Annotated in this window: 110 protein-coding genes and 1 pseudogene (2 of these 111 running past the window's edge); 62 read left to right on the top strand and 49 right to left on the bottom strand. The window is 55.0% G+C overall.

Annotation, left to right across the window (positions count from 1 at the left end; all coding sequences use genetic code 11):
* From gcvT to K1718_RS22650, 7 genes are all read left to right on the top strand, one after another.
* Positions 1–381, top strand: the 3' end of a protein-coding gene (gcvT, locus tag K1718_RS22680; protein WP_265680746.1) for a glycine cleavage system aminomethyltransferase GcvT. The gene continues 771 nt to the left of window position 1, outside the view; only the last 381 of its 1,152 coding nucleotides appear in the window; the start codon falls outside the window, past its left edge; its stop codon occupies positions 379–381.
* 27 nt (positions 382–408) lie between these two features.
* Positions 409–780: a glycine cleavage system protein GcvH gene (gcvH, locus tag K1718_RS22675; protein WP_152503104.1), complete on the top strand. Its 372-nt coding sequence runs from the start codon at positions 409–411 to the stop codon at positions 778–780.
* A 3-nt stretch (positions 781–783) separates the two neighbouring features.
* Entirely contained in the window at positions 784–1,269 is a 486-nt protein-coding gene (locus tag K1718_RS22670; protein WP_265680747.1) for an OsmC family protein, read from the top strand.
* Positions 1,270–1,516: 247 nt separating this feature from the next.
* Positions 1,517–2,863, top strand: coding sequence for an aminomethyl-transferring glycine dehydrogenase subunit GcvPA (gcvPA, locus tag K1718_RS22665; protein WP_265680748.1), 1,347 nt, complete (start codon positions 1,517–1,519; stop codon positions 2,861–2,863).
* The gene (gene gcvPB, locus K1718_RS22660) at positions 2,860–4,452 is read left to right on the top strand and encodes an aminomethyl-transferring glycine dehydrogenase subunit GcvPB (protein ID WP_265680749.1); all 1,593 of its coding nucleotides are present in this window, start codon (positions 2,860–2,862) and stop codon (positions 4,450–4,452) included. The genes gcvPA and gcvPB overlap by 4 nt, the downstream gene beginning before the upstream one ends.
* Positions 4,453–4,574: 122 nt before the next feature.
* Entirely contained in the window at positions 4,575–5,042 is a 468-nt protein-coding gene (locus K1718_RS22655) for a MarR family winged helix-turn-helix transcriptional regulator (protein ID WP_265680750.1), read from the top strand.
* 22 nt (positions 5,043–5,064) lie between these two features.
* Positions 5,065–5,718 (top strand): cysteine hydrolase family protein, encoded by a 654-nt coding sequence (locus K1718_RS22650; protein WP_265680751.1) that lies wholly within the window; start codon positions 5,065–5,067, stop codon positions 5,716–5,718.
* Between the two features lie 21 nt (positions 5,719–5,739).
* On the opposite strand, the gene K1718_RS22645 is transcribed toward K1718_RS22650, so the two are convergent.
* A complete protein-coding gene (locus K1718_RS22645; RefSeq protein ID WP_265680752.1) occupies positions 5,740–6,438 on the bottom strand; it encodes a glutathione S-transferase family protein in 699 nt (232 codons plus the stop codon).
* Between the two features lie 95 nt (positions 6,439–6,533).
* On the opposite strand from K1718_RS22645, the gene K1718_RS22640 reads away from it, so the two are divergent.
* A complete protein-coding gene (locus tag K1718_RS22640; protein ID WP_152503097.1) occupies positions 6,534–6,986 on the top strand; it encodes a MarR family winged helix-turn-helix transcriptional regulator in 453 nt (150 codons plus the stop codon).
* Positions 6,987–7,208: 222 nt separating this feature from the next.
* Positions 7,209–8,486, top strand: a complete 1,278-nt coding sequence (tyrS, locus tag K1718_RS22635) for a tyrosine--tRNA ligase (protein WP_265680753.1) — start codon at positions 7,209–7,211, stop codon at positions 8,484–8,486.
* Positions 8,487–8,491: 5 nt separating this feature from the next.
* Here tyrS and K1718_RS22630 read toward each other — a convergent pair whose 3' ends face one another.
* The 4 genes from K1718_RS22630 to K1718_RS22615 all read right to left on the bottom strand — a co-directional run bounded on the left by K1718_RS22630 (position 8,492) and on the right by K1718_RS22615 (position 10,411).
* The gene (locus K1718_RS22630; protein WP_265680754.1) at positions 8,492–9,052 is read right to left on the bottom strand and encodes a DUF4166 domain-containing protein; all 561 of its coding nucleotides are present in this window, start codon (positions 9,050–9,052) and stop codon (positions 8,492–8,494) included.
* A gap of 154 nt (positions 9,053–9,206) precedes the next feature.
* On the bottom strand, positions 9,207–9,410 hold the full coding sequence (locus K1718_RS22625) for a tautomerase family protein (protein ID WP_265680755.1): 204 nt from the start codon (positions 9,408–9,410) through the stop codon (positions 9,207–9,209).
* A 3-nt stretch (positions 9,411–9,413) separates the two neighbouring features.
* Entirely contained in the window at positions 9,414–9,800 is a 387-nt protein-coding gene (locus K1718_RS22620; RefSeq protein ID WP_265680756.1) for a nuclear transport factor 2 family protein, read from the bottom strand.
* Positions 9,797–10,411 (bottom strand): glutathione binding-like protein, encoded by a 615-nt coding sequence (locus K1718_RS22615; RefSeq protein ID WP_265680757.1) that lies wholly within the window; start codon positions 10,409–10,411, stop codon positions 9,797–9,799. The genes K1718_RS22620 and K1718_RS22615 overlap by 4 nt, the downstream gene beginning before the upstream one ends.
* Positions 10,412–10,622: 211 nt before the next feature.
* Between K1718_RS22615 and K1718_RS22610 the strand changes: the two genes are divergently transcribed.
* Both K1718_RS22610 and K1718_RS22605 read left to right on the top strand, forming a co-directional pair.
* Complete coding sequence (locus K1718_RS22610; protein ID WP_265680758.1) at positions 10,623–10,946, top strand: winged helix-turn-helix transcriptional regulator; 324 nt, start codon at positions 10,623–10,625, stop codon at positions 10,944–10,946.
* Positions 10,947–10,961: 15 nt separating this feature from the next.
* Positions 10,962–11,678, top strand: a complete 717-nt coding sequence (locus tag K1718_RS22605; protein WP_265680759.1) for an alpha/beta fold hydrolase — start codon at positions 10,962–10,964, stop codon at positions 11,676–11,678.
* Here the strand turns inward: K1718_RS22605 and K1718_RS22600 are convergent.
* A complete protein-coding gene (locus K1718_RS22600) occupies positions 11,675–12,286 on the bottom strand; it encodes a TetR/AcrR family transcriptional regulator (protein WP_265680760.1) in 612 nt (203 codons plus the stop codon). The two genes, K1718_RS22605 and K1718_RS22600, sit on opposite strands and share 4 nt — an antisense overlap.
* Positions 12,287–12,344: 58 nt before the next feature.
* Here K1718_RS22600 and K1718_RS22595 point away from each other — a divergent pair, with 58 nt between their 5' ends.
* Together K1718_RS22595 and K1718_RS22590 are read left to right on the top strand one after the other, a co-directional pair.
* The gene (locus tag K1718_RS22595; RefSeq protein ID WP_152503088.1) at positions 12,345–12,812 is read left to right on the top strand and encodes a nuclear transport factor 2 family protein; all 468 of its coding nucleotides are present in this window, start codon (positions 12,345–12,347) and stop codon (positions 12,810–12,812) included.
* Complete coding sequence (locus tag K1718_RS22590; protein WP_265680761.1) at positions 12,802–13,635, top strand: ergot alkaloid biosynthesis protein; 834 nt, start codon at positions 12,802–12,804, stop codon at positions 13,633–13,635. Before K1718_RS22595 ends, K1718_RS22590 begins: the two co-directional genes overlap by 11 nt.
* Before the next feature lie 151 nt (positions 13,636–13,786).
* Here the strand turns inward: K1718_RS22590 and K1718_RS22585 are convergent, their stop codons facing one another.
* The 4 genes from K1718_RS22585 to K1718_RS22570 all read right to left on the bottom strand — a co-directional run bounded on the left by K1718_RS22585 (position 13,787) and on the right by K1718_RS22570 (position 17,693).
* The gene (locus K1718_RS22585; RefSeq protein ID WP_209006683.1) at positions 13,787–14,926 is read right to left on the bottom strand and encodes a site-specific DNA-methyltransferase; all 1,140 of its coding nucleotides are present in this window, start codon (positions 14,924–14,926) and stop codon (positions 13,787–13,789) included.
* A 140-nt stretch (positions 14,927–15,066) separates the two neighbouring features.
* Positions 15,067–15,744, bottom strand: a complete 678-nt coding sequence (locus tag K1718_RS22580) for a DNA-3-methyladenine glycosylase I (RefSeq protein ID WP_265680762.1) — start codon at positions 15,742–15,744, stop codon at positions 15,067–15,069.
* 193 nt (positions 15,745–15,937) lie between these two features.
* Entirely contained in the window at positions 15,938–16,744 is an 807-nt protein-coding gene (locus K1718_RS22575; protein WP_265680763.1) for an amino acid ABC transporter permease, read from the bottom strand.
* A gap of 148 nt (positions 16,745–16,892) precedes the next feature.
* A complete protein-coding gene (locus K1718_RS22570) occupies positions 16,893–17,693 on the bottom strand; it encodes a transporter substrate-binding domain-containing protein (protein ID WP_265680764.1) in 801 nt (266 codons plus the stop codon).
* A 197-nt stretch (positions 17,694–17,890) separates the two neighbouring features.
* Here K1718_RS22570 and K1718_RS22565 point away from each other — a divergent pair, with 197 nt between their 5' ends.
* Entirely contained in the window at positions 17,891–19,402 is a 1,512-nt protein-coding gene (locus tag K1718_RS22565) for an AMP nucleosidase (RefSeq protein ID WP_173006126.1), read from the top strand.
* Positions 19,403–19,514: 112 nt separating this feature from the next.
* Here the strand turns inward: K1718_RS22565 and bfr are convergent, their stop codons facing one another.
* The 3 genes from bfr to mutY all read right to left on the bottom strand — a co-directional run bounded on the left by bfr (position 19,515) and on the right by mutY (position 22,079).
* Positions 19,515–20,000 (bottom strand): bacterioferritin, encoded by a 486-nt coding sequence (gene bfr / locus K1718_RS22560; protein WP_152503083.1) that lies wholly within the window; start codon positions 19,998–20,000, stop codon positions 19,515–19,517.
* Positions 20,001–20,222: 222 nt separating this feature from the next.
* Positions 20,223–20,705 (bottom strand): fasciclin domain-containing protein, encoded by a 483-nt coding sequence (locus K1718_RS22555; RefSeq protein WP_152503082.1) that lies wholly within the window; start codon positions 20,703–20,705, stop codon positions 20,223–20,225.
* Between the two features lie 306 nt (positions 20,706–21,011).
* Positions 21,012–22,079, bottom strand: coding sequence for an A/G-specific adenine glycosylase (gene mutY, locus K1718_RS22550; protein ID WP_265680766.1), 1,068 nt, complete (start codon positions 22,077–22,079; stop codon positions 21,012–21,014).
* 205 nt (positions 22,080–22,284) lie between these two features.
* Between mutY and K1718_RS22545 the strand changes: the two genes are divergently transcribed.
* The 8 genes from K1718_RS22545 (at position 22,285) to K1718_RS22510 (ending at position 30,174) form a co-directional block, all read left to right on the top strand.
* Positions 22,285–22,812 carry a DUF721 domain-containing protein gene (locus tag K1718_RS22545; protein ID WP_209006682.1) on the top strand — a complete coding sequence of 176 codons (528 nt, stop codon included), beginning with the start codon at positions 22,285–22,287 and terminating at the stop codon, positions 22,810–22,812.
* 198 nt (positions 22,813–23,010) lie between these two features.
* Positions 23,011–23,646 (top strand): thioredoxin domain-containing protein, encoded by a 636-nt coding sequence (locus tag K1718_RS22540; protein WP_152503080.1) that lies wholly within the window; start codon positions 23,011–23,013, stop codon positions 23,644–23,646.
* Between the two features lie 87 nt (positions 23,647–23,733).
* Positions 23,734–27,192, top strand: a complete 3,459-nt coding sequence (gene smc, locus K1718_RS22535; protein ID WP_265680767.1) for a chromosome segregation protein SMC — start codon at positions 23,734–23,736, stop codon at positions 27,190–27,192.
* 369 nt (positions 27,193–27,561) lie between these two features.
* Entirely contained in the window at positions 27,562–27,948 is a 387-nt protein-coding gene (locus K1718_RS22530; protein WP_152503078.1) for an AtpZ/AtpI family protein, read from the top strand.
* Between the two features lie 55 nt (positions 27,949–28,003).
* Positions 28,004–28,753 (top strand): F0F1 ATP synthase subunit A, encoded by a 750-nt coding sequence (locus K1718_RS22525; protein ID WP_152503077.1) that lies wholly within the window; start codon positions 28,004–28,006, stop codon positions 28,751–28,753.
* A 72-nt stretch (positions 28,754–28,825) separates the two neighbouring features.
* Positions 28,826–29,050, top strand: coding sequence for a F0F1 ATP synthase subunit C (locus K1718_RS22520; RefSeq protein WP_055111220.1), 225 nt, complete (start codon positions 28,826–28,828; stop codon positions 29,048–29,050).
* Positions 29,051–29,132: 82 nt separating this feature from the next.
* The gene (locus K1718_RS22515; protein WP_265680768.1) at positions 29,133–29,684 is read left to right on the top strand and encodes a F0F1 ATP synthase subunit B; all 552 of its coding nucleotides are present in this window, start codon (positions 29,133–29,135) and stop codon (positions 29,682–29,684) included.
* A gap of 10 nt (positions 29,685–29,694) precedes the next feature.
* Positions 29,695–30,174, top strand: a complete 480-nt coding sequence (locus K1718_RS22510; RefSeq protein ID WP_265680769.1) for a F0F1 ATP synthase subunit B — start codon at positions 29,695–29,697, stop codon at positions 30,172–30,174.
* Positions 30,175–30,256: 82 nt separating this feature from the next.
* Here K1718_RS22510 and K1718_RS22505 read toward each other — a convergent pair whose 3' ends face one another.
* Positions 30,257–30,916, bottom strand: coding sequence for a ribonuclease HII (locus K1718_RS22505; RefSeq protein ID WP_265680770.1), 660 nt, complete (start codon positions 30,914–30,916; stop codon positions 30,257–30,259).
* 45 nt (positions 30,917–30,961) lie between these two features.
* Positions 30,962–32,095, bottom strand: coding sequence for a PA0069 family radical SAM protein (locus K1718_RS22500; protein ID WP_265680771.1), 1,134 nt, complete (start codon positions 32,093–32,095; stop codon positions 30,962–30,964).
* Between the two features lie 111 nt (positions 32,096–32,206).
* Between K1718_RS22500 and K1718_RS22495 the strand changes: the two genes are divergently transcribed.
* The gene (locus tag K1718_RS22495; RefSeq protein WP_265680772.1) at positions 32,207–32,899 is read left to right on the top strand and encodes a glycosyltransferase; all 693 of its coding nucleotides are present in this window, start codon (positions 32,207–32,209) and stop codon (positions 32,897–32,899) included.
* A 456-nt stretch (positions 32,900–33,355) separates the two neighbouring features.
* The gene (locus K1718_RS22490) at positions 33,356–34,168 is read left to right on the top strand and encodes a 2-keto-4-pentenoate hydratase (RefSeq protein WP_265680773.1); all 813 of its coding nucleotides are present in this window, start codon (positions 33,356–33,358) and stop codon (positions 34,166–34,168) included.
* A 64-nt stretch (positions 34,169–34,232) separates the two neighbouring features.
* Here the strand turns inward: K1718_RS22490 and K1718_RS22485 are convergent, their stop codons facing one another.
* Positions 34,233–35,150, bottom strand: coding sequence for a DMT family transporter (locus tag K1718_RS22485; RefSeq protein WP_265680774.1), 918 nt, complete (start codon positions 35,148–35,150; stop codon positions 34,233–34,235).
* A gap of 234 nt (positions 35,151–35,384) precedes the next feature.
* The gene (locus K1718_RS22480; protein ID WP_265680775.1) at positions 35,385–36,674 is read right to left on the bottom strand and encodes a D-alanyl-D-alanine carboxypeptidase/D-alanyl-D-alanine-endopeptidase; all 1,290 of its coding nucleotides are present in this window, start codon (positions 36,672–36,674) and stop codon (positions 35,385–35,387) included.
* 341 nt (positions 36,675–37,015) lie between these two features.
* Between K1718_RS22480 and K1718_RS22475 the strand changes: the two genes are divergently transcribed.
* Positions 37,016–38,212, top strand: a complete 1,197-nt coding sequence (locus K1718_RS22475; RefSeq protein WP_265680777.1) for a hydantoinase/carbamoylase family amidase — start codon at positions 37,016–37,018, stop codon at positions 38,210–38,212.
* Between the two features lie 336 nt (positions 38,213–38,548).
* On the opposite strand, the pseudogene K1718_RS27575 reads toward K1718_RS22475, so the two are convergent.
* A pseudogene (locus K1718_RS27575) lies at positions 38,549–38,980 on the bottom strand (GrpB family protein).
* A gap of 122 nt (positions 38,981–39,102) precedes the next feature.
* On the opposite strand from K1718_RS27575, the gene K1718_RS22470 reads away from it, so the two are divergent.
* The 4 genes from K1718_RS22470 (at position 39,103) to K1718_RS22455 (ending at position 41,571) form a co-directional block, all read left to right on the top strand.
* Positions 39,103–39,549 carry a VOC family protein gene (locus K1718_RS22470; protein WP_152503068.1) on the top strand — a complete coding sequence of 149 codons (447 nt, stop codon included), beginning with the start codon at positions 39,103–39,105 and terminating at the stop codon, positions 39,547–39,549.
* 323 nt (positions 39,550–39,872) lie between these two features.
* Complete coding sequence (locus tag K1718_RS22465) at positions 39,873–40,145, top strand: metal/formaldehyde-sensitive transcriptional repressor (RefSeq protein WP_265680779.1); 273 nt, start codon at positions 39,873–39,875, stop codon at positions 40,143–40,145.
* Between the two features lie 29 nt (positions 40,146–40,174).
* The gene (gene dmeF, locus K1718_RS22460) at positions 40,175–41,137 is read left to right on the top strand and encodes a CDF family Co(II)/Ni(II) efflux transporter DmeF (RefSeq protein ID WP_285806039.1); all 963 of its coding nucleotides are present in this window, start codon (positions 40,175–40,177) and stop codon (positions 41,135–41,137) included.
* Positions 41,134–41,571 (top strand): EamA family transporter, encoded by a 438-nt coding sequence (locus K1718_RS22455; protein WP_265680781.1) that lies wholly within the window; start codon positions 41,134–41,136, stop codon positions 41,569–41,571. The genes dmeF and K1718_RS22455 overlap by 4 nt, the downstream gene beginning before the upstream one ends.
* A gap of 286 nt (positions 41,572–41,857) precedes the next feature.
* On the opposite strand, the gene K1718_RS22450 is transcribed toward K1718_RS22455, so the two are convergent.
* The gene (locus tag K1718_RS22450) at positions 41,858–42,742 is read right to left on the bottom strand and encodes a hypothetical protein (RefSeq protein ID WP_265680782.1); all 885 of its coding nucleotides are present in this window, start codon (positions 42,740–42,742) and stop codon (positions 41,858–41,860) included.
* A 408-nt stretch (positions 42,743–43,150) separates the two neighbouring features.
* Between K1718_RS22450 and K1718_RS22445 the strand changes: the two genes are divergently transcribed.
* Entirely contained in the window at positions 43,151–44,473 is a 1,323-nt protein-coding gene (locus tag K1718_RS22445) for an adenylate/guanylate cyclase domain-containing protein (protein WP_265680783.1), read from the top strand.
* A gap of 268 nt (positions 44,474–44,741) precedes the next feature.
* On the opposite strand, the gene K1718_RS22440 is transcribed toward K1718_RS22445, so the two are convergent.
* Positions 44,742–45,938 carry an MFS transporter gene (locus K1718_RS22440; RefSeq protein ID WP_265680784.1) on the bottom strand — a complete coding sequence of 399 codons (1,197 nt, stop codon included), beginning with the start codon at positions 45,936–45,938 and terminating at the stop codon, positions 44,742–44,744.
* A 113-nt stretch (positions 45,939–46,051) separates the two neighbouring features.
* On the opposite strand from K1718_RS22440, the gene K1718_RS22435 reads away from it, so the two are divergent.
* Positions 46,052–46,963, top strand: coding sequence for a LysR family transcriptional regulator (locus tag K1718_RS22435; protein ID WP_265680785.1), 912 nt, complete (start codon positions 46,052–46,054; stop codon positions 46,961–46,963).
* A 264-nt stretch (positions 46,964–47,227) separates the two neighbouring features.
* On the opposite strand, the gene K1718_RS22430 is transcribed toward K1718_RS22435, so the two are convergent.
* The 3 genes from K1718_RS22430 to moaB are packed head-to-tail and all read right to left on the bottom strand — an operon-like array spanning position 47,228 to position 49,300.
* The gene (locus K1718_RS22430; protein WP_265680786.1) at positions 47,228–48,196 is read right to left on the bottom strand and encodes a glutathione S-transferase family protein; all 969 of its coding nucleotides are present in this window, start codon (positions 48,194–48,196) and stop codon (positions 47,228–47,230) included.
* Between the two features lie 42 nt (positions 48,197–48,238).
* Positions 48,239–48,739, bottom strand: coding sequence for a GNAT family N-acetyltransferase (locus K1718_RS22425; protein WP_265680787.1), 501 nt, complete (start codon positions 48,737–48,739; stop codon positions 48,239–48,241).
* A 3-nt stretch (positions 48,740–48,742) separates the two neighbouring features.
* On the bottom strand, positions 48,743–49,300 hold the full coding sequence (gene moaB / locus K1718_RS22420; protein ID WP_265680788.1) for a molybdenum cofactor biosynthesis protein B: 558 nt from the start codon (positions 49,298–49,300) through the stop codon (positions 48,743–48,745).
* 187 nt (positions 49,301–49,487) lie between these two features.
* Here moaB and K1718_RS22415 point away from each other — a divergent pair, with 187 nt between their 5' ends.
* The 6 genes from K1718_RS22415 to K1718_RS22390 all read left to right on the top strand — a co-directional run bounded on the left by K1718_RS22415 (position 49,488) and on the right by K1718_RS22390 (position 57,060).
* The gene (locus tag K1718_RS22415) at positions 49,488–50,714 is read left to right on the top strand and encodes an aminotransferase-like domain-containing protein (protein WP_265680789.1); all 1,227 of its coding nucleotides are present in this window, start codon (positions 49,488–49,490) and stop codon (positions 50,712–50,714) included.
* 38 nt (positions 50,715–50,752) lie between these two features.
* Complete coding sequence (locus K1718_RS22410) at positions 50,753–51,397, top strand: ceramidase domain-containing protein (RefSeq protein ID WP_265680790.1); 645 nt, start codon at positions 50,753–50,755, stop codon at positions 51,395–51,397.
* Positions 51,398–51,508: 111 nt separating this feature from the next.
* Entirely contained in the window at positions 51,509–53,800 is a 2,292-nt protein-coding gene (locus K1718_RS22405; protein WP_265680791.1) for an NADP-dependent malic enzyme, read from the top strand.
* An 87-nt stretch (positions 53,801–53,887) separates the two neighbouring features.
* Positions 53,888–54,205, top strand: coding sequence for a chorismate mutase (locus K1718_RS22400; RefSeq protein ID WP_152503054.1), 318 nt, complete (start codon positions 53,888–53,890; stop codon positions 54,203–54,205).
* Positions 54,206–54,304: 99 nt separating this feature from the next.
* Complete coding sequence (locus K1718_RS22395; protein WP_265680792.1) at positions 54,305–55,426, top strand: PQQ-dependent sugar dehydrogenase; 1,122 nt, start codon at positions 54,305–54,307, stop codon at positions 55,424–55,426.
* A 338-nt stretch (positions 55,427–55,764) separates the two neighbouring features.
* Positions 55,765–57,060, top strand: coding sequence for a DEAD/DEAH box helicase (locus K1718_RS22390; RefSeq protein WP_265680794.1), 1,296 nt, complete (start codon positions 55,765–55,767; stop codon positions 57,058–57,060).
* A 1,224-nt stretch (positions 57,061–58,284) separates the two neighbouring features.
* On the opposite strand, the gene K1718_RS22385 is transcribed toward K1718_RS22390, so the two are convergent.
* Positions 58,285–59,961: an electron transfer flavoprotein-ubiquinone oxidoreductase gene (locus K1718_RS22385; protein WP_265680795.1), complete on the bottom strand. Its 1,677-nt coding sequence runs from the start codon at positions 59,959–59,961 to the stop codon at positions 58,285–58,287.
* A gap of 310 nt (positions 59,962–60,271) precedes the next feature.
* On the opposite strand from K1718_RS22385, the gene K1718_RS22380 reads away from it, so the two are divergent.
* From K1718_RS22380 to K1718_RS22360, 5 genes are all read left to right on the top strand, one after another.
* Complete coding sequence (locus K1718_RS22380) at positions 60,272–61,165, top strand: uracil-DNA glycosylase (RefSeq protein WP_265680796.1); 894 nt, start codon at positions 60,272–60,274, stop codon at positions 61,163–61,165.
* A 255-nt stretch (positions 61,166–61,420) separates the two neighbouring features.
* The gene (locus K1718_RS22375; protein ID WP_265680797.1) at positions 61,421–62,059 is read left to right on the top strand and encodes a PilZ domain-containing protein; all 639 of its coding nucleotides are present in this window, start codon (positions 61,421–61,423) and stop codon (positions 62,057–62,059) included.
* A 188-nt stretch (positions 62,060–62,247) separates the two neighbouring features.
* Entirely contained in the window at positions 62,248–62,871 is a 624-nt protein-coding gene (locus tag K1718_RS22370; RefSeq protein WP_265680798.1) for a PilZ domain-containing protein, read from the top strand.
* Between the two features lie 121 nt (positions 62,872–62,992).
* Positions 62,993–63,850, top strand: a complete 858-nt coding sequence (locus tag K1718_RS22365; RefSeq protein WP_265680799.1) for a S49 family peptidase — start codon at positions 62,993–62,995, stop codon at positions 63,848–63,850.
* A 48-nt stretch (positions 63,851–63,898) separates the two neighbouring features.
* Entirely contained in the window at positions 63,899–64,084 is a 186-nt protein-coding gene (locus K1718_RS22360; protein WP_152503047.1) for a hypothetical protein, read from the top strand.
* 46 nt (positions 64,085–64,130) lie between these two features.
* Here K1718_RS22360 and K1718_RS22355 read toward each other — a convergent pair whose 3' ends face one another.
* Positions 64,131–65,522 (bottom strand): MATE family efflux transporter, encoded by a 1,392-nt coding sequence (locus K1718_RS22355; RefSeq protein WP_265680800.1) that lies wholly within the window; start codon positions 65,520–65,522, stop codon positions 64,131–64,133.
* A gap of 343 nt (positions 65,523–65,865) precedes the next feature.
* Between K1718_RS22355 and K1718_RS22350 the strand changes: the two genes are divergently transcribed.
* The 4 genes from K1718_RS22350 (at position 65,866) to gltS (ending at position 70,827) form a co-directional block, all read left to right on the top strand.
* Complete coding sequence (locus tag K1718_RS22350) at positions 65,866–66,807, top strand: glycine--tRNA ligase subunit alpha (protein WP_265682499.1); 942 nt, start codon at positions 65,866–65,868, stop codon at positions 66,805–66,807.
* A gap of 215 nt (positions 66,808–67,022) precedes the next feature.
* The gene (locus K1718_RS22345) at positions 67,023–67,577 is read left to right on the top strand and encodes a LemA family protein (RefSeq protein ID WP_152503045.1); all 555 of its coding nucleotides are present in this window, start codon (positions 67,023–67,025) and stop codon (positions 67,575–67,577) included.
* Positions 67,578–67,589: 12 nt separating this feature from the next.
* Positions 67,590–69,524, top strand: coding sequence for a DUF2207 domain-containing protein (locus K1718_RS22340; protein WP_335343007.1), 1,935 nt, complete (start codon positions 67,590–67,592; stop codon positions 69,522–69,524).
* 82 nt (positions 69,525–69,606) lie between these two features.
* Complete coding sequence (gene gltS / locus K1718_RS22335; RefSeq protein ID WP_152503044.1) at positions 69,607–70,827, top strand: sodium/glutamate symporter; 1,221 nt, start codon at positions 69,607–69,609, stop codon at positions 70,825–70,827.
* 46 nt (positions 70,828–70,873) lie between these two features.
* Here gltS and K1718_RS22330 read toward each other — a convergent pair whose 3' ends face one another.
* Positions 70,874–72,409 carry a putative bifunctional diguanylate cyclase/phosphodiesterase gene (locus tag K1718_RS22330; RefSeq protein ID WP_152503043.1) on the bottom strand — a complete coding sequence of 512 codons (1,536 nt, stop codon included), beginning with the start codon at positions 72,407–72,409 and terminating at the stop codon, positions 70,874–70,876.
* A gap of 262 nt (positions 72,410–72,671) precedes the next feature.
* Between K1718_RS22330 and glyS the strand changes: the two genes are divergently transcribed.
* Positions 72,672–74,759: a glycine--tRNA ligase subunit beta gene (gene glyS / locus K1718_RS22325; protein ID WP_265682502.1), complete on the top strand. Its 2,088-nt coding sequence runs from the start codon at positions 72,672–72,674 to the stop codon at positions 74,757–74,759.
* A 48-nt stretch (positions 74,760–74,807) separates the two neighbouring features.
* Here the strand turns inward: glyS and K1718_RS22320 are convergent, their stop codons facing one another.
* A complete protein-coding gene (locus K1718_RS22320; RefSeq protein WP_265680801.1) occupies positions 74,808–76,043 on the bottom strand; it encodes an MFS transporter in 1,236 nt (411 codons plus the stop codon).
* A 378-nt stretch (positions 76,044–76,421) separates the two neighbouring features.
* On the opposite strand from K1718_RS22320, the gene nadA reads away from it, so the two are divergent.
* The 4 genes from nadA (at position 76,422) to K1718_RS22300 (ending at position 80,683) form a co-directional block, all read left to right on the top strand.
* Positions 76,422–77,504 (top strand): quinolinate synthase NadA, encoded by a 1,083-nt coding sequence (gene nadA, locus K1718_RS22315; RefSeq protein ID WP_152503041.1) that lies wholly within the window; start codon positions 76,422–76,424, stop codon positions 77,502–77,504.
* Positions 77,505–77,617: 113 nt separating this feature from the next.
* The gene (locus tag K1718_RS22310; protein ID WP_265680802.1) at positions 77,618–79,219 is read left to right on the top strand and encodes an L-aspartate oxidase; all 1,602 of its coding nucleotides are present in this window, start codon (positions 77,618–77,620) and stop codon (positions 79,217–79,219) included.
* Positions 79,220–79,231: 12 nt separating this feature from the next.
* Entirely contained in the window at positions 79,232–80,095 is an 864-nt protein-coding gene (gene nadC / locus K1718_RS22305; RefSeq protein WP_265680803.1) for a carboxylating nicotinate-nucleotide diphosphorylase, read from the top strand.
* A gap of 81 nt (positions 80,096–80,176) precedes the next feature.
* Positions 80,177–80,683, top strand: a complete 507-nt coding sequence (locus K1718_RS22300) for a YqhA family protein (RefSeq protein WP_209006679.1) — start codon at positions 80,177–80,179, stop codon at positions 80,681–80,683.
* Between the two features lie 18 nt (positions 80,684–80,701).
* Here K1718_RS22300 and K1718_RS22295 read toward each other — a convergent pair whose 3' ends face one another.
* From K1718_RS22295 to ygfZ, 5 genes are all read right to left on the bottom strand, one after another.
* The gene (locus K1718_RS22295; protein WP_265680804.1) at positions 80,702–81,949 is read right to left on the bottom strand and encodes a cell wall hydrolase; all 1,248 of its coding nucleotides are present in this window, start codon (positions 81,947–81,949) and stop codon (positions 80,702–80,704) included.
* A 274-nt stretch (positions 81,950–82,223) separates the two neighbouring features.
* Positions 82,224–83,210, bottom strand: a complete 987-nt coding sequence (locus K1718_RS22290; RefSeq protein WP_265680805.1) for an NUDIX hydrolase — start codon at positions 83,208–83,210, stop codon at positions 82,224–82,226.
* Between the two features lie 2 nt (positions 83,211–83,212).
* Positions 83,213–83,728: a tyrosine phosphatase family protein gene (locus K1718_RS22285; protein ID WP_152503036.1), complete on the bottom strand. Its 516-nt coding sequence runs from the start codon at positions 83,726–83,728 to the stop codon at positions 83,213–83,215.
* 52 nt (positions 83,729–83,780) lie between these two features.
* Positions 83,781–84,443, bottom strand: coding sequence for an HD family hydrolase (locus K1718_RS22280; protein WP_265680806.1), 663 nt, complete (start codon positions 84,441–84,443; stop codon positions 83,781–83,783).
* Between the two features lie 24 nt (positions 84,444–84,467).
* On the bottom strand, positions 84,468–85,358 hold the full coding sequence (gene ygfZ, locus K1718_RS22275) for a CAF17-like 4Fe-4S cluster assembly/insertion protein YgfZ (protein WP_265680807.1): 891 nt from the start codon (positions 85,356–85,358) through the stop codon (positions 84,468–84,470).
* Positions 85,359–85,529: 171 nt separating this feature from the next.
* Between ygfZ and K1718_RS22270 the strand changes: the two genes are divergently transcribed.
* The 4 genes from K1718_RS22270 (at position 85,530) to K1718_RS22255 (ending at position 90,419) form a co-directional block, all read left to right on the top strand.
* Positions 85,530–86,861 (top strand): dihydroorotase, encoded by a 1,332-nt coding sequence (locus K1718_RS22270; RefSeq protein WP_265680808.1) that lies wholly within the window; start codon positions 85,530–85,532, stop codon positions 86,859–86,861.
* Between the two features lie 229 nt (positions 86,862–87,090).
* Positions 87,091–88,317 carry a L,D-transpeptidase family protein gene (locus tag K1718_RS22265; protein ID WP_265680809.1) on the top strand — a complete coding sequence of 409 codons (1,227 nt, stop codon included), beginning with the start codon at positions 87,091–87,093 and terminating at the stop codon, positions 88,315–88,317.
* A 158-nt stretch (positions 88,318–88,475) separates the two neighbouring features.
* Complete coding sequence (locus K1718_RS22260; RefSeq protein WP_265680810.1) at positions 88,476–89,738, top strand: BtaA family protein; 1,263 nt, start codon at positions 88,476–88,478, stop codon at positions 89,736–89,738.
* A gap of 21 nt (positions 89,739–89,759) precedes the next feature.
* Complete coding sequence (locus K1718_RS22255; protein ID WP_265680811.1) at positions 89,760–90,419, top strand: class I SAM-dependent methyltransferase; 660 nt, start codon at positions 89,760–89,762, stop codon at positions 90,417–90,419.
* A gap of 39 nt (positions 90,420–90,458) precedes the next feature.
* Here the strand turns inward: K1718_RS22255 and K1718_RS22250 are convergent, their stop codons facing one another.
* The 5 genes from K1718_RS22250 to K1718_RS22230 form a co-directional block, all read right to left on the bottom strand.
* Entirely contained in the window at positions 90,459–91,985 is a 1,527-nt protein-coding gene (locus K1718_RS22250) for a caspase family protein (protein ID WP_265680812.1), read from the bottom strand.
* On the bottom strand, positions 91,975–93,051 hold the full coding sequence (locus tag K1718_RS22245; protein WP_265680813.1) for an OmpA family protein: 1,077 nt from the start codon (positions 93,049–93,051) through the stop codon (positions 91,975–91,977). The genes K1718_RS22250 and K1718_RS22245 overlap by 11 nt, the downstream gene beginning before the upstream one ends.
* Before the next feature lie 174 nt (positions 93,052–93,225).
* On the bottom strand, positions 93,226–94,299 hold the full coding sequence (locus K1718_RS22240) for an agmatine deiminase family protein (RefSeq protein ID WP_265680814.1): 1,074 nt from the start codon (positions 94,297–94,299) through the stop codon (positions 93,226–93,228).
* Positions 94,300–94,388: 89 nt separating this feature from the next.
* Complete coding sequence (locus K1718_RS22235) at positions 94,389–94,982, bottom strand: GNAT family N-acetyltransferase (RefSeq protein ID WP_173006121.1); 594 nt, start codon at positions 94,980–94,982, stop codon at positions 94,389–94,391.
* Positions 94,983–95,049: 67 nt separating this feature from the next.
* Complete coding sequence (locus K1718_RS22230; protein WP_265680815.1) at positions 95,050–95,994, bottom strand: homocysteine S-methyltransferase family protein; 945 nt, start codon at positions 95,992–95,994, stop codon at positions 95,050–95,052.
* Positions 95,995–96,179: 185 nt separating this feature from the next.
* Between K1718_RS22230 and K1718_RS22225 the strand changes: the two genes are divergently transcribed.
* Positions 96,180–96,797, top strand: coding sequence for a TetR/AcrR family transcriptional regulator (locus tag K1718_RS22225; protein ID WP_152503025.1), 618 nt, complete (start codon positions 96,180–96,182; stop codon positions 96,795–96,797).
* 89 nt (positions 96,798–96,886) lie between these two features.
* Here K1718_RS22225 and K1718_RS22220 read toward each other — a convergent pair whose 3' ends face one another.
* Together K1718_RS22220 and K1718_RS22215 are read right to left on the bottom strand one after the other, a co-directional pair.
* Positions 96,887–98,221, bottom strand: a complete 1,335-nt coding sequence (locus tag K1718_RS22220) for an MFS transporter (protein WP_265680816.1) — start codon at positions 98,219–98,221, stop codon at positions 96,887–96,889.
* Positions 98,222–98,321: 100 nt separating this feature from the next.
* The gene (locus K1718_RS22215) at positions 98,322–98,972 is read right to left on the bottom strand and encodes a hypothetical protein (protein ID WP_209006677.1); all 651 of its coding nucleotides are present in this window, start codon (positions 98,970–98,972) and stop codon (positions 98,322–98,324) included.
* A gap of 182 nt (positions 98,973–99,154) precedes the next feature.
* On the opposite strand from K1718_RS22215, the gene K1718_RS22210 reads away from it, so the two are divergent.
* Complete coding sequence (locus K1718_RS22210) at positions 99,155–99,793, top strand: LysE family translocator (RefSeq protein ID WP_152503023.1); 639 nt, start codon at positions 99,155–99,157, stop codon at positions 99,791–99,793.
* A gap of 74 nt (positions 99,794–99,867) precedes the next feature.
* Here the strand turns inward: K1718_RS22210 and K1718_RS22205 are convergent, their stop codons facing one another.
* From K1718_RS22205 to K1718_RS22185, 5 genes are all read right to left on the bottom strand, one after another.
* Positions 99,868–100,140, bottom strand: coding sequence for a hypothetical protein (locus tag K1718_RS22205; RefSeq protein ID WP_006933467.1), 273 nt, complete (start codon positions 100,138–100,140; stop codon positions 99,868–99,870).
* A gap of 189 nt (positions 100,141–100,329) precedes the next feature.
* Complete coding sequence (locus tag K1718_RS22200) at positions 100,330–100,740, bottom strand: TIGR02301 family protein (RefSeq protein WP_152503022.1); 411 nt, start codon at positions 100,738–100,740, stop codon at positions 100,330–100,332.
* A gap of 38 nt (positions 100,741–100,778) precedes the next feature.
* Positions 100,779–101,882, bottom strand: coding sequence for a DUF3179 domain-containing protein (locus K1718_RS22195; protein ID WP_265680817.1), 1,104 nt, complete (start codon positions 101,880–101,882; stop codon positions 100,779–100,781).
* Positions 101,883–101,914: 32 nt separating this feature from the next.
* Positions 101,915–102,337 (bottom strand): NUDIX hydrolase, encoded by a 423-nt coding sequence (locus K1718_RS22190; RefSeq protein WP_152503021.1) that lies wholly within the window; start codon positions 102,335–102,337, stop codon positions 101,915–101,917.
* A gap of 26 nt (positions 102,338–102,363) precedes the next feature.
* Complete coding sequence (locus tag K1718_RS22185) at positions 102,364–102,855, bottom strand: hypothetical protein (protein WP_152503020.1); 492 nt, start codon at positions 102,853–102,855, stop codon at positions 102,364–102,366.
* Between the two features lie 146 nt (positions 102,856–103,001).
* On the opposite strand from K1718_RS22185, the gene K1718_RS22180 reads away from it, so the two are divergent.
* Both K1718_RS22180 and K1718_RS22175 read left to right on the top strand, forming a co-directional pair.
* Positions 103,002–103,754 (top strand): SOS response-associated peptidase, encoded by a 753-nt coding sequence (locus tag K1718_RS22180; protein WP_265680819.1) that lies wholly within the window; start codon positions 103,002–103,004, stop codon positions 103,752–103,754.
* A gap of 60 nt (positions 103,755–103,814) precedes the next feature.
* Positions 103,815–104,672: a methyltransferase gene (locus K1718_RS22175; protein WP_265680820.1), complete on the top strand. Its 858-nt coding sequence runs from the start codon at positions 103,815–103,817 to the stop codon at positions 104,670–104,672.
* Positions 104,673–104,683: 11 nt separating this feature from the next.
* Here K1718_RS22175 and K1718_RS22170 read toward each other — a convergent pair whose 3' ends face one another.
* The 4 genes from K1718_RS22170 to K1718_RS22155 all read right to left on the bottom strand — a co-directional run bounded on the left by K1718_RS22170 (position 104,684) and on the right by K1718_RS22155 (position 111,310).
* The gene (locus K1718_RS22170) at positions 104,684–106,450 is read right to left on the bottom strand and encodes a caspase family protein (protein WP_265680821.1); all 1,767 of its coding nucleotides are present in this window, start codon (positions 106,448–106,450) and stop codon (positions 104,684–104,686) included.
* 200 nt (positions 106,451–106,650) lie between these two features.
* Positions 106,651–107,082, bottom strand: a complete 432-nt coding sequence (locus tag K1718_RS22165) for a glyoxalase superfamily protein (RefSeq protein ID WP_265680822.1) — start codon at positions 107,080–107,082, stop codon at positions 106,651–106,653.
* A gap of 332 nt (positions 107,083–107,414) precedes the next feature.
* Positions 107,415–108,875: a chromosomal replication initiator protein DnaA gene (gene dnaA, locus K1718_RS22160; protein ID WP_209006676.1), complete on the bottom strand. Its 1,461-nt coding sequence runs from the start codon at positions 108,873–108,875 to the stop codon at positions 107,415–107,417.
* A gap of 1,022 nt (positions 108,876–109,897) precedes the next feature.
* Entirely contained in the window at positions 109,898–111,310 is a 1,413-nt protein-coding gene (locus tag K1718_RS22155; protein WP_265680823.1) for an FAD-binding oxidoreductase, read from the bottom strand.
* A 170-nt stretch (positions 111,311–111,480) separates the two neighbouring features.
* Here K1718_RS22155 and fabI point away from each other — a divergent pair, with 170 nt between their 5' ends.
* The 3 genes from fabI to K1718_RS22140 all read left to right on the top strand — a co-directional run bounded on the left by fabI (position 111,481) and on the right by K1718_RS22140 (position 114,397).
* Positions 111,481–112,299, top strand: a complete 819-nt coding sequence (fabI, locus tag K1718_RS22150) for an enoyl-ACP reductase FabI (protein WP_152503013.1) — start codon at positions 111,481–111,483, stop codon at positions 112,297–112,299.
* 85 nt (positions 112,300–112,384) lie between these two features.
* Entirely contained in the window at positions 112,385–113,029 is a 645-nt protein-coding gene (locus tag K1718_RS22145; RefSeq protein WP_152503012.1) for a histidine phosphatase family protein, read from the top strand.
* Positions 113,030–113,227: 198 nt separating this feature from the next.
* Positions 113,228–114,397 carry a DUF3095 family protein gene (locus K1718_RS22140; protein WP_265680824.1) on the top strand — a complete coding sequence of 390 codons (1,170 nt, stop codon included), beginning with the start codon at positions 113,228–113,230 and terminating at the stop codon, positions 114,395–114,397.
* A 6-nt stretch (positions 114,398–114,403) separates the two neighbouring features.
* Here the strand turns inward: K1718_RS22140 and K1718_RS22135 are convergent, their stop codons facing one another.
* A protein-coding gene (locus K1718_RS22135; RefSeq protein ID WP_285806038.1) for a putative bifunctional diguanylate cyclase/phosphodiesterase crosses the window boundary here: on the bottom strand, positions 114,404–114,484 show its 3' portion. Its footprint extends 2,166 nt past the window's final position; 81 of the gene's 2,247 nt are visible here — the last part of the coding sequence; its start codon lies beyond the right edge, outside the window; the stop codon is at positions 114,404–114,406.

Here is a 114,484-nt window from a genome sequence, read left to right as displayed (position 1 = left end):
ACCTCTCCGGTGGAAGGCAATATCACGTTCTGCATGCAGAAACGCCGCCGCGAGGAAGGTGGATTTCCAGGAGCGGCGCGCATCCAGGCCGAACTTCGTGACGGGTCAGACCGGGTTCGTGTCGGATTGCGGCTCGATGGAAAAGCTCCGGCCCGAGAAGGTGCTGAAATAGCATTGCCCGGAGCAGATGTGATCGGAACCGTGACTTCGGGTGGTTTCGCGCCGACCGTCGGCGCTCCGATTGCCATGGGCTTTGTACCGCGCGCGCAGGCTGAAACGGGAACGCAGCTTGAACTCATCGTGCGGGGGCGTCGCTTGCCTGCCACTGTTGCTGACATGCCATTTGTGCCCAACCGCTATTACCGCAAACCAAAATCCTAAAAAAGCTCCAGAGAACGGACGAGAATTATGACCACTTACTACTCCAAAGATCACGAATGGATTGCCGTGGATGGCGATGTCGCCACCGTTGGCATCACGTCCTATGCCCAGGAACAGCTTGGCGACGTTGTCTTTGTCGAACTGCCGGAAGCAGGCAAGACGTTGTCTCAAGGCGACGAGGCCGCCGTGGTTGAATCTGTAAAGGCCGCAAGTGAGGTATACGCACCGATCGATGGTGAAATTGTTGAAGCGAACGACGCGCTTGCAGACGAACCTGCCAAGGTCAACGAGGATCCCGAAGGCGCTGCATGGTTTTTGAAGATGAAGGTCGGCAATGCGGACCAGCTGAGCGAACTTATGGACGAGGCAGCCTACAAGGCATTCGTGGAGACACTGTAATTCATGGCGGGGCACCACTATTCAGCTAAGATTGAATGGGCATGTGACGGTGACTACGCCGCCAATGCCTATTCTCGTGGGCATATCTGGCGTTTTGACGGGGGACTGGAAGTCCCGGCAAGTGCATCGCCCACGATAGTGCCCCTGCCGCATTCCATAGAAGGGGCCGTTGACCCGGAAGAAGCCCTGGTGGCTGCCATTTCGTCTTGTCACATGATGTCGTTTCTGGACCTTGCCCGCAGGGCAGGTTTCAACGTTGCGAGCTACCGAGACGACGCGCGCGGTGAAATGAACCGTGTGGCCAGAGGCAAGATGGCGATTACCAAAGTGGTTCTGAAGCCGGAAATCAACTTGGTTGCCGCGGAAGCCCCGGATCCGACCTGGCTTACGGATCTCCACGAAAAGGCGCATGACATCTGTTTCATCGCTAATTCCGTGAAATGCGAAATCGTGGTGGAGCCCGGGCCCCTTCGCCTGACGGCGCCATGACAACGCGGCGAATGGCCAATGAAGCTCAACGTGCTGGCACAAGCTGTACGAGTGAGGCAAGGGTCGATCGCCTTTAGACCGGTAAAATGCGGCGATGACGGAACTGACCTGAAACGCTGCATGAACCGTAGAAATTGAACCGCTCTGCCGACGAGTGGAAGCGGCTAGCTGAACAGCTGGCCGGACAGGTTCGGAGCAGGATCCGGACATCGTTTGCAGGGTCTGACAACTCTTTGGGAGCTGCCTGATGCGCTATTTGCCATTAAGCAATACCGACCGTGGTGACATGCTTGCACGGATCGGTGTCAATTCGATTGACGACCTGTTTGCCGATATACCGGAAAACGTTCGTCTGGAAGGCCTCCTGGACCTTCCGAAACGCGCAAGCGAAATGCAGGTTGAGCGCAAGCTCTCTGCAATGGCTGAAAAAAACACCTCGGCTGGATCGGTGCCGTTTTTCGTTGGGGCAGGGGCTTACAAACACCATGTTCCTGCGACAGTTGATCATCTGATTCAGCGGTCTGAATTTCTGACGTCCTATACGCCCTACCAGCCGGAAATCACCCAGGGCACTTTGCAGTATCTGTTTGAGTTTCAGACACAGGTTGCCCGGCTGACTGCGATGGATGTTGCAAACGCGTCCATGTATGACGGTTCAACCGGCACCGGTGAAGCTGTCCTGATGGCCCACAGGGTCACGAAGCGCAACAAGGCGGTGCTTTCAGGTGGCCTCCATCCGCAATATCGCGAAGTCGTCGAAGGCTTGTCGAACATGTCGGGTGACAGGGTTGTCAGTCTACCAGCCGATCCTATGGGAACTGAAGATATCCTCTCCCAGATTGATGACGAGACATCCTGTGTTGTTGTTCAGTCACCCTCATTCTACGGCCAGCTGATCGACCTGAAGCCGATTGCTGAAAAGGCCCATCAGCACAAGGCCTTGCTGATTGCAGTCTTCACTGAAGTGGTTTCGCTTGGGTTGATCGAACCCCCTGGAACGCAAGGTGCGGACATTGTCGTGGGCGAAGGTCAATCGATTGGCAACGGTCTCAATTTCGGCGGGCCTTATGTTGGCCTCTTTGCCACACGCCAGAAGTATGTTCGCCAGATGCCGGGCCGTCTATGCGGTGAAACTGTCGACGCTGAGGGCAAGCGTGGTTTTGTGCTGACGCTTTCAACGCGTGAGCAGCACATTCGTCGTGACAAGGCAACATCCAACATCTGCACCAACTCCGGACTTTGCTGTCTGGCCTTCACCATTCACATGGCGTTGCTTGGGCAGGCGGGACTGACGAAGCTGGCGAGGATTAACCACGGCAATGCTGTAAGGCTCAGAAAATTGCTCAGCGCCGTACCCGGTGTTGAAGTGCTGAATGCGGCCTATTTCAACGAATTCACTCTGTCTTTGCCCAAAGTTGCCGAAGACGTTGTTGAGCAACTCGCCGAACGCGGTGTCCTTGCAGGTCTGCCGGTGTCGCGCCTCGAACCTGAGAACAAGGACTTGGCCAATCTACTGGTCGTTGCTTCGACTGAAGTCAACACGGATGAAGACCGGGCTGCCTTCGCAGCCGCGCTGAAGGAGGTGCTGGCATGAGCATGAATACGCAAGGACGCCCCACCGCACCAGGCGAGGCAGGAGAAAGTTTCCGGCCGAAGACTTTCACAGGAAACCGCGCGCTCGATATGGAAGAGCCGCTGCTCTTCGAATTCGGGTCACTTGAAACGACCGGCGTCGATCTTGACGAGGAAGACGGGATCGAGTTTGAACTCGGCGCGTTTGAACGCAAGGCGGACATTGGTCTGGCCGGCCTCGCCGAGCCGGAAGCCATGCGCCATTATGTTCGCCTGTCGCGCAACAACTACGCAATCGACAGCGGTCTTTATCCGCTCGGCTCTTGCACGATGAAGCACAATCCACGGCTTAACGAGAAGATGGCCAGGCTGCCGGGCTTCTCCGACATCCATCCGCTACAGCCCGTTTCATCTGTTCCGGGTGCGCTGGAACTGATCGACGAGCTCGCCCACTGGCTGATGGTCTCGACGGGGACACATGCAGTGGCCATGAGCCCCAAGGCGGGTGCACATGGTGAACTCTGCGGCATGATGGCGATCAAGGCTGCACATACGGCTGCTGGGCGGGATCCCAAGATCGTGCTCGTGCCGGAAAGCGCCCACGGCACCAATCCGGCGACCGCTGCCCTTCTTGGGTTCAAGGTCGTTTCCATCGACGCCAAGGAGGATGGCACCGTTGACCTGGCAACCTTGAAAAACACCATTGCCGAGCACGCAGACAACATTGCCGGGATCATGCTGACCAATCCGAATACCTGCGGATTGTTCGAACGGGACGTGAAGGAAATTGCCGACCTGATCCACGACGCAGGTGGCTTCTTCTACTGTGATGGCGCCAACTTCAACGCCATTGTCGGCAAGGCACGCCCGGGGGACCTCGGTGTTGATGCCATGCATATCAACCTGCACAAGACCTTTTCAACGCCCCATGGCGGTGGTGGTCCAGGGTCCGGTCCGGTTGTGCTGTCGGATCGCCTGGCGCCCTACGCACCGCTTCCCTTCATCCGAAAGTCCGATGCCGGTCTTGAATTGGTTGAGACGAATGCGGCAACGTCAGACGACGAGCAACCTTTTGGTCGCATGACAGCGTTTCATGGGCAGATGGGCATGTATGTCCGGGCGCTGTCCTACATGATGAGTCATGGTTCTGATGGCCTGAAACAGGCTTCGGAGGATGCGGTCCTGAATGCCAACTATATCCGTGTCGGCCTTCAGGATCTGATGAGCCTTCCGTTTGGTGTCCGCCCCTGCATGCATGAAGTGCTCTTCGATGACAGTTTCCTGAAGGACAGCGGAGTGACCACGCTCGATTTTGCCAAGGCAATGATTGACGAGGGTTATCATCCGATGACCATGTATTTCCCGCTGGTCGTCCATGGTGCAATGCTGATCGAACCGACGGAATCTGAAAGCCGGGCGTCGCTCGATCTGTTTGTCGCGACTATGCGTGACCTGGTCATGAGTGCGCAGCGCGGCGAGACGGAGCGGTTCTCAGGAGCCCCGTATCTTGCTCCACGTCGCCGTCTTGATGAAACCGGTGCTGCCCGCAAGCCGGTCCTGAAATGGACCGAACCGGAACCTGCCCAAGTGACGCCAGAAGCTGCTGAATAAGCTGCACTTTCAGGTTTCCAAAACTGAGAACCCCGGCTTTTCGCCGGGGTTTTTGCTTGTTTGAACTTCCCTATTGACAAATAGTCTGTCAAAATGACAATATTGTTGTCAAAGAGAGTTTCATGGATAAATCAACCGAACTTTATGAGATCATCCGTTTGATCCGTCCGGTGCACAGACGCCTGGCGCGCGCCGTGGAGGCAAAGCTTCAAGGCACGGATGTAACAGTCGGCATGCGTGCCGTATTGGAAGTGCTTCAGGAGGCAGGTCCGCTTTCGGTCCCCGAAGTTGCCAGAACGCTCTTCCTTGCCCGCCAGCAGATCCAGTTGCTGATGTACGCGCTGGAAGATCAGCATCTGGTAGAGCGAAAACCCAATCCGGCGCACAAGCGCTCACCGCTTTTTGCCCTGACCGAGGCAGGTGAAACGGTTTTTGGTGATATCCGCACAAGGGAGAACAATGAGATCAACGCGGTCTGCGAGCTGTTCTCCGCAGAGGATCTTCAATCCTCCCAACGGGTTCTTTGCGCCATGCTCGATCATTTTGCCGAGTTCGAGGACGATCCGGATCGGCCCAAAGCGCTTGAATGAAACGACATCAAGGAGGTCCATCATGTCCCTAGTATTGAGTATCGTCGGATTTGTGATCGTCGGTCTTCTGGGGCTCTTTTTCTATTTCGCCTATTTTGTCCGCAAGCTGGGAACACCGACCAAGGGGGCCAGGATCGATAAACGTGTCCGGCCGAACGAAGCTTTGGTTGTTATCGACGTGCAGGAAGATTTCACCCGCAACACTGGCAAGACTGCATTCGATCCAGAAGTGCGCGACGCCGCACTTGATGAAATCAACAGGATGATTTCTGTCGCGCGTTCGTCCGGTCACGAAGTGGTGTTTGTCAGGAACGTGTTTCGGGACTGGCCCGTCATCCAACTGATGAAACTGGTCGCAAACGGCATTGGAACGCCTGGCCGGGAAGGGCTGAAATTCGATCGCAATCTTGAAATTCGCGATGCGCCTGTTTTTGAAAAATCTATCGGTGACACGTTTTCGAACCCGGATTTCGAGAGCTTTCTTGCAAGGCGTGAAATCGGCCGATTGACACTTGTCGGTCTCGACGCTTGTCATTGCGTCCAGCTAACGGCCAAGGGAGCACTGTCTCGAGGCTATGACGTTGAAATCCGCGAACCGGCAACTTTGACCGCAACGCCGGCCAAATGGACATCCCTGAAGCAGGACCTCACCAAGGCTGGAGCTGCGATCGCCTGAAAGGCGGGTTGAAAGTTAGAGTTATGCTGTTGCCGGTGCCGTGCTTTCGAACCGGTTCAGGAGGCGGGACAGCCAACTGTCCCGCCTGCGCAGAAATACTTTGAGATCGTCCTGATATGTTCCGGCAACGGCGGCCATCACTGAGGGGCGTTCGGCCAAGTGTCGTCGCCACTTCCCTGTCTTTTTCAGACTGTCCAGGACTTTGAGATCCACAAAGTCATCAAGGACGTCAAAATATCTGAAAACCGGCGCGAAGGCCGCGTCGACCAGAGAAAACGACCCGCCCGCAAAAAAGGGTCCCCTGAGGTCGATTTGATCTTCCAGATGACAGAATTTCGCCCGTAGAGCCTCTTTAGCGGATTCGAAATCCTGTTCATGTTTCGCGTTGTAGAGCGAACCGATGCCGTTCAGGATCTGTGAGGCAAACTCAACATAGGCCCGATGCCTGGCGCGTTCGACCGGCCCTTCAGGGTGAAGTTTGCCCGGTTGGGTTTCGTCCAGATATTCAACGATTGGAGCGGACTCAAAGAGATAGTGTCCCTCTTCGGTCTTAAGCAGAGGCACCTTTCCAAGCGGTGAGGCCTTTTGAAACCAGTCAGGTTTGTTTGCCAGGTCAATGTAAATCCGATCGAACGGAATGGATTTTTCCGAAAGAACAATGGCCGCCCGCTGAACGTAGGGGCAGAGGGTATGGCTGATGAGAGTTTGAACTTCGATCATGTGATGCTCCAATTTCATGCAGTTGCATATAAGTAAATGCAAGTGCATGAAAATTCAAGATTGATGCATCTGCATTTAAATTGCATTGTCGGACCATGACCAAGAGATCAGAAGAGTTGCCGAACGAAGTGGCGATAAACGCATGGGCACGGCTACATCGTACAAGCAGTACGGCCCTCGAACGCGTCGAAGACAGATTGAAAAAATCGGGTCACCCGCCGCTTTCCTGGTACGATGTGCTGCTTGAACTGCGGCGGGCCAAGGGACAGGGATTGCGTCTGATCGAGATTGAAAAACGCACCTTGCTTGCCCAGTACAACGCCTCACGGCTTGTCGACAGGATCGTTGCAGCCGGTTACGCGGAGAAGCGGAAAGCGCAGGAAGATGGGCGGGGCGTTCTGGTCTATCTGACGTCAGCAGGTGGAAACCTGCTTGATGAAATGTGGCCGACCTACCAAACCGCGATCCAAGAGGATTTCGCCGACAGGTTGACCGAAAGGGACATCGAAACGCTCTTCAAGATCCTCGCAAAACTTTTACCCGACTGAGACGGTTAGCGGATAAGCCACTTGACTCATCCTTCGTCATCTTGCATCAAGCTCTCATGATCAAGACCAGCGCATCCTTTGTGTATTTTTATTACGTCACCGACATACCGGCGGCTGCGTAGGATCTTGCTCACAACATAGACACCTCAAAAGCCGCCGCGTCAGGCGGCTTTTTGGTTTCTAGGACCCAAGCTTCCTGGCGGGGGAACCAGGAAGCGAACTATGACCAAACATATGATCGAAGCCGGGAAACCTGCTTCAAAACTCAAATCGGAAGCGCTCGCAGTGCTTCTTGAGCGTGGGCTCGTGCATCAGTGCACGGACATCGAAGCCCTCGACAACACCCTGTCGCAGGGGCCGATTACTGCGTACGCTGGTTTCGATGCGACCGCGGCCAGCCTCCATGTCGGGCATTTGATGCCGCTCATGACAATGCGTTGGCTGCAGAAACTCGGACATCGCCCGATCATCGTTCTTGGCGGAGGCACAAGCCAGGTTGGAGATCCGAGCTTCCGCAAGGACGCAAGGCCGATGCTCGAAGAACGCCAGATCGCGGCGAACATCGCCTCCATCCGTCGTTCGGTCGAAAGGCTGGTCGACATGGAAGGTGCAGATGGGGCTCTGTTGGTCGACAATGCGAAGTGGCTGAACGAATTTCGCTTCCTGGAATTCCTCCGCGACTATGGCTCTCAGTTCACGGTCAATCGGATGATGACGTTCGACAGCGTCAAATCCCGGCTTGAAGCACAAATGCCGCTGACGGTTCTGGAGTTCTGCTACATGATGCTGCAGGCCGTTGATTTTCTTGAGTTATCCAAACGTCACGAATGCCGTCTACAGGTTGGAGGGTCCGATCAGTGGGGCAACATTGTCAATGGCGTCGAGCTGGGGCGTCGCGATGGCCGCAAGCTTCATGGACTGACCGTACCGCTTCTGACAACGGCAAGCGGGTCCAAGATGGGCAAGACTGCAGCCGGTGCGGTTTGGCTTCATCCAGAGCACCTGTCGCCCTTCGGGTTCTGGCAATTCTGGCGCAACACGGCTGACGCAGATGTCGGCAAGTTCCTGCGTCTTTTCACCGAATTGCCGATCAAAGAAGTCGAGCGTTTGTCAGAGTTGCAGGGCGCTGAGCTGAACGAAGCAAAGAAGATACTTGCCACTCAGGTAACGACAATTGTGCACGGCCCGGAAGAAGCGCTGGGTGCTCTGCGGCAGGGGGATGCGCTTTTCGCGGGCGAGGGCGATATTTTGGAGCCGACCCACAAGTTGCCGCTCTCCCGATTGGCTGAGGGACTCGGCCTTTTGGAACTGGTCGTTGCCCTGGGGTTTGCCGGATCGAACGGTGAGGCCAGGCGGTTGGTCGAAGGAGGGGCGGTGCGTCTCAACAATCACATTGTCGATGATGCGCGCCGCCGTATCGGAACGGGCGACCTGGGTGCAAATGAGCGTTTGTCCCTTTCGGTCGGCAAACGGCGCAAGGCTCTGGTGGAGTTTGACTGAACCTTTCAGGCTTTCCCGGTTTCGTCCAGAAGCACGGAGGGCTCAAGCCAGCCCGTATACCCAAAGACCTTCCCGACAATTGGGAAGGTCACCTCGACGAAAAACGAGTACTTACCGTTTTTGACCCGCTCACGGCCAATCGCCTTGGGGGAAAGCCACAGGGGAATGGATAGCGGTCCGAGATAGACTTTTTCCGGTGTCAGGTCGATACCGTCCGGTGTTGCGATGACGCGCATCTTGAACAAGAACGGGCCAAGGCGTTCTTCCATGCAGGGAAAGTTGTCCCGCTTGCCGACCATCATATCTGTTTGAAACGGTTGTTTGCCAAAGACGCGCGTCCATCTTTCACCTCCTTCAATGGGGGCAAAGTGTGTTTCAACGGCGACGCCCTTCCGCGCCTCCGGGAGCCTGGCGAGATAGCAGATCAGTCCGGCAACCGCTGAGCGGCCGCGTGTCACATCGGCAGAACCGGTCGCCACACGGGCAAAGCTGTGCATCCTTCGGATTTCGGGTGGTACCTGATCGAAGTCGGCACCAAGAATTGTCTGGTACAGCGTGCGAGTCATGGGAAGGTCTTGACGGCAAATTGGCACATTGGTTGAGATGCTGAAGTGCTACAGCCTTGGGATGAACTATGCCAGACCTGTTTTGATGAATGTGTCTCAGACAGTTCGCAAATGGCAATGAAGCCGGAACAGGCCCGGCTTCATTGATCTATCGTTATGTCCGCCTCGCGCGGTACTCTTTCACTGGCAACCCACCAATGCCCCAGTTTTCCATTTCGACTTCCTCAATCACCACGAAGGTTGTCGAGGGACTTTTGCCCAGGACGTCGACCAGCAGATCCGTTGTACCCTTGATGAGTTTTGCCTTCTGATCAGGTGAAACCCCTTCGCGGGTGACTTGAATATTGACATAGGGCATCGATCACCTGGCTCCTTCTTCACGGGCTTTGATCTGGAAAATTTTTGCCATGATCTTCCAAGTGCCTTGATCCCGGACAAGGGTCAGTAGATCCACGAAATCCTTGTCGCCAATAGAACAGCGAACACGCGCGAACGCTGTGTTGTCTCCTGCCAGCTGGATCTCGTCCACGACATCATTGCGCCTTTCGCCACGCGATGCAGGCGACTGTCGCCGGGCGACCACAGGGACGTAGTCGTTCATGGTCCTATAGAGCAGGGGTGTTTCATCCGCCGTTGCGTAGATGGCCCTTGGATGAAATACTTTTTGCAGCAACGCGGTGTCGCAAAAGTAAAGCGCATCGAAATACTCGGAAAGAACCGATTTGATGGTGCTGGTTGGGTCGCTCATGCTGCAAGGCCCTCTTCCTCGAGCGTCCTTTGTGCAGCTGGCCGCGCTTTAATCCGAGCAATATAGTCAACGATTGCCGGCCATTCGCTCAGAGAGACACCGATGAAGTTGCTCCAATTCAGGATGACAAAGGCATAGGCGTCGACAACCGAGAAGGCGTCGCCCAACAGATAGCGACCACCACCGTCGAGCAGATTGTCAAAATCTGATAGTTTGGCGTTCAACTTGTCGAGATTTTCCCGGGTCTGCGCTTCTGAAAAGTCCTTGCCGGAAAAGTAGGGACCGAAGGCCTTGTGCAGTTCCGAGGACAGGAAGCTCAAGAGTTCCAGCTGCCGAAAACGGTCCAGAGGATTTCCGGCACTGTCTGATGAGAGTTCCGGAAAATTTTCTCCAATCCAATGTAGAACGGAAACATTCTCGGTCAGCACATAGCCGTTTTCAAATTCCAGGGCAGGCACATAGCCCCGAGGGTTGGTCTCGGAAAAGGAAGCGCCGCTTTCCGTAAGACCGGCTTCTGTGTCGACCTTTTCAAGACTGTAGTTTGCATTGGCTTCATTCAAGAGCAGGTGTGCGGCCATGGAACAAGCGCCGGGTTTATAAAAGAGTTTCATGTTTCAGGTTCCCATATTGCGGTTTGGAGGCCCAGAAAGTGTGAGATCTGATATCTATTGACAAGTAGGTTTCTATTGGTAACTTGAATTTTCGAGTTACCGCCGGGAAACCTGATTTCGCCGACGTGACTTGGAAACCAGGGCAAGTGAAAGAGATGTCATGCCGTTGAAAATGCGCAAGAATCAGAGCCCGAAGCCGCCAGAACCCTGCATGTTGACTGAGTGTATGCAAGTGATTGCCGGGGCATGGGCGCCGAACGTGATCTGGAGCCTGCGTGCGGGACCGAGACGCTTCAACGAGTTGAAAAGTGATATTCCCCCAGTCTCTTCCAAGGTCTTATCTGCACGCTTGTCTGAACTGGAAAGCCGGGGTGTTTTGCTCCGCCACGTGCGCCCGACGTCACCGCCGTCCGTCGAATATGAGCTGACCGACCTCGGTCTGGAGCTCATTCCAGCTCTTGAAGCGATTGTGCAGGTGGGGCACAAACTCAAACAGTTGCAGGGGTATCAGTTTGAGCAAGACGCGGCTGAATAGACCCGGGATAGCCTTATGACTTCCAGAACATATGTTTTTGTGCACGGCGTCTGGCATGGCGGTTGGTGCTGGTTTCGCGTTGCAGACATTCTGCGTGAGCGTGGCCACAGCGTCAGCGCACCGACCCAAACAGGTCTGGGTGAAAGAGCACATCTTTTGTCCAAGGACATAACCATCCGGACTTTCGTTGAGGACATTGTCGCGCATCTTCAGTTCGAGGATTTGAGAGACGTTGTTCTGGTCGGTCACAGTTTCGGAGGAATTCCAATTACCGGCGTTGCCGATCTTCTTCCGGACAGGATCGCAAAACTTGTCTATCTTGACGCGATCATGCTGAATTCAGGTGAAACCTGGATGGACCTGTTGCCTGAGGATATGGCGCGTGACCGCACGGATTTGGCCAATCAAACCAGTGGAGGTTTGAGCCTGCCTCCAGCTCCTCCCGAGAGTTTTGGCGTGATACGCCCGCAAGATGTGGCCTTTCTCCAGTCAAGGCTGACCCCGCATCCGTTTCGAACTTTCACAACCGCGCTGAACCTGAACAATCCGATCGGCAACGGCATTCCGGCCGCATATATCGAATGCACTGATCCACCGTATCGACCGGCGAAAGTGGCCCTGGAACGGGCGCAAGGCTTTGGATGGCCTGTGACCCGGATTGCATCCGGCCACGATGCGATGGTGACAGAGCCATTGGCTTTGGCGGATATTCTGGAGAATGATCTACCCTAAGCCTCCCGCAAGGCGGCAGCCAGCATATTCGCCTGGGTGTGCAGCACTGTTCTGCTTGCGTTTTGTCCCCTGACGATCATTCTCCAATAAAGAGGCGCTGGTAGGGTATCCAAGATCAGGTCCCGATCGACGGTTTGACCAAGCTCGCCCCGCGAAACGGCCCGGTCGATCAGATCTTGAAATCGTGCGCGCCGTTCTGCTGCAAGATGATCAAGTATGGACGTTATCTCGCCTCCACGAGCGCGCTCTGCTTCAAGGTCAGGAAGGATTCTCCTTACAAGCGGATGTCTCAAGACGCGTCTGAGATTAAGCAGAAAAGCCAGGACATCTTCCTGCAGTGATCCGCAATCCGGGGTTTCCACCAAGGGAATTGCGGTCTCCTTGATTGCATCGCTACAAAACAAGAGCTTTGAAGGCCAACGTCGATAGATAGCCGCTTTGCCGGCCTGCGCACGCGACGCGACCCTTTCCAGGCTGATGGCCGCATATCCTCGTTCCGCCCATTCTTCGAACAATGCTCTGTAGAGAGCCTGAGTCAGCTCGGGCCTTTTCAACGCTGCACCGGCAGGTTTTCGTGATTTTTTTTCGTTGATACGGTTGCGTTCCATTGAAACTCTCCTAAATAGGATGAGACGGTAGCGTTCCGGCGTTGAAAGGTAAAGTCAGATGACGACGCAACAACCTCAATTGACAGATTTCGCAGCCTTGTTGCGCAAGGCTCTCGGTGATGCGCTCAAACCGGGTTCAGAAACGCTTCTCGATATGGTCTGTGACGAGATCGTTTTTGAATTCCCCTATGCGCCAGAGGGTGCAATTCGAAGACTGGATGGCAAGGCGGCACTTGCGCGTTATCTGCCACGGGTTGGCAAGCTGGTTTCTTTGCACACTTTGGCTTTGCATCAGGTGACCGCCAATGCGGATCATTCTCGATTTGTTGTTGAGTTCAGTTGCACTGGAGAAAGCAAGGTGACCGCCTCAAGATACGATCAGGACTATATTTCGGTGATCGAACTGAGAGACGGATTGATCAGCACATACAAGGACTATTGGAACCCACTTGTGGTTTTGGCTGCGGCCGGAAGCACGGAGTCGCTTCGTCAGATCTTGCAGAACGAGATGCAAGATGAGCGCTGAGTATCTTGTGACGGGCGGCACGGGGAAAACCGGCCGACGGATCGTCAATCGCCTGCAAGAAAGCGGCTTCACGGTTCGTGTGGGAACGCGAAACCCCGCAGTAGCCAACCACGTGTTGCATGACTGGGAAAACCATGACGGCTTTGCTGCCGCCTTGGATGGGGTCACCGGCGTATATCTACTCGCACCGACCGATCGCGCTGATCATCTTGAGCTCATGAAGCCGTTCATTGATCAGGCGCTTGCGCTCGGTGTGAGCAGATTTGTTCTGTTAAGTGCATCGTCGCTTCCGTCAGGTGGGCCAATGATGGGGCAGGTGCACGACTATCTGCAGAAAGCAGCGCCGGAATGGTGTGTGCTTAGACCCACGTGGTTCATGCAGAACTTTTCAGAACAGCAGCACTTGAAAACGATCCGCGGGACCAATGAGATTTATTCTGCGACGGCTGACGGACGCGTACCTTTCATTGATGTGGACGATATCGCAGAAGCAGCACTTGCTGCACTGACTGGGAAATCCGCGGTGAACAATGACGTGGTGCTAACGGGCCCTGAAGCACTTTCATACGAAGACGTGGCCAGGATACTCTCAGCTGAGACCGGACGTGAGGTTCGCTATGTCGAACAAAGTGAAATGCAGATGATCAATCGCTTCACCAGTCTGGGAATGCCGCGCAATTACGCCGAGATACTGGCGGGAATGGACGTCAGTATCTCACAAGGCTGCGAGAACAGAGTGACTGACGACGTGAAAAAACTGACCGGCACTCAACCGCGCACATTTGCACAGTTTGCGCACCTAAATCGACAGTCGTGGATCTGATTGTCCCAAATCGAAAGTGCCTGACACAGGCGATAGTCTGCAACACGTTCAAAAGTAGGGAACCAAAAGAAAAAACCCGCCCTCGTTTCTGGAGGGCGGGGAAAGTGGGATCCCGCGGGGAACGCGAAGTCTCTTCTGCTTTTTATATTCGTCAGGCCTGCAGTCTTGATCTGATTTCCTTGCGGAGGTCGTCAATCGGAGCTTTTCTGCTGCCTTCTATTGTGTGCCAGAACGTCCAGCCATTGCAGGCTTCCTGGCCTTGAACCAGAGCACCCACTTTGTGGATGGAACCGGTGTGATCTCCGGACTTGAGCGAACCATCTGCCCGAACGACTGCCAGATGTTTGCCTTTGGAACAGGTCAGTTCAGTGCCCGGTTGCAGGAGACCGTTTTCGAGCAATGTGCCGAAAGGAATGCGCTTCTGGGCACGTTTGCCCTTTTGCATTTCCAAAGCGCTCGCATCACCCGTTTCAATGGCGTCAATGCGCTCCATCGCGGCATCGATATAGTCCTGCTCGCGTTCAACACCAACAAAGTTGCGGCCAAGTTTCTTGGCGACAGCGCCGGTGGTGCCGGTTCCGAAAAACGGATCGAGCACGACATCGTCCGGTTTTGAAGAAGCGGTCAGAACCCGGTAGAGCAGGGCCTCCGGCTTTTGGGTCGGATGCACTTTCTGGCCGTCGGCACCTTTCAAGCGCTCTGCGCCTGTGCAAAGCGGCAAATGCCAATCCGAACGCATCTGAAGGTCTTCGTTGAAGACTTTCAACGCATCATAGTTGAATGTCGGCTTCGCATCCTTGGATTTGACAGCCCAGATCATCGTCTCGTGGGCATTGGTGAACCGCTTGCCGCGAAAGTTCGGCATCGGGTTGGACTTCAGCCAGACAATGTCATTCATGATCCAGAAGCCGAGATCCTGAAGGATCGCGCCGACACGGAAGATGTTGTGATAAGACCCGATCACATAAAGTGAACCGTCAGGTTTCATCACCCGGCGAACCGCCAGAAGCCATGCTCTGGTGAAGGCATCATAAGCCTCAAAGCTCTCGAACTGATCCCAATGATCGTCACACGCGTCCACCTTGGACTGATCCGGCCGGTGCAGATCGCCACCCAGCTGGAGATTGTAGGGTGGGTCGGCAAAGACCAGGTCGACAGACCGGGACGGCAGCTTCTCAAGGGCGGCTACGCAGTCGCCCTTCAAGATCGTGTTCAGCCAGGAAGCAGATGCTTCCGTCGAATTTGTTGGATGGGGTGCCGCGGAGGACACCCCGGTACTCAGTACACTCATTGCGACGCAATACCTCACGCAATTTCGAGTGTCATGGTTACCGGGTTTGGTAAATCAGCGGTTAAACGACCAAAACAAAAATTCTTATTGAATCAATGCTTTGTTTACAATCGTAAAAGTTAAATGAGAAGTTAATGACATCATCCGACCGAAAAGGCCAGAATTCTGCTGATTTCATTCATGCTGCGACCGGAAGTTGCTTTCCATTCGTTAAAAGCAACCTGCGCGGCATTTAGATTTTTTTTCGACATGCGGTCATTCTCAATGACACTTTCACGGATAAGGGCATTAACCACATCGCCTGTGAGGATGAAACTTTCCTTGCCCATGAAGCGCAGGGCGATTTGTCCTGTACTCCCTCCCAGGCGACTGCCGCGCTTCTTGATCGTCTCCATCAATCCGACCTGATCGCTTGGCGGATACTGCGCAAAAAATCGGGACGCGCTCCCGTGTTCTGAAGCAAGATCCTTCAGGAAGATAGCGTTGTGCTGGACCGACTTGATTTTAGCGCCATTTCGCACAATGCGCGTATCTTTCATGAGGGCTTCATAGGCTTCGTCAGGCAAGAAGGCGAGGCGGGCGACATCGAAGCCTTCGAACGCCTCTTCGAAACCCGGCCATTTCTGGTCGATGACCTTCCAGCTGAAACCTGCCTGAAAGACACATTTCGTGAACATGGAGAGCCAGCGGTCATCGCCGATCTGTTCAAGTTCATCTTCGGATTTTGGTTGATTGTGCTCACTCAAGAGCTTCTTCAAATTGTCCGGACCGCCCTTTTTTTCCTCTGCCAGCGTTTCAATTTCTTCAAAAGAACGCATTCCTTTTATCCCCCAGGTGCAGCGCATTGCTCAAGTCGACGTAAGATTCCACAGAACTACACGTTGGCAAAGCGTGGTGTGCCGTTTCAAGCGCGACCAGCTGAAAGTCGAAATATGCCTGTATGACAGAGTGAAAGGTTGTTGGGCCTCGACACCAAATCAAGAACCACATGTCGAATTCGCCAAACGGGATTTATCGTTCTCCGACAATGCGGGTGCGCTCAAATCTGCGCAGTGCCAGCGAAAGCGTTATGGTCATCATCAGGTAGATGAGGGCAACGATGTTGTAGGTCTCGAAATACCGAAAGGAACCGGCAGCATAGACCTTGCCGAGTTGGGTGATGTCGGCAACGCCAAGAACAGACACCAGCGAACTGTCCTTGATCATGGCGACAAAATCGTTCCCGAGTGGCGGGAGAATTGTCTTTAACGCCTGGGGGAACACGATCAATCGAAACCTGAGCCACCGGTTCATACCAAGCGCTTCAGCTGCCTCGATCTGTCCCTTGTCGACTGCCTGAATGCCGGCTCGGAATACCTCGGCAATAAAAGCTGAATAACCGATAGTCAGTGCCAGGATAGCGCGCCACAAAAGCGGGAAGTCGCGCGTGCGCAGAGGTTCCTGGCCGAGGGGTTCCAGGACCGCATTAATCAGCGCAATCAGCAGCGGGGTCCCGACAAAGGCGATGTAAAGCAGCAAGACGATGATCGGCAATCCGCGCACGATTTCGACATAAAACCTTGCCACTTGCCTGAGAATCAGGGAACCGGACAATGAGGCCAGAGCCAGAAGAAGACCAAGCACAGACGCCAGGAAGAAACCGACAAGCGTGACGAAGATCGTCAGACCGATCCCGCGAGAGACCGTTGCCATGACCTGGCTGTAGATATCGTCTGTTGCGATTTGTATCAGCATGAATACCGCTATGCCGCAGGCGGCGACCAGCCAGTAAGGGAAGTCTTGCTGTGAAGCGCCGGTTTGCTTGGATTTGCGGAACATGGCTCGGTCTTTGGTTGGATATGAGATAAGTGCCACCGGCCTGGAAAAACTGACAAGCCAGTAGATAAAAAACAGCCGGCACCGGAATACTTTCCCCGATACCGGCCTAACGGCGGCGTCTCTATTTGGTTAGAGAACGCAGGGGGTGCTATTGCCCCACTTTATAGTCGAAGAACCACTTCGTATTGAGCGCATCAATGGTTCCATCGCTGCGCATGCTGGCAATTGCCGCGTTGAACGGGCCGACGAGTTCGGAACCTTTCGGGAAGATGAAGCCGAAATCTTCCGTGCCCATCGGATCGCCGATCAGCTTGAACGTGTCCGGGTTGGCAGCGACATAGCCTTGTCCCCCGGTGCTGTCTGTCAGAACGAGATCGACATCACCGGTCTTGAGTGCCTGAACAGACGCGCCGAATGTTTCAAAGAGCTTGATACGCGGGTTGGCCTCGTCTCCATCCAGGACATCATAAACAGTCACGTAAAACGGTGTTGTGCCCGGTTGCGCACCGGCCAGAAGGTCATTGTTGGCAGCAAAACTCTTGGGATCGGTGAAGCGGTCTTCATCTTCTCTGACCAGCATGAACATTTCGGAGCGCATGTAAGGGTCTGAAAAATCCACTTGCTGTGCACGGTCTTCACGAATGGTGATGCCGTTCATGGCGAGGTCATATTCACCTGCACTGATTGCGGGGATCATGGCATCCCAGCTGGTGTTTTGGAACGTGACTTTCACGTTCAGTCGTTTGGCGATCTCGGCAATTGCGTCATATTCCCAACCGATTGCATCGCCAGACTTGGGATCAACGAACTGAAGAGGCGGGTAGGTGTTTTCCGAAGCAATGACGACTTCCTTGCCGTCAAGGTCGGGAAGGCTGTCGGCAAGGGCAGTGTAGCTGGCACCAAACACCGCGGCAGCTGCAAGTGCAAAAGAAACTATGGACCGTTGCATGGGAAACTCCTCGTAAAAATTCATGATGACAATACCGGCTTCACATCGTCGGGAAAAGTGCATCTGATTTGCCTGGAACTATAAGCGCAGATTTTTTCTCTCTGCGAAAAAAAATTCAAAAACAGATGCCGGATCTATTGACCCGGACATGAGTTGGCGGGACTGTGTCGCCCATAACAACAATAAGGAGACGGTTTATGTCCAACAGTATCAGCACGAATTTTCAACTCGAAGTCCGGCGCGTGCGGCTGGCGCCTTCACATCCGCTCGAGGTTTTTACCGACGCCGACAAGGCGGTCGACAGGCTGATTGAAATATTTGAAGACAACACTGCATTTTTGCGTTCCCAGTTTCAGAACCTTCTGGAAGGCAAGGAAATCACCGAACGCGTAAGAGCGTTTTATCCGCAAGTGCGGATCGTGACCGACAGCCATATACGTCTGGACAGTCGCTTGTCTTACGGTTTTGTCTCCGGGCCGGGGACACACGCCTCAACCATCACACGGCCTGATCTTTTTCGAAATTATTTGCGCACGCAGCTTTCGCTCCTGATGAAGAACCACGATGTGCCAATTCAGGTCGGTGACAGTGAAATGCCGATCCCACTGCATTTTGCCTTCTACGATGGAACGCATGTGGAGGGTGGCGCCGCAGCGGCCAATCTGGAACGCCCGCTGGCGGATATATTCGACTTGCCTGATTTGACTGTGATGGACGATTCCATCGCCAATGGCACTTATGAGCCAAGCGACGGGATCATGCCGCTTGCGTCTTTCACGGCACCGCGCGTTGACTATTCGCTGCACCGTCTTCAGCACTATACGGCAACGGCTGCCGAACACTTTCAGAACTATGTTCTTTTCACGAACTATCAGTTTTACATCGACGAATTTTGTCGCATGTCCCAGGAACTTCTGGCAAATCCGGATAGTGGATACGAGGCTTTTGTTTCACCTGGTAACCTGGTGACCAAGGCAGGAGATTGCGAGCCCTGCAGCGGCACCGAGCCTGCGAAGCTGCCTCAGATGCCGGCCTACCATCTGAAGCGGGCCGATGGCAGCGGCATCACTATGGTCAATATTGGCGTCGGTCCGTCGAATGCCAAAACCATTACGGATCATGTGGCAGTACTGCGGCCGCATGTCTGGCTGATGCTTGGCCACTGTGCCGGTCTCAGAAACAGCCAGACACTTGGCGATTATGTGCTTGCCCACGGTTATGTGCGTGACGACAACGTTCTCAATCAGGATCTGCCGGTTTGGGTGCCGATCCCGCCTCTGGCGGAAGTGCAGGTTGCGCTTGAAGATGCGGTTGCCGAGATCACTGGCATTGATGGCTATGACCTAAAACGTGTCATGCGAACCGGCACTGTTGTGTCACTGGACAACAGGAATTGGGAACTTTGGGATCAGCCTGAACTTGTCAAAAGGTTCTCGCAGTCCAGGGCGATCGCGCTTGATATGGAATCGGCGACAATTGCGGCCAATGGATTTCGTTTCAGGGTTCCTTATGGAACGCTTCTGTGTATCTCTGACAAACCGTTGCATGGAGAATTGAAATTACCGGGCATGGCGACCGATTTTTACAAGCGGCAGGTTGCCCAGCATCTGGAAATCGGCATCAGGGCAATGGAAAAGATGCGCGACATGACGGCCGAACGGCTGCATTCCCGCAAACTCAGAAGTTTTGCCGAAACAGCTTTCCAGTAGGATATTGGAGGTTCGAAGGACCAGCTCGGTATGTAATCTGACTGGTTGGTCGAAAACGCCTAACTAAAGGACAAAAAGGCCACGCGTCATCAACGCGTGGCCAGAATTTTGTTTATTCGGCCTCGTCCGCAGGAACGGCATTCAACATGCCATAGCGCTCGATACCGATTTTTTCCAAAAGGTCCAACTGTGTTTCCAGGAAGTCGATGTGTCCTTCTTCGTCTGCAAGAAGTTCTTCAAACAGCTGCATGGAGACATAGTCGCCTTCGTCGCGGCAAATGTCGCGGGACTTGGAATAGGAAGTGCGAGCGTCGTATTCACCCGCCAGATCGGATTCCAGGACTTCCTTGATATTCTGTCCGATCCGCAGAGGTGCGACCTTCTGCATGTTCGGATGGCCCTCGAGGAAAATAATGCGATCCGTGATTTTGTCGGCGTGCTGCATTTCCTCAATGCTTTCTTCACGCTCTTTTTTGGCCAGTCTCGCAAATCCCCAATCGGCGAGGAGGCGGTAATGCAGCCAATATTGATTGATCGCGCCGAGCTCCAGAAAGAGAGCCTCATTCAAACGCTCGATGACCTTCTCATTTCCCTTCATGGGATGCCTCCTGTAGTTGAATCTGATCGCACTTTAGAATTATTCTAGGGTGCGTGTCCAGACAATCAAAGCCTGAAATCGGAATAAATTGACGCACTCCGGTTTATGAGTGGAATTGCGCCTCCGGTAAAGTGAGACAAACACCTCGCACCGCTGCAGATCAAAAAAAGCGCGGTCTTCAGACAAGACCGCGCCTGTTTTCACTTGGATCTTTCGAGTGGATTACGACTTCGGGATGATAACCGTGTCGATGACATGGATGACGCCATTGGACGTTTCGATGTCGGCAGTCACGACGCTGGCATTGTCGACTTTCACGCCGTCGGTTGCGTCAACGGAGATCTTGCTGCCTTCCACGGAAGCAACTTCTGCCTTCTTGCCGGCGATATCCGATGACATCACTTTGCCCGGGACAACGTGGTAGGTGAGGATTGCAACGAGCTGATCTTTGTTTTCCGGCTTGAGCAGGTTCTCAACTGTGCCTTCAGGCAGTTTGGCAAAAGCTTCATCGGTCGGAGCGAAGACAGTAAATGGACCTTCGCCCTTCAATGTGTCGACGAGACCGGCAGCTTGAACGGCGGCAACCAGTGTACCGAAGGATCCGGCTCCGACTGCGGTGTCAACAATATCTTTCTGGCCGGCTTTGGCAGCTGACAACGGCAGGACGAGAAGTAGGGCAAAGACCAGTTTCTGAACGAATTTCATGACGCACTCCCTTGGTTTCACAAAGACACAGCTAGCCTGTTCCCGGAAAGGACGTTTCCCGAGGATTTTCAGGTGCTTGGTTGAATTCTGTGTCGCTCCTGTTACGACGGCCCGTTCGATTTGGATGAGGAAAAAATCGGGCTGAATTTATCCGGATTTTTGGTTGATCCAGAAGCGGTCGTAAAACGTGGTCGTTCTCGGTTCGGTTGTAGATCTGTTGGAATTGCCAGGCGATGGAGCCTGAAAGCGTCTGCCATGGCGAGGTCATTGTGTGCGGCTGTCCACAAACGCGTTGGCGTCTCAGAACTAGGAAAGGGCTGATACCAGCACCTTACGCATAACCGTTGGGAGCGCTTCGCTTTCAAGCGCATCAGGTTCAGACCACCAACTGTCCTCAAGTTTTGGCAATGTGTCACCGGAAAGGTCGGCCCTGAAAATCGTGAGTCGCAAATGAAAATGAGTGAAAGTGTGTTTGACTTCGGATGGCCGCTTTTTCCAGTTCGCAGGGAAGGGGGCATCTTCCAGGGATGTTTCAACATCAAACTGCTCAGCCCAATGGGTTCCGGGCACTTCTGTCATACCGCCAAGCAGGCCGCTTGGAGGCCGCCGACGCAATAACACAGCGCCGTTGCCGGCATTTACGGCAACAAATGCCGCGCCAATCCGGGTTGGTTTCTGCTTCTTGGGAGCCTTTCGCGGCAGTGTTTCAGCAATTTCGGTTCCCTGGACCTTGCAGTTGGAAGTCCAGGGGCAAAGCGCGCAAGCTGGCCGCCTCGGCGTACAGATGGTGGCACCGAGATCCATAACCGCCTGCGCAAAGTCACCTGGGCGCACATTCGGGGTCAACTCGCCCATACGGGCTTTTACAAGAGGTTTGGCATCGGGCAACGGCGTTTCGATCTGGTCCAGCCTTGTTATGACGCGCTCAACGTTGCCGTCGACAACAGCCGCATGACTGTCAAAGGCAATGGTTGCTATGGCCGCTGCAGTGTAGGGCCCGATCCCTGGCAATTTTAGAAGTTCCGCTTCGGTCTCGGGAAATCGCCCATCCAACTGGTCGGCGACAGTGTTTGCGCATTTTTTGAGGTTGCGGGCACGGGAATAGTAGCCGAGCCCTGCCCAGGCTTTCATTACATCTTCCTCGCTTGCAGCAGCGAGGTGCTTGATGGTCGGCCAGGTTTTGACGAACTTCTCGAAATAGTCCTTCACGGCCGCAACTGTTGTTTGCTGCAGCATGATTTCCGACAACCAGACGCGATAGGGATCCGGAACTTCACCAACGGCTCGGTCCTGCGGTGAAACTCTCCAGGGAAGGCGCCGCGCATGGCGATCGTACCAGTCAAGCAAGGTTGAAGCGGCAGAAGCAGATGTCATGATATCACTTGGGTTCTCAAGGCAGTTTCACGGATTGAACCTATGGAAAGCCTGGGGACAACTTTGCTGGTAATCATCAGTGAATTGGATTGCACCAAGTATTCGTCGTCATTTTGTCGTATTCTATTGGAACACTTCATCCCAGGCCCCAAGCTGAGTATTGAAATCTGATTTCATCAGTTTGGTGAGGAGGTATGTCATTCGCGTGGTAAAGGCAAACGCTCACCACACGCCCAAAGGGGCGAAACCGCTTGCCGATCTTGTCGGCAAGGCGATGACGCCTGCCTGCAGGAAGCGAGGGTTTGCCTCTGTCGACATCGTGGCAGCCTGGGCAGACATCGTCGGAGAACGCTACGGCGGTAGGGTTCAGCCTGATCGCCTGATCTGGCCGAGAAGGCCGGACCTCAGTGACCCCGACCGACCGCCGGAACCGGCAACACTTGTCGTTCACACGGATGGGGCGACTGCGCTGATGCTTTCCCATGACAGCGCGCAAGTGATCGAGCGCATCAACACCTTCTATGGCTGGGCAGCCGTCGGTCGCCTCAAGATCTTGCAAAGACCGGTTCAAACGAGACTGCAAAAACAGCCCAAGCGACTGCGCGAACTGACGCAATCGGAGGAAAAGCGCCTGGAAGAGAGTCTTGAAGGTGTTGAAAACGACCGTTTGCGACAGGCTCTCAAGAAACTCGGTGCTCAGGTTATCGCCCGCAATCCGGACAAGGCCGCTTAAAACGTCTCTCCCTAGAATAGGCAAAAACCTGCATTTCGCGGCGATCTGCGATAACAACACCGTGATGCAAGCGCTTGTTACGTCCTCTCTCTTGCCACATTTGATAAGCCTTGTTGACGCGGCGTGTCCGAAGGGGCACATGAGACGTTGGAACGGGCACTTGCGAGTGCCGCTTTGACTTTTGACAGGACAATGTTCGTGACCCAGAACCGTAGACAGTTTCTAAAAACCACTGCCTTGGCGACAGCCGCATTCGGCCTGGCCGGCAGTCTTCCTGCCCTTGCCCAGTCCGTCAACGTGGACGAGCTCATGAAACCCGGTCCATTGGGTGAAAAAGCGCTGGGTGACGAAAACGCACCGGTGACCATCATCGAATATGCGTCCATGACTTGTGGTCACTGTGCAAGTTTCCACAAGCGCACCTGGCCGGATCTGAAAAAGGAATACATCGAGACTGGAAAAGTCCGGTTTGTGTTCCGTGAATTCCCGCTGGATCCGGTCGCTGCCGCCGCCTTCATGCTGGCGCGTTGCGCGCCTCAGGACAAATACTTCGAGATTGTGGATACCCTGTTTGAAAACCAGAGATCATGGGCATTCACCGACAATCCGTACCAATCCATGCTCGATTTTTCGAAACAGATCGGATTTACACAAGAGTCCTTTGAGGAATGCTTGACAAACCAGGGCTTGCTTGACGCAGTTAACGCTGTGAAAGACCGTGGTGCCAACGAGTTCGGTGTAAACTCCACGCCAACGTTCTTCATCAATGGCGAAAGAGTGTCCGGGGCACTGTCGATTGAAGAGATGGGCAAACTTATCGAGGAAAATCTCTAATCCGGCTTTTAAACAGCCGGAGGTGCAAGCCTGCCTTGATCCAATCCTGTTCTCATCGGCGCTCACTCCTTGGGAGTGTTGGCGCCGATGAAGTTTTCGAAACTCCGTATCGTAGGCTTCAAGTCCTTCGTTGAACCGATGGAATTCATCATCGGGAATGGCCTGACCGGTGTGGTTGGGCCCAATGGCTGCGGCAAGTCCAATCTGGTGGAGGCTCTCCGCTGGGTGATGGGCGAGAACTCCTACAAGAACATGCGGGCGTCCGGAATGGACGACGTTATCTTCTCGGGAAGTTTGAACAGGCCTGCACGTAACACCGCCGAAGTCACTCTGTTTCTGGACAATCCGGACCGCACGGCACCGACGGCTTTCAACGACGCAGACCTGCTTGAAGTCAGCCGGCGGATCGAACGCGAGCAAGGTTCCAACTACAAGATCAACGCAAAGGATGTCCGTGCTCGTGACGTGCAGCTGCTGTTTGCCGATGCCTCCACGGGGGCACGGTCCCCGGCAATGGTTCGTCAGGGACAGATTGGCGAACTGATTGCCGCCAAGCCGACATCTCGTCGTCAGATCCTGGAGGAAGCAGCGGGCATATCGGGGCTTCATTCGCGCAGACATGAAGCCGAGATCCGTTTAAGAGCGGCGGAACAGAACCTTGAACGGCTTGAGGACGTCCTGGTGCAGATCGATGGGCAGCTTGACAACCTGCGCCGACAATCACGCCAGGCGACCAGGTACCGCAACCTTTCTTCTGAAATCAGGTCTGCTGAAGCCTCGATTCTCTATATTCGATGGACCCAATCCCGCGATGCTCTTGCAACGGCCGAAAGTCATTTCGCCGAAGCGCAGAAACAGGTCAACGAGGCTACAGGTCTCCAGGCTGAGAGCGCCCGCGTTCAGGCAATAGCTGCACATAAACTTCCGGAACTCAGAGACGATGCCGCCAAGGCCGGAGCTGCCCTTCAGCGTCTTGTGCTTGCACGGAACGAACTGGATGCAGAAGAGCGGCGGGTTAAAGAGCGTCTGCAGGATCTCGAACGCAGGTTGGTCCAGCTGGCAGAGGACATCCGCCGTGAACAGACCATGGTCTCCGAGAACGACGAAGTGCTTGAGCGTCTGGGTGAAGAAAGAGCGGAGCTTCTTGAAGAAAACGAGCTGGTGCAGGAGCGCACGGAAACCGCGCGCGAGAAGGTTGCCGAGGCTGAAAGTTCCGTTCATGAGCTCGAGGCGACACTGTCAGACCTGACGGCCACAGAGGCGCGCGCGCGCGCAGAGCGGCAACAGCTGGAAAGAGCTGTCGCGGACAGCCGCCAGCGCGCCGATCGCTTGCTTGCCCAAGCGCAGGACGCGCAACAAACACTGCAAGAACTCGATGCTCAAATGGCCGAGCAGGACGGAGTTGCAGAAAATCGCGAGGCGCTAGAACTCGCAGAAGAAGCACTGGCCGAAGCCGAAGCGGCGGTTGAAGAGGCTGAAGCGTCCACCCGGGAAGCCCGTGAGAGCGAACAGGCCGCACGTGGCCCCTTGAGCGAGGCGCAACAATTGCTGCAGGGGCTCGAAACGGAAGCACGCACTCTTGAGCAGGTTCTGAATGTTCATTCCGAACAGGATCACACACCCGTTGTTGAACAGATCCAGGTTGAACAGGGGTTTGAAACTGCGCTCGGCGCTGCACTTGGTGAGGACCTCGACGCGACGCTCGAAGATGCGGCTGCGGTCAAATGGGGCCAGGCGCTACCTGGCGAAGACGACCCGTCACTGCCTGAAGGCGTACGGCCATTGTCGGCAGTTGTTGTTGCTCCGGTTGAGTTAAGCCGCCGCCTGGCGCAGATAGGCATTGTCTCTCAGGAAGAGGGGTTGCGGCTGCGAGCTGCGCTTAAGCCCGGGCAACGGCTGGTTTCCGCAGAAGGGGATCTCTGGCGCTGGGATGGGTTTGTCATTGCAGCCAATGCCCCGACACCGGCCGCACAACGACTTGCGCAGAAAAACCGCCTCGCGGAACTGGCGGACGAGATCGACGCTGCAAGGCGTCTGGTCGGGAAGCATCAAGAAGCACTGGAAGAAGCTGTAAATGCGATTCGCAAGACCGTAGAGCTTGAACAGGCTGCGAAAGGCAAAGTTCGGGATGGACAGCGCGTTGCAGCCTCAGCGAGAGAAGCCTTGGGCGCGGCAGAACGGGCCACGTCGCAGCTTTTGGCCAGGCGGGAAGCTGCCCAAGAGCGAACCGAACGCCTTGGCGAGGAAGCCGAGATCGCGCGCGAGCAGGCTCTGGAGGCCGAAGAACGGTATGAGGCCGCACCTGAAAGCTCGAGCTATCGAGATCGCATAGAAGAGCTGCAAGCAAAGGTCGGTGCTGCTCGAGGTGTATTGGCGGAGGCGCGTGCCGTTTCTGAAGGGCTGACACGCGAACAGCAAATGCGCGACAGGCGTCTGGAGTCGATCGCCCGGGAATATGATGGTTGGAAAACCCGGGCCGCCAATGCCGCGCAGCAAATTTCCACTCTGACCGAACGGCGTGCAGAGGCGGAAGAAGAGCGGGCAGAGCTAATCGAAGCGCCCGAGGATATCGAACTCAAGCGTCGCGAATTGTTTTCCGCAATTGCCAATGCGGAAGAAATCAAGAAGGAAAAGGATGATCGCCTTTCCCAGGCTGAGCTTGATCTATCGGATGTCGATCGTGCAGCAAAGGCTGCGATGGAGGCGATGGCCGGAGCGCGGGAAGAAAAAATCCGCGCCGAGGAACGATTGGATGCAGCGCGCGAACGCAAAGGCAATCTTGAACGCAGGATCGACGAAGATCTTGAAGTGACGGTTGCGGCGCTGCCGGAAATCGCAGGCTTGAAAGACGGAGCTCCCTTGCCGGATCCCGAAGCGATGGAACGCAAACTGGAGCGGTTGAAAACCGAGCGAGAGCGTTTGGGAGGGGTCAATCTCCGGGCGGAAGAAGAACTCAAGGAAATCGACGAACAGAAAACCACTCTGACATCGGAACGGGACGACCTGATAGAAGCGATTCGCCGTTTGCGCACCGGCATATCCAACCTCAATCGGGAGGCGCGCGAACGTCTGCTTGCTTCTTTTGAAGTTGTCAACGGCCATTTCCAGCGACTATTCACGCATCTTTTTGGTGGGGGTACCGCAGAACTTCAGCTCGTGGACAGCGATGATCCGCTCGAAGCCGGATTGGAAATCGTTGCCCGTCCGCCGGGCAAGAAGCCTCAGACGATGACCTTGTTGTCTGGTGGTGAGCAGGCGTTGACTGCTATGTCGCTGATTTTCGCTGTTTTCCTGACCAATCCGGCTCCGATTTGTGTTCTAGACGAGGTTGATGCACCCCTCGATGACGCCAATGTCGAGCGTTACTGCGATCTTCTGGACGAAATGTGCGCAAGCACGGAAACCCGATTTGTTGTGATCACCCATAACCCGATCACCATGGCCCGCATGAACAGGCTGTTCGGCGTAACCATGGCCGAAAGAGGGGTGTCGCAACTGGTATCCGTCGATCTGGAGACAGCCGAAAGGTTTCGCGAAACCGGCTAAGGCCTTGGCGACAAAAGGTCTGTTCGTCCGCGCGGTTTCTCAATCGCCTGCCCGTCTTCAGACCCCTCGATACCGCATCGCATCAATTCGTGGCGGTTCCGCGATCTAGTGCATGTCTGAGCCACACCAAATGATTCATTCGGCGTTGAAATCGCCCCTGAAACGCATTTGGTGCGCACTGCCGCAGGATCAGCATGCAACTTAGGTCTGGGTAATTTGATGTGACCACAAAAAGATAATATTTTTCAATTAGATAAGGAATATTGATGGCTTCTTGACACGGCATGAGGTGCCGACTATGGTGCGCGCGGCTTACGGGGCTCTCCCGTTGTTGTATCTGACATGTCGGCGTGGTGAGGACTTAACAGCATGTCTTCGCAAAACGGCGGTGACGAAGATCAGAACGGCGACGCACCGGAAGCGGGTCTGTCGGAACGGCGGGCTCAATTGAACCGGATGCTTGATGACCGGCGTGTCGAGGAAGAAAAAGCCGCGCGCAAGTCACAGAGCAACTCATCCGGATACGCACAGGCGATGAAACTGTCTTCGGAGTTCATTGCAGGTGTGTTGGTGGGGGCCGGGATCGGTTGGGTGGCCGACCAATGGCTAGGAACAGCGCCTCTGGGGCTGATTGTGTTCCTTCTGTTGGGCTTTGCAGCCGGTGTTTTGAATGTTCTGCGCTCGGCCGGTGTTGTCGAGCAGCCAGGGTCTAAGGGCACCAGCAAAGAAGACGTTCACAAGAACAGACCGGACTAGATTTTGTCGCGCCTTTCCGGCGCTGTGATAATGAACGAGCGAAGAAGGCTGGCCGGTGGCGAACGATCCGATCCATCAGTTCCAAATCCAGAAAATCTTTCCGATTGAAGTCGGAGGCATGGATTTCTCTTTCACCAATTCTTCGTTGTTCATGGTTTTGACCGTGGCAGCGACATCTGCATTTCTGATCTTCTCGACCAGTGGTCGCGGCCTGGTGCCGACCCGGGTGCAGTCGGTCTCGGAAATGATGTATGAATTCATAGCGGGAACGCTTCGAGACGCGACAGGGACCGACGGGATGCGATTCTTCCCGCTTGTGTTCTCGCTCTTTATGTTCGTTCTCGTCGCCAACCTCTTCGGGATGTTCCCGTACTTCTTCACCATCACAAGCCACATCATTGTCACCTTCGCCTTGGCGATGCTGGTGATTTTGACCGTGATTTTTTACGGCTTTATGCGGCACGGGATGAAATTCCTGAAACTTTTCGTCCCGAGTGGTGTTCCTGGCGCACTGATCCCGCTGGTGACAATGATCGAGGTTATCTCGTTCCTGTCCCGCCCGATCAGTCTTTCCGTTCGTTTGTTTGCGAACATGCTCGCTGGGCACATCACATTGAAGGTTTTCTCCGGCTTCGTCGTCAGTCTTGGTGCCATGGGTGCTGTAGGCATCTTCGGCGCGGTTCTGCCGCTCGCCATGACTGTCGCTTTGACGGCGCTGGAATTCCTTGTCGCCTTCCTGCAGGCCTACGTCTTTGCCGTTCTGACCTGCATGTATCTGAACGACGCAATTCATCCTTCACACTAAGGGTAATCCAAATCACACGGTGATAGAACGCCGTGCGTGAGAAATCTGCAAACACATCTAGGAGCACGTGTCATGGAAGCAGAAGCAGCAAAATACATCGGTGCGGGTATCGCATGCCTGGGCATGGGCGGCGCTGGTATTGGCCTCGGCACCATCTTCGGTAACTACCTCGCAGGCGCCCTGCGCAACCCGTCCGCTGCCGATGGCCAGTTCGGCCGTCTTATCTTCGGCTTCGCCGTGACGGAAGCTTTGGGCATCTTCTCCCTTCTGATCGCCTTCCTCATCCTGTTCGCTTAATCGCTCTCAAGCAGCGACATTTGATGCGACTCCGGTGGCGGCGCTCCAATAGCGCCGCCTAGCCGGATTTAGGAGACAGGAAATGGCAGGCGAAACGACCACTGAAGGCCATGCGGCCATCGCGGAAGCAGCCGGCGAACACGGCGTGGGCTTCCCGCCGTTCGATGCGACGACTTTTGCGTCCCAGTTGTTCTGGCTCGCAATCACTTTCGGTATTTTCTATTGGATCATGAAGAACGTGGCGATGCCGCGGATCGCTGGGATCCTGGAAGACCGCAAAGACCGTATCGCCGGTGATCTTTCCGAGGCCAACCGCCTGAAGGAAGAAACCGACGCAGCGATCGCCGCATACGAACAGGCGCTTACGGAAGCTCGCAACAAGGCTCATGGCATTGCCCATGACACGCGGGCCAAGCTGAAAGCCGAGCAGGATGCGCGCCGGGAAAAAGCTGAAACCGAACTAAGCGAAAAGCTGAAAGCGGCGGAAGCGCATATCACCGGCATCAAGACTGAAGCTCTGTCCCAGATCGAAGAGATTGCCGGAGACACCACATCAGCTCTCGTTGAGCAGCTGATTGGTAAGGCTCCGACAAAAACAGATCTGAACAAAGCGCTGAAGTCGGCGATGAACTGAGGAGACGATCATGGACGCAACATTTTGGGCCCTGGTCGGTCTCGTTCTCTTCTTCGCTCTGATCGCCTATCTCAAGGTTCCCGGCAAGATCGGCGGATCGCTTGACGATCGCGCTGACACTATCCGCAAGGAACTGGAAGAAGCACGCAAGATGCGCGAAGAAGCTCAGGCTCTCTTGTCGGAATATCAGCGCAAGCGCCACGAAGCTGAAGGAGAGGCTGAAGCCATCATTGCTGAAGCCAATTCAGAAGCAGAGCGCCTGACGGTTGAAACCAACCAGGCTCTTGAAGAGATGATCGCGCGCCGCACAAAGGCAGCTGAAGACAAGATCGCTCAGGCAGAAAGCCAGGCAATCTCTGAAGTCCGCGCCAAGGCAGCCGACATCGCCGTTGCAGCAGCCGAGGAAATCCTCACTGCAAAAGTTCAGGACAAAGTCGCCGACGACATCCTGACCAAAAGCATCGCGCAGGTAAAAGAGCGCCTGAACTAAAGCTTGGGTTCTTCTGAGTTAAGATAAAAAGCGGCCGCTCGAGGCCGCTTTTTTTATGCGGCCGCCGTGCCCGCTCTTCACATCAACCGCGCGACCTCTCTTTGGCCAGCCGGACGGGCTTGAAACTCATCCTGTGGTGGACCGTCGGGCCGAGTGTCTCAAGAGCTTCCTGATGTCTGGGCACGCCATATCCCTTGTGCTGGGCAAAGCCATATCCCGGAAACTGATCCTCGAGCTGGACCATCATTCGGTCCCGCGTAACCTTGGCAACAATGGACGCAGCAGCGACACAAAGGCAGCGGCCATCTCCCTTGATCAACGCCTGACCCGGTTGCGACAGGCCGGGTGGAATATCCCTGCCGTCAATCAAGACATAGTTGGAGACTTTCGGCAGTCCGTTGATGGCTCTAACCATTGCGGAAAGCGTCGCCGTGCGGATGTTGAGACGGTCAATCGTCGCTGGAGACGCGCTGGCGACACAAATCCAGGCGCTCGAAACAATGTCCAGATACAATGCTTCGCGTCTGGCCTCGGAGAGCTTCTTGGAATCGTCCAGCCCATCCGGTACGCGCTCGTAATCCAGAACGACTGCAGCGGTGACGACCGGTCCCGCCCATGGCCCGCGTCCAGCTTCGTCAACACCGCACAATAGCCCGTTGAATTCTGCAGCGTATTTGCGCTCAAGAGACAGATCCGGGCGATCGGGAAAAGCAAGATCGAACAAGGACGGGGTGCCAGTCATGTCGATCAACCTGCCGTTTGCAAGAAATCACTTCAAGCCGCGATCTCAAAAGAGATCCAGTTGCACACCACCTTTTTGAGGTTGTCTGAAGTCGTCCAGGTTCAGTTTCTTCCTGCGCAGGCTGAGGCCCAGACGTTTCGCGGCAAGAGAATAGCGTTTGGAAATCTGAACTGCATAGGGACCTCGTCCTCTCATGCGGTCTCCCCATCTGGCATCGTAGTCCTTGCCGCCACGCATTGACCTGATGAGGTTCATGACGTGCCTGTACCGATCAGGGCAATGTCTAAGCAGCCAGTCACGGAAGAGTTCAGAGACTTCAAGGGGGAGCCGCAAAAGAACATAAGCGGCTTCCTGCGCACCATGTTCGGTAGCAGCTTCCAGTATGCTTTCAATCTCGCTGTCGGTGAGAGCTGGGATGATGGGAGCCATCATAACCAGGGCAGGGACACCAGCTTCGTTCAGGGCTTTGATTGCGCCAAGACGTTTGTGTGGTGCGGACGCTCGGGGTTCCATGGCACGGCACAGTTTCTTGTCCAGCGTGGTTACGGACAGCGCGACCTTGACCAGATTGCGCTCGGCCATACGCGCGAGGATGTCAATGTCCCTGGTCACGAGGGCTGACTTTGTGACAATCGCGACCGGGTGAGAGCAATTGTCGAGAACCTCCAGGATTTCTCGCATCAACTTGTATCCGCGTTCCAGCGGTTGATAAGGGTCGGTGTTCGTGCCGATGGCAATCACGCGGGGAATGTAGCCCGGTTTTGACAATTCCCTTTCTAGAAGCTGTGCGGCATTGGGCTTTGCAAAGAGACGGGTTTCAAAATCCAGCCCTGGAGACAGTCCCATATAGGCGTGGCTTGGTCGTGCAAAACAGTAGACACAGCCATGCTCGCAACCGCGATAAGGGTTGATCGAACGGTCAAAGGAGAGATCGGGCGAAGAATTGCGCGTTATGATCGTTCGTGCTCGCTCTTCCTGTACCTCGGTCTTCAATGGGGGCAAATCCTCAAGACTATCCCAACCATCATCAAAGCCTTCGTAGGATAGCGGTTCGAACCGACCGGATTTATTAAGGGCTGAGCCCCGGCCCCTTCGTCTGTCTTCAGTCAACCGAGGAGCGCTGTCTTCGGTATTGTCTGCCTCATGCTGCGCTGCAGCGAATTGCAAGGGCGCGCTCATGAGCGTATCTGGCGAGTAAACGAGAACATAATAGGAACATTAGCCAATTTCCGGGCGTTCTCAAGCCCATTCACTCGCACTTTGAAAAAAAATCCTGTAGAACTTCGGAACATGATTAGCGTCATTATTCCGACATACAATTCCGAAACCGAGTTGGTTCATGCCCTCTCGGCGCTGGTGCCCGCAGCCGCGGAAGGCGTCGTGCGCGAAGTCGTGGTCGTGGACGGAGGCTCATCGGACAATACTGGCCAGGTTGCGGACGCAGCCGGTTGTCATTGGGCGGTCTTGAAGAAATCAAAGGCTGAACGCCTCGCACTGGGTGCTGAGATCGCCAAAAGAGGCGACTGGTTGCTGTTCCTGCAACCGGAAACGCTGCTTGAAAGCGGTTGGCACCATGAAGCACAGGCGTTTGTCGAGCGAGCAGCCCACGCACCTAACGGACCCCGCACTGCAGCCAGTTTCCGACTGCGATACGAAGCATTCGGGCCAGGTGCTCGTCTTGGCGAATCCGTCGCAGCGTTCCGCTCCCAGCTTCTCGGTATGCCTTACGGAAATCAGGGGCTGCTGATTTCACGCCAGTTCTACCAAAAACTCGGTGGACACAGGCCTTTGCCGCAGCTGGAAGATCTCGACATTGCAAAACGTATCGGTCGTGGCCGAATGGTGTTTTTAAGGGCTGCCGCGGTCACATCCGGCGAACCGCAGCAGGAAGGTCTCATTGCGGGCCTGCGCCAGTCGCTCGCCCGCTTCTGCGTCGGAATCCTGCGCATTCCGGCAAGGGTCGCGATAAAACTCCACGGTTAGTGGCAGGCAGCGGCGATTTAGGCGGCGAACTGAAATAACAAAACATTCCCTGAATTGGTCAGATACTCCAGAGCGGGTTTGTCATCTAATTTTCAGCTGCCAGGAACCATCCGGGTTTCTCTGGCCGTCGCACCTTGAACGCAATCCAGGTCCTAGGGACCTGAGCGCATTGTTCCTTGGGACTGTGTCCTGGGCCGAATACTCAAAAATGAAACGTAGCTGATGTCCGCCTTCGGGCCGGGAGGAGGAGACAGTCTGCTAGTGAGCCGGAAAACGGCAATAACGGACGGTAGGTTGAACTACGTGATCGTCCAACTCGCGGCTTTTTGCGGTTATTGGAATGGAGTGCCGTCAAGGCCCGGGAGCCTCAAGCGACAAATGCATGGTCGCCTCGCAGTTGTAATGGGCGGCCAGAGCGGCGACTGTCTTGCAGGGACACTGCGAGGAGTTATTTAGATGTCGGATACGATGGAAGATGCCGCGATTGAGGCCTATGCCGCCGAACTGCTTGAGGCCTATGACACGGGCAACCAAATTGCGCCAATCACCGATCGCGACCCGGCTTTCGACGCCGAATCGGCGTATTCCATCGCCCACAGGGTCACCGCACTGCGCGAGGCCCGGGGCGAGCGGAGGGTGGGCCGCAAGATCGGTTTCACGAACCGGACGATCTGGCCGCTCTACGACGTCACGGGACCGATGTGGGGGCCGGTGTGGGATACGACCCTGCATGATATCGGTGAAGGCTCGCACAGATTGCCGAAATTGCCCGAGCCGCGGCTTGAGCCCGAGATTGTATTCGGCCTGAAGTCCGCGCCACGGGCAGGGATGAGCGAGACCGAGCTTGCCGGGTGCATCGACTGGGTGTCACACGGGTTTGAGGTCGTATTTTCGTCTTTCCCCGGCTGGCGCTTTTCCGACGCGGACTGTGCCGCCGCTTTCGGCTTGCATGGCGCGCTCTATCTCGGCCCAAGACTGCCCCTGACGCGATCCGTTGTCGAACAATTGCCGCGCTTTCGCGTGGTGCTTGAGGGGTCGCGCGGCAAGCGGCTTACGGGCTGCGGCGCAGATGTTCTGGACAGTCCACTCACAGCGCTCGGTCATCTCCTGAACACACTGGCAGCTGACAGCGATGCACCGCGGCTGAGCGCGGGAGAGATCGTCACCACCGGTACCCTGACCGATGCCGCACCGATCATGCCCGGTGACCACTGGACCACCCGGCTCGATGGCATTGATCTGCCTGGAATAAAGATCAACTTTATCTAAAGCGCATCTTCCAAATAAGGGATCATTTGATGACGGAATGTGGTTCATTCGGCGATCCGTCCAGCTATTTGCCGGCCCTGGCCGCAGCCCGTTCCCGCTGTGCGACATAAAGGCCAGAGCCGAATATCACCGCAGCTCCGATAAATGTCATCTCGTCGGGAGTTTCTCCCAGGAACCAGAACGCCAGCAGAGCCGCCCAGATCAGCTTCAGGAAATCGAAGGGCATGACGGCGGTTGGCTCCGTTTCCTTCAAGGCCTGGCTCAGGCTGACTTGGGCGACCGATCCGGCAAAACCGATGAACAGCAGCCAGCCCCAAGCCCAAAGGGTCGGGTCCTTCCAGACCCAAAGGGCCGGACCGACCGAAAACACCGACAGGAAAATCCCCATCCAGGCGACGATGGCGACGCTGCTCTCCGTGCGCGACAAGGTCTTAACGATGATCAGAGCAAGCGACCACAGCAGCGCCGCGGCGATGACCAGCAGGGAACCGGTCTCCACGACGGCCAGGCCCGGCCGCAGGATGATCAGCATGCCGACGAAGCCGAGGCCGATCGCGGTCCATCTTCTCAGCCTGATCTTCTCCTTGAAGATCAGGACGCTCAGGACCGAGGTAAAGATCGGGGCCGTGAAACCAAGCGCGGTGACCTTTGCGAGCGGCGTTATGGCCAATGCCGTGAAGAACAGGAACATCGCCGCTATGTTCACGACCCCGCGCAGCGCATGAAGGCCGAACCGGCGTGTCCGCATTTGCACAAAACCTGGCCCGATCAGCAAGGGCACAAGAAAGGCGAGGCCGAACAGGTTGCGAAAGAAGGCGATCTGAAAGGGGTGGAGCTCGCTGGACGCGACCCGGACAGAAAAGTGCATGACCGCAAAGGCGACGGTCGAGGCACACATCATCACCACACCCCGAATGACCGGCGACTGGCTCTTCCAGGCGGCACCGAGCCCCGCAAGGCCTTCAGGATGGAAGGGGCTCACAGTTGCGTACTCTCGTCCTGAGCCTGTCGGAACTCTACCGGCTTGAACATGACGCCGGTTTCCGGGAATGCGGCGGTCGGCCTTGAGGGGACCGCGTTGCCAAGATTTGCCTGGCGGTGCCTTTTCAACAGACCCGGGCCGAGGACACAAAACCGGATACCATCAACGCGCCGTGTACGACGCGATTTGGTTTTCAGGTGGGCATGCATTGGCAAAGCGCTGTTCCGAAAGACCCTAGAGACCGAGCTCAAGGGCCCTGAGCAGGCGGAACCGGGCCTTTCCCGTCTTGCCGCCGAGCGAGATCACGAAGGGCACCATGCCGTGTTTGGTGGTGTTCACGTATCCTGCCAAGGCTTTGACACCGGGGATCGTGCCTGTCTTGTAGCGCGAGCCGGCCTTGGTCCTGGGGAGCAGCTCGGCGTGCGGCGCAAACTCGGCCAGCACCCTGGCGAGGCCCTGGGTAGAGAAGCGGTTCTGTGTACTGATGCCCGAGCCCTCCTTGAGGACGATGCCTTCGGTGATGCCATGCTCGGCAAGGATCTCCTCCGCGACTTGTTGCGACTTTGCAAGGCTGACCGGTCCGCCGAGACGGTGTGCGCCAACCTCAAGAAAGATCTGGTTGGCGACATAGTTGTTCGACCCCAGCAGCATCTGGGTCAAGATCTCCGGCAGGGAGCGGGACTGGCGATGCACATGCACGGGCTCAAGTCCTTCGGGGATCGATCCGAACGATATCTCGCCTTCAACGTTGCCGCCGGCCTTTCCGATAAAGACGGCGAGAAGCTCGCCGGCGTAACGCACGCCGACGGAAGGGTCTTCCTGGGCAAGGCTGATACGGCCGCGTCCCTTTGGGCCGCGTTTACGAAACTGGCTCACCGCCAGGGGCGTGATCGGGGTTTGCTTTTCTGCGGAGCGGACGGATTTTCCCGTTTTAACGGCATGGATCGTGTTGAAGTTAACCGCAAGTGCCGAGTTGAGGGCGTCATACGCCCTGCCGGTGTCCTCGATGCCGGGGATGCGCAGCTCTTGAGGGAAATAACTTGCGTCAAGAACCATGCCTGCGAACGGCTCCTTGCCGGTTGCGGCGACAAGTTCGGGCGCGAGCAACGCAAGCTCCTCGGAGACAAGGAAGGGATCACCGCCGCCGCGCACATAAAGCACCCTGTCGCTATCCAGGTAAAACCGGGTCTGGAACCGGTGGCCACTCCCCAGAACCTCCATTGCCAGCCATGCGGTGACGACTTTGGCGACGGACGCAGGGACGAAGGACTTCCCCGCGTTTTGTGCCACCAGTTCATTGCCCTCGCCATCCAGCACCAGCACGACACCCGACGGTGCAACGCCGGCGACCTTTTCCTTGATGCTGGCCAACGCTGGCACACAAAGAAGAACAACGGCAAGGGCGAAGGCAAGCAGGCGCATGAAGGCTCCAGTCAGCCGCTGTTCCGGCGGCCGGTAATCGAGAATACGGCTTCGCAATTCAATCGGAACTTCGACCGCTTGTGAATAGTCCATGTAAAACATGTCGAATTTGATCCGTTTTTGACGAATGCGGCGATTGCCCTATTCCCGTCTATTCAGCGAATTTGCTGCGTCTGGAACAAATGTCAGCATTCAGAACACGAATCCAAATTGTTGAATGACCGACTAGGGGCGCGCGTTTCAGAAGCTAAATGTCAGCGCAACCGGAATGTTCTGGGAAGAGCGCATGAGGGACTGCAAAGCTGTGGGTGCCATGGCCGTTTGGCTCGCTTTTGGATCACTTAGCTTGAAAGCTGAGCAAATCGGCTGCAGCCTCAAGAGAGCACTTTCCAATTGCGGAATGTCGGGCAAATTCAGAGAGTTTTCAGTTTGGGAAGGTCAAGATGAACGTTCTGCCAGACAGGTTTATGAGAGATCTTCACACGCTCCGCTCCTTCGGTGCGAGTGGGGTGGGCAAGGGAGTGGTGCGTCCGGCGTTTTCTGAACCAGACGTGGCTGCCCGAAAGTGGCTGATTAACCAGTTGGAGGCGGCTGGCCTGGCGCCGCATGTGGATCCTGCAGGCAACGTCTTCGGCCTGACCGATGCTCCCTCCATGCTTTTGGGGTCTCACACCGATACCCAACCCGAAGGGGGCTGGCTGGATGGGGCATTGGGTGTCATTGTCGCATTGGAGATCGCACGTGCTGCGAAGGAGGCAGGTGGTCCGCCAGTGTCAGTCGTGAACTTCCAGGATGAAGAAGGGCGGTTTGGCGCGCTGACCGGATCCAGCATTTATTCAGGTAAGACCCAACTTGCAGAGGCCGACGAATTCACAGACATGAACGGCGTCTCTTTCCGCGATGCGCGGTCTTCAATGGCAGATGTTGCAGAGGCGTTCGTTCCACATAATCAGTTCACGGGTTTCATCGAACTCCATATCGAACAGGGCAGCACACTGCACGACGCAGGCGAGGCGATTGGCGTTGTCACCGGCATTGTCGGATCCCGGCAACTGCAGGTCACCCTGACAGGTCAGCAAAACCACGCCGGCACCACGCTGATGCACCAGCGAAGAGATGCGTTTCAAGCGCTGTCGGCATTCAACGCCGCACTAAACGACCGCCTTCGAAACACTGTAACACCGCGCACAGTCTGGACGATTGGTAGGATACAGCTGCGGCCCAATGCACCCTCCATTGTGCCCGGTGAAGTGGTGTTCGACGTGCAGTGGCGCGATGTCGATGACGATCGGCTGGCCCGGATCGAAGCTCTTGTTCGCGATCTTGTTGCCGAGATTGCCGTGGACCACGGAATGCAGGTTGAAATTGTGCCGATCAAGGCGCTGCAGCCGGTGCCAATGGACGCCAACTTGCGCGCGGCCTTGAGCGCCGCAGCTGAGGCGCAGGCCCCAGGAAAATGGCGCGAGATGCCGTCCGGCGCCTTGCACGACGCTTCAAACATGGCGCGGTTGATGCCGTCAGCGATGCTATTTGTTCCGTCGATCGAGGGTATCAGCCACGATTTTGCCGAGGACACACACGAGGCCGACTTGATAACCGGCCTGCGTGTGATGGCGGACGCTGTCAGCCGGTTGAACTGAAACAGTTGTCAAACCAGAGCCCCGTTACTCAAACGCTTATGCTCTCCGATAAACTTAACGCCGGACAATAGCCTTCCCGAGGTCGGCCTAGTCCTGTGGGGGAAAAGACTTGTCGCGGGGCCAACGGGAAAAGCTTCTCTGGTCGGCGGAGGCGTCAAGCAAAATTACCATTCGATCTGACTGATCGAATGGCCGCCTCCTACCCAACTCGTAAACATGGTGCGTCTCGAACGAACATCTGCTTTCAGGCACAGGCTTCAACGCGGCGTATGTCCGATTTGGGGCGCATTTCTGCCGTCGGCGCTATTCTCAGCGAGAGTCAGTTTTTTGTCCAGATTAACTCTTCAACCGGTCACTTTCCTGCATGGAAAGGACTTCCTGAATGAAGCTCGCTTTGGTGGCAGTGTAACTGCCGCGGTCATTTGAATGCGCTGCTGCAAGGCGGTTCTTTAAACGACTATACTGCTCTCAGAGTTGAGTATTCGCCCTCATAGCGTCACGGAAACTCAGATACGCATTCCATTGCGGGTCGCCGTCAATCATTGCGTAGTGATGGATGCAACGCACGTCGGGTGATGTTTCGAAGACAAACAGATGGCCGCCCTCATCAGCCTTGTTTCCCCTGTATAAATAGCCAATCGAACACAAAGCGTTTTCTAGAAAAGATAGCAGTTCTGGCCGCACTATGAGCAGCGCTATGTCAAGGACTGGCTTTGCGGGCAAGCCATCAACCGATGTGCTGCCAACATGTTCAATTTCATTCGGCATTCCTCAAAATGCACTTTCTTCAGTTTGTTTTGTCAACGGAAGTTTCTCCGCAGTTTCGCTCTCCAAGCGCAGGTAATCTTTGGTTTTCACCTGCGGCTGTTGGGCAAGGCCGGAGTGAGCCAATGTTGACCGCCAAAGCGCTTGTGCCTAGCTTTGGTTTTGGGGCCGACCTTTTGGAGCACCGTATGTTTGATCATGTCGAGTATTCTGTAGGCGATTTCTCAGCGGCTCATCGGTTTTATGTTCCAATTTTCGAAGCAATTGGTGCGCACGTAGCCTTCTTGGACGAGGAACTCGGTGAACTTGGTGTAGAAAATGAAGGTATCGTTCAGTTTTTGATTACCAAGGGCGCGCCGACTCAACCCAAAATTCATATTTGTTTCAGAGCGCCAGACAAAGAGGCTGTTCAGAAAGCCTATGATGGCGCAATTGCCGGGGGTGGCGTCTGTAACGGTAAGCCAGGGTATCGGGACCACTACGCACCTGGCTACTACGCCGCGTTTGTGTTTGATCCGGATGGGCACAATGTTGAAGTTCTCTTTCGAGAGACTGCACCCGGGGCATCCTAACGCACAAGCGTTGCGTCGAGGACGTCGTGGAAGACCTGTACCACGAAGATGTCCTGGAAGCTTTGGTGTGTTGTCTCGACCGGATGAAAAACCGCTGATCGAGGATCCTATCACGATGAAGGCCGAGATAGATGGCATCACCGTTGAAGCGGACGTTTGAGTCATTTGCAGCAAACAGCCAGTTTGATCCCAACTTACCGCATGCTGCACTATCAACGAAAGGCGGCTTCTCGACATTGGCAGTTCTCAACCCTCAACCGACTCGCTTGCTTTTCTGCAAATAATTAGTATACCCCCCTATACTATATCTGTGGAGCGAGGCTATGAGTCATCTCAGCCGCGACAATTCAAAGCTCATCGCACGTCTTCGGCGCATCAAAGGCCAAGTCGAAGGGGTTGAGCGCGCGCTAGAGGCGGATGCCGATTGCGCCGAAGTGCTCCGCCAGATTGCTTCCATTCGTGGAGCCATGACCGGTCTGACCAACGAAGTCTTCGAAGAACATCTCCGCAGTCATGTTGTTGGGGCCGCTGACGATGCCTCCCGCGAACAAGGCGCGGAAGAGATGATCCAGATTTTGAAGTCGTACCTCAAATGAGGAGTGAAACTGCGCGGGAAGGCGGAGAAATGGGCCAACAAGCGACCGCAATGTTTGAACATGACCACGTCTTTCTTGGTGCCAATCAAAAGCGCAACGAGCGTCGGGTTTGGTTCGTCATCGCTCTAACCACCACGATGATGGTCGTGGAGATCACGGCGGGCCATTGGTTCGGTTCGATGGCTTTGATTGCCGACGGCTGGCACATGTCCACACATGCTGCTGCCATGCTCATCGCTGTGCTAGCCTACCGCTACGCACGGAAGAACGCCAACAATCGTGCTTTCACCTTCGGCACTGGCAAAGTCGGAGACCTTGCTGGGTTCGCCAGTGCAGTGATCTTGGCGCTTATCGCGCTGCTGATCGGTTGGGAGAGCTTCCAAAGGCTCGTCGAGCCTGTCCCGATCAGTTTCAATCAAGCGATTATGGTGGCTGTGATCGGTCTAATCGTGAACCTTCTAAGCGCGTGGCTTCTGAGGGATGATCATCATCACCACCATCATCATGGTCACGGCCATCACCACCACGAACATCATCACGAGCACCACCATGGGCATGGGCAAGACAATAATCTGAGAGCCGCCTATCTGCACGTCTTGGCAGATGCTCTCACGTCGGTGCTTGCGATTGTCGCTCTTCTGCTAGGTCGCGCCTATGGCTGGTTCTGGGCGGACCCTGTTATGGGCATTGTTGGAGCGATCGTGATTTCGCGCTGGTCTTGGGGGTTGATCAAAGATTCCGGCGGCGTGCTACTGGATCGAGTACCAGAAGGCGGGCACATCGAGACTAAAGTTCGCAAGGCCGTGGAGAACGGCAGCGACAGGATCACCGACCTACACATCTGGCAAATCGGTCCGGGTCACTACTCGGTTATTGCTTCAATTGCATCTGAAACACCGAAGACGGTCGCTGAATACAAGGCGATGCTGGATCACATCGACCACGTGTCCCACACGACGGTTGAAGTGCACCAAGTCGGTCAAGCGGCGTGATCAAAGTGTGGCTGGGCTGGGCGGTTCTTTCAGCTATTTTGGGCGCGGCTTTGATTGTCGTCAGTTCAATTGTCCTTAGGAATACACCAACACCAATCGCCACTCTCTTTCGTGGGTTGGGGATCATAGGCATCAGCGCGGTAATCCTTGCCTCAGTTTATGGGCCAAGGAATGTGATCGAAAGCATTGGCGCAAACCTATGGGGGCTGATCGCGCTTGGTGTGTTAAGCGCAGGCTCGATCTTATCCTTCTATACCGCTCTGAAATTGGCCCACGATAAAGCCTCAGACGAAATCGTCACAGCGATCAACTATTCTAGCCTCGTTTTGGTCGCAGCCTTGAACATCATGGTTGGCAGAGAGACCTTTTCTCTACAAACACTGATCGGAATCTCGTTGATCTTTGTCGGTCTCGCCATTCTGGCGCTGAGATAAGCGCTGAAATGACAACGGGAGAGCACATCCTTGCCGGGTGCGTTCACCTGAGCAGCCATCAGCGTAGCCGCAGCGAAAGCTCACTTTGTCCGCAGCTTGGTCATTCGTTCTAACGGGAAGTCATAGCCACATTTTTGGTTGAAACATTGATCGGCTTAAGCCTGGATTGGCGGTGCATTTTTGCCGTTCAGTACACACGCAGCGAAGGTCGGTTTTGAGTTGGTGTGGACGTAGTCGGCAATTGCGTGCCTTCTCGCAGCGAAAAATGTCCCGAGACAACTCAAAATCAATTCAATCCGTTCAAGTAACCTGACGCAGAACCGCTTCCGGACATGGAGAAAAAGACGCCATTGTCACGCACTGCGCTGTTAGGCTTCTGCCGGACCTTGTTCCTCAGAGCCTCTGCCGTAATGGAAACCCCAACCTCGAGATTTGAATGGTGTTCACCAAGGCTCGGATCAATCAGGCCATGCTGGTAACGGTCGACAAGCGCTTCAGGGAGGTCAACCAGCCAGAAGTTTTCATCAGAATGGCCGGACAGAAGGATCGTATAGGGTTCAATCCCGTGTTCCTTGATCATCGCCTCAATCAGGACCATGCCGTCATCAGGTGAAAGGCCGACTTCCTCTCGAACGGCCTTGGGTGCTGCCGTGAATCTGTAGGCGGGTGGCGCCCTGCGCGGCAGTCGAAAGAACAAGGGTGGCTTTTCAAGCAGGCTGGGGCAGAGAGCCCCAATTTTTTCGACGAAGACTTTTCCGACGCCGTAATCATCGCCCTGAAAGGCAATCATGTGTTCAACTGATTTGTAGGCAATGTGTTCATGCCCTGCGAATTCGGCGGAATTCACATCACCGATCCAAACGTCGTTCTGGTAATCGACATCCAAAAGCGTGAATTCACATCCGGTGATCCCGATGCTGAAATTCCATTGATGCTCAAAAAGACGATTTACCTCTCCCGGATTGCGCATCAGGATCTTGATCCCAATGACGCCAAATGGCGCTTCGCGTGAGATCATCTTTTGAACGCCGCCATCCTGAATATCAAACACCGTGGAGGTGTTCCACAAGTCGATAAGATGAGACTGGAACTCTGCGCCTATCGCATCAATCAGTCTTTCAACGCGGCCCTTGCTTGGTGACACTTCAGTCTCCGGTCTCTGTTTGGTCACTCATTCTTCCAGACCAATATATGTCATCTACGTATTGTCAGGAACGCCCTGCCTTTGAAAAATGCACTCCTGAAGAGGTTTAGTGGATCCGATCCACAATGAACGGCTAGTCCACGCCAAACTTGTGAATTCAATCCGACTGCGATGAATGACGGCTTTCAGAAGCAAAGGGAATACCGACACCCGCCCGATACGACAGTTCAAAGCAGCTGTATTGTTTTTGGTACGGTGAACTTCTGGTTAGGGCCTAGGGAGGGTCTTGGGTTCGGTGCGCTGAATTTGAAATTCGAGCAGGAAGCGGACGTATCACACAATAGCAATCAGAGTGCTTTTTGTGGGCGAAGCCAACACGCAATAGGTGAAACACGTTGAAATTGCTCAGTCACTTTGTAGTTTGAAATTTGGTTTATGACGGTCATGCTCCGGGTCATGAACAGCGACACCAAAGAGACAGAATCCGACCAGATGTTCTACGCTGCCGAGCAGGCGGGATTGAAGCTGGCCATCAAGGGCAGGATCATTACGGTCGTGTTCGTTGCGACCTTTATGGCGCTCACCCGCGGTGCCGAACGGGCGCCGGACTTTATCCTTGGCGGTTTGGTATTCGTAGCGCTCGGGCTGCTTCATTTCCGCATTATCGGATCGTCCATTGACCGGCCCTGGGTGAAATACGTCTTTGTCACCATCGATATTTTCTTGCTGAGTGCAGCAGTGGCCTTCCTGCCCGCCGAACCTGTAAGTCAGGTTCCGCAGGTAATGATCTTCCGGTTTCAAGTGTTCCACTTCTATTTTCTCATACTGGCCGTTGCCGCGTTCAGTTTTTCACCGGGCCTTGTTTTCTGGTCGGGGGTGGCGGGCGCGGTCGGATGGATGGCGGCATTTCTGTACATTCGCTCGGGAATGGAGCGGATTTTGGAATGGGGTGATATCCCGATGGATCCAACGCCGGAAGAATTTCTCGCCGTCTTTCTGGACGTAGATTTCGCGGCCTCGGGCACGCGGTTGCAAGAGGCTACGATCTTTTTCGTCGTGGCAACGCTCATTGCCATCGTCATGCGACGGGCACGTGGTGTTGTTCTTCGCCAATTGGAGGCGGAACGGGGCGTTGCGTCGATTTCGCAATTGTTCGGCCGTTTTGTCCCCAAAGCGGTTGCCGATTCCATGATCCAGCATGAAGGATCACTGGCCCCGGTGGAAAGGGAAGCAACGGTTCTCATTGCGGACGTGGCGGGGTTCACGGCGCTGACCGAGACCAAAGGAGCGCAGGCTATTGTTGATACTTTCAACGCCTACTTCGAAGCCGCCTCTGAAGTGATCGGCACGCACAACGGGGTCGTGACCCAGTTTATCGGCGATGCTGTGCTTGCTACCTTCAACGTGCCCGCAGAAGATCCGGAGCACAGACAACATGGGATCGATGCCGCTGTCGATCTATTGAAGCTGGTACAATCTACCACGTTTGCAGGCGAGAGGTTGGAGATTCGGGTGGGTGTAAGCACTGGCCCCGTGATTGCTGGAAATGTCGGTGGTGGGGGTCGGGCTGCCTATACCGTCTATGGTGAGGCGGTCAATCTCGCCTCGCGCCTAGAAGCATTGAACAAGGAGCAGGGAACGTTGATCCTGGTGTCTGGGACGACAGTTGAAGGGGCCAATGAGAGCGGTCTCTTGAAAGTCGGCCAGGTCGATGTGCGGGGTATCAGCGAGCCTGTGGACATCTACAGCTTGGCATAGAAGAGGTCACGCGCAGGGTTAGACCATGTGCCCGTCTGGGGGAAAAGTCGTTTTCCGCAGTAAGGCTGAAGGTCCGTTTCGCACTGCGCTTGCCATTCGTTGTTGTTGGGGTGTCAGATTGTACTGCAGCCAGCACAGGACCCTAACTGCTTCACTCTTACCTGCCGAGGTCAGGCGCTCGTCGCGATTGTGTCAAACGGCCGAACTGCGGACAATGGCAACCTTGGTCGTCGCTTGGTCATCGACCACTTTAGACCGCTAGCGTCACTTATCGTGCCCAGATGTAGGTGGGAAACCGGCGCTCTCCTGCCAGGATCAGAACGGCAACCCCGAACACCAAGGACGGGATCAGAGAGATTTCCAGCCAGCCAAGGTGTTCAGCGAACCAGCCACCTATCATAGGCAGTGGAAATGCAATGCCGTAGCCGATCAAAGTCATTCCCGCAGTCAGCTGCGTGACAGCTCTTCCTTTTGCAATGACGGCTGGCAGCGATACCAATAGGATGAGTTCCACCGATGCTGCGAACCCAGTGAGCAGAGCACCCAACCAAGAAGCCCATCCGGAGAGGAAGGTAAATAGAGCAAGTCCAATCACGGCCAATCCGGCAGATGCCGCTATCGGCCTCCGCCTGCCAATCCAACCTGGACTTGCCAACACTACGAAAGAAGCCATCAAGGGTGTTGCATTATAGAGCAACAGTAACCAGGCAAGTGCTTCGCGCTCACCTCGTGCATCCAGTATCACGCCAAAATAAGAGTTGATGACAAAGAACAGGACAACCGATCCGGCAAGAAGCAAACCAAATTGCCATACGCGGGTGTCGTTCCAGTTTGGCAACGATGCAGTCGATGCCAGATCCTTCACACCGGCTTTGGGCGCAGTATTGGTATCTTTGGGTGTTCGTACGAATGTCACGGCCAACGAAATAAGCAAGATGGGAACAGACCACAAAAACAATGCCATGCGCCAATCTTCTCCGGCCAGTGGCAGTACCAAAGGCAAGGTCAATCCAGCCCCAGACACTTCCCCAACCATCATACCGTTCAGGTATACGGCATTGCCGAGTGCAATGTGACCGGGCGTCCACACTCTGGTCGCCGCAGGTAAAGCAGTTTGGAATAAGGCAACGCCAAATCCCATAAGAACAGAAACCGCAAAAAGCATCAGACTCGAAGGCGCATATCCGCGTGCGGTGGACGCCACCGCCATCAGCAAGACGCCAAAAATAATTGCAGCTTTCAAACCGAAGCGTCCGATCAGAAGTGTCGCGGGAATCGCGCCAAAGGCAATGGCGACCACAGGCAGCATGGTCAAAGCTCCGATACCCATAGCTTCCAATCCATAGGATTCCGCAATACGGGTTGCCAAAGGAGGCGTGGCCAAAACCGGCACACGCAGTGTCCAGCCGACCAGCCACAAGATAGCCAGTGTGAAAATCGGAAATGATTGAGAGCGCCGTCGCACAGTTTGCTCCTCTAGTGGAAATTCGAGAGCGTGGATCGGCTGACAATACAATTCCTAATAATTTGCGGTAGATGTGTTAATTTGAGATCTGATATCTAATTTTTGGAAAGCAAATGAATCGATTTGCCGAGATTGAAGCGTTTGTGGCCGTCGTCGAGACAGGTTCGTTTTCAGCTGCAGCTGAACGCCAGGGCGTGGCGATTTCAGCAGTCAGCCGCAGGGTCGACGAAATGGAAGCACGTCTTGGTGTCAGACTTACGCTCCGCTCGACGCGTGGCGTAAAGGCCACGGAAAGAGGAAGGGAATACTACGCTCACTGTCTGCGGCTGATATCTGATCTGAACGAAGCAGACAGCGCGATTTCCGGTCAAGACAGACCAATCAAAGGCCTCATTCGTGTCGCTTGCCCACCCGCCTTCGGTGTGCGCTATCTGGCACCGCTTGCCAATCAGTTCGCAGCGTCAAACCCCGAGATCCATTTCGACATTGAATTGAGTGATCGGCCCGTCGACTTGATCGAAGGGGGATTTGATTTCGCAATACGTCTCGGGCATTTGGATGATCCGGCGCTGACTTCGGAACCACTTTTTTCCGTCCGCTACGTCGTCGCAGCCAGCCCGGCCTTTTGGGATCAGTATGGTCGCCCAACCACACCAGAAGATCTGACTGGGTTTCCAGCGCTCGCGTATCGTGTTGGACCTGATCCCGCGCGCTGGCAGTTTTCACGCCCGAACGGGCAAAAACTGGATGTGCGGCTATCACCGCGCATTGTCACCAACAATGGAACCGTCCTGGTTGATGCGGCCAAAGCAGGTCTGGGTGTTTGCCTGGAACCCAGTTTCGTTTGTAACGATGCAATCCTGGAGGGGACGTTGGAGACAGTACTGGACGATCACCGCACCTATGGACGAGACGCAAAACTGGTTCGCCCGGCAGCCAGACCGCTGTCTCGGCGAGCTGAAGATTTCCTAGATACTCTTCGAGGTGAATTCGCGATAACGGCCCCTTGGGAGATCGGGGAATAGAAATACTCCTGCTGCCTTATCAATCGGCCTGACGCGTATTGCAGACAATTGCCCGGAAAGCAGTATGGGTCTCTTTGGCCTTTCAGACGCCGGTCGACCAAACGGCCAAGTCGCAATGTCCGGGGTGACGCTGATATTGAAGCTCCGCAAACGAGCGCTGAAAATAGGACGGACTTTCTCCAACGCCAAATGGCGGTTAAACGCGCCAATTCTGCCTCGCCTTCGTCAAGCCTGCTGCCATCCGGCGATTGATGAGCCTAAGGCCTAGGCTGCTTCAAGCGGCTCATAAAAGTCGACGATCGGTCCAAGCGGAACAATACCGTTCGGGTTTCGCAGCTCGCTTTTGGAGTGGTAGCCTCTCCGGTAAATGTCGAGCTTGACCGTGTCGGCGACACCTTTTAGGGCAAAGAAACGGCGGGCATAGGCCCACAGATGCGGGTAGTCGATCAATCTGCGTTTATTGCATTTGAAGGCGCTCCAATAAGCGGCATCAAACCGTGCCAGCGTCGGAAAGAGACGTATGTCGGCCTCTGTGATCCTTTCTCCCGTTAACCAGGAGCGAGTCTCAAGCACATTTTCGATCCGATCCAGCGCTTCGAAGACCTCGGTTACCGCTTCATCGTAAGCTGTTTGCGAGCGTGCAAAGCCTGCGCGATAAACACCATTGTTGAGTTTCGGATAAATGAACGCATTCCAGTCGTCGATGTCGCTCTGCAGCTCACGCGGGTAATAGTCGACCGGATTTTCTGCAAAGTCCTGAAAGGCACTGTTGAGCATGCGAATGATTTCAGCCGACTCGTTGCTCACCAGCGTATCGGTTCTGGTGTCCCATAGAACGGGCACCGTGACCCGTCCTGTATAGTCAGTGGTGCCCTTCGCATAGATCTGGTGCAGGGCTGCGGCGCCGGAGAGGGCATCAAAATAGCCGCTTTGCGGGTCAAACACCCAGCCGTCCTCTGTGCGTTTAGGAGCGAGGATGGAAATTCCGATGTGATCCTGAAGCCCTTTCACCGCACGCATCAACAAGGTGCGATGTGCCCAGGGGCAATTCCAGGCAACGTAGAGATGGTAGCGGCCGCTTTCTGCACCAAACCCGGCTTTCCCCGTTTGCCCCGCGGAGCCGTCCGGTGTGACCCAGTTCCGGATCTGCGCTTTCGATCTTTCGAAGCGAACGCCATCAACGCTGTCTCCTGTTGCATCGGGATCCCAGATGCCATCGACGAGCATGCCCATTCAATTCTCCTTTCCGGCTGATTTAGGCCGCTGCTGCTGAAGTTACAGGGGGCAGGTCATGCGAATGGAAGGAAATTCGACATCTCCAGGCAAAAAAACGAGAACTCGCTCGATACTTTCAAAACCGCAAGCGCGGTAAAAACGCTCGCCATTCAGTGTCGAATAGCAATTCAGTTCAGAAAGACCGTGGGACTTCGCGTCGCTAAAGCAACGTTGCATCAACAGGCGGCCAATTCCCTGACCAGTGAATTCAGGATCCGTGCCGAAATGGCGGATGTTGCCGTTGTTTTCCGTCTCTCCACGCCCTGTCGGGGATGCCTTTGTCCAGCCGCCGGCACCGACCAGCTGACCGTCTTCAGTTTCCGCCAGATAATAACTTCCGGAGCTCAGTAGCTCAGGTCTTGCACGCGTGATCAACGGCAGAGCCTTGGCAAGAGTTGCTGCATCGTAAGCACTCTTGAGCAGAGCTGTGTAACTTTTGAGAAGCAATGCTGAAACAGCCGGCTCATCGTTCAGAACTGCGACCCGAATGAGAAACGGCAATTCTCAAGCCTCCTGGAGTTTGCCGCGTTTCAAATGTTCATCGAGCCGCGGCATGATCTCAACGAAGTTGCACGGCATGTGTCGATAGTCGAGCTGCCACTTCAAAATTCCGTCCCATGCGTCCTTGCAGGCTCCTGTTGATCCGGGGAGCACGAATATGTAGGTCGCTCCGGCCACACCGCCTGTTGCCCGGGACTGGATGGTCGACGTTCCAATCTTGTCATAGGAAATGCGATGGAACACTTCGGAAAAACCGTCCATGCGCTTTTCAAACAGCGGCTCCATGGCCTCAGGTGTCACGTCCCGACCGGTAAAGCCCGTCCCACCGGTAGAGACAATGACGTCAACACCCTTGTCCGCGATCCAGGCTCTTGCGATCTCTTGAATGGCCGGAACGTCATCCTTGACGATCTTGCGGTCTGCCAGGGCATGGCCGGCGCTTTTGATCCGGTCTGCAAGCGTTTTGCCCGACTTGTCTTCATCCAGTGAACGTGTGTCGGACACCGTCAGTACGGCAATATTGAGCGGAATGAACGGACGGCTTTCATCGAGACGTGACATGAATAACTCCTTTGCCCCAACACTTAGGCACTCAGGACCTCAGGGTCCAGTTCGGTTGTGATTGTGTGACCTGTATTGATGTCCGCGTAATAAAATTACAAAAAATAACAAGATTGAGACACTTGCAAAACATATAGGTCAGTATTATTGACTTAATTTGTCTCTTTTGAAAGCCAGTGAGCCCGCCATGACCACCTGGGAAAGCCTTTACGCCAAGCGCGCCAGTCGAATGCGCGCGTCGGAAATTCGTGAACTGTTGAAGTTGCTGGACCGTCCGGATGTGATTTCGTTTGCGGGCGGTATTCCTGACCCTGAGCTGTTTCCCGCCGAGAGTTTCCAGAAAGCCTATGAGGAGATCCTGGGTGGTCCGGAGGCGGCAAAGGCACTTCAATACGGAGTGAGCGAAGGCAGTTTGCGCCTGAGAACGTGGATTGTCGCTCATATGCGCGAACTTGGTGTTGATTGCGCGCCAGAAAACATTCTCATCACCTCCGGGTCGCAACAGGCATTGGACTATCTCGGCAAGCTGTTTTTGTCCCCGGGGGACACCGCGCTTGTCCAATGGCCGACCTATCTCGGCGCGGTTCAGGCCTTCAACGCATATGAGTTGCAATTTGACCGGCTGGACCCGGGAACCAACCGTGCCGCAGCGGACTATGCGAAAAAAGCGGAAGAAACCGGTGGGCGGGTCAAGTTCGCGTATCTGTCTCCTGACTTCGCCAATCCGACTGGCTTGACTGTCGGTCTTGAAGACCGGCACCGCATTTTGGCTCTGGCTGAGAATTTGTCCTGCGCGGTTGTCGAAGACGCTCCTTATGAAAGTCTGCGATATGACGGTGACGCCGTGCCGCCGATGCTTGCTCTGGACTGTCAAAAAACCGGCGGTATCGAGAATAGCCGAACGCTCTATTGCGGCAGCTTTTCCAAATCCCTGTCTCCGGGCCTGAGGTTAGGCTGGATCTGTGCAGCCTCGGAAGTGATTTCCAGGCTGGTTCTGATCAAGCAGGCAAGCGACCTCAACACACCCGTTCTCAATCAGGATGCCATGGCGAGGGTTGCTGAACGCGAGTTTGCCGCCCACACGGCCAGAACAAACCGGATCTATCGGGCACGGCGCGACGCCATGCTTGAAGCGCTTGAAAAGCACATGCCGGAGGGGTGCCGTTGGACCAGACCCGAAGGGGGTATGTTTATCTGGGTGGAGTTGCCGGCTGGATGCGATGCTGCCGAATTGCTGCAGAGCTCGGTTGAAAGAGCCAAAGTCGCCTTCGTTCCAGGGCGAGCGTTCCATCCCGATGGCAGCGGTGCAAATACGATGCGGCTGAGTTTTTCCTGCGCTGATGAAAGGAAAATTGAAGAAGGTGTTTCGCGGTTGGCCCGCTTGATTGCTGAAACTGTCACGTCCAAGCTGTAGGCAGATCTGAATAGAAGCAGCAGATTGGTGCGTCACTGATGGCATTGCATGAACATGTCGACAACTATTGTGAGCGGGTTGGGCCCGATTTCTGGTCCGAACCGGTCAACGCCATCACAAACGCTGCTTTTCTGGTTGCCGCAATTGCCGCATTTTTCCTGTGGCGGCGAAAGACACCGCAGGACTGGCCGGCATTAGTCCTGATTGGCGTTGTTTTTGTTATCGGTGTCGGCTCATTCCTGTTTCACACCTTCGCCACCCGTTGGGCGGCCCTCGCAGACGTTTTGCCAATTGCCATCTTCATTCACGTTTATTTGTTTTTTGCACTGAAACGGTTCCTTACCGTCACGTGGTGGCTCGCATTGCTGATTGTCGTCGGGTTTTTCCTGGCAACACCGTTTGTCGCTCAAGCAATCGCACCTCTGGTAGGCTCGTCGGCGGGATATGTGCCGGCTCTCGTTGCGATTTTCGTCGTAGGGGCATTGTTTAGAGCGCAAAATGCTCGGCTTGGTGCACAGGTTCTGATCACGGGCATCGTCTTCGCGCTTTCATTGGCTTTCCGCATGTTGGATGAGCCAATCTGCAACCATTTTGCCGTTGGAACGCATTTCCTGTGGCATATCCTGAACAGCATTGTGCTCTTTGCACTGTTGCGGGTTCTCATTTTGCATCGCGCCGGATAAAGCTCAGAGACAATTCATCAAATCGCTGCAATAGTTGGCTGGGGGCCATGCCGCCGCGAGTTGCAGAAAAAAGACTACCGAATGAAATATGCCAGGGAGACAGGGACAGTCATGAGCGACAGCAAATCCAACGAAAGCGATCTGACAGAAGCCGCCCTGTATTTTCATGAGCATCCAAGGCCTGGAAAACTTGAAATCCACGCCACCAAGCCATTGGGCAACCAGCGCGACCTGGCGCTCGCCTATTCACCGGGTGTTGCAGCCCCCTGCCTCGAAATTGCCGAGGATCCCGCAAAGGCTGCCAACTACACGTCCAGGGGCAACCTTGTCGCTGTGATCTCGAACGGAACCGCAGTTCTTGGTCTTGGAAACATCGGGCCGCTTGCCTCCAAGCCTGTGATGGAAGGCAAGGCTGTCCTCTTCAAGAAATTCGCGGGCATTGATGTGTTCGACATCGAAGTCGCGGAGAACAATGTCGACAAGTTCGTTGATGCCGTTTCGGTTCTGGAGCCGACTTTTGGCGGCATAAATCTGGAAGACATCAAAGCGCCCGAATGCTTCATGATCGAAGCCAAGTTGCGCGAGAAAATGAACATCCCGGTCTTTCACGACGATCAGCATGGCACGGCGATCATCGCCGGCGCAGCCGTTCGAAATGGTCTGCACCTGGCCGGCAAGAAAATCGAAGATGCCAAGATCGTCGCCTCCGGGGCCGGCGCTGCCGCACTCGCCTGCCTGAACATGCTCATTTCCCTTGGCGCAAAGCGTGAAAACATCTGGGTCACTGATATTGAGGGCGTCGTCTATGAAGGACGCGAAGCGCTCATGGATGAGTGGAAGTCTGCTTTTGCTCAAAATACCGATTTGCGCTCTCTGGACCAGGTCATTGAGAATGCGGATGTCTTTCTGGGATTGTCCGCAGGCGGCGTGCTGAAACCGCATATGGTTGAGAAAATGGGCAAGGGGCCCTTGATCCTTGCTCTCGCCAACCCGAATCCGGAGATCATGCCTGAAGAGGCGCAGAAAGTGCGTAGTGATGTCGTGATGTGCACTGGGCGCTCCGACTATCCAAACCAGGTCAACAACGTTCTGTGTTTTCCATATATCTTCCGTGGCGCGCTCGATGTTGGAGCAACCACGATCAACGAAGAAATGAAACGCGCTGCGGTTGAGGCAATTGCGGGCCTTGCACAGGAAGAGCCCTCAGACGTGGCTGCGCGTGCTTATGGAGGCAAGACCGAAACCTTCGGCCCGAACTACCTTATACCTTCACCGTTCGACCAGCGTCTGATCCTGCGCATTGCACCAGCTGTTGCCAAGGCTGCCATGGACACCGGTGTTGCAACGCGTCCGATCGAGGATTTTGATGCTTACTACGACCGGCTGAACCGCTTCGTGTTCCGGTCAGGTCTCATCATGAAACCGATCATCCACAACGCCACCAAGGATCCGCAACGGATCATATACGCGGAAGGGGAAGACGAGCGGGTGTTAAGAGCCGCGCAGGTTCTGATCGAGGACAAGATCGCAAAGCCCATTTTGGTTGGCCGGCCCGATGTTCTTCAGCAACGTTGTGAACGGTTCGGTTTGAAAATCCGCCCTGAGGTCGATTTTGAATACGTCAACCCGCAGGATGATCCCCGCTATCGCGAATATGTCGACGAGTATTTCGAGTGTGTCGGCCGCCTCGGCCTGCCGCCTGACGCAGCAAGAACCGTCGTGCGCACGAACGCCACCGTCATTTCCGCATTGGCGGTCCGGCGGGGCGAAGCGGACGCCGTCATCTGTGGACTGGAAGGGCGTTACACACGCCACCTGAGGGATATCAAGCAGGTCATTGGTGTTTGTGAAACGGCACGCGATCTCTCGGCCATGTCTTTGTTGATCAACAGCCAGGGCGCTCTGTTTCTGTCAGATACCTTCGTAACCGAAGATCCGACGGCGCAGGAAATCTCGGAAATGGCTATCCTGGCGGCCCAGGAAATCCGCCGGTTCGGTATCGAGCCCAAAATCGCTCTTCTGTCGATGTCCAACTTTGGGTCTCGCGAGACAGCGTCCTCGCGCAAGATGCGCGAAGCACTTGAACTCATCTGGGAACGTCATCCAGAGCTGGAAGCAGACGGTGAGATGCATGGCGATTCTGCTCTGAGTACCGCCTTGCGTGAACGCGTCATGCCCAACAGCAAACTGACGGGTGAGGCGAACCTCCTGCTGTTTCCGAACCTCGATTCCGCCAACATTGCCCACAATCTGTTGAAGGTGGCCACACAAGCTCTGCACGTCGGGCCGATCCTTCTGGGAACTGCGCAACCAGCTCATATTCTGACGCCGTCCGTAACCTCTCGGGGCGTCGTGAACATGTCAGCGCTGGCCAGCGTGGAAGCACAGACCCGGACAAGCTGATCGCTGCTTCAATTTGCGCATTCCCTTTGCTGACGCGAGCCGGTACATCCGGTTCGCTTCTGTTCTGTCCACCAAAGCGTCAACCAAGTGAAACACCCAGCAGATTGCGTCGACAAATCCGACATCCGCACAGCCATCGACAAGCTCGATGACGATCTCCTGCAGATTTTTGCCCGCAGGCAAGAATATGTGCGCCGTATGGCGGAACTGAAGAAAAGGCCTGAAGAGGCATTCGACCATGAACGTATTGAAACCATGGTTGCTGCAATCAAAGAGCGGGCAGCGGCGCTGGGTCTGGAAAGCGACCAGGCCGAGCTGATCTGGCGCACCCTGATTGATTGGAATGTCGCTTACGAAAAGCGGACAATCTCCGCGCGTTTGGCCGGCGACGCAGTAACCTCGTGAGGTGACTTTTCCGTTATTTGCATGGCTGACGCTGTCAACTGGCGGCAAAGTGCCTACCTATGTGGTCACTTGTTGGTCAGCTCAAGGACGGAACACCTCATGAAATTCAGGACGTTTTGCCTGCCTGTACTTGCCGCGATGTCCCTTTCCCTGACGGGGGCCACAACGCTTCCAGTGGCAGCTCAATCTTCATTCAATCTGGAGACGGTTGCAGAGGGACTGTCCTATCCCTGGAGCGTTGCCATGCTGCCGGACGGTGGCTTTCTGGTAACCGAGCGCGACGGTGCCCTCAAGCACGTCGATGCCACCGGCAATCAGCAGATCGTCGAAGGTGTGCCGCAGGTGTTCGCTCAAGGCCAGGGTGGTCTTCTGGATGTTGTGCTCAGTCCCGATTTTGAAAATGATGCCACTGTGTACCTGACCTTCTCGCAAGGGTCTCCGGAAGGGGCTGGAACATCTTTGTTCAAAGCCGTGCTGGAGCAAACTCAAAGCGGCGGCTACGCGCTGAAAGGCGAGACGGTCTTTGCCGGCAACAACAAGGCTTACGGGGGGCGGCACTTCGGCTCCAGGATTGCCTTTGCTCCGGATGGCACGTTGTTCATGACGATCGGCGACAGGGGGGACGGCGACAGGGCCCAGGTGACTTCGGACCACACTGGCTCCGTGTTGCGCCTGACAACCGATGGCTCGCCGGCACCTGACAATCCCTTTGTCGGCGACGACAGCTACAAGCCGGAAATCTGGTCAATTGGTCATCGTAACCCGCAAAGTGCTGCAATCAATCCGGCTACGGGTGTTCTTTGGACCGTAGAGCACGGAGCCCGTGGAGGGGATGAAATCAACATTCCGGAAGCTGGCAAAAACTATGGCTGGCCGATCATTTCCTATGGACGTCATTACTCGGGCGGCAAGATCGGCGAAGGCACTTCCAAACCCGGTTTGGAGCAACCCATTCATTACTGGGATCCGTCAATTGCACCTTCAGGCATGGCTTTTGTTACAAGCGATACCTACCCTGACTGGAAGGGTGACCTGCTGGTAGGGGCATTGCGCGGCCAGCATCTTTCCAAACTGGATCTGAGCGGCAACGAAGTTGTTGGCGAAGAGCAGTTGCTCACGGATCTTGGTGAGCGAATCCGAGATGTGCGTCAGGGTCCGGATGGTTACATCTATGTTTTGACAGACAGCGATGATGGTCGTCTGATCCGGCTCGTTCCCTGATCCGTTAACGACAGGTTTGAACATTAAAGGGATTTCAGGCTGTCTGGCTTGACTTTTGCAGCTGCTAAGACGATATAGCAGCCAGCAATCGCTGCCGCGTGAGCAGACAGCGCGCCGAAGATTTCTGGAAGCCAACCGGTTTCCTGGCTGCCGCTTCCCGATTGCCCAAACATGAGCCTAATGAGGGGCTCAAACAGTTCCCAATTCACGCGAGGGTCTGGCGGCATGGAGCCTTTATTGTATTGAATCCGGCTGCCGCGCTTCATAACAAACCGCAAGGCAGGTGCCGTGCGGTACCGCAAGCGTGTTTCGTTGCGCTTGCAGTCAAGGAATTCAATTTGACCGATTTTCACAGCCTGGGACTTTCCGGCGACCTTCTTGCTGCCGTTTCTGAAAATGGCTATGAGACACCAACGCCGATCCAGCAAAAGGCAATCCCGCTCATTCTTGAGGGCAAGGACCTCATGGGCCTTGCTCAGACGGGTACCGGCAAGACCGCCGCTTTCGGACTTCCGCTGATCGACCAGCTCGTCGCCGATGGAACTCATCCGCGCGCACGCGGCACGCGTGCGCTGGTGCTTGCGCCAACACGTGAACTTGTCAATCAGATCGCAAAGAACCTGATTTCTTTCCTGAAAAAGACACCACTTCGGGTCACTTCTGTTGTTGGTGGTGTGTCCATCAATGGACAGATCAAACGCCTTTCCAAGGGTACGGACATTCTTGTGGCGACACCGGGACGTCTGCTCGATCTCGTTGATCGTGGGGCGGTTGATCTTGGTACGGCGTCCTATCTCGTTCTTGACGAAGCAGATCAGATGCTGGATCTCGGCTTCATTCATGCACTTCGCCGGATTGCCGGCCTGGTTGCCGATGAACGCCAGACACTGCTGTTTTCCGCCACGATGCCGAAACAGATCAATGAACTTGCCCAGTCCTACCTCAAGGATCCGGAGCGGGTTGAAGTCGCGCCTGCCGGCAAGACTGCCGACAAGATCACACAGTCAGTCCACTTCATGGATCGAAAGGCCAAGGGCGATTTCCTGGTCGATCAGTTGAAGGCCAAGCCGGATGGCATGTCTTTGGTCTTTTGCCGCACCAAACACGGGGCAGAGCGACTGATGCGAAAACTGGCGCAGTCCGGCATCGCTGCCGGGTCCATCCATGGCAACAAAAGTCAGAACCAGCGCGAACGGGCCATTCGGGATCTCAAGTCAGGTGCCATCAATGTTCTCGTTGCAACGGATGTCGCTGCAAGAGGGATCGATATCCCTGGCGTCAGCCACGTCTATAACTTCGAGTTGCCTGAGGTTGCTGAAGCCTATGTGCATCGGATTGGCCGGACAGCCCGCGCAGGCGCGGAAGGTGAAGCCGTTGCGTTGTGCGCACCGGAAGAAATCGGCCTTTTCAGGCAGATCGAGAAATTGATCGGCATCGATATCGCGGTTGCCGGCGGAGACGTTCCACCCATGTCTGCAGCAAGCAAGGTGAAGCGCGGTGGAGGCAATCGAGGCAACAAGCCTTCGACCAAGAAGCCGTACCGCAAACAATCCGCGTCGGGCGACAACGACAACAGGGCACAATCCCGGCGCTCGCGCCGTAGGCGGACGTCAAATCGGCAAAACGCCGCCTAAGACTTCTGTTCTGGGAATTTGTGTTTTCACACAGACGTCTCGATTTCATGAAAAAGCACCGGGAAGTGGCCTTCCCGGTGCTGTCCTTGTGGTCGATGGGTTTCAGAAGAGCACAGGCTACTCTGAATGAATTTTTCGGAGTTCTTTAATTCTTGAGCCAGAACCGCCGCGTCCTCACTCGAGACTTAATGTCCCTCCTGTCCACAAGGTATCCAACCGCATAGCACGGTCCGACCTCTTGATCGTTTTTGGGGATTGCCGCAGGAAAACCGCGAAGAGATTGCTGGTAACGCTCTGAACGTTATTACAAATCAAATTAGCCCCGTTAAAAGTAAAACTAAATTAACCATCCCAACTGCGCAATTATAACTGTTCCGTGACGTTTTCGGGTGTGGATAAGTTTAAAGGTAAATAAAAACAAATAGTTATGGTGTAGATGGGTCCCGTGATGGAGCAGCTCGTCACGTGAGCAGGCGAGTCACGAGTGTTTCCGTGTTGAATAAGTGCTTTAAATTCAAAGAATTGCACTTAGTATTTCTGTAATTTATTGTGATATAAAAAAAATTTATGGACTATATTTGCAGCGTTGGTGCCTTTATCTAATTGTAAATAAAAGAGAAAATGAGTTGCGCCTACTGTAAATAGTGCCAAGTAACCTTTACGGCAGCTTTTAGCCGTGGGAAGCAGGTGTGGGGAAACACTAGGTCGTCTCTCGTTTGGTTAGGAGAAAAAATTTGACCAATTGGTATAAAGAGACCTTCTGGAGTTATAATTAGTTTTTATCCTGTGAAATTTCCAGTTGACGTTTCCGTAACGTGAAGCTACATCAGCGGCCAATGAGGTTTGGTTAATCGAATTTAATTATTCGGCCGAACCCAAATAATCCAGACAACATCTGGGATATTGTGCACGTTGGCTCCATCTGGACCTTCGACTTCACTACATAATCGCCTGTCGTCATGAACGCAGGCGAAGACCTTGTGGCGCGGGCGTTTGCGTGACATGCGAAGGAGTGGACTTTCCGCTCCTCAGCGTTGCGCAATGGACAACCGCAACAAGCCGGCCCCCCACTGATACCGGCTTGATACGACCCATCGGCCGCAAGACTGCAGCACCGGAAAGGCGTCTTTCCGGTGCTGTTTTGTTTCTGGGGAAAGGGGCTGCGAGCAAAAAAGAAAAGCCACGGACCTGCCGTGGCTCAACTTTGATTGTTGGAAGTTTCAGCTACATGTTGGGGTAGTTGGGCCCGCCGGCTCCTTCCGGTACGGTCCAGGTGATGTTGCCGTTCGGGTCCTTGATGTCACATGTCTTGCAGTGGACGCAATTCTGCGAATTGATTTGGAACCTCGGGGCGTCTTCACCTTCTTCCACCCATTCATAAACGCCAGCCGGGCAGTAACGGTTTGAGGGGCCGGCAAAAATGTCGTGCTCGGAAGACTTCTGAAGAACGTCATCCTTCACCTTCAGGTGGATCGGCTGGTCTTCCTCGTGATTGGTATTGGATAGGAACACAGACGAAAGTTTGTCGAAGGAAATCACGCCGTCTGGCTTCGGATAGTCAATCTTCTTGCAGTCCTTGGCCGGTTTCAGCGTCTCGGAGTCTTTTTTGCCGTGTTTCATTGTTCCAAAGAAGGAAAAACCGAACAACTCGTTGGTCCACATGTCCAGGCCACCAAGGCTTATTCCAAGCCAGGTTCCGAATTTCGACCAGAGCGGTTTTGCGTTGCGCACCTTTTTCAGATCGTCGCCGATAGGGCTGTTGCGCCAAGCCGTATCGTAATTTGTCAATTCCGAATGGGATTCTCCACGCCCGATGGCAGACATCACTTCTTCGGCGGCCAGCATTCCGGACAGCATCGCGTTGTGCGAACCCTTGATCCTGGGCACATTGACGAGACCAGCTGAACATCCCATCAAAAGGCCACCTGGAAATGACATCTTCGGCACTGACTGATAGCCGCCTTCCGTAATCGCACGCGCACCATAGGAAATACGTTTGCCGCCCTCAAAGGTTTCACAAATGGCAGGGTGCGTTTTGAAGCGCTGGAATTCATCAAACGGTGAAAGCCACGGATTTTCGTAGTTGAGATGAACCACAAAACCGACCGCCACCTGGTTGTCTTCCAGATGATAGAGGAACGAGCCTCCTCCGGTCTTGCCGTCCAACGGCCATCCAAATGAGTGCTGCACCAGGCCTGGTCGATGTTTCGACGGATCAACCTGCCATAGTTCCTTGATGCCGATACCGAATTTGGCTACGTCGCTATCTTTGTCGAGATCGAATTTCTCGATCAGCTGCTTGGCGAGCGATCCGCGCGCGCCTTCTCCGATCAGCGTATATTTGCCTCTGAGTTCCATACCGCGGGTGAACATGGCATTCGGTTTTCCATCGCGGCCAATACCCATGTCGCCAGTGGCAACACCGACGACGTTTCCTTTGTCGTCGTAAAGCAATTCTGCAGCGGCGAAACCGGGATAAATTTCCACGCCAAGAGCTTCAGCTTTTTCAGCAAGCCAACGGCAAACATTGCCAAGCGAAACAATGTAGTTGCCATGGTTGCCCATGAGTTTGGGCATGAACATATTTGGCAGACGCATGGAACCGGCCGGGCCGAGCACCAGGAAGTGGTCTGCTGTTACGGGCGTCTTGATGGGCGTGTCCTCGTCGCGCCATTCCGGAAGAAGCTGATCCAGTGCGATTGGGTCGATTACAGCGCCCGACAAAATATGAGCGCCAACTTCCGATCCTTTTTCCAGGACCACGACACTCAATTCCTCGCCCTTTTCGTTGGCGAGCTGTTTCAGCCTGATCGCAGCTGCAAGACCTGCCGGGCCTGCGCCCACAATCACGACATCGACATCCATGCTCTCGCGTTCGCCAAGCACGTCTTGTTCGCTCATCTTTTTCTCCCTCCGCCCAAAAGGGGCACGGCTACGCCCATAACGCCCTTTTGCCTCATTTTGCAGCGCAAAACACGACAATTTTTGTCTTTAAGAGGCAATTTGAGTTCAGTTCACTCCATTTGAGGCCCAGATAGACCAAAGCAGGGTCTGGGCGTCAAGAGGAGAAAGTAACGTTTACGTAAACGTAATATAGAAGTCTTTCGTCGAGACTGTGCATACTCGTTGGATAACGATGGCCGGGCAGCGAAGTGGGGCCAGGCGCTCTTGCTCTGTTGCGCTCGCTGACTAAACTCGGCCGCCAGAGGTAATGGTAGTGCAGCAAAACCCAATCGATACGTCTCACTTGGAAGCCCTATTGGATTTTTACTCCAGTGCGGGCGTGGACTGTTTTATGGGTGATACGCCACTTGATTGGTACGAGTTGACCAGCAAGCAGGCAGAGCAGTTTCGGCAAACGAAGGCAGAGACAGCTCCGTCAAGCGTTTCACCCTCAGCGGTTGTTGCAGAGCGACAGAGGGACACGCGCCACGCCCAAGCGCCAATAACTCCGGCTGCACCTGCGGCAAAGCAGAGTGAACAGCTTGCTGCGGTGCTGCCTGATGCTCAAATTGTCGCGGCGGCCAGGGATATCGCTGCATCCGCAACATCTCTTGAAGAGTTGCGTACATGTCTGGAAGCCTTTGACGGGTGCAATTTGAAACTAACAGCCAAGACCCTTGTGTTTGCCGATGGTCACCCTGATGCGAGGTTGATGTTCGTCGGTGAGGCACCTGGACGGGATGAGGATTTGCAGGGCAAGCCCTTTGTGGGCCGGTCTGGACAGCTTCTTGATCGCATGCTTGACGCGATCGGTATGGAGCGATCGTCAACATATATCGCCAATGTCGTGCCTTGGCGCCCGCCTGGCAACCGGACGCCCACGCCGCAGGAAACCGAGATCTGCAAACCGTTTATTAAACGGCAAATCGAACTTGTGAACCCGGATGTCCTCGTGTTTCTCGGCGCAGCCTCAGCCAAGACCTTGCTTGGCGTTCAAGATGGTATTCGCAAGATGCGTGGTCGGTGGATGGCATATCCTGGTAGCGGCAAGGAAATTGCCGCGATCGCCACATATCATCCAGCATATCTTCTTCGCAGCCCACTGGAGAAACGTCTTTCGTGGCGGGATTTTCTGGCGATCAGACAGAGCCTGAAAAAATAAAGTGCTCGTTCAGGTTCGGTTTGCGACCTTCCCTAGGTAATTCTTCTAGTCGTAAGTCGGTCAGGTGTATCAATTTGAAATCAACTTGAGGGATACACAGTAGGATTCTCCTTTTCGTCGTAATTTGCAAAGTTTAACTGTCGGGTTCGTGGAAATATTTAGACCCTGTTAAATCGGATATGACCTAATATTTGACGCTTGAAACTCTTCCGCCCGCGCGCGGCATGCTCGTGCGCCAGGACCAGGGAGGGCACGTTGTCCGAGACAGTCAAAGACGGTCGTGAAATCACGGGTCAGCCGGTTCTTGTTCTCGATTTCGACACGCTCGCGTGTGAGGAAACCACCGCGTCGAAATTCAACAAGTCCGGTTGTGAGATCCGCTCCGGCAAGTTGACCGAAGTCGGTCAATTGGTAGGAATTCGCCTTGCTGACATGGAGCAGATGATCAAAGGCCGTGTCGAGAAGGTCGAAGACGGCAGCGTTTATGTGTCCTTCAAGGTCGAAGACAAGAGCAAGGTCGAAAAGCGCAGAGAGCCGCGCAAGTCGGTATCTATTCCGGCTTGGGTCAGTGGCCACAAGTCTGATGATGGCGTCAGATGCGACATCGTCGACGCCAGCAAGTCCGGGTGTCGATTGTCGAGCACAGGCCTTGAAGCACTCCCTGAAAACATCAAACTGCAGATTGCCGGCCTCGATATGCCGGTCAAAGGTGAAATTGTCTGGCGAAACTCCAGCTTTGCAGGTGTGAAGCTGACCTGGCAATTTGCCAATGGCGGGGACATAACCGAAACCCGCATCAAGCCTCCTGACCTCGCTGGAAAGGCAGGCGTGAAAGACAAACCCAAGAGCAATTCAAGTGGATTTGGCGTCAAGCGCCGTAAGGAGGCGGACTGAGACTTTTTCGTCCCTCAATCGATTTCGGGAAACAGGGCTTAAGGCCTACCTGCTGAACCTGAAACGCAGAGTTTGAAATCGGAAAAAGAGAGCCTGTGCTAGGCTGGCAAGAGTGTGTTAACCCCCTGCGTTAACTCAGAATTCAGTTACGAACCTGTAAGATCCCTGTCATTATTTCGGGGGATAAATTGAACAACTTGGCCATTGCGACGAACGCTGCGGAAGGGATGTCCGCACTGATCGTCGATCTTGCAGATATGTCTTGTTTCGAAGTCGCTGCTCGCGAGTTGACGGATGACGGCTGCTGGATCGTTTCCGACAAGGTTGATCTTCTGAAAGAAGAAGTCGGGCTCCGCATTGACGGATTCGACAAGCTATTGCATGGCTCAGTCATTGCCTATGGCGACAATGAAGCGCAGATCTCCTTTGCGGTCAACAAACCCGTCTTAGAAGACAAGCGCCGCGAGATCCGTCGCCCGGTCTGGATCACCGCCATTGTTTGCGGCAAAACCAACCCGGTTTCAATGAAATGCCGGATTGTGGATGCCAGCCGGTCTGGCTGCCGCCTCGAAGGGGAACATCTCACACGTCTGCCTGACAACATCGACATATCCATACCTGGTCTGGATTTGCCGGTCGCGGGACGGATAGTGTGGCACAAGAATGGTCAGGCAGGCGTTCAACTCAGTTGGCCATTTGCCACTGAAACAGTTCCGCAACCGAATGAGCTGATCCAAAAACTTCGGGAAGAAAAAGCCACGCCAAAACCGAAACCGGTTCGAAAAAAGAAGATCAGTGCCTTCGGGGCATGAGCATACATTGATCATTGGTTGATACCGGTCGGCCGATTTTCCCGGTATCGCAGCCTTTGAAAGTCCGGCCCCGATACATATATCGGAAAGAGTTTGTGAACTCTGTCAGGACTTATTACGCGTGCTTTCTTCTCTTCGCCGCTATCTCCCCAAACGTTTCCGAAACGAAAAACTGGTTGTTCCGGTCGTCCGACTTCAAGGGGCCATCGGTATGAACAGCCCGATGCGCACTGGCCTTTCTCTCGCAACAGCCGCGTTGCCGTTGGAAAAAGCCTTTTCGATCAAGAAAGCTCCCGCCGTCGCGATAATTGTGAATTCGCCTGGTGGGTCTCCTGTCCAGTCCCGGCTCATATTCAAGCGCATTCGCGATCTTGCAAAGGAAAATGAAAAGGAAGTCCTGGTTTTTGTTGAGGATGTCGCCGCTAGCGGTGGCTACATGATTTCGCTTGCTGGTGATGAGATCTTTGTTGACCCCTCTTCGATCGTCGGCTCCATCGGCGTTGTCGCGGCCGGCTTCGGTTTCACGGAACTGATCAAGAAGGTGGGCGTTGATCGCCGGGTTTATACCGCTGGGGAAAAGAAAGTCACGCTTGATCCCTTCCAGCCCGAGGTGCCGGAGGACATTGAATATCTGAAGACACTGCAACAGGAAATCCATGACACCTTCATCGACATCGTCAAGTCGCGCCGGGGTGACATTCTGACGGACGATCCGGACCTGTTCACCGGCAAGTTCTGGACAGGGCGGAAAGCGGTCGAACTCGGCCTGGTCGATGGAATCGGCGATTTGCGCGGGGTAATCAGGGATCGATATGGCGACAAAGCCGAGCCGAAGCTCGTGGCAGCACCAAGAGGACTGTTCGGCAGGAAAGCCGGATTGGGTGTCGCTCTGTCAGGCAAGTCTTTGACGGAAGGTCTTGGACAGGACCTTATTGCCGCCGTTGAGGACCGGGCGCTCTGGATGCGCTATGGCCTTTAAAAAGGCACAATACGGATGTGATCTTCCGGTCGAGAAGGGGAACAGAAGATGACGGAATTGATTGGTGTGGCGGCATTGGCCGTTGGTGGCTATTGGATTGTGCAACGGGTCAAGCGCAAGATGGCCGAAGTTGAAAATCAGATCTCCAAAGCAGCTGCCAACGCAGATCCCAACGGACGTGGAACCAAGCTGGTGCTTGATCCGGTAAGTGGCAAATACCGGCCTGGCAATTGAAGAAAGCAGGCGGAGCGAAGTGCCCCGCCCACAATTTGTTTTGACGTTATTTGGCTGCTGAAGCGACAAACAGCCCCCAGCGCGCGGAGTTTGTTCGGGCAGTTGACCTGAGAACGGCCACCGTCAGCAAAAGCAGCAGACATTCGGCTGCTGGACCGGCAAGCCATATGCCGACTTCCCCGAAATACTGCGGCAATATGAACAACAGCGGCAGAAAGAAAAGATAGGGCTTGATCAGACTGATCAATGCAGCACGTCCGGCATCGCCAAGAGCCTGAAAATAGGCCGCAATAACGAAGAATGGTCCAGTTACCAGCATCATCGCAATGTTGATAGGCATGATCCTGTCCAACTCCCCAACGATCCTTGCATCCTCGACAAACAAGAAACCTATTTGCCGGGCAAAAAACGTCAGCAAAACCTGGGCACCAAGGCAATAGAAGAACGCAGTTAGGAGCCCAAGGCGTAGTGTGTTGTCCGACCGTTGCCACTTTTCGGCACCATAGTTGTTGCCGATCATGGCTTGGAGCGCCTGGGTCAAACCCAGGAGAGGCAAGAACACGAACGTCATGATACGGGTCATGAGACCGAATGCGGCGACAGTTGCTTCATAGCCTTCAGTTCCGAAATGCTGAAGGGAGGCGAAGGTTGCGGCCGATCCAAGGGCAATTCCTGCAAAGTTCAGGCTTTGCGGAGCACCGAGTTTGAGGATTGAAACCCAGTGCGCGGTGAGTGGATGATTGCGAAGGACCTCAGGTTTCAAGACGCTATTGGAGCGTAATCGAAACCCAATCACGAAAACAAACGCCAACACTTGCGCAAGCGCAGTTCCATAGGCAGTTCCTGCAACGCCAAAGTCCAACACGGCGACCAGCAGAAAGTTGAACGCAATGTTGGATAGCGAGACAAAGAGACTGACACCCGCCATCTGAATGACATATCCCTCGCACCTCAAGGCATCTGATTGCACAGACAGTACAAACAGGAGGGGCGAGGTCCATATTGTGATCGCAAGATAAATATGGGCCATCCGGGCAATCGGCTCAGACCCCTCTGCAGCCACAAGGATGAGCGGGTAACCGATCATCGTGAAAAGGAAAAGCGCCGTCGCACCTGCGAGCAGGGACAGGCCGTGAGCGCCAACAAAAACGCCTTGAGCGAGGGGTATCCGCTCACCACCGAGTGCACGGGCAAGGACACTGGACATTCCGCCCGAAATGAGCGTCGCTGCTGCGACGAGCAGCATGTAGGCCGGAAACATCAGGGTGACGGCGCTAAGCGCTTCCGGCCCGACAAAGTGGCCAAGAAACATAGCATCGGCAACGGTCAAAAGTCCGTTTGTGCTCATGACCAGAATGATTGGTAAGGCAGTCTTCAAAAGAGTGGGGACAAGTGGTCCTTGCGTAAACGCATTGGTCTGGGACATGTCGGCTGACATTCCGTTCTCCAAAATCTAGCGCTTCACTTGAGAGGGGGAGCTCGCATTGCCGCCTGCACGAAACGCGTGGAGGAACGAAAGTCTTCTGTTCCAGATCTTCACCTGGACATCAAGTCCGCGAGCAGCTGGCGCCTGGAGCCGGACCCGTTGGTAATTTGTCCGTCGGGAACCGTCAACCCTCAGGAGGAGTGGGCTGACTGTTTCTCCATAAATGCGGTGCTGCGCTCACCTTGACCTTGCGGTCACATCGTGGCACCTCTCGCACCGCATCGGCAGGACGTCCTGCCGCCAAAAGCCTCTTGCGGAATGAATACCCATGTCGACAGAAACCGTGCCGGCGCACATGCGCCCGGAAAATTCCTTTCAGGGCCTGATCCTGACATTGCAGCGCTTCTGGGCGGACCAGGGCTGCGTTGTTCTGCAGCCCTATGACATGGAAGTCGGCGCAGGAACGTTTCATCCGGCAACCACATTGCGCTCGCTTGGACCAAGGCCCTGGAAAGCTGCCTATGTACAGCCTTCGCGCCGGCCGACCGATGGTCGTTACGGTGAAAACCCGAACAGGCTGCAACACTATTACCAGTTTCAGGTTATCCTCAAACCGTCTCCTGACAATCTGCAGCAACTGTACCTGGACTCGCTTTATGCTATCGGGCTCGATCCCAAGGTGCATGACATCCGCTTTGTCGAGGACGACTGGGAAAGTCCGACGCTGGGCGCATGGGGGCTTGGGTGGGAGTGCTGGTGCGACGGCATGGAAGTCTCTCAGTTCACCTATTTCCAACAGGTTGCCGGTTTCGAATGTTCGCCAGTCTCCGGGGAGCTGACCTATGGTCTGGAGCGCCTCGCGATGTATATTCAGGGCGTCGATAACGTCTACGAGCTGAATTACAACGGCATGGATGGCGACGAAAAAGTCACCTATGGCGATGTCTTTCTTCAGGCGGAACAGGAATACTCCCGGCACAATTTCGAACATGCTGATACGGAAATGCTGTTCCGGCACTTCAAGGACGCGGAAACGGAATGCCGTTCGCTACTCGATGCAGGCGCCAAGGCCCGTGAGGAGGCCGGAGCCAATGTTCACCAGGTCGTGCTGCCGGCCTATGATCAGTGCATCAAGGCAAGTCATGCCTTCAATCTTCTTGACGCACGCGGCGTTATTTCCGTGACGGAGCGCCAAAGCTACATTTTGCGTGTTCGTGAATTGGCCAAGGCATGCGGTGCTGCCTTTCTGGAAACAGAAGCCGGCGGCGTCGGGTATCACAACCAGGCTGCCGAATAGCGTCGTTCTACGGTTGCAAGGCAGGGCGTTGAGTCCGGGCAGAAATGCCTCTACGCGTTCTGGCCAGCTCGTTGGCAACTTCATATGAAGGTGCCGAATAGGGGCCGCATGCCGTCAACAGAATGCAGCGGCGTCCTTCCTGTCTATTCACTCCGCGTGATGACAATCCGCGTCGCAGCGGATAGCCTCCGCGAGACTTTTTAGGAGGTTTTCATATGGCCTGGTTTTTTCTGGCGCTTTTGATCGCGCTGTCTGTACTTGTCATTTTTCTCTACAACGCGCTCGTGAAAAAGCGCCAGATGGTAGAGGAAGGCTGGAGTGGTATCGAAGTCCAGCTCAAGCGCCGCAGCAATCTTGTTCCAAACCTTGTCGAGACGGTAAAGGGCTATGCCTCCCATGAACAGGAAACGCTTGACGCGGTAACCCAATTGCGCACGAGCATAAGCTCAATTCCAGCAGATAACATCGCAGGCCGGGCAAAGGCGGAAGGCGAACTTACAAAAGCGCTGGGGCGTTTGTTTGCTGTCGCGGAAGCCTATCCTGACCTGAAGGCGAGCCAGAACTTCACTGATTTGCATCAGTCGCTGGATGAGATCGAGAACGCCATCCAAATGGCGCGCCGGTATTACAACGGTGCGGTCAGGGGCTTGAATGTCGCTGTTGAAAGTTTCCCGTCAAACCTGATCGCCAGCCAGTTCAAGTTCGACAAGGCTGAATATTTTGAAATCGAAGACGATGCCGAACGTTCGGTTCCCAAGGTTACGTTCTGAACCGTGGGAAGCATGATGAAGAGCCTTATTGCATCTGGTCTTGCATGGGTCGGGTTTCTTGTTGCAATGGCGAGTGCCGGTGCGGACGAGAGAATTCTGAACTATGTCTCAGACATAGAAGTTGCAGCCAGCGGCGCGTTGACCGTCACTGAAACCATTACGGTGCAGGCCGAAGGTGACCAGATCAAGCGCGGTATTTTCCGGGATATCCCACTGACTGCCAAGAGCGCAGGAGGGCGCAGCTACAGGGTCGGTTTCAAGTTGCTTTCCGTATTGCAGGACGGACGCGCAGCAGCGCATTTTACCAAGGAGAATGGAGCCGGGGTCCGGATCTATATCGGTGAAGAGAGCATCCTGCTAAGGCCTGGAACCTATACCTATACGATCCAGTACGAAACTGACCGGCAGATACGCTTTTTCTCATCTCATGATGAGCTCTATTGGAACGTTACCGGCAACGAATGGGCATTTCCAATTGACAAGGCATCGGCACGCGTCGTTTTGCCTGAAGGGATAAGGGCTACCGACTGGACAGGTTACACCGGTTTCTTCGGAGCAACTGGACAAGACTTTTCGGCGCAGCCTGAAGATAATGGCCGCGCAGTTGTTTTCAGCACGACACGCCCGCTTTCGCCAGAAGAAGGTTTGACGGTGGTGGTGACGATGCCAGTCGGGTCGATCACGCAGCCAACCGGTACCCGGAAGCTGTTGCAGCTTGCCAGCGATTTCAGGATCGAGCTGATCGGCGGTGCGGGCGTGTTGCTGGTTTGGCTGTATTACCTTTGGGCCTGGCTCAGGGCAGGGCGTGATCCGGCAAAGGGCGTTATCTTTCCCAGATTCAAACCACCGGCAGGAATGTCTCCTGCGCTTGCGAGATATGTCTTTAAGCGCGGCTTCAGCGGCGGTTGGGTCGCGTTGTCTGCGGCCTGCCTCAATTTGGCAGTGAAGAGGCGTTTGAAGCTTGATGACAGCGACGGAGACATGACGATTTCGCTGATTTCAGAGGGCTCGGAAGGCCGAAAGCCAGGTGAAGGTCTGCCAAGGGGGGAGGCGGCTCTAGAAAAGTGGCTGCATCGCAGAGGCGACCCACTTACGCTGAATGAGCGGAATGGCAAATCGATCCAGTTGCTCGGCAGCACATTTACAAGTGCCATAACTTCCGAGAACCACAACGTCTACTTCAGGAACAATGGCGGCTACCTTATTCCCGGCATTCTCCTCAGCCTTCTCACCATTGCAGGCCTATTTGTGTTTGTTCCGGTCGCAGAGAACGAGCGGGAATTCCTGATCCTGCTGCTTTTCTTCTCTGTATTTGCCACCGCATTTGCCGCGGTCATCGGATTGCTCATCCTGCAAGGTGCCCGGTTGGTCTGGAGATTGATGCTCACCTTCGCGCTTTTGAGCGTGGCTCTTTTTGGCGCATCGCTTTTGGCGGGGCTTGTGACAGGCGCATTGAGCACCATGCAGGCCGTTCCCGTTGTTGTTGGGATCTTGATCTCAGGGAACATTTTATTCTTCTCCATTATAGGTGCTCCAACACGTCACGGCCGAGCCATACTCGACGAAATCGAAGGGTTGCGGCTCTATCTCACGGTCGCTGAAAAAGACCGTCTCAACATGACTGGCGTTCCGGATATGAGCACCGTTCATTTTGAAACTCTCTTGCCCTACGCGGTTGCGCTGGACGTTGAAAAACCCTGGGCCGAAGCGTTTGAAAGCTGGCTTGCGAGTGCAGCTGGTTCGGCCGCCTCCGCGTCCTATAACCCTCATTGGTATTCCGGCAGTTCCTTTGATGCCCGCGACATTTCAAGAAGTGTGGGAGCAACTGCAAGCGCAATGGCAGGATCCTTCCAGTCCTCATTGCCTGCCCCTTCTTCGTCGAGTTCGGGTTCATCCGGCGGGTCGTCGGGCGGAGGTGGCGGCGGCGGGGGTGGCGGAGGCTGGTAGCCGAACTTGACTCCACCTCTACAGAGGTTTGAATGAATTTCGATCTCGGGCCGTCAGGTCTAATAGCTGTACAGGGATTGCAATGACTGGGGATGCGCTGTCATTCGACGAATTCGTAAGTTTCAATCTGGCAATTCTGGTCTATTTCCTGGGCGTCAGACTGAACAAGAAAATCCCGTTTTTGCGCCACTATAATATTCCGGAACCGGTCTCCGGCGGACTGTTGGTCGCAATGCTGGCGCTGATTGTCTATCTCGCCTTCGGCAAGGAAATCGGGTTTTCGCTGCAGTCCAGAGATTATCTGTTGTTTGTCTTCTTCACCGCAATTGGATTGAATGCGCGGTTTACCGATTTGGCCAAGGGTGGCAAACCGTTGCTGATTTTGCTGTTCCTGACAGTCGGCTACATGTTGCTGCAAAATGCAGTTGGGACGGGGATCGCAGCTGCGCTCGGGCTTCCCACAGGGTTCGGATTGCTGGGTGGCACAATCTCGCTTGTCGGCGGACACGGCACGGCAATTGCCTGGGGTCCGAAACTGGTTGAGGACTACGGTGTCATGGGAGCCGTTGAAATCGGCGCGGCGACAGCCACACTGGGTCTCATTGCGGCAAGCTTGCTTGGCGGTCCGGTCGGCAACTATCTGATTGAACGAAAAGGCGCAAAGCCTGATCCGAACCGGCCTGAAGAAGCGCCGATGATCGGTATCGAAACCGAACGGGAAGCGGTAGCACAGGTTACGCACACGGGACTGATGCGCTCCTTGCTTGTCTTGAACATTGCCATCGCTTTGGGCGTTGGTCTGCAGGAAGCACTGGTGACCGGGATCGGTCTTGATTTGCCGATTTTTGTTTGCTGCCTTTTTTGCGGCATCGTTCTATCCAATACGGTGCCTTTGGTATTCAAGAACATGACCTGGCCGGCCAGAAGCCAGTCACTGGCAGTACTCTCAGACCTGGCGCTGGGCATATTCCTGACCATGTCGCTCATGAGCTTGCAACTCTGGACAATTGCAGGTCTTGCCGGACCGATGATGCTTATTCTCGCAACGCAAATTGTGGTGGCCGCGCTCTTCATCATTCTGGTGGTCTATCCGATGATGGGGCGGAACTACAATGCAGCCGTATTGGGAGCAGGCTTTGCCGGTTTCGCTCTTGGTGCGACACCAACGGCGATTGCCAACATGACAGCTGTAACAAAACGCTATGGCCCAGCCACCCAAGCGTTTTTGATTCTGCCACTGGTGTCAGCATTCTTCGTCGACCTTGCAAATGCAGCGATCATTATCCTGTTCTTGGGTGGATGACTTCCAAGGCCGCTATGCGCAAGGCCACGCAAAAAAGAGGCCAGGCTCAGGCTGCGCTCGTTTTGCTGGTGAACGGCAATCGTCCGTCGATTTGCGAGTCCAGCAGCGACGCAGCATCTTCAGCGGTGACTGCAGCTGCGTAGAGGAACCCCTGGCCGTAGTGACAGCCATTGGAGTTGAGGGCCTCGTGGACATCCGTTTCCTCCACGCCCTCGGCAACCGCATCGATATCGAGCCCCTTTGAGAGCACGAGAATTGCTTCAACGATCGCAGCGCATTGCTTGTCCGTGAGCATCCTCTCGGTGAAGGACTTGTCGATCTTCACTTTTTGGATGGGGAAATCACGCAAATAACTCAGACTGGAGTGCCCGGCTCCGAAATCATCCAGGGCAATGGAGACGCCGGTCTCGGTCAGTTCCCCGAGTATCCGCTTTGCTGCCTCAGGATTTTTCACCAAAGATGTTTCCGTGATTTCCAGGACGAGGCTCTTGGGTGGATAACCCGAGGCCTGGAGTATCGACTGAATCTGATCCGGCAAGGCCGGGTCCTGCAACTGCACGGGAGAAAGATTGAAAGAGAGGTAGAGGTCTTTCGGCCAGGTTGTTGCGACACTACAGGCTTCAGCAAGCAAGTGTTGTGTCAGCTCCGAGATGATCCCGCAGTCTTCGGCAATTGGAATGAACTGCAGTGGCGGAACCTTTCCAAAGTCAGCATCTGTCCATCTGGCCAGCGCCTCAAAGCCGGCAATACGACCGGAAGTCATGTCCAGAATGGGCTGATAATGGACTTTGACTTCCTTGTCGGCGATTGCCTTGCGCAAGCGCTGTTCCAGGAGCGTGCGGTGCAGGATGGACGCGTCCATGTCGACTTCGAAGAAACGATAAGTCGAACGGCCCGACGACTTGGCCCGGTAGAGCGCAATGTCAGCCCTGCGCAACAACTCCGTGATGGCGTGCCCATCATGCGGATAAAGAGCAATGCCAATGCCGGACCCTATTGAGATCTGCCGTTCGCCAAACTCAAACCGGTCGTTGATGCGTGTCAGGAGCCGGCGCGCGAAGCCTGCCGCTTCCGACTTGTCCTTGAAGACGGGCGAAACAATTGCAAACTCATCGCCGCCGAGACGGGCAACAATTCCATCCTTGCCGAGCGTTTCTGCCAGCCGGTCCGCAAAGCTGCGGAGCAGCGTGTCACCGAACGCATGCCCATAGACATCGTTGATGGGTTTGAACCCATCCAGATCCAGCATCATGATTGCGCGGAAACTGTCCGGCTTAAGATCCCTGCTGAGGTCGCTGAAAGCCTCCAGCAGCCTGCGGCGGTTGGGAAGCCCGGTCAGGGGATCGTGCTGTGCAAGGGCCAGAGCTTCGCTATGTGCGGAGGAACGCGCTTTCAATTCTTTGCGCAGTCGGCGTGTTGCCCAGGTTCCTACAGCAAGCCCCACGAAGGCGACGGCCAAAAGTGAGCTGGTGATGACTTTCAGGAGAAATTGATCGTTGTTTGTTTCCGTGTTGAAAAAAATATCCGGAAAAATTTGCAGGAAGACAAAACTCGCAAGTACAAGTGCAAGTAATACAACCATTGATCGTGCCAGGTAACGGTTGTCCGCAACTTCTCGTTTTATCACCTGAGGGGCCTCAATACATCAAATTCTTTAATGCAGCTCGAGTTTCACATGCATTTCTTGAAGAAGAGTGAAGCATTTAAATGGAATCGACCAATGCTCGTCAGAAGTACTTAGGATACGTTTGCCGGGAAAAGGGGTGACAAGAGGCTGCTGTCTTGCTAACGGACGCTCACACATGTCCGGTGATGTCTCACCAATGCCAAAGGTCCGAAATTCCATGCCCGATCTTCTGCTTGAGCTTTTCAGCGAAGAAATCCCAGCCCGTATGCAACGTAAGGCGGCTGAAGACCTGAAATCTCTCGTGACCAATGCCCTGGTGGAAGCTGGCCTGCCCTATGAAGGCGCCAAGGCATTTTCGACACCTCGCCGGCTGGCTTTACATGTGGCCGGTGTCCCGGTCGGGTCGAAAGCGACGCGTGAAGAACGTAAGGGACCGCGCGTCGGTGCGCCGGAAAAGGCATTGGAAGGCTTTCTGCGTGGAGCGGGATTGTCTTCTATTGATCAGGCCTCTGTTCACAATGACCCGAAGAAAGGCGACTTTTACGTCGCCGTCATTGAAAAGCCCGGCCGGACCGCGCTCGACATCATTGGCGACTTCATGCCGGGTCTTTTGCGAAATTTCCCGTGGCCGAAGTCCATGCGTTGGGGAACAAAACCGACGCGTTGGGTCCGGCCTTTGCATTCGATCGTTGCAACATTTGGTCCTGAAACGGAAGAACCGGATGTTGTTCGCTTCGAATTTGACGGCATTCAATCCAGCCAGACCACACGTGGCCATCGCTTTTTGGCTGACAAATCGTTCGATGTACGCCGGTTCGACGACTATGCGACGGGCCTTGAAAAGCACAAGGTGGTTCTGGAGGCTGATCGCCGCAAAGAGATTATTCTCAACGACGCCAAGGACCGGGCACTGGCACTGGGACTGGACCTCGTTGAAGACCCGGGACTTCTGGAAGAAGTTGCAGGGCTCGTCGAGTGGCCTGTTGTACTGACAGGCAGTTTCGACGAAGCCTTTTTGGAAATTCCAGACGAGTGTATCCAGCTTACAATCAAGGTGAACCAGAAATGCTTCGTCATGAGGGATCCGGGAACGGGACGGCTGGCAAACAAATTTGTGCTGGTTTCCAACATTGTCGCTGAGGATGGCGGCAAGCTGATTGTTGCAGGTAATGAAAAGGTCATCCGAGCGCGCTTGTCGGACGCCAGATTCTTCTGGGAGACCGATCTGAAATCCAGGCTCTCGGACAATTTGCCGAAGCTGGGAGAAGTCAAGTTTCATGAAAAGCTGGGCAGCGTCGGAGACCGGGTCACGCGACTGATGACCTTGTCATCTCAACTCGCACCGATTGTCGGAGCCGAAGAAAGCAGAGCAAAGCGGGGTGCGGAACTGGCGAAGGCCGATCTTGTCTCGCAAATGGTGTTCGAGTTTCCAGAGCTTCAAGGACTGATGGGGCGCTACTACGCGGAAGCGCAAGGGGAGGATGCATCGGTTGCTGCGGCAATCGAGGAGCACTACAAGCCGCAGGGCCCAAGCGACACGGTACCGACGGATCCGGTGGCGATTGCTGTCGCCCTTGCGGAAAAGCTCGACCTGCTCGCCGGTTTCTGGGCGATCGATGAGAAGCCAACCGGATCCAAGGATCCTTATGCGCTTCGTCGTGCTGCTCTCGGTGTCATCAGAATTGTGTTGGAGAACGGCATTCGCGTTAGGCTTGGCGAAGCAATCCGGTCAGCAGCTGATTTGCATTCCGTCTCGATCAGTGACCCTGAAGGTATGACGGAAGACCTGCTGGCGTTTCTCGGTGACAGACTGAAAGTACACCTGAAGGACGAAGGTGCACGACATGACCTTATCGATGCGGTCTTCGCGCTCGAAGGCCGCGACGACTTGTTGATGGTGGTCAAACGCGTCGAGGCGCTGGGGAAATTCATTTCCTCCGACGATGGTACCAACCTGCTTGCAGGGTATAAACGTGCGGTGAACATTCTACGCGCAGAAGAGAAGAAGGACGGATCACCGGTTGCTGGAAAACCGCATGCCGACCATCTTCAGGAAAAGGCCGAGATCGACCTGGCTGCCGCCATTGGCACCGCCCGTGCCGATGCGGCGGAAGCCGTTGGACGTGAGGATTTCGAAGGTGCCATGGAAGCGCTCTCCCGACTGCGTGCACCGGTTGACAGGTTCTTTGAAGATATTCTGGTCAATGCGGAAGACAAGGTCTTGAGAACCAACCGTTTGCAGCTGCTCGCCGAGATCAGGGACGCGACGCACGTCGTCGCGGACTTCTCAAAAGTAGCGGGTTAAATTCGTCGAGACCGACAATGGAAAAGGCGGGCCTTGGCCCGCCTTTCTTTATTCTGCAGCTTCCTGTGCCAGCCGCTGCACCGGTTTTTCCTCGATGGGCCAATGGATGATCGCTGCAAAAATGCCAAGGACGATTCCGCACCACCAGATCGCATCGTAGGACCCCGTTTCATCGTAGAGTTTGCCGCCCAGCCAAACGCCCAGGAAAGAGCCGATCTGGTGAGACAGAAAGACAAAGCCGAACAACGTTGCCATGTAACGGGGACCGAACATCACGGCGACGAGCCCTGATGTCGGCGGGATCGTGGACAGCCAAAGCAGCCCCATGACGCCGGCGAAAACCAACACCGAAAACGGTGTGATCGGCAGCATGATGAAGACAAATATCGCAATGGAGCGTCCGATATAGATCAGCGACAGGAAGATCGGCTTCGAATAGCGTCCTCCTATATAACCGGCTGCCAAAGATCCCACGATGTTGCACAGTCCAATGAGCGCAATAGCGGTCGCACCCCACGCCGGGTCCAGTCCGAGATCGGCAATATATGGGGGCAGATGCACGGTTATGAACGCAACGTGGAAACCACAGACAAAGAAGCCGATTGTCAGCAAGATGAAACCACGCGTCCGGAAGGCCTCGGCCACTGCGGCGCTCAGCTTCTGATCATTTGCCGGGTTTTGTTCTTTCGGAAGATCCGATTTGCCGCGTAAGGCAATTGCCAAAAGTGGGACAAGCGCGACCAGGCCTGCGAAGACAAGCAGTGTCTGCTGCCAGCCGATATTCGCTATCAACGCCCCGCCAAGCGGTGCGAACAGGAACTGTCCGAGTGAGCCTGAAGCTGTTCCGATCCCGAATGCCAGGGACCTTTGCTCAGGCGACACGGCGCGGCCGAATGCGGCCAGTACAAGCGAGAAGGACGAAAACGCAATGCCGAGGCCGATCAGGACACCAGCTGATACATGGAGAGCGACGGCACTTTGCGCATCTATCATCATCAGCAGGCCGCTGGCATAAAGCAGTGCACCGAAGGTCATTGTTTTCCAGGTGCCAAACCGATCCGACATCATGCCCGCGACCGGCTGAGCTATGCCCCACATGAGGTTTTGAATGGCAATGGCCAGGGCGAAAATTTCTCTGCTCCAGCCGCGTGCTTCCGTCATGGGCTGGAAAAAGAGACCCATGGCCGAACGCGGACCGAAAGAGAGCAGGGCAATCAGGCAACCGCAAGCAATGATCAGCGGAATATTGGGACCCGGCCGGGGCAAGCTGGACGTGGCGGACATGGACACCTCATATCGTGAATTTACGATAAGGTAAGTGAGGGGGCGGTCATCGCAAAACGCGTATTTTTGATCAATTGATCAACAAGCCGAATGTGTTCTGAAATGGACACCTTCGGTCCGACAGGTGTTTAGCTGGCTACTTGTCCCTACGTCAGAGTTGTCGTTAACGCCCTGAAATCTAACGGAAATGAATCTAAGTTCTAATTTTTAAGGAAAAACGATGGATTTGAGTGAAAAATAGGCCTATATAAACTCTGAAAGAGCAAAAGGGTCAGGGTCTTCGTGCCCGTTTTCTTTTGCGCGATATATGCTCAGTCAGAGTATAATACAAAGCGGGCAGAAATGCTGATGCAAGACCCGCGCATTAGGGAGGTCGCCATGACCATCGCCCAGACATCTGCACCGGTCGGAACCCCGATCGCCAATGGAACGACAGCATTGGAGCGTTACGGCAAGATCGAGCGCCCTGACCTGAGCTATACGCCAGAGGTCGCGAAGGTGACCGCGCCGATCTATGAAAAGGTCAAGCACATCATCCCGGCCATCGAGTGGCCGGCACTGGCGCCGACTATTCATGCGATCAACCAGCTCAAGAAGCAACGCAACGCTGTTATTCTCGCACACAACTACATGACACCAGATATCTTTCACGGGGTTGCGGACATTGTGGGAGACAGCCTGCAGCTGGCGATCGAGGCGACGCGAACGGACGCGGATGTGATCGTTCAATGCGGTGTGCATTTCATGGCCGAGACTTCCAAAATCCTCAGCCCGGAAAAAACCGTTCTGATCCCGGATATGCGTGCCGGGTGTTCGCTTGCTGAATCCATCACCGGTGCAGATGTGCGCGCACTTCGGGAACGCAATCCCGGTGTACCCATCATCACTTACGTGAACACGTCCGCAGACGTGAAAGCTGAATGCGACATCTGCTGCACGTCATCCAACGCGCTTCAGGTTGTCGAGAGTTTTGGTGTCGACAAGGTATTTCTGATTCCGGACAAATACCTGGCAGCCAATGTCGGGAACAAGACCGATGTGGAAGTCCTCGTCTGGGATGGCGCTTGTGAAGTCCATGAACGCTTCACCGCCGAGGAACTGCGTGACTATCGCAAGATCGAACCGAATGTGAAGATCATTGCGCACCCGGAATGCCCTCCGGAGGTCGTCGCCGAGGCTGATTTTGCAGGTTCCACGGCACACATGATCGACTGGGTGAAAACCCGGCAACCGGAAAAGGTCATGATGATCACCGAGTGTTCCATGGCTGACAATGTTGCCAGTGAAACGCCTGAGGTGGATTTCATTCGTCCGTGCAACTTGTGCCCTCACATGAAACGGATCACTTTGGACAAGATCCTGGAATCTTTGCTGGAGATGAAGGAAGAAGTCGTTGTGGACCCGGCGATTGCTCAAAGAGCGCGAACCGCGGTTGAACGGATGATCAACTTGAAAATCTGACCTGCTTCGGTCTAAACCGCATAAAGCGTTCTGCTCAGGATCGGTCGATGTAACAAGCGACGGCCGATCCGGAAGCTTTTCGGGCCAAGCCCATTCTGTTCCAGGAAGTTCCCATGGAAGTCTCGGTTGAGGATTTTGCACCTGCCTATATTGGCAAGGATGTCGATGATGTCGTCATTCTCGGCGGCGGCCTTGCCGGTTTGTTTTGTGCGCTGAAACTCAGCCCGCGCCCGGTGACCGTCATCACCAATGCACCTATCGGGCAAGGTGCATCGTCCGCCTGGGCACAGGGTGGTATTGCCGCGGCAATCTCTGAACCCGATTCTGTTGAAGAGCATCGCGACGATACGTTGGTCGCCGGTTGTGGAATCTGCGAGGAGAAAATCGTCGAGCAAATGACCCGTGAAGGCAGTGACCGGGTTCACGATCTGCTGTCCTACGGCGTGCCGTTCGATAAGGACCTGGAAGGACGTCTGAAGTTTTCGCGCGAAGCAGCCCATTCTCACAGCAGGGTGGTTCGAGTTCGCGGGGATATGGCCGGCCGGGCGATTATGGATGCGCTCATATCAGCCGTTCGCAAGACGCCGTCTATCCGTATTCTTGAGGGCTATATCGGCGAGAGTTTGCTGGGCAAAGGCCGCTATGTGACCGGTGTTCTGGCGCGGCGGCGCGGTGGCATTGAACGTTTGGCCTTTCCGGCCAAGGCGGTGGTGCTTGCTTCCGGTGGTGTCGGTCACCTGTTCGGTCTGACCACAAACCCTTACGAGGCCAATGGGCACGGACTTGCGATGGCGGCAAGAGCTGGCGCCGTGATCGCAGATGCCGAATTTGTCCAGTTCCACCCCACAGCGCTGGATGTCGGTAAAGATCCGGCCCCGCTTGCCACAGAGGCCCTTCGAGGTGAAGGCGCTATTCTTGTGAACAAGGCTGGCGAGCGGTTTATGGAAAAGGTCCATCCAGACCTGGAGCTCGCCCCTCGTGACATTGTTGCCCGGGCGATCCATGAAGAGGTTTCGGCCGGACGCGGGGCATTTCTCGACTGCCGTGAAGCGATTGGTGCAAAGTTTCAGGAAGAGTTTCCAACGGTTTTCAAGGCAGCTACGGCCGCCGGCATTGATCCGTCAAAAGACTTGCTGCCCGTTGCGCCAGCGGAGCACTATCACATGGGTGGTGTCCTGACAGACGCAAATGGCCGGACATCTCTGGACGGTCTTTGGGCGGCCGGTGAGGTGGCTTCAACAGGAGCTCACGGTGCAAATCGCCTTGCGTCCAATTCTCTGCTCGAGGCCGTCGTTTTTGCTGCAAGGATCGCAGAAGACATTCAGGGTTTGATGCCGACGCCTCGAAGCGCCTATTGGAACGAAATGGACGATGCTCCAGGTCTTCCCAGTCAGCGCAACGTTGAGGAACGTGATGCCATCACTGTTTTGCGAACCACCTTGTCCAAGAATGTCGGAGTGCTTCGCGACGCCGGAGGCCTGAAGGAAGCCTTGAGCGATATTGTGCGCGCCGAAAAGATTTGTGTGCGTCAATCGATCAGGAACATGATGGTCGCCGGCAAGATAATTGCGGCCGCGGCGCTGAAACGGGAAGAGAGCCGGGGAGGCCATTTCCGCAAGGATTTCCCTCAGGAACATCCCGATCTTGCAAAGCGTTCCTATACAACCTTGAGCGAGGTCGAGACCCTGACCGCCGAAGCTCTGGAAACTGCTTGACCGGAGGAGCGCATGTCTCCCAACACACTGCCTGAACTCCCGCGTCTCATGATCGATGAGGCGGTTAAATCCGCACTTCTTGAAGATTGGGGCAGGGCGGGCGATGTCACAAGTCAGGCAACACTTCCTTCTACTGCGACCGCCCGCGCGGTGATCGCAGCACGAAAGCCTGGTGTGCTTGCGGGTGCCGGATGTGCTGAAAGCGCGTTTCGGCAAACCGATACAAGGTTGCAGTTCGATCTGGCTCGCAACGACGGGGATCGGCTGGCACCGGGAGACATTGTTGCGCATATTGAAGGACCAGCGCGGGCATTGCTTGCTGCTGAAAGGGTTGCCTTGAACTTTCTCGGGCATCTGTCGGGCATTGCCACGGCTACATCCTTGTTTGCCGATCAGATCGCTCACACCAAAGCCGATATTGTCTGCACGCGAAAAACCACCCCGGGTCTTCGCGCTTTTGAAAAATACGCGGTCAAGTGTGGTGGGGGAGCCAACCACCGTTTTGGGCTGGATGATGCCGTGTTGATCAAGGACAATCATATTGCGGTTGCCGGTGGAGTGACAAACGCGATCGAAGCAGCCAAGGCCTTTGCCGGACACCTTGTCAAAATCGAGGTGGAAGTCGACACGCTGGAACAGCTTGAAGAGGCCCTCGCTGCAGCGCCGGATGTGGTCATGCTCGACAACATGCCGCCCGAAAGGCTTGAGAAAGCTGTCGGAATTGCAAACGGCAAGGTGCTTTTGGAAGCGTCTGGCGGCATAGAACTCGACACCGTCAGGGCGGTCGCAGAAAGCGGCGTCGACCTTATTTCTTCAGGCTGGATCACACATTCAGCGCCGGTTCTGGACCTCGGGCTGGACATTGAGCTGTCCTGATGCCGACAGGCATTGGTTGATCGGCTTTAAAAAGCACTCTAGCGTGCGTTGCAATAAGTCAGATCCGTTGCGTCAGGGCGCATGATGAGCGAAGAGCACAATCACAACAACAGCACAGTAGAAAAAGACCTCGTCATCCGACTGACACGCTATGCGCAGATTCCCATGCTTTTGGGTCTTGCGGTCGGTATGGTGCTGTTTCTGATCACGTTCTTCGTGGACATCTATCACGCGGTCGAAACATACGAGTTTTTGGACCGCAAGAAGACGATCCTGCTGATCCTCAATCTTCTCGACATGGTTTTTATTGCCAATCTGCTGATCATGGTCGCGACCAACACCTACAACACATACCGGCTCAAGAAGTCGGTACACGGCGACGACTACATTCAGCAGGGAGAACGGGCCTACCGACGGATGAAACACCGGATCGTCTCGACGATCATTATTATCTCGTCGATCCACGTTTTGAGCGAATTGCTGGAGTTCTCGCAGATCAGCATGCTGCAAGTGGCAGCACTGCTCGGCTTTCACCTTGTTCTGCTTGCCACCTATGTGGTCACAAATGTCTTCCGGTCAAACGACTGACGAAGCTGAACGTCCGGATCAGTTCCAGCCGCCCGCGTAGGTCTTGTAGAAGATATGAAGTCCGACCTGGCCGCGTTTGGCCATGGACCGTGCCCAACGTGGGCTCACATACGTTGCGTGATAGTGCGTCGAGGCATCGACCATCTTCAGGTACTGTTTGCCGTTCAAAACGTCCTTGGTCAGACGTTGCGCCGTCTTCCAGGCAGCCGGACTTGAGATGCGATCCTTGATCCCGTCACAAGCGAAGGAGAACTGGCAACGATTGCGCTTGTGCTTGTTCTGGTAGACCACGCCACAGATGGAATTCGGATAGGCCGGGTTTTTGACCCGGTTCAGAACGACCTGAGCAACTGCCACCTGTCCCTCTTCGGACTCGCCGCGGGCTTCGAAATAGATCGCCTCAGCCAGGCAGCGCTGCTCCTTGCGTTGACCGACGGAAAGCGGCAGCGGCTTTTGCGCCCACCAATGCGGGTTCTCAGGATCTTCTGGCGGGGGCAGTTCCTGCTCGTATTTCGCTGCACCAAACAGGGCGTCGAAGGGCTCTTTGGTCTCTTTGACACTGTCTGGGGCATACGCGGAAACGAGTGAAAAGCTGGCTGCAGCCGCATTGCGTGCCATCATGACCCGTTGTAGATCGAGCGGTCCGTCTTCCAGGAGCCCATCTTCGCTGGCTTTGGCCAGCAGGGTGGATTCCTTGCTGTCGAGCGGTGCCGGCTTGACGAAAGCGACACGCGGCAGGTCTTTGTGTTTTTTCTCGGTCGAGATCAGGCTCGACATCGCAAAGACGTTCCCGGCAGCCTGATCGACCATCTGCCGATCGGGAGCCATGGTGATCAGCCGGTCCCCCTTGGAGGATGCATTGGTTTCAATCCGGTCTGGAATCTCAGTGGGCTGAACGCTTCTGGCAACCTCATCAAGACCCATCACCGGTTTGGCTTCGAATTCCTCGTCTGCCGATGTCAGCGTCAGAACCGGCGCACTTGTGTGGCTCGGAGGAGGTGCCGTTGCCAGCGACAATTGCGGTGAGACCTTGGAGGTAAAGTTGCCGGGCTCCAAAGCCATCATCCAGCGTGGTGAGGCTTCATTGCGAGCGTTGATGAGTGCGAAGATATCCTGCTCGGCAACCGACCCGCCCAGCCCGATGAACAACAACGGACTGGCAACAAGAACATATTTAATCCGCCGCATGCGCGCACGGACCGGGCCGTATTCCTGAGTCACTTTTGCAGAAAACCGCTTTCTGTTGCGGGACTTTGGGCCAGACATACGCAGCCAACTCCAACTCGTTACACATCGTCCCGGTTCACCGGACGAACGGTGCTAACGCCGTGTAAACGGCAATACTGCAATTGAAGATGTCTGCTTAACCTTGAAAGAGCGTTAATAAGCGAAGAATTCGCGGAATTTCTCGGCGTTCGAACTCAAATGCGCGAAGTTATGGTTAATATTGCCAAGTAGTTTTTGGTGCTGAATGTCGGAAATTGACCCAAGACGTCAAAGTCTTAGGCACAAATTAAAAGCCGATTCGACCAACTGGCGGTTATCGTCCTCCGCCAACGCGCAATCCAGGTGCAGGGCGCTCGCTCATCAGTTGATGACGAAAACGGAACAGGGCGGCCGGCCTTCCACCGGTCGCCGTCGAGGTTGCTCCGGTCGGTTCCACCAGATCAGCGTTTTCAACAAGTCGCCTGAAATTCTGTTTGTGCAGGTGACGCCCGGAAATTGCTTCGACGGATGTTTGCAGGTCTGTCAGCGTGAAAGTTTCCGGCATGAGTTCGAAAATGACTGGCCGATATTTCAACTTCCCGCGCAGACGGGAGATCGCTGTTGCCAGAACGCGTCGATGGTCGAACCTCATGGGCACGCCAAGGAAAGGAAGATCGCCGCGGGCTTGCGCCGCGGCGCGGCCGTCCGTTCGGGCTTCCTGCACCAATCCGGCTTCATAAAGCAGCTCATAGCGCTCGAGCGCGCGTTCCTCGTCCCAGCTTGTCGTGCCGGTGCCGAAGGCAAGGTGAATACGTTCGCTGCGGGCAAGTGGCCTTGGGGGTTCTCCGGGCGCCGGTGGTTCCTGGGCCCAGGCGTCGAGCGTCGGCAGTATTTCGTTGTCGAGAAGTGAGGGACGTCCGCTTCGCCAGTCCTCCCAGGGAAAATAGTCATACCAGGAATGCCAGGCGGAGTTGTGTTTGGCCAGTGTTTCCTCGGAATTTGGCGTCTGCCTTGTCAAGGCGAGGTAGCCGACGGAAACCACATGGGGTCCTTCGTCGCCGGCAACGCGGTGACGGCCCCGATCTCCAAATGTGTAGAGTTGTTCGACATAGCCGAGCCGCAAGGCGGTCTGCTCTTCCACCCAGGCCCTCAGACCGATGTCAAAGGTACGGTGTCGGATCGGGTCGAACGGCCCGAAGGGAAGTCCGTTGAGGGGCGAGTCCACCGTGTCGTTGACGTGGACAATCTGGGGCATGCCGTTGGAAACCGACACGATGACGGCATTCAATCCGATTTCGATGCTGGCTTGCCGATGCGGCATGGCTACTCCTGAATGTCGATGGGCATGAGAAACGGCGCTCCTTCAAAGGCGTTGGCACCTCGTCCAATCCCGCGAATGGCATCGATCATGCGTCCCTCGCGGCCCAACAACTTGTCAGCCATGGCAACGATGCGTGCGTTTGGCGTCGCCGACGGTGAGCGCTCCCGCAGCAGGGCTGCGAGCGTATATTCGTTTGCCGTCGGGTTGAGCGTGCAGGCCGCAACATAGGCTCCTGCCGTAGATCTGCTGATCCCGGCCCAGCAATGAATAACCAGCGGCGCCTGCCTGTCCCAGGAGTTAACAAAGGCAAGCAGATCTTCAACATGCCGTTCGCTTGCCGGGATCAATCCTTGGACAGGGTCAACAATGTCATTGAAGGCCAGGAAGAGGTGCTTGCCGGGATCAATGCCGGCCGGCGTCGGTACTTCCATCTCCGCATTGATTAGCGTGACCAGTGATTTTGCGCCGGTCTTATTCACCGTATCCGTCAGCTTGGATAAGGAGCACACGTGAAGCATGGCAGTACCTTTTTAGTGTCTGCCAACAAACTAGGGTCATTCGCGCTCAAGGTCACCCGTTTGCTTTGTGTTCGCTTCGTTTGTTCCCAGCTTCGCGCAGGGCTTCGATCTCGTTGAAGCGTTCCATGAATTTTTCCTGGGCCTTGGCCACCGGCATCGGCTCAAGTCCGTAGTGCAATTTGCCATCCTTGTTGAGTGGAAAGCCACGGGGCCGCCCAAAGATCTTGGCTGCTTCCTGCTCATCGAAACCGGCGAGTTCGACGGCCTCGAAATAAGCGCTGATGATGTCCGCTCGTTTGGCAAGTTTTTTGACTGTTGCGGGGATGTCCGCAGGCAATCCGAAACGCAAGTGAATTGCGCCTTGCAGCCGGGTTTCCACGGCCTTGTAGGCTTCGCCGATAACCGCTTTGAACGGTGAAATCATGTCTCCGATCACGTATTCCGGCGCGTCGTGCAGCAATACGGCAAGCCGCCAGTTTGCCGTCAGATCGGGCCTGAGCTGCAGCGCTATGTCTTCAACGATCAGCGAGTGTTCGGCCACTGAAAATGCGTGATTGCCGAAGGTTTGGCCATTCCAGCGAGCGACCCGGGCAAGGCCGTGCGCAATATCTGAAATCTCGACGTCGAGCGGAGAAGGGTCAAGAAGATTCAGGCGTCGTCCCGACAACATGCGTTGCCAGGCACGAGGGGGCTGGTCGGAGCGGGCAGCGGGCATCGGTCCTCAGGACAAAGAGCGGTTTCAGTCCGCGGCGCTCGTTTCAGGCCAAGTGAATTTTGCCCAGTCAGGCAGAATCACGTCGACTTCCACATCGCCGCATAGAAGTGGGTTGCCGTTGTCCTTGGCCTGCGCAACCTTGTCAAGGCGGATGAGTGCCAGCCCGACTGACCCGTTCTGACCGACGGCAGTTGACCCCAGTGTCCCAACATTTTTTCCTGCGGCGGTAAGGTCAGTTCCCTTGTCAAAGAGAGCAGAGCTGCTTTCAACCTTGACGAACCGCTTGCGAGCCGTGCCACGATGCTGGACCCGCGAAACAACCTCCTGGCCGACATAGCAGCCCTTGGTAAAGGAGACGCCGTTCAGCTGGTCGAGGTCTGCATCATGCGGAAAGATGTCAGAATAGTCGTAGTCTTTCAGTCCCTCCGGCACGCCATGTGCGATCCGATGTGCATCATATGCAGAAAGGTCCGCGGCGACACCATCAAGGGTTTGCGAAAGTTGGTCGATCTGACCGACAACCCGTTGACCGAGTGCTTCCAGACGGGGATCATTGACTGAAAGAAGACCTTTATCTGCAGCTTTTCCATTTCCCCAAACAGCGAAGACACCAATTTCGGCATCAACCGCCTCAAGGTCGACTTTCGCCCGCAAGCGGTAAAAGGTCAGGCGTTTGAGCAGGTCGGTGGCCACGGCACTCGGCGCATCCACATAGTAAACGTCGTCGAACTTGTAGATCAAAAAATCGAAGAGGATCTTGCCTTGAGGCGTCAGCAGAGCTGCGGACGCAGCGCCGAGTTGGCCCAGATTGTCGATATCCGACGTCACCAGATTCTGCAGAAAATGTGTGGCTTCATCGCCGGCGACCTTGATCAGCGAACGATCGGTCAGATGAGCGTAAGTTGCAGACGGCACGGCATCTTCCTTTTGTCGGACAAGAAATTTCGTCTTTGCCCCAAATAGGCGCTCTCCTTGGTGCGGGCAAGAGTGGAAACCGGGTGTGGCGTCTGGCTCTTTTTATGGGGGCCGCGTATAAGCCCCATGAGACCAGTCAGATTGCCCTGAACGTGATACCGGAGGAGCCCAATGAGCGCGACCTATGACCTGATCCTGCAAGGCGGAACCGTAGTCAACCAGGACGGCGAGGGGGTTCGGGATGTCGGGATAAGAAATGGTCGCATCGCCGGCATCGGTTCATTCGACAGCGCTCAGGCCGGAGAAGTGATCGACTGCACAGGACTGCATGTCCTGCCGGGAGTGATGGACACACAGGTTCATTTCCGCGAGCCCGGACTTGAGCACAAGGAAGACCTCGAAACCGGATCGCGCGCTGCCGCAATGGGCGGAGTGACGACTGTCTTCGAAATGCCCAACACCAACCCTTTGACTACAAGTGAAGCAGCGCTTGCCGACAAGGTCAGCCGTGGTCACCACCGAATGCATTGCGACTTTGCGTTCTGGGTTGGTGGTACCCGGGAAAACGTGAAGGACATTCCAGAGCTGGAGCGTCTTCCGGCAGCTGCAGGTATCAAGGTCTTCATGGGGTCCTCGACCGGAGATCTTTTGGTCGAAGACGATCAGGGTGTCAGGGATATTTTGTCGGTAACAAGACGTCGCGCGGCGTTTCACTCTGAAGACGAATTTCGCCTGCGCGAGCGCGAGGGAGAGCGCGTTGCGGGCGATCCGAGTTCGCATCCGATCTGGCGGGACGAAGTCGCGGCACTGAAATGTACCGATCGTCTTGTCACCATCGCCCGGGAAACAGGCGCGAAGATCCATGTTCTGCACCTCTCGACGGCGGAGGAAGTGGACTATCTGATCACCCACAAGGATGTGGCCTCTATTGAAGTTACTCCGCATCATCTGACATTGACGGATGAGGCCTATCACCGTCTCGGTTCGCTGGTGCAGATGAACCCGCCGGTGCGCGCGCCGCGCCATTCGGAACGTCTTTGGTGGGGTTTGCAGCAGGGCATTCTCGATATACTCGGCTCAGATCATGCGCCACATCTGCTGGAGGAAAAGCAGAAGCCCTATCCTGCCTCTCCGTCGGGTATGACGGGTGTTCAGACACTGGTCCCCATCATGCTCGATCATGTAAACGCCGGTCGACTGAGCCTCGCCCGATTTGTCGATATGACAAGCGCAGGCCCACTCAGGCTGTTCCAGACTGCCCGCAAGGGTCGGATCGCAATCGGCTATGATGCCGACTTCACCGTCGTGGACATGAAGCTCAAGAAAACCATCCGGAACGAGTGGATAGCTTCCAAGTGTGGTTGGACGCCATATGACGGTAAGGACGTGACCGGTTGGCCCATTGGCACCATTGTGCGAGGTCAGCGCGTCATGTGGGAAGACGAGCTCACAACGCCGTCCCGTGGTGAAGCGGTCGTCTTCCAGGATGGCCTGAAGAAATAGATTGGAAAGGCGCGACGTCTCGAGTCTCCGGCGCGGCAATCCTCACATCTTGGAGTCAGAGCTGTACAATTTGTGATGTGAATAACAGATCGAGTCCCGATAGTGTGCGACGGATTGGGGGAAAGGGTGAAGGAAACCAATAAGTAACCGTGTTTCCTAACCCGATCTAAAAAGATCTCGGTTAAACACTAGGTCGAGCTTGATAGGTTTTGCGTTGGGGAGCTCTGGGATGTCGTCTTGTAGTAAATATAGCCGCGGAAGGCGGACACGCGCTCTGCTGGGTCTGGCAAGTGCAGCACTTCTGTCAGCTACCGCCGTATCCGGTGCCTGGGCACGTGATACTGCAAAGGATGCCGAAAAAGCGGCAACCGAGCCGCCATTGCATATGCTGGTATCGTTGAACGAACAGCAGATTCAGGTTTATCGCGGGCTCGATCTGATCGAAACGTCGCCGATCTCTTCGGGAAAGCGCGGGCACAGCACGCCCACGGGTGTTTTTTCGATCCTGGAAAAGCGCCGCAAACATTTTTCCAATCTTTATGACAATGCACCAATGCCGTTCATGCAACGACTTACCTGGTCAGGTATTGCGCTGCATGTGGGCAGATTGCCCGGCTATCCGGCCTCTCATGGCTGCATTCGCATGCCGCGTCCTTTTGCCAAGTCGCTTTACAGCATGACGGACAGGGGCATGCATGTCGTGGTCACCAGGGATCCGGCAAAGCCGCAAAGCGTCCGCCACAGCGTCTTGCCACAGCCTTTCGTTCCGGAAACGAAAGTTGCAAGCCTGTCGAGCAGGAACATTCAGGCAGATTCCGCCCTGCGTGGCGCCATTCAACCTGCAAGCCTGCAGGCCTCGCTGCCTGTGGCTGAGCCGGAAAATCCGTATTTCGACAAGCCTTTGCGGATGATCATTACACCTCAAAAAGCGCCGAGCCGCACAAGGGTGCTGCAACGTCTTCTCAATGAGATGGGCTACGACGCCGGTCCGGTCGATGGTATCTTTGGCCGCAAGACACGTGCTGCCGTGAGCCTTTATCAGGAAGGTGCGGAGCTGCCGGTAACCGGCAATGTGACCGATGCGCTTGTGGCAATGATCTACGCCGAGGCCGGATATGAAAAGCCGCAGAATGCAATGCTGCGTGTGCGCCGCAAGTTCCGTGATGTGTATTCAGCGCCTGTAACGCTGAAGAACATAGACAAGGACATCGGTACGCACGTTTATACTGCGCTCGATTTTGAAAAGGGCGACCAGACTGTCGATTGGATAGCTGTTTCAGCTGAAGGCGACCGCGGTGGCAACTCAAAGGACTTGCTTGACCGTGTCGTGATGCCGGAAAAAGTCGCGCTCGAAATCTCCAAAATGCTGACGCCAGGGACATCCCTGACCATCACTGACCGGAATTTCAAACGCAACACAGGTCTTGGTACGGATTTTGTGGTCGTCACCCGCTAGTCGGCTGTTCGACCAGACTTGAAACCGAAGATCCCCGCTCCGGCGGGGATTTTTTATTGCCCGGACAATCGAACAATTCTCCAGAAACGTCACCAAACTGTCGTGTCTCTGCCGTATCGGAAAGCAGGTTCATTTCACAGGCGACTCGGGAGAGGGCAATGGCGAATGGCACGCTGTCGGCGTCCAAGAAACGGCTAAAGAACGCGGTTCACCGATCCGGGGCAACCTCTCGCGAGGGAATCCTTGAGCGCCTGTTCACCTTCGCTTTCAAGGGCCTTGTCTATCCTCAGATCTGGGAAGATCCGGACGTGGACATGAAGGCTCTGCGACTGACACCTGAAAGCAGAATGATCACCATTGCATCGGGCGGCTGCAATGTCATGTCCTACCTGACCGCCAATCCGGCAGAAATCACCGCAGTTGACCTCAACCGTGCTCACGTGGCTCTCGGCCGGTTGAAGTTGGCCGCCGCCAAGTATTTCCCGAACTACGAAACGTTCTACCGGTTCTTCGGCGAAGCGGACGAAAAAGCCAATGTGGCGGCCTATCAGCGGTTCCTAAAAGACAACCTTGATCCGGAAACCATCGCTTACTGGGAAGGGCGTGACCTGGCCAATTGGGGCCGCAAACGCATTACGTTGTTCTCCCGAGACCTCTATCATCACGGCCTCCTCGGATATTGCATCGGCCTGGGTCACCTTGTGGCAAGGCTTTACGGCATCGACCCCAAGCACATGGTCAAGGCAAAATCGCTTGAGGAGCAGCGTTCGTTCTTCGATACGGCACTGGCACCTCTTTTTGACAAGCGACTGGTGCGTTGGGCGACCTCGAAAAAAATGTCTCTTTATGGGCTGGGCATTCCGCCGGCGCAGTACGATGCGCTTGTCTCAGCTAATGCTGATGGAGACATGTCAGCGGTCTTGCGCCAACGTCTCGAAAAGCTCGCCTGTGATTTTTCCATGCAGGACAACTATTTTGCCTGGCAGGCATTCGGGCGTGGATATGCATCGGACAGGGACGGGCCTGCCGGAGAATCCGGACCGTTGCCGCCTTATCTGAAGCGAGCTCATTTTGAAGAAATTCGCGAACGCGCCGGCAGGGTGAGGGTTCTGAACCGGAACTTCACCGAGCACTTGCAGGGTGTTGGCGACGACATGCTGGATGCCTATGTGCTTCTTGATGCGCAGGACTGGATGACCGATCATCAATTGAATGCTCTTTGGAGCGAGATCACCCGGACGGCCCAGCCAGGTGCCAGGGTCGTGTTTCGCACTGCTGCCGAACCGTCTTTGTTGCCCGGCCGCGTCGCTGACGCGATACTTGATCGTTGGACCTATGAAGAAAAAGAAAGCCTTGAACTCGGTCGACAGGATCGCTCGTCCATCTATGGCGGGTTCCACCTCTATGTGTTCAACGGGTAGACAAAGGGTCCAGAAACGCAAATGAGCGGAAGCGTTGAAACTGCCCGTTTGATGGATTCTGTCTATCGCAACCAGCGCTATTTTTATGACCTGACGCGGAAATACTATCTTCTCGGTCGCGATCGGTTGATCAGCGACATGCAACCACCGAGAGGCGGCAAGGTCCTGGAGCTGGGTTGCGGCACAGGTCGGAACCTCGTGTTGGCTGCGCAGGCATATCCGGAGGCAAGGTTTTACGGACTTGATATTTCCAGAAACATGCTGGAAACCGCAGAAAAGAACATCAAAAAAGCCGGTGTGGAAGATAGGGTCAGCTTGATCGAAGGCGATGCCGCTGATCCTTTCGCGACAGAAGGTTTGGGTGTCCCGGCATTCGACAGGGTTTTTTATTCCTATACGCTGTCGATGATTCCGGTCTGGCGAGAAGCGCTTGCCGCCGGCAGTGGCTGCCTCGCCGAAGAAGGGCGCATTCACGTGGTTGATTTCGGTCAGCAAGAGAGACTTCCGGTCTGGTTCCGGAAGGCTTTGTTCAAGTGGTTGAAGTCATTCCACGTCAGTCCGCGTCGTGAGCTGAAATCCGAACTTGAGGCGCTTGCGAAACGAAAAGGCGCGTGCCTCGAATATCGCCAGCTCTATCGGGGATATGCAGATTATGCCGTTCTCACAAAGGTCCAAAACTAGAAAACTATCCGTTCGGTCCTGAAGGGTTCGCGCAAAAACCTATTCACATCCGCTACGAGCCCAGTCCCTGAGTGCCGACTTAAATCCGCCCCCATATGGGTGCGCTTTGTCGGCTGCTTCGGAGTTCTCTTTCAAATAAGTTTGGGCCTGTTCGCAAAGGTTGTCCTGCTCCCATTGGTGGCAGGAGGCACAACTCTTGTTTTTCCAAGCGTCTTCCGGCAGGCCCTCTATCGGCGGAAAGCGGGGAGAGCCTTGAATGAGCTGGGCAATGCTGCGGGTGGCAATCTCGGCATCGCCAATGCCCAGGGGGGCGTTGAATGTGATCCGTGTTTCCTGATCAGGTTCTGGCTGCTGGGGCTCTTGCGTCACGACAGGCTGCGGATCTGATATCGGATCCGTACGCTGCGCGTTGGTCTCGATGGACTGCAACTCCAGACGGGCCAATTCAGCAAACGCGCCCTCCGGGTAGGCGCTCAGATAGTTCTCATAAGCTTCTGCGCTGCCGGTCTTGCGGGCTTCTTCGATGAGGTCGCGCTCTGTTTGGCCCGGGGATACCGGTTCGGGTTGTACGGCCGGTTCCGGCTGCTTCGCAGTTTCCACGTCCGGTGCCGGCTTCTGGGCTTCTGCCTGCAGTTCCTCCAGCATCAACTCCTGAAGCAATGCCCGGGCATCCTTTGTGAACACACTGTCCGGGTTGGCCCGCAAAAACAGTAGAATTTGAACCGGGTCGCGGCTTAGTCGAACTGAATCCCAAAGCTGACGCATCTGCAGGAGCTGTGCCGGCGGTGCCTCGGCGGCAACGAATTGAAAGTCAGTGGTGAGCGAAGAGGTGTCCCATGGGGTCTGGAGCCCACCAGTCTTGCTGAGGACGTCGACACGCACCTTCTTGAAAAGCGCTTCAACCGGAAGTCCTGGTTCTGACATCCGCTGAGCAAGGGCTTCGGTAAACGGGCTGTTCGATCCGACACCGTCGACTGCAATTTCGCCCGGGGCCGTCGAGTACGAAAGAAACGTGCCTTTGGGCGCCTTCATCTCCGCAAGACCATTGTCGTTCAGATCCGCGATTGTCGTGAACGGGTTGTTCCGGCAAGCGTCGAGAATGACAATATTGGTTCGGTTTTTGGCAGAAAACATCTGCCAAAGAACAGCTTGGGCAGGCACGCCAACCAGGCTGAGATCGGCAGCGTCGTTGAGTGCGATGTCAACCGGCAGAAGAAAATTGGAGCCGAAAGACTGCACGCCATGGCCTGCATAATAGAACAGCCCCGTTGCGTCTTCGCCGGCGTCTCGCAGTTTGCTGCCGAAACTAGCAATTGCCTGAACCATTTCAAGCTGAGTTGCCTCGGTGACGAGAATGACTTCAAAACCGACCGCTTCAAGTGAAGACGCCATCAGTTCGGCATCGTTGAGAGGATTGTCCAGTGGCGTGACATTGCTGTAAGCGGCATTGCCGATGACAAGCGCAATACGCTTTTCTTCCGCCTTTGCAGGCAGGATCAGGGCCACCAAGATTATAAGGGCAGCCGAGACTAGCGAAGCAGTGCTGGCTTTGTTTCTATTCAACAATGGAGAACTCTATACGGCGATTTCGACGTTTGCCTTCCGGCGTGTTGTTGGATGCGACCGGTTGGGTTTCTCCATAGCCGACGCTTCTGATCCGATTGTCGGGAATGTCCTTCGCAACGAGATAGTCCATGACCGCAGTTGCCCGGCGTTGCGACAATCTCATATTGGCTGAAGCGCGACCAACACTGTCGGTATGGCCGGCGACTTCAATCACCAGTCCGGGGCAACGCGCGACAATGTCGACAAGACTGTTCAGGAAGGGTTCGCTTCTCGGGTCCAGACTGGAACTGCCGCTGGTGAAATAGATGTTGTCGGTGCGTGAAAGAATTTCAAAACGTCCTGCGCATGCCTCCAGGTCAAAGTCACCCTCTGGCTCCAGTGCTTTGGCGGCCGCCGGTTCTGGATTTTCGGCCGGTTCAGCAGCGGCTGCACGGGCGTCGTCATCATCCTGGTTCTTGGCAAAGACGAAATCGAAGGAAACCGTAGCCGAGGGCACGATCACGACGTCTGCCGCTTCCTCCAGCTTTTTGACACCGCCATCAAGGCCAAAATCGGACGCAGCGACAGAGATCGGCGCTGTGCTTGATACGGCGACCAGGTCATCGCTCATCAGCGTCACGGCAACTTCGCTCTCAAGGGTCTTTTCGACACCGTGAAGCTTCAAGGAAAAGGTCAGCGGAATAATCTTGCGCTTGCGCTCGGGCAAATCGCTCAACACTGTCGGGTCGATATTTGTAGAGATGACCGCCGAGGGAAACTCGAACGTCTCAAAGAAAAGGAAACGCATCCGCACGTTTCTCAGGTCGATCTTGGTATCGATTGAATCGAGAAAGATGCGAACGGAAGCGTCGCCGTTCTCTTCAATCTTACCTTCGAACTCGGCAAAGCTGCTTGATTCAACCTGCGTCAGGTTTTTGACAGACTGGAACCTGAGCGACGACGCGTCGGGTTGAAGCGTCCAGCCGTCATCGAAAATTCCGTCTGCCTGGGCAGGGACAACAGGCGATGCCAGGAACGCGATGCCGGCTAGCAACAGAACCGCGAAAACGGCTCGTAACTCTGACATGTGTCATTCCTTCCCTGATCGCACGCGCAAGCGCGCTATCCATAACATCCCTTCCCTAAGGAAACTGTAATAAGATACTGGAGTAATGCAACTCTTCTTGAATGTATCTGAGGTTGCATGACGGTCTTTGGCGTCACTCGGGTGGAGGGGGTCGAAGCTCCTGGGGACCTAAGCTCAGGCCAACGGCAGTTGCTGTGTCGCACAGTGGATGCCGCCACCGATTTCACCCAAAGCATCAACATTCAGCGTGATGACCTGGCGATCCGGGTAGTGTCGCTCAAGCGCTTCTACGGCGATGGCATCGGTTTCCTCATCTCCAAATTGAGGGGCTACGACGCCCCCATTGCAAACGTAATAGTTTGCATAGGAGGCGACGAAATCGACAGCTTGTACACGGTGGTCATATGGCTCGGGTATGACATCGATCTGCAGCTGCGCCGCGAGAAGCCGGTCATGGGTTTCAAGCGCAGCCTGATGAAACGGATCGGCTTCCTCCGGTTCGTCGGGCAGATTGATCAGCACGCGTCCGGGACCGGTAAACCGGGCGAGGCTGTCGATATGGTAGTCGGTGATGTCTTCACCCCAGACACCGGGTGACCAGATGAACCGTTCCGCGCCATAGGCTTGCAACAAACGGTCCTCAATTTCTGTCCGGGACAGTCCAGGGTTTCTGTTGTTGTTGACCAAGGAGCTTTCATGGGCAATCAGCAGACCATGGCCATCGTGTTCGATCCCACCGGCTTCTCCGGTGACACCGCTGGAAACAAGTTCCATTGCCAGTCGCTCGGCGATCCGGGAGGCAATCAGGCCGTCATTCGCATGAACCTGTTTGTTGCCCCATCCGTTGAACTGGATATGACTGACGACCCGTTTCTGCGCTGAATCGAAGGCAAACAGCGGCCCGGAATCCCGGCACCAGAGATCTTCAGTCGGCACATCCCAAAGCTCGACACCCGACGACAGGAGCTTGCGAGCATTTGAGTGGTCTCTCGCTGCAGCCAACATCACGACCGGCTCAAACGCTGCGATCGAATTGGCGATGTCAGCAATGGTTTGCTTGAGCTCACGCAGAAATGCCGCATCGGGGTGAACCTGGCGGCTGACCGGCCATTGCATGAAAGTCAGTTCATGTGGCGCTTCTTCCGGCGGCACATACAAATCTGGTTTTTGCATTGCCAAGAGTGGCTGTCCTGTAAAAGCGAGCGTGCTGAGCATCGCACCCGTTTTGAGAAGTTCCCGACGTCGCATGCCGTTTTTCCGCTCGTTCTCATTGCGACCTGTTCTAGCAGATCCGGGCCTGAATTGCGTCAGAGTTTGAGGTTCAGGCCCGTCAATTGCTATCGGTTCTTTTCCAGAAGCAGAACATCGCCTGTGTAATAGGGTTGTACCGGATGTAATCTCACACGGGATCTTGCGGTTTCTCGAAAGCCAAGACGCTTGTAAAGTCGCGCTGCGCCCGAGTTCTGCCCATAGACTTGAATGCTCAAGCGAGAAAACCCGGATGTGCTTGCGGCCGTATCAACCGCCTCCATCAACAAAGAGCCGAGACCGGATGAGCGATGGCCCGGAAAGACGGCCAGAGCATTGATGTACCAGGTTCCGGCAGACTTCATTTCAAGTTCGACAAATGGGGCGATTGGATCCGGCAGGCTGTCGATGTCTTCATCAGGGGCTTCAATTATCGGGTAACTCAGCACCATACCGAGCACTCGTCCGGCATTCTCTGCCACCATCGCGTTTTTATATGAAAACCCGCCGCTCTCTCTTTGCGCCCGCTCTGTTCCGATCTCAAGTGGTGTGCGGTTCTCAGCTGTATTTTGTGACCACAGCCAGTGAGGAATGCCTTCGCCAGCGATATCAATGAGTTTGGCAAGGTCCTGTGCATCAGATGAGGTCGCAGGCCGAACAATGATTTGTTCCAAATCGATCATGTTTTGTGTCCGTATGTCAGTGTTGTTTGAAATTGCTGAAAAAACTTCAGTTGCGCTCGGCTCGTATTCAAGCTGCCGGCTGAAGTAGCTCATGTTTCGAGATACAGGAGACGTGGCGATGGTCGGTACCGCAACAGCCTCCGATCAGACACAGATTGGGAAGCGTCTTGAGAAGTTGAAGGTTCAACTGGCCGAGCTCCTCAGGATCGCCATCATCCAGGATTTCAGCTGCGTCGAGTTCTGCATGGCTTTGCCGCGAAGCATTCGCCCGAACTCCGCCAATTCTCTCGAGCCAGGCTGCTTTGGTGTCGAGTGCATGCTGAAAATGGTCGGGATGTGCGCAATTGATCATGTAGTAGACCGGTGCTGCATCGGTGGCGTGATCGACAGCTTCGATAGCCTCTCCCAAAGGTTGACCAGACGGCAACCGGCCATCTGTTTCCAGGGTGAACGCGATGGCAACTGGTACGTCGATCTCTTGTGCGGCTCGGGCAATCCCGATTGCTTCGCTTGAGTGCGTGAGCGTCATTGCACTGATCATGTCCACGCCGGCCCGCCCGAGTGCATGGATTTGCGGTGCATGGATCATGAACGCATCTTCTGCCGTGAGTTCGGTCGAAGTGGAATAGGCATCTCCGCTTGGGCCAATCAGACCGTTGATAAGAATTGGCAGTTCTTCCGTTTCGTGCCGGTTGCGAATATCGCTCACAAATTCAACTGCGCGGCGGTTGGTCTCCATGACTTCTGCCACGGATGTTTGCAAGGGGCCCGCCCAAGCCAGACCTGCTCGCCAGGTGGGTGCATCCAGAACGAACCCTCGCCCGGATGTCCGGGCCAGATCAATGAATGTTTCATAATACGCGGTCAGGTCATTTCGACCGGTTTCGGTATCCAACAGCACAGCAGCAGAGAAGCAGGGGAGCTCATGGCCCTTTTCAAAAATCATGAAAGTCTCAAGTCCGCCGTCGGTCAGGAAAAAACGATCAGCCTCGGCAAGTAATTGAATTCGCATTTATTCCATCCTTTGTTTGATGGACAAGAAGTATGTGGCACGCCGATCCGTCGGTAGTTGTCGCGTGGTCAGGTTGCTCAAATAATTTTTGTGCAGTAATTTCAATGGTTAAGGAAGATTGATGTCACGGCGGTAGCTGTTGGAAACGCTTGAACTGGACTCACGGTACAGTTGGGAAGGGGCAGATGACCGAAAAAACCGACACACGTACCCGGATCCTGGATATTGCAGAAGCAGCAGTGCTTGAAAAAGGCTTCGAGGCGACGTCGATCGACGAGATCGTTGCCGGCGCACAGATATCCCGCGGTGGGTTTTTTTATCACTTCAAGGACAAGAACGCGTTGGCACGCGCAATGCTTGAACGATACATCGCTGTTGAAGACGCACTTTATGACGACTTGTTTGCCCGGGCGCGCGAACTGAGCGACGATCCGCTTCATTCGATGCTGATCGGTTTGAAAATGCTGGCAGAGATGCTGGCAGATATGCCCAATGGCCATCCGGGTTGCGTAATCGCTGCGACTGCTTATCAAGATCGTCTGTTCGACAACGGTGTCCGGGAGCTGAACCGCCAGGCAATATTGAGCTGGCGTCGGCGCTTCCGCGGCATGTTCGAAGAGATTGCATTGGTGTACCAGCCAAACGAGGATGTGAACCTTGACGCTCTCGGCGACATGGTTTCAAGCGTTGTCGAAGGTGGGCTGGTTCTTCAGCGGGCCCTTCGCGAGAACAACAGTGCTTCGGAGCAAATCATGTTGTTGCGCACCTACCTGAAGCTACTGTTCTCGCCGCGTGCAAACTGAAGTCTCGTCAATGCTGTGACGATGAAGCAAGGGAGGAGGCACCCGTAGCTTTGCAGACTTGCGAGAATCGAAACGGATAATATCCGGCTTCATTTACTGGAAGTCTCAGCTCCACTTTCGTTGACCCGTCTGAAACTGACCGAAATCATGGCCGCAGTTGCAATAACAATAGCGGCAAGCGGGAAGACCCAGGCGCCGGCCCAATTGTAGAGCAGGCCACCTGCAAGTAAGCCGAATATGCTGGCAGCGGCCCCAAGGCTGCTGGCAAAACCCTGAACAGCACCTTGAAGCCTTCTTCCGGCGAATTCGGACAGAACCGCAGTGAAGGTTGGCCACATCAGTCCGTTGCCAACGGCAATCAACAGGGCAGCAAGATAAATCGCGGTCGAACTTTCCCAGAACAGGAAAATAAATCCGAGGCTAAGTATCAGGCCACCCACCAGGAGCAGAATATTCTGAGGTACCAAGCCTGAGACTCTTGAGAGCAGGGGCCCCTGCACGATCATCATCCACAAGCTGAGGACAGCGAAGAAAACCCCGGTCTCGGTCACCGTCCAGGAGAGCTGTGTCGCAGCGTGTACCGGAAACGCGATATAGAAGAAACTGAAACCCAGCATGACCAGAAAGTTGACGGTCAGAAGTGCGGGCATCAGCGGCAGACGAAGAATATCCCGGTTCGAGGTCTCCTCGCGGCCTTTTAGTTGGTAGACTTCCTTTGTGTCTTGTCCGAACACTTTGCAGGCGTTGCGAAGGCCTGGTTTGGATTTCAGGACCTCGGCATGGCTTTCCTTCAGCCCAAGAAGAATGAGGGCGCTGGCAATGATCGAGATTGCCAGCGCCGCGAGCACCGGCACGATCTCGCCAAATACGGTTGCTCCCAGAAGACCGGCCAAAGCGGGGCCCAGAATGAAACCGGCATTTGTCGACATTGCCATCTTGCCAAAGTCTTTGGTGCGGTGCGCGTCATCGGTGATGTCGGCCAGATAGGCATTGGCAACAGAAACATTGCCACCCGTAAGACCATCAGCGGCTCTTGCAAGAAACAGGATGATCAGGGGCAGTGTCAGACTGAATTGTCCGAGAAGGGCATTGTCGACGTCAAGGAGTGAGCTTGCAGGCATTGCGAATGCAGTCAGAAAAATGATCCAGGACAGCATTGTTCCAAGTTGACTGAGCAGCAGAACCTTTCGCCGGCCGACCTGGTCAGACCATCTTCCGAGAATAGGAGCTCCGATCAACTGGAACACGGAATAGGTTGAAGCCAACGCTCCATAAATGATGGCGTTGCCACCCCATTGGGCCACGAGGAAAACCATGAACGGCACAACGATTGAAAATCCAAGTGTGCCGACAAAATTCACCGAGAGTATCGGGAGAAGCGAGGCGCGGCTTTGCGGCTCATAATCTGCGGTTTCTATAGCCAATATGTGCCTCGTGGCCGATAGCAGGAACAGGCGCGAGTATGACCAAGGACAAGGCGCATGGAAAGCGTGTGGTGAAGTCACCCTTTTAAGGGTTTCTCAGTTAATCCCCTGCAACGAAATAATGCAGCGTACCGTCCGGGCCGATACCGACACGATAGAAACTCCAGGCTCCGAATTCCTGCATCTCGGCAAAGTCACCTGCTGTCACGATACGGAACAGCTCGACCTTTTGTTCCGGTGTGAGGTCATGCAACGGGTAGCGGGCAAAATAGGGCCAGACATACATTTCCTGAGGCGTGCCTTTGTCGACGTGTATGAAGCCCGCATCCAGAACGTCGGCCAGGATGGCCAGAATTTCAAAACCTTCGCCGTCGCCTGAACTCTGTTTCAAAAACTCGATCGGATCACCGATCTCTCCAAAGGAGAGGGTCGGCGGCAGTTCGTTGCTCTCAAGAACCATGCGCAAGCGTTTCATATCGCCAAGCAGCGCAGCTTCTTTCAGTTGTGAATGCATCCGCGCGACAGGCTTTGGCAAATAATCTGTGCTGTAGAGGACTTCCGGCAAAGGGAGATCTGTGTCTGCCTCGGTTGCCTTGACCTTCGGAGCGTCGGGCGGTGCCGTGCCGGACTGCGTGTCAGATGTGACTGGTATGGTTTCCGTCTGCACTGATAGTGCCTTGGCCGCCATCGCGCCATTCGCACCCAAGGCAGCGAAGAGGGCAAGCCCTGTTGCCGAGAATATTCGTCTCATCGTGACTGTCTCCCGATGCCGCCCTACCCGAATTGACTAGGCCTTTCCTTAAACAATTCGTGCGAATGTGGAAACAGCGCCAATGTGAATTTCTCGTGCCTTGTCATGAAGCTGACGGCCCTTTATCGAAAGGTGCAATCTTCACGATAGCGAGATCAGTGGTCTGGGGGGTTAGACCGGTCGTGTCATTTTTTGAATATGCGCTGATAGGGTTTGTTGTCGGCATACTCACAACAGCGCCCGTTGGCCCGGTCAACATCATGGCGATCCAGCATGCCGTTCACAGCGGCTTCCGCCAGGGCGTCTTTGTTGGCCTTGGTGCTGTTGTGGCCGATACGATTTACGCAGCTGCCGCCATTTTCGGTGTGTCCGCGGTCATCAATTTCATCAAGGGGCAATCAGGCCTGATTGAGCTTGTCGGCGGGGCACTGCTGATCATATTCGGCTTCAAGATCTGGCACACCCATCCGCACCTGAACAACAAGGGCAACGGGTTCGAAAGAGGATTTCTCGGAGATGCCACGGCCGCGTTTTTTATGGCGATCACCAATCCAGGGGCAATTCTGGCGTTTATTTTTATCTTCGGCAGCCTGGGCGACTGGCGGCCACAGCATGGTGATCATGTCGGTGCATTGATTATGGTCGCCGGTGTGGCAGCAGGGGCAACGTCGTGGTGGGTATTCATATCGGCAACGGTCTCCCACTTCAGACACGCCATCGATGACAAGTGGCTTGATCGGGTGAACCACATCGCGGGCGTTCTGCTGATCGCGTTCGGGCTGCTGCTTTACGCAAACCTGGCGCTCGACGCTTTCGGATAAGGGTATTTGCCCAAGAGAGACAGAATCAAAAAGGCCGGACAATCCGGCCTTTTTCGTCTTCAATCTCAGGCGGACTATTGAAGGACGCGGTTCACAGTATAGTCGCCTTGCAGGATGCGATCCGGCAGTCCTTCGGCAAGCTTGGCAACAGCATCTTCACCATAGGCGGCAACGAGATCCGCGAGGGCTGTGAACATTGCCGCATGCGCGACTGCGTCTGCGTCGACACCATTGGCAATGGCTTCTGCCCATGCGTCGGAAATGAAGCCCAGAGCAGCACGCCTGATGTCTTCGTCTTCGGCAAATTCGGCTTCCATTGCCGCATCAGCATAATCGTCGTTTATCATTCGCTTCCTTACCGGTTCTCTCCGTACGCTGCGTAACAACCCCAGCGTGTTCCTGCCCCGAATCTTGTGTTTCGATCCTAGCACGGCGTACCGCGCTGATAAGTAACCGTGAACGCAAACTTAACGTCCACCCACAAATTTGATGGAAAAGGTTTACGAAGTCGTAACTTTTGAAAGTTTTCTGTGGAATTATCGGCCGTATCGACTGGTGACGTCGGTGATAATTGTTTCGCCTTCGCTCAGGTACTGTCCCATTGCGATACGCGCAGCGTCTGTACAGTCCCGGTAAGCAACTGAAAAGCCACGATAACCTTGGTTAAAACGTTCGATAAAGCGTCGGCGTCGGTTTTCGTCCAGCGTTTCAGCGTCCAGAAAGTCTTCCATCTGGTCCCGCCAGCTCGGGGTGTCATTTTCACCGCACAACGGCCTGAGAAAATGAAGCGCACCGAAGATTTCAGACAAGCGCATCAACTGCTGCTCGAACGGCGGCTCGTCAAGAGAACTCTCCTGCGCCAATACAACTTCTGAAGGTAACGACAGCAATAGAATCGCAAAAAGGGCGGCACGGGCCGAGGCAAATCGCTTGCATCCGTTCTTCATGAGCGGATCATGCGCAAGTGAGCTGCCTGCTGCAAGCGCTATGGTGATTTGATCCCAAGAATTGGCAGTTGAGGGTGAAAGGCGTGCACCACGAAGGCGAAAGTCACGTCATGAACAAGCGGCACTTCATCGGCCCCTGAGGTCTTCACAGCTTCAACAGAACCGACCGCGCGGCCCGCATCGGTTTTGCCTTTGTCCAGGATAGAGGAAACTTCACCTGTCCAGCGCAGCGATACGTTATCTGCAAACTCAAGCGTTCCGTTCTGGCGGATATGCTCCAGCGTTGCTGCAAAAAGCGTGTCGCCGTCATGGAGGATCACCACCCTTGCCATCGGATTTATATTGTCCGGCAGATCGCCTTTATAGAGCGGATAAGGCGCAGAGCGGCTGTCATACCCGAGATAGGGATTGTGGCCATAGTTGCGTCTTGCAGGTACGGGCCGTGCAAGGACCTCGGCATTCGGATGTGCTTCCTTGAAGTCTGCAAAGGCAACGACCCGCGATGGGATCATTTTCAGCTCCCGGCCGGCATGCGTCCCAACAATTCCTTCGCCCGTAAACTGCTGCCACCATGTCTCGGATTGGCGGTCATACATCACAAGGTCGGAATTGCGCAAAAGACCGGTTGTTCCGAAGTCCAGCAATTCGCCATCAAGCCTGCGGTCGAAAACAATGGAGGAGTTGCAGAGTGGACAATATGTAACCGCAACCGGGAGATCGCCGATGCGATCATTGACAATTTCGTGCCAGATGAGGATCTGCAGCGGATAGGCCTTAACAACGTCACCGTGTTCCAGACGGATCACCGGTTCCCTGCCGTCCAGCCAGGTTATCGAACTGGCCGATTCAAATCGCGGCTCATCGATCGACGGTATACCGTCTTTCGGTGGACCGCCGGAAAAGATGTCTTTGAAGTCGACGGTGGATTTTGAAAAGTCGGTGGTAAAACCGCCCCGCTGCCATCGTTCAGGACTGGCATGACCTGAACTGACAAAGGTGAGGGCGAGAAGGCTGACAAGTGTCATGGATCGCAGGAGCGTTGCTCCAGTAGTTCCAAATGGCCACATGGTCGTGTCTCCGAGACGCAAGTTGGTTCCGCGCCATCGTCCGATATTTTTCAGCGGAAATGGAATCACAGTCACTGCAAAGCTGCGTGAAGCGCGTGGGCAGAACGTCAGACCAGCATCAGCCGCCGTATTCGTTCCGGCGTACCGGGCGTTGTCGGTCTGTTTTCCAGATCATCGGTGTGAACCCACGCAACATCAGCGGCGTCGTCACCGGCGAGCGCCGATCCGGAGAGATAGCTGCCACGGAAGACTGTCAGGATGAAATGAGTCACCACCTTTCCGTGCTCGTCCCGGTCAATGGAGTCGAAAGTCTCAACCGGTTCCCCGAGAGCGGCTTGAACACCGGTTTCTTCAAGCAGTTCTCTTGCGGCAGCTTGTTTCAGGGTCTCGCCCAATTCAACAAGACCGCCGGGAAGGCTCCAATGGCCGAGATAAGGCTCCTTGCCGCGCTTGATCATGAGGGCCTTGTTATCTTTAAGGCACAATACACTGACACCGACACGGGGCGCATCTGGATAGAACCGGGACATTCAATGGCCTGAGACTGTAAATCGGATCAGGCGAACAGGGCGTCAATTTCCGCCTGAGCACCGTCGCCTTCATGTTGGGTTGCTTCTGGCTCAACATGACCGTGGATCACCGCACCGGCAACAGATATCAGAGGTTTGATCTCATGGGTCGCTCTATCCGCGATTTCTGCGGCAACAGCGGCAGGGTCGGCCGCTTCGCGAAGCTGGCTCTGTATTTCACCCACCAGATTGTTGATGTCTGCGACCTGTGCTTCCAGATGCTCACGCAGGTAATTGGGCGCGGCGTGATAGGCCGCAATGGCCAGGTTCTTGTCCTTGAAGGTCGAGTTTTCGAAATGACCTTCATAGTCCAGGGGTTCCCAATCAAGAACATCTTCGGCGCAATCAGGCATAGCCGGAAGCATTTCCAGCAACATCATCACTTCGTTGAAATGATTGAGATAGTCCGTGGCCAAACCAGTCTGGGGATTGATATTCGCCTGTTCCAGCCTTTCGGCTGCCAGCTCCCCGGCGCCCAAAACTGGATCCAAACACTCCATACCCGACCCCCGTTATTGACTTGATGCTCAGACTACTTCTTTTTTGTTTCCAATTGCCTAACTTGGCATCAACTTGTAGCGCCGTGTTCTGAACACGAACCGGTTCCGGATAGGGGATACCTAAAATGTGCGGCCGACTTGCCCTCACTACGCCGCCGGACGCCGTTCGGAGTTTTTTTGAATATTTGGACCAGCCGAACTTTCCACCCCGATACAACATTGCACCAACTCAACCACTGGCGATCGTCCGCCAGGACTTCGGTAAGCGTCGGTTTCACCTTTTGCGTTGGGGACTGATACCGTCCTGGGTCAAGGATCCCGCAAACTTTACGCTGCTGATCAATGCAAGGGCAGAGACAGCAGCGGAAAAACCTTCGTTCCGCGCAGCGATGAGGCATCACCGTTGCCTGATCCCTGCGTCAGGTTTTTATGAATGGCGCAGAACCCCGGAAGGCAAGCAACCTTATTGGATCCACCCTGCCAAAGGCGATCTCATGGCATTTGCAGGCCTTTGGGATACCTGGTCAGACCCCGATGGCGGCGACATGGACAGCGGTGCAATCCTGACCATGCAATCCAATCGGATGATGTCTGGCATTCATCATCGAATGCCCGCCATTCTGAAGCCGGAGGTTTTTGATGTGTGGCTCGATACGGCCAATGTGGATGTGCGTGAGGCGAAGAAACTTCTGGTTCCGGTTGAGGATGACTTTCTGGTCGCTGATCCTGTTTCAACGCGGGTGAACAAGGTCGTCAATGACGATGAAGACGTTCAGCGGCCTGTCGGCGAAGACGAGATGGTTCTGGCGCCCGGGAGGTCCGAAGAACCCAAGCCGTCAAAACCTGCCAAGGATGACAGCCAGCTGGACCTGTTTTGAGGAGATTTCCCGTGCAAAGCGCAATGGATGCTTGTAGGGGAGGGGCTCGAAGGAGTTCCGATGAGCGATGATGACAACACGCCGGCAAAAAGCGATGAGGCAGACAACGAAGCCCTGGCTGAAGCGTACAACAAAGGTCTCGAGCTTCAAAAATCCGGTGATCTGACCGGTGCAGAAGCTGCCTTCCGATTGGCTTTGTCGCTAGATCCGCAGGACACGGGAGGCGTCACCATACGTCTTGCGGCCATGGGCGCTGAAAACTCCCCTCAAAAAATGCCTGACGCCTATGTGGCGACCCTCTTTGATCAGCACGCGGATGTCTTCGATGAGATCCTGGTCGATGAACTGGGGTACTGCGTGCCTTTGTTGGTGCGCGACCTGATCGACCGTCTGGGAATTGGCCCATTCGAGCGCATGCTTGACCTTGGTTGCGGCACTGGATTGACAGGTGTCTCTCTTGCAGATTGCACACATCATCGGACAGGGGTCGATCTGTCGGAACGCATTGTAGAATTGGCCTATGACCGAGAGGTCTATGATGACCTTTACGTTGGTGAAGCTGTTGAGTTTCTGACGGATTTTGAAGATGAGGACGGTTGCAGGCCGCACTGGGATCTGATCGCCGCCACGGACGTGCTGCCGTATCTGGGGGCGATCGAACCGTTCCTAAACGGTGTGTCAAGCCGGCTGAATACGCGTGGATACCTGACATTTTCCACGGAAACGCTCCCTGATGAGACGCTGGCGGGTCGGCCATATATGGTCGGACCCAAGAACCGGTTTGCCCAAAGCGAAACTTACGTCCTCGCAGGTCTTGGCACAGCCGGTTTTGATGTTCTTGCCATGGAGCCCATTACGGTTCGCCTTGAGGAAGGCGAACCCGTCCCCGGGCATCTCGTGATGGCACGTTTGCGCTAAGCAGTGACGCTTTACTTTGAAAAATAGAATTCGCGGCGCAGTGCTGAATTGTGCCAGGGAGATTGCGAGCCTTGCGTGGTAGCGTAAACGTCGGCCTTGACGCGCTTGAGCATGATTTCAATTTCCAGCGCCGGCGTTTCGATATGTTTCAGCAGGGCCTCGGTAAATGGGCTGTTCTGGCCTTCCCCGTCCAGGGCGACATCACCAGGGGCGGTCGCAAATCCGATCAGGATATTGCCATCGCCCGCACGGGGTGCTGCGAGACCGCGGCCAACAGAGGCACTGCGGCTAAGGGTCCGAAATCGTCTGGACAGGGGATTGTCCCGACAGGCGTCGAGCAAAGCGATCGACAGCCGACCGGGGGCGTTCATGTAGTTCAGGACTGTGCCGAGTTCGATTGTCTCAAAATCGACTGCGGTTGCGTCTTCAAGCTTGGCATCGATTGGGATGAGAAAGTTTCTGCCATCCATTTGCATGGCATGGCCGGCATAGAAAAAGAGCGCAACATCAGCGTCCTGAATGTTTCGCACAAAGGATCTGATGGTGCTTTCCATGGCGACCTTGCTTTGGTCGAGACCAAGGATGACTGTAAAGCCAAGCCGTTTCAGGGAAGCCGTCAGACCTGCCGCGTCGTTCTTCGGATTGGGCAAAGGAGTTGTGTTCTCATAGGCCGAATTGCCGATGACCAGAGCAACGCGCTTTCCGTCGGGCAATGACGACAGGTCAGGCAAATTCGGGGATGAGGCAGGTGGACGTGTTTTTGCACCGGGGCCGATGGTCGGAATACCTGGAGTTCCAGCTCCGGACGAGGGAGGCTTGGCAGCTGCAAGATACCGGCCGTGTGCCCAGCCTCGCATGCCGTTGGAAAGCTCGATTTCGAACCAGGCGCCCTGCTGGGCAAGCATAGAAACCCCGGTCCCCTCAAGTAAGCGCGCAATTTCCGTATGACGGGATCCAGCACCTGTTCGCAGCGATAGAAAGCTGTCGCCACTGTCGCTCAAATCGCCGACAACGCCAGGGCGAGGAGGTGCGATCGACCGTTTTGCAATTGTCGGCGATGTGACCGGAGGAGGCGCAATGACAGGTGGTTGCGGTGAGGGCGCATACGAGGGCGCTGTGGCTACGTACTTGCTGTAGGCCCAACCGCTGCGCCCGTTTGCCATTGCGACATTGAGCCAGGAACCATTGCGACCCAGGATTGTCAGCGGCGTATTGGGGGCCATGCGCGCGATTTCCTGATAACGCGACCCGGGACCTGTGCGCAGTGAAAGGTAATTGTCGCCACGGGGATCGAGGCCACTGACATATGCCTGGGAAGATGGTCGCCCTGGCGAGGGCGTTGCGCCTTGTTGCAGTGCCGTCGCAGCAAAGAGGGCCTGCGAGGCCCCGCCTGTCATGCCGGTTGCGGACCAGACTGCGAATTGAAACCGCTGGCCGTTGTGAAAATAGCTGTCGCCAGGAATGACCCCAGTAGAAACCAGACGGGCCTTATAAGAATTTCCGGCGGGCTGTCTCATCCAGCCTAGCGTTACGGCATACCAGCCGTTGTTGGATTGAAAGACGGTGACTTGCGGAAAGCGGTTGGCAAACCCGCTTGCCAGCGAAATTGCGGAATTTGCATCAGGCCGGCTGGCCACCACCAACCAGCCGGAATTTCCGCCTGGCATGACAGAAGCAGCGGCGGTGGAGACCAGGGGTGTCGCCAGCAACGCGAACAAGACGCATAAAAAGTGAAGCCGGTAAAACAGCTTCGAGGCAGCGGCGATCTGCTCGGTCATGTCTGACGTCCTTGGGTCACGGGTACGGATTTGGCCAAAGACACCGCTGCCGACGGGTCGGTGTGCCAAGTCCTTCAAGTTGTCTCAAAGGTTACTATGCCATGGCTCACGCAGGTTTTCAGGTCCGATCTGACGAAGGACGACGGCACGGTGCGGCCCTTGCGCGAACGCAATGTCGCACCGTGCATTGGTATCGGACGTCAGCCTGATGTCTTCAGTCGCAGATATGGTTCACCATTGGAGGTTTTTTTAACTGCGACACCATCTGCCGTAATCACGCAGGTAACGCGGCTGCGGAATGAGGAGAAGCTGTCGAATGTTACAACGTCCACCGGTGTGTCGAACTGAAGCGTGATCCGGTATTGCCCCGACGATCCCAGCTTGGAAAGCGATAGGATTTCGCCTTCAAAGGGCTGAAGCATGTATGTCCCCGTCACCCGGTCCGACACGGAAAAGGAAAGTGGGTTTGGCTTCGAGAGTGCCGCGCAGGCGGTGTTCCAGTCCTTGTAGCCATGTTGCACGGACAAGATTTCCAGTGCCTGGCTGTGGGAAACGGTTTGGCCTTTGGCAGCGAGCGCGGTGCGCAACCGCTTCGCCTGAGTTTTCAGGTCAGCGACGCTTGGAGGCGACATGAGATATACCTTTCAAGAAAGGCAGGCGATGTCGACGGGGCCCGCATTGCCATCAGCCTGCACAGTCCTGTGGAAGCTCATGCATGTCCGCGAATGGGTCGCGCGAGAAACTTCACCAAAGGCAATTGCCCGCGGGCGGCTGGTGTTCTCAAACCGGAGCCGTGAATAATCGCCGACTTCGACTGAGTCAATGACCAAAAAAGAAAGCCGCTATGGCGGCTTTAAGGAGAGGGAGGTTTAGATGAACCGGCAGGCTTTAGCTGCCGCCGGAAGTTTGTGCGCAATCGGATGGCCCCGATTGCGCAGTCTGCCGGGAGCGACCCCGGATCTGGTCAGGTGTGAATCAGACGTTTCAGGAGTTCGACTTCCTGGGCAAGCACGTTGTCGTCCTTCACCATGGCTTCAATTTTCCGGACAGCATGCAACACAGTCGTGTGGTCGCGATTGCCGAACCTGCGGCCAATTTCCGGCAAAGACCGCCCTGTCATGACCTTTGCGATATACATCGCGATCTGGCGTGGACGCACCAGCGTGCGAGCGCGGCAGGACGACAGAAGGTCTGCCTTCGTGACACTGAAATGCTTGCAGACGACCTGCTGAATTTCCTCAACCTTGATTGAGCGCGGCTCGCCTATCCGAACCAGATCATGCAGGGTTTTTTCCGCAAGCTCCATTGTTACGGACTGTTTGGTCAATTGGTTATGTGCGAACAGCCTGTTCAGGGCACCTTCCAGGTCGCGTGCAGAAGAGATGACGTACCGTGCAATATAGTCGGTAACCTCCTCTGGCACGGAGAAGCCGGGATGTGTCCGCCGCGCAGAGGCGATCCGTTTTCTCAAGATGTCATGACGCAACGCATAGTCCGTCGACTGGATGCCGACAACCTGACCCCTCTGGATCCGTTGGCGCAGGCCGTGTCCCAATGTATCGAGATCCTCCGGAGCGCGATCAGACGCCATGATGATTTGGGAGGGAGATTCCATCAGCAGCTCGAGTGTCTTGCTGAATTCCCCATGGGCCTGCTTGCCATGGAGAAACTGAAGGTCGTCCACCAGAAGCAGATCGATGGATCTCATGGCCTGACGGAGCACTGGGAAGGCCGGGGTCCGAAGTGCAGGTACCAGATGGTACATGAAGAACTCTGCAGACAGATACGCGACCTGACGTCCGGTTTTTCGCGCCTCGGTTGCCGCTGCCTGCAGCAGATGAGTTTTGCCGATCCCGGTCGTTGAATGAATGTAGAGAAGGTCCAGCGTGCCTTCGTGGCCCGCAGCCATCTGGCGCACGGCAGCGCAGGCAAGGCTGTTTGAAGCGCCTTCAGCGAACGTGTCGAAAGTAAGTTTCGGGTTCAGAGCTGCGCCGCTCAGGAAATCGGTTGCAGCGTCTTCACCTGTGTCCGCCAGACAGGGGATGGCAGCAGTGCCGACAGTCGAGCCGAATTGCGGCGTACTGCTGAATGGGGCCGGACGACCACTGATCCTGCGAGCGGTGATAGCTTTTGGTGGGGTCTTGCTAATCTGCCGGGGGCGCAACGCGCCGCGAACGGTTAGTTCAATGCGGTTGATTTCACCCTGTTCGCGTTTCCAAAGTCCAACGAGTTGTTTTTCGTAGTTGCTTTGGATCCAGCTTTTGAGAAAACGGGTTGGAACAGACAGTCGAACTGCGTCGCCTGTCGTCTCTTCGTGTTTTACGCGTCCGAACCAGTTGGAAAAAACATCATCTCCCAGTTCGTTTCTCAATTCCTTCTTTACACGATCCCATTGATCCGAGCTTGCTAGGTTCTGAACCTGCATAGTGGCCTCCATTTGAGGGAACGTGCATCTTGCTCCCCCCCGTGCACTGTCTAATGGGCTGCGATATTCCGCCTTCGCTGCCCGTTGCTTTTGTTAGGTCTTTGGACCCTTTTTGGGCCTCCTGACCGGTGGCTTATTAACGCCTATGAAACACCATTAACCTTTTACTTACCATGTTTACAAATAGCTTATTCTTATGAGGTCATAGACGTTTCATATTGTAATTTTTGTAGATGACGATTACGGCGCATGTAAATTTTACATAGCGAATCTTGCATTACGTTGACGTCAGGAAATTGAATTAAGTCCTGATCGAGTTGATCTCCTTCTGCATCTTCAAGAATGCCTTTGGGCATAAAGACAGTTTTAGGAAATTATTAACTTTTCGGGATTTTTTCTCAAAGTTTTCAAAAGCTGCTTGCAAAAATCGGGAATTTAAGCAGTGAAAATCTAGCAATAGCGCAAATGAGCTAGAGATTTTTAACGATAGCTCAGTCCAGAGGTTTTTCGTGTGAGAAGGCGAGCTACCCGAAAATTGCAACCAGCAGATTGCGAGGCTGCGACTCGCGCAGACGAAGCTGGGGACAATTTCGGCAGCCGGGTGAGACGCTTTAAGGAAAAGCGAGTTGAACCTCGACTTGAGTGCCGTTTGCAGAAACGTCAGTGGGATCAGATGTCTGCGTGCCGGCCAACAAGGAACTTTGCTTCTTGTTTGCGAACATGTGCAGGAATTTCTTATCCCCAGGCGAGCACATAATTATGGCGTCTCGCCAGTATTACCAATTGATCGTTTGTTGGTTTGAACGGTTGGTGCTTGTTCAGTCGCGATCTGAAATCTTGAGCAACACTTTGAGCTCTTTCCAAAGGACAATCTCAGTAATTCAAGCTGACTACTGTCCATCTGAAAATGAATTCGCCCAAATCTTGTTTCGTTTAAAAGAAACAGAAGTTCAATTTGAAAGCCGCTGCCGGCGAGACCGGCAGCTGCTGACACACGAATTCGAGTTGGCTTCAGCCAGGCTTCACAGAACCCGTTCGGGATTGAGAAGGCCCTTTGGATCGAATGCCGACTTAATTCTCTGCATCAGATCCAACTCGATGTCTGTTTTCACTTCCTTCAGCAGCGACCGCTTCAGTCTGCCAATCCCGTGTTCGGCTGATATGCTGCCGCCAAAGTCCTGAACAATGCCGTGAACGATGGCATTCATGTCGTCCCAGTGCGTCAGATAGGCTGCCTTGTCTGCGCCCACTGGCTGGCTGACATTGAAATGGATGTTGCCATCACCGATATGTCCGAACGGCACAGGCCGGCAGCCAGGCACAAAGGCTTCAACGGCCGCGGCAGCTTTGTCCAGGAAGTCCGGGATCAAGGCAACTGGAACAGACACATCGTGTTTGATTGATCCGCCTTCAGCTTTCTGAACCTCTGACATACCATGCCGGATGTGCCAGAAATCCTGGACCTGGCCGAGGTTCTGCGCAAACGCCGCGTCTTCCACCAGCCCGTCTTCGAATGCATCCCCCAAGATGCCTTCAAGCAGATCACGAACCGGAAAGGCGTCTGACCCGCTGGAGAGTTCCATGAGAACGTACCAGGCATGTGACCCTTCAAGGGGATCACGCGCTCCGTCCAGGTGGTTCAGGCAAAACTCGACCCCGATGCGAGGCATGATTTCAAAGCCGGTCAGGACGGGTCCTGCCTGCGCTTTTGCAAGGGTGAACAGCTTGAGAGCCGCATGAGGGTCCGGCAGTCCTACGAAAGCTGCTTCCATCTTCTTGGGCTTTGGGAAAAGCTTCAGGGAAGCCGCGGTAATAATCCCCAGGGTGCCTTCGCCGCCGATAAATAATTGTTTCAAATCATAACCGGTATTGTCCTTGCGAAGGGTCCGGAGCCCGTTCCAAATCTCACCTGTCGGCAGGATAACTTCGAGCCCGAGAACGAGGTCGCGGGTGTTGCCATATGCCAATACGGAGGTGCCGCCGGCATTGGTGGAAATGTTGCCGCCGATCTGGCAGGAACCCTGTGCGCCGAGCGAAAGGGGGAACAGCCGGTCGACTTTTTCGGCCTCGTTTTGCAGCGTCTCAAGCACAACGCCGGACTCCACAATTATGGTGAAACCAACTGGATCGACTGCACGAACCTTGTTCAGTCGAGACAGCGAAAGGACGATCTCATCCCCGGTTTCCTGCGGGATTTGTCCACCGACCAGACCTGTGTTGCCGCCTTGCGGAACAACCTTCAAGTCATGTTGATAGGCATATGTCATCACCGCGCTCACCTCTTCAGTCGAGCCGGGACGCAGCACCATTGATGTGACGCCCTGATAGAGATCGCGCCACTCTGTAAGGTAGGGGGCTTGGTCGCTTGCGTCAGTCAGAACATGTGCTGCGCCGATAATCTCGGCGAAGCGGTCGGCGTGGGGGGAACGCTCCATGCGCGGGTTCCTCGTTAAGTTTGACAGTGAAATTCGCGCGACAACATAGTGTGAGATCGGGCCGCCGTCGACGGCTCATTCCGTCGCCGGGTCTCTTGAAGGAAGAAATCCCTTGTGCCATAGGATGCCAGCCCATTCGGGCGGTAATGAAATCCTTTTCGGAGATGACGATGGCGGAAACGCGCGGACTGATGAATGGCAAACGTGGCCTGATCATGGGCGTGGCAAACAACAAATCAATCGCCTGGGGCATCGCCAAAGCACTGGCGGATGCTGGCGCGGAGCTGGCTCTCACCTATCAGGGTGATGCCCTGAAGAAGCGTGTTGAGCCGCTGGCAGATCAGTTGGGAGCCATTGTTGCTGGACATTGCGACGTAACCGACGCAGCTTCGATTGACGAAGTCTTCAAGACGCTTGAAGACAAGTGGGGTAAAATCGACTTCCTCGTTCATGCCGTCGCTTTTTCCGACAAGGCTGAGCTGACCGGGCGATTTGTCGAGACGAGTTCGGACAACTTTGCACGCACCATGGACATTTCCTGCTATTCGCTGGTCGCCGTGACACAGCGAGCAGAGAAGTTGATGGCCGATGGCGGATCGATCCTGACGCTGACTTATTATGGCGCTGAAAAAGTCATGCCACACTATAACGTCATGGGTGTTGCAAAGGCAGCGCTGGAGACGAGCGTCAAATACCTAGCAATGGATCTTGGTCCGCAGAACATTCGTGTCAACGCGATTTCGGCCGGTCCGATCAAAACACTTGCTGCATCTGGTATCGGTGACTTCCGCTATATTCTGAAGTGGAATGAGTACAATTCACCTCTGCGCCGCACCGTGACAATTGAGGAAGTTGGCGATAGTGCCCTGTTCCTGCTGTCCGACCTCGGTCGCGGGGTTACCGGAGAAATCCAGCACGTTGATTGCGGCTACAACATCGTTGGAATGAAGGCAGTGGATGCTCCCGATATATCGGTCGTAAAAGACTGAATTGGATCAATGGCCGGCTTAGTCCGGCCATTTTTCTTTGCGCGGTCTTCCCGCTGCCAAGCCCAAATTTTGTTCTGGATCTTTTATGACAACCGCCATTCCAAATCCGGTTTCGAGCGTCCTGCCCAAGCTACATGACCCTGAGTTTCTGGTTTTTGTTCGCCACGGACAGACAGACTGGAACTTCGAAGGACGTATGCAAGGTCATATGGACATTCCTCTCAACGCAACGGGGAAGGGGCAGGCAACCGGCAATGGCGCTCGCCTGAAATCCTTTCTGGAAGCAGAAGGCATCAGTCACCAGTCTCTGGATTTCGTTAGTTCGCCTCTCGGCCGCACAAGGGCCACGATGGAGTTGATGCGTCAGGCGCTGGAACTCGATGCGGAAACCTACAGGCTTGATGATCAGCTGAAGGAAATCACCTTTGGTGCGTGGGAAGGTTTCACCTTGGAAGAGTTGGCCGACGAAGAGCAGGATTTGATCCTTCAGCGGCGGGCCGACAAGTGGAGATTTGTCCCCCCTGATGGCGAAAGCTACAAAATGCTTTCGGAGCGGATCGGCGCTTGGCTGAAAACGGTCAACCGCCCGACAGTCGTCGTCTCACATGGTGGCGTGTTCCGCGTGTTGCGTGGTCACCTTGAAGGGTTGGACACCAAGCGGATACCGAAACTGGATGTCCCTCAAGACAAGATCTTTGTCTGGCGCCGCGGCGCGTTTGAAGAAATCTAGCTCCAAGACCTGGCGGGCAGGATCCTGCAGAGGGCAAAGCCAGGGTTGGACCGACGGCTCTTTTGAACGCAACTCTTGTCCAGGCACTCTTCAAAATTCGACTGCCGAAACACAAATATTTGACCAAGACCGGGCCGGTCGCCTGATCGGCAACGCGCTTAGCAACGTAGCCTACCAAAGGTTACAGGGGCAGAAATCGTGTCTGCAGATGATTTTTACAGTGAATTGCCGAGTTTTTCCGACTTCAGCACCGTTGCTGATTTGAAGGATTACCGCCCGGTCCCAGACGACTGGTGTGTTCTTGCGGCAGACATCGTCCGTTCGAGCGATGCTGTTGCCGAGGGGCGATACAAGGACGTCAACATGGTTGGCGCTGCCGTCGTGGCTGCTGTGCTCAATTGTGTCGGCAGAGAGCGGGTCCCTTTTGTCTTCGGTGGCGATGGTGCAATGCTGGTTGTTCCGGCAAGCGAAGTCGCAGCCGGTCGGGAAGCGCTGGCAGGGGTTGCGGATCTAGCCCGACAGGTCATGGAACTTGAATTGCGTGCAGCTGCGATCCCCGTTGCCCACATCCGGGAGCTCGGGGGCGACATTCGATTGCGCAAATACCGACTGAGCCCAGGCAATCACCTTGCGATGATTGTGGGTGATGGTCTGGCAATGGCCGACCGGATCCTGAAGGATCCTGACGCTTGTGCGCCGTTCACCGTATCACAGGAAAACACGCAGCTGCCACCCTTGGATGGTTTGTCCTGTCGATGGGAACCGCTTCCTGCACAGAACGGGCATATTGTGTCATTGATTGTCAAACCAACCGGACGCAAATCGCTCCCGGAAATCATGAACGATGTTGCCGGCGTCATTGGCTTCAATCCACTGATAGACGACGCAAGAACAAAACTGGCTGAAGAACCCCGGCTGAAATTCAGATTTCCACCTCGTGGTCTCAAACTGGAAGTCAATCTGACATCCGCCGGCAAGACGTTCAGGGGATGGTCGATGGCACTCCTTGAATGCGTGTTTTTCGTCTATGGTTATGCCACCGGCAGGCGGGTGGGGCCTTTTGATCCGAAGAAATACTTCAACGAACTCAGCCTGAACTCCGATCATCGCAAGATCGGGGACAGCCTTCAGCTCGTGCTGGATGTCACTGCTGAACAGTTGGCGGCAATCAGGGACAGTCTTGCAAAGGCCTACAAGGCCAGGGAAGCCGTGTTTGGCATGCACGTCTCGGATGCTGCTTTGATGACCTGTTTCGTCGAGGATATCGGCAAAAGCCAGCACATCCATTTCATTGACGGCGCAAATGGCGGATTTTCCATGGCGGCGGCCGAGTTCAAGGAGCGTGAAGCGGCGCTCAGCGCTCCGTAGAAACGACTACCGGGAACGGACCGAGCGGATCGACTTTTGGTCGGGCAGCTGTGCCTTAACAGAAAAATTCTGCTTGAGGATGAGCGT

The organism is Roseibium porphyridii, from assembly GCF_026191725.2.
Classification (GTDB): Bacteria; Pseudomonadota; Alphaproteobacteria; order Rhizobiales; family Stappiaceae; genus Roseibium; species Roseibium porphyridii.
This window is presented reverse-complemented; position numbering and strand designations above follow the sequence as displayed.

What these genes read in the sequence shown, in the direction of transcription:
- K1718_RS22340 (WP_335343007.1), top strand. Translation starts at nt 67,590, where the DNA reads ATGATGAAGAGCCTTATTGCATCTGGTCTTGCATGGGTCGGGTTTCTT.
- gcvPA (WP_265680748.1), top strand. Translation starts at nt 1,517, where the DNA reads ATGCGCTATTTGCCATTAAGCAATACCGACCGTGGTGACATGCTTGCA.
- fabI (WP_152503013.1), top strand. Translation starts at nt 111,481, where the DNA reads ATGGCGGAAACGCGCGGACTGATGAATGGCAAACGTGGCCTGATCATG.
- K1718_RS22480 (WP_265680775.1), bottom strand. Translation starts at nt 36,674, where the DNA reads ATGTTTTACATGGACTATTCACAAGCGGTCGAAGTTCCGATTGAATTG.
- glyS (WP_265682502.1), top strand. Translation starts at nt 72,672, where the DNA reads ATGCCCGATCTTCTGCTTGAGCTTTTCAGCGAAGAAATCCCAGCCCGT.
- K1718_RS22170 (WP_265680821.1), bottom strand. Translation starts at nt 106,450, where the DNA reads ATGACCGAGCAGATCGCCGCTGCCTCGAAGCTGTTTTACCGGCTTCAC.
- K1718_RS22515 (WP_265680768.1), top strand. Translation starts at nt 29,133, where the DNA reads ATGGCAGGCGAAACGACCACTGAAGGCCATGCGGCCATCGCGGAAGCA.
- K1718_RS22465 (WP_265680779.1), top strand. Translation starts at nt 39,873, where the DNA reads ATGAGTCATCTCAGCCGCGACAATTCAAAGCTCATCGCACGTCTTCGG.
- K1718_RS22330 (WP_152503043.1), bottom strand. Translation starts at nt 72,409, where the DNA reads ATGGTTGTATTACTTGCACTTGTACTTGCGAGTTTTGTCTTCCTGCAA.
- K1718_RS22145 (WP_152503012.1), top strand. Translation starts at nt 112,385, where the DNA reads ATGACAACCGCCATTCCAAATCCGGTTTCGAGCGTCCTGCCCAAGCTA.
- K1718_RS22265 (WP_265680809.1), top strand. Translation starts at nt 87,091, where the DNA reads ATGTCGTCTTGTAGTAAATATAGCCGCGGAAGGCGGACACGCGCTCTG.
- K1718_RS22175 (WP_265680820.1), top strand. Translation starts at nt 103,815, where the DNA reads ATGAGCGATGATGACAACACGCCGGCAAAAAGCGATGAGGCAGACAAC.
- K1718_RS22385 (WP_265680795.1), bottom strand. Translation starts at nt 59,961, where the DNA reads ATGAGCGAACAAGACGTGCTTGGCGAACGCGAGAGCATGGATGTCGAT.
- K1718_RS22285 (WP_152503036.1), bottom strand. Translation starts at nt 83,728, where the DNA reads ATGCTTCACGTGTGCTCCTTATCCAAGCTGACGGATACGGTGAATAAG.
- K1718_RS22360 (WP_152503047.1), top strand. Translation starts at nt 63,899, where the DNA reads ATGACGGAATTGATTGGTGTGGCGGCATTGGCCGTTGGTGGCTATTGG.
- K1718_RS22585 (WP_209006683.1), bottom strand. Translation starts at nt 14,926, where the DNA reads ATGAGTGTACTGAGTACCGGGGTGTCCTCCGCGGCACCCCATCCAACA.
- K1718_RS22215 (WP_209006677.1), bottom strand. Translation starts at nt 98,972, where the DNA reads ATGAGACGAATATTCTCGGCAACAGGGCTTGCCCTCTTCGCTGCCTTG.
- K1718_RS22415 (WP_265680789.1), top strand. Translation starts at nt 49,488, where the DNA reads ATGACCACCTGGGAAAGCCTTTACGCCAAGCGCGCCAGTCGAATGCGC.
- K1718_RS22605 (WP_265680759.1), top strand. Translation starts at nt 10,962, where the DNA reads ATGACTTCCAGAACATATGTTTTTGTGCACGGCGTCTGGCATGGCGGT.
- gcvPB (WP_265680749.1), top strand. Translation starts at nt 2,860, where the DNA reads ATGAGCATGAATACGCAAGGACGCCCCACCGCACCAGGCGAGGCAGGA.
- K1718_RS22500 (WP_265680771.1), bottom strand. Translation starts at nt 32,095, where the DNA reads ATGAGCGCGCCCTTGCAATTCGCTGCAGCGCAGCATGAGGCAGACAAT.
- K1718_RS22180 (WP_265680819.1), top strand. Translation starts at nt 103,002, where the DNA reads ATGTGCGGCCGACTTGCCCTCACTACGCCGCCGGACGCCGTTCGGAGT.
- K1718_RS22255 (WP_265680811.1), top strand. Translation starts at nt 89,760, where the DNA reads ATGAGCGGAAGCGTTGAAACTGCCCGTTTGATGGATTCTGTCTATCGC.
- K1718_RS22640 (WP_152503097.1), top strand. Translation starts at nt 6,534, where the DNA reads ATGACCAAGAGATCAGAAGAGTTGCCGAACGAAGTGGCGATAAACGCA.
- K1718_RS22475 (WP_265680777.1), top strand. Translation starts at nt 37,016, where the DNA reads ATGAACGTTCTGCCAGACAGGTTTATGAGAGATCTTCACACGCTCCGC.
- gcvH (WP_152503104.1), top strand. Translation starts at nt 409, where the DNA reads ATGACCACTTACTACTCCAAAGATCACGAATGGATTGCCGTGGATGGC.
- K1718_RS22280 (WP_265680806.1), bottom strand. Translation starts at nt 84,443, where the DNA reads ATGCCCGCTGCCCGCTCCGACCAGCCCCCTCGTGCCTGGCAACGCATG.
- K1718_RS22355 (WP_265680800.1), bottom strand. Translation starts at nt 65,522, where the DNA reads ATGTCAGCCGACATGTCCCAGACCAATGCGTTTACGCAAGGACCACTT.
- nadA (WP_152503041.1), top strand. Translation starts at nt 76,422, where the DNA reads ATGACCATCGCCCAGACATCTGCACCGGTCGGAACCCCGATCGCCAAT.
- K1718_RS22295 (WP_265680804.1), bottom strand. Translation starts at nt 81,949, where the DNA reads ATGTCTGGCCCAAAGTCCCGCAACAGAAAGCGGTTTTCTGCAAAAGTG.
- K1718_RS22565 (WP_173006126.1), top strand. Translation starts at nt 17,891, where the DNA reads ATGTCCAACAGTATCAGCACGAATTTTCAACTCGAAGTCCGGCGCGTG.
- K1718_RS22520 (WP_055111220.1), top strand. Translation starts at nt 28,826, where the DNA reads ATGGAAGCAGAAGCAGCAAAATACATCGGTGCGGGTATCGCATGCCTG.
- tyrS (WP_265680753.1), top strand. Translation starts at nt 7,209, where the DNA reads ATGACCAAACATATGATCGAAGCCGGGAAACCTGCTTCAAAACTCAAA.
- K1718_RS22610 (WP_265680758.1), top strand. Translation starts at nt 10,623, where the DNA reads ATGTTGACTGAGTGTATGCAAGTGATTGCCGGGGCATGGGCGCCGAAC.
- K1718_RS22240 (WP_265680814.1), bottom strand. Translation starts at nt 94,299, where the DNA reads ATGCGACGTCGGGAACTTCTCAAAACGGGTGCGATGCTCAGCACGCTC.
- K1718_RS22225 (WP_152503025.1), top strand. Translation starts at nt 96,180, where the DNA reads ATGACCGAAAAAACCGACACACGTACCCGGATCCTGGATATTGCAGAA.
- K1718_RS22405 (WP_265680791.1), top strand. Translation starts at nt 51,509, where the DNA reads ATGAGCGACAGCAAATCCAACGAAAGCGATCTGACAGAAGCCGCCCTG.
- K1718_RS22155 (WP_265680823.1), bottom strand. Translation starts at nt 111,310, where the DNA reads ATGGAGCGTTCCCCCCACGCCGACCGCTTCGCCGAGATTATCGGCGCA.
- K1718_RS22320 (WP_265680801.1), bottom strand. Translation starts at nt 76,043, where the DNA reads ATGTCCGCCACGTCCAGCTTGCCCCGGCCGGGTCCCAATATTCCGCTG.
- K1718_RS22235 (WP_173006121.1), bottom strand. Translation starts at nt 94,982, where the DNA reads ATGATCGATTTGGAACAAATCATTGTTCGGCCTGCGACCTCATCTGAT.
- K1718_RS22650 (WP_265680751.1), top strand. Translation starts at nt 5,065, where the DNA reads ATGTCCCTAGTATTGAGTATCGTCGGATTTGTGATCGTCGGTCTTCTG.
- K1718_RS22300 (WP_209006679.1), top strand. Translation starts at nt 80,177, where the DNA reads ATGATGAGCGAAGAGCACAATCACAACAACAGCACAGTAGAAAAAGAC.
- K1718_RS22505 (WP_265680770.1), bottom strand. Translation starts at nt 30,916, where the DNA reads ATGACTGGCACCCCGTCCTTGTTCGATCTTGCTTTTCCCGATCGCCCG.
- K1718_RS22530 (WP_152503078.1), top strand. Translation starts at nt 27,562, where the DNA reads ATGTCTTCGCAAAACGGCGGTGACGAAGATCAGAACGGCGACGCACCG.
- gltS (WP_152503044.1), top strand. Translation starts at nt 69,607, where the DNA reads ATGACTGGGGATGCGCTGTCATTCGACGAATTCGTAAGTTTCAATCTG.
- K1718_RS22445 (WP_265680783.1), top strand. Translation starts at nt 43,151, where the DNA reads ATGACGGTCATGCTCCGGGTCATGAACAGCGACACCAAAGAGACAGAA.
- K1718_RS22630 (WP_265680754.1), bottom strand. Translation starts at nt 9,052, where the DNA reads ATGACTCGCACGCTGTACCAGACAATTCTTGGTGCCGACTTCGATCAG.
- dmeF (WP_285806039.1), top strand. Translation starts at nt 40,175, where the DNA reads ATGGGCCAACAAGCGACCGCAATGTTTGAACATGACCACGTCTTTCTT.
- K1718_RS22350 (WP_265682499.1), top strand. Translation starts at nt 65,866, where the DNA reads ATGCGCCCGGAAAATTCCTTTCAGGGCCTGATCCTGACATTGCAGCGC.
- K1718_RS22380 (WP_265680796.1), top strand. Translation starts at nt 60,272, where the DNA reads ATGGTAGTGCAGCAAAACCCAATCGATACGTCTCACTTGGAAGCCCTA.
- K1718_RS22310 (WP_265680802.1), top strand. Translation starts at nt 77,618, where the DNA reads ATGGAAGTCTCGGTTGAGGATTTTGCACCTGCCTATATTGGCAAGGAT.
- K1718_RS22245 (WP_265680813.1), bottom strand. Translation starts at nt 93,051, where the DNA reads ATGTCAGAGTTACGAGCCGTTTTCGCGGTTCTGTTGCTAGCCGGCATC.
- K1718_RS22580 (WP_265680762.1), bottom strand. Translation starts at nt 15,744, where the DNA reads ATGCGTTCTTTTGAAGAAATTGAAACGCTGGCAGAGGAAAAAAAGGGC.
- K1718_RS22205 (WP_006933467.1), bottom strand. Translation starts at nt 100,140, where the DNA reads ATGATAAACGACGATTATGCTGATGCGGCAATGGAAGCCGAATTTGCC.
- K1718_RS22490 (WP_265680773.1), top strand. Translation starts at nt 33,356, where the DNA reads ATGTCGGATACGATGGAAGATGCCGCGATTGAGGCCTATGCCGCCGAA.
- moaB (WP_265680788.1), bottom strand. Translation starts at nt 49,300, where the DNA reads ATGTCACGTCTCGATGAAAGCCGTCCGTTCATTCCGCTCAATATTGCC.
- K1718_RS22625 (WP_265680755.1), bottom strand. Translation starts at nt 9,410, where the DNA reads ATGCCCTATGTCAATATTCAAGTCACCCGCGAAGGGGTTTCACCTGAT.
- K1718_RS22470 (WP_152503068.1), top strand. Translation starts at nt 39,103, where the DNA reads ATGTTGACCGCCAAAGCGCTTGTGCCTAGCTTTGGTTTTGGGGCCGAC.
- K1718_RS22290 (WP_265680805.1), bottom strand. Translation starts at nt 83,210, where the DNA reads ATGCCGCATCGGCAAGCCAGCATCGAAATCGGATTGAATGCCGTCATC.
- nadC (WP_265680803.1), top strand. Translation starts at nt 79,232, where the DNA reads ATGTCTCCCAACACACTGCCTGAACTCCCGCGTCTCATGATCGATGAG.
- K1718_RS22260 (WP_265680810.1), top strand. Translation starts at nt 88,476, where the DNA reads ATGGCGAATGGCACGCTGTCGGCGTCCAAGAAACGGCTAAAGAACGCG.
- K1718_RS22230 (WP_265680815.1), bottom strand. Translation starts at nt 95,994, where the DNA reads ATGCGAATTCAATTACTTGCCGAGGCTGATCGTTTTTTCCTGACCGAC.
- smc (WP_265680767.1), top strand. Translation starts at nt 23,734, where the DNA reads ATGAAGTTTTCGAAACTCCGTATCGTAGGCTTCAAGTCCTTCGTTGAA.
- bfr (WP_152503083.1), bottom strand. Translation starts at nt 20,000, where the DNA reads ATGAAGGGAAATGAGAAGGTCATCGAGCGTTTGAATGAGGCTCTCTTT.
- K1718_RS22575 (WP_265680763.1), bottom strand. Translation starts at nt 16,744, where the DNA reads ATGTTCCGCAAATCCAAGCAAACCGGCGCTTCACAGCAAGACTTCCCT.
- K1718_RS22655 (WP_265680750.1), top strand. Translation starts at nt 4,575, where the DNA reads ATGGATAAATCAACCGAACTTTATGAGATCATCCGTTTGATCCGTCCG.
- K1718_RS22395 (WP_265680792.1), top strand. Translation starts at nt 54,305, where the DNA reads ATGAAATTCAGGACGTTTTGCCTGCCTGTACTTGCCGCGATGTCCCTT.
- K1718_RS22410 (WP_265680790.1), top strand. Translation starts at nt 50,753, where the DNA reads ATGGCATTGCATGAACATGTCGACAACTATTGTGAGCGGGTTGGGCCC.
- K1718_RS22165 (WP_265680822.1), bottom strand. Translation starts at nt 107,082, where the DNA reads ATGTCGCCTCCAAGCGTCGCTGACCTGAAAACTCAGGCGAAGCGGTTG.
- K1718_RS22435 (WP_265680785.1), top strand. Translation starts at nt 46,052, where the DNA reads ATGAATCGATTTGCCGAGATTGAAGCGTTTGTGGCCGTCGTCGAGACA.
- K1718_RS22495 (WP_265680772.1), top strand. Translation starts at nt 32,207, where the DNA reads ATGATTAGCGTCATTATTCCGACATACAATTCCGAAACCGAGTTGGTT.
- K1718_RS22645 (WP_265680752.1), bottom strand. Translation starts at nt 6,438, where the DNA reads ATGATCGAAGTTCAAACTCTCATCAGCCATACCCTCTGCCCCTACGTT.
- mutY (WP_265680766.1), bottom strand. Translation starts at nt 22,079, where the DNA reads ATGACATCTGCTTCTGCCGCTTCAACCTTGCTTGACTGGTACGATCGC.
- K1718_RS22595 (WP_152503088.1), top strand. Translation starts at nt 12,345, where the DNA reads ATGACGACGCAACAACCTCAATTGACAGATTTCGCAGCCTTGTTGCGC.
- K1718_RS22615 (WP_265680757.1), bottom strand. Translation starts at nt 10,411, where the DNA reads ATGAAACTCTTTTATAAACCCGGCGCTTGTTCCATGGCCGCACACCTG.
- K1718_RS22270 (WP_265680808.1), top strand. Translation starts at nt 85,530, where the DNA reads ATGAGCGCGACCTATGACCTGATCCTGCAAGGCGGAACCGTAGTCAAC.
- K1718_RS22670 (WP_265680747.1), top strand. Translation starts at nt 784, where the DNA reads ATGGCGGGGCACCACTATTCAGCTAAGATTGAATGGGCATGTGACGGT.
- K1718_RS22200 (WP_152503022.1), bottom strand. Translation starts at nt 100,740, where the DNA reads ATGAAGAACGGATGCAAGCGATTTGCCTCGGCCCGTGCCGCCCTTTTT.
- K1718_RS22190 (WP_152503021.1), bottom strand. Translation starts at nt 102,337, where the DNA reads ATGTCCCGGTTCTATCCAGATGCGCCCCGTGTCGGTGTCAGTGTATTG.
- K1718_RS22590 (WP_265680761.1), top strand. Translation starts at nt 12,802, where the DNA reads ATGAGCGCTGAGTATCTTGTGACGGGCGGCACGGGGAAAACCGGCCGA.
- K1718_RS22555 (WP_152503082.1), bottom strand. Translation starts at nt 20,705, where the DNA reads ATGAAATTCGTTCAGAAACTGGTCTTTGCCCTACTTCTCGTCCTGCCG.
- K1718_RS22570 (WP_265680764.1), bottom strand. Translation starts at nt 17,693, where the DNA reads ATGCAACGGTCCATAGTTTCTTTTGCACTTGCAGCTGCCGCGGTGTTT.
- K1718_RS22510 (WP_265680769.1), top strand. Translation starts at nt 29,695, where the DNA reads ATGGACGCAACATTTTGGGCCCTGGTCGGTCTCGTTCTCTTCTTCGCT.
- dnaA (WP_209006676.1), bottom strand. Translation starts at nt 108,875, where the DNA reads ATGCAGGTTCAGAACCTAGCAAGCTCGGATCAATGGGATCGTGTAAAG.
- K1718_RS22430 (WP_265680786.1), bottom strand. Translation starts at nt 48,196, where the DNA reads ATGGGCATGCTCGTCGATGGCATCTGGGATCCCGATGCAACAGGAGAC.
- K1718_RS22600 (WP_265680760.1), bottom strand. Translation starts at nt 12,286, where the DNA reads ATGGAACGCAACCGTATCAACGAAAAAAAATCACGAAAACCTGCCGGT.
- K1718_RS22345 (WP_152503045.1), top strand. Translation starts at nt 67,023, where the DNA reads ATGGCCTGGTTTTTTCTGGCGCTTTTGATCGCGCTGTCTGTACTTGTC.
- K1718_RS22620 (WP_265680756.1), bottom strand. Translation starts at nt 9,800, where the DNA reads ATGAGCGACCCAACCAGCACCATCAAATCGGTTCTTTCCGAGTATTTC.